Annotated in this window: 104 protein-coding genes, 1 tRNA gene and 1 other RNA gene (2 of these 106 cut by a window edge); 58 read left to right on the top strand and 48 right to left on the bottom strand. The window is 70.9% G+C overall.

Features of this window, described 5'->3' with window-relative positions:
- Positions 1-373, bottom strand: partial view of a DUF2975 domain-containing protein gene (locus CFK38_RS04335; RefSeq protein WP_096801976.1) — the 5' portion only. It extends 122 nt beyond the left edge of the window; only the first 373 of its 495 coding nucleotides appear in the window; its start codon is at positions 371-373; the stop codon falls past the left edge of the window.
- Positions 374-440: 67 nt separating this feature from the next.
- On the bottom strand, positions 441-3,749 hold the full coding sequence (locus CFK38_RS04330; protein WP_096801975.1) for a DNA polymerase III subunit gamma and tau: 3,309 nt from the start codon (positions 3,747-3,749) through the stop codon (positions 441-443).
- 114 nt (positions 3,750-3,863) lie between these two features.
- Between CFK38_RS04330 and CFK38_RS04325 the strand changes: the two genes are divergently transcribed.
- From CFK38_RS04325 to CFK38_RS04310, 4 genes are all read left to right on the top strand, one after another.
- Entirely contained in the window at positions 3,864-4,274 is a 411-nt protein-coding gene (locus CFK38_RS04325) for a VOC family protein (RefSeq protein ID WP_096801974.1), read from the top strand.
- A 158-nt stretch (positions 4,275-4,432) separates the two neighbouring features.
- The gene (locus tag CFK38_RS04320) at positions 4,433-5,917 is read left to right on the top strand and encodes a dicarboxylate/amino acid:cation symporter (RefSeq protein WP_096801973.1); all 1,485 of its coding nucleotides are present in this window, start codon (positions 4,433-4,435) and stop codon (positions 5,915-5,917) included.
- A 246-nt stretch (positions 5,918-6,163) separates the two neighbouring features.
- Positions 6,164-7,150, top strand: a complete 987-nt coding sequence (locus CFK38_RS04315; protein ID WP_096801972.1) for an Abi family protein — start codon at positions 6,164-6,166, stop codon at positions 7,148-7,150.
- Positions 7,151-7,367: 217 nt separating this feature from the next.
- Positions 7,368-8,690: an MFS transporter gene (locus tag CFK38_RS04310; protein ID WP_096801971.1), complete on the top strand. Its 1,323-nt coding sequence runs from the start codon at positions 7,368-7,370 to the stop codon at positions 8,688-8,690.
- A gap of 88 nt (positions 8,691-8,778) precedes the next feature.
- On the opposite strand, the gene CFK38_RS04305 is transcribed toward CFK38_RS04310, so the two are convergent.
- Both CFK38_RS04305 and ffs read right to left on the bottom strand, forming a co-directional pair.
- Entirely contained in the window at positions 8,779-10,149 is a 1,371-nt protein-coding gene (locus CFK38_RS04305) for a TIGR01777 family oxidoreductase (protein WP_096801970.1), read from the bottom strand.
- 81 nt (positions 10,150-10,230) lie between these two features.
- Positions 10,231-10,327: signal recognition particle sRNA small type (ffs, locus tag CFK38_RS04300), an RNA gene on the bottom strand.
- A 297-nt stretch (positions 10,328-10,624) separates the two neighbouring features.
- On the opposite strand from ffs, the gene CFK38_RS04295 reads away from it, so the two are divergent.
- Positions 10,625-12,193, top strand: coding sequence for an alanine/glycine:cation symporter family protein (locus tag CFK38_RS04295; protein ID WP_096801969.1), 1,569 nt, complete (start codon positions 10,625-10,627; stop codon positions 12,191-12,193).
- A 239-nt stretch (positions 12,194-12,432) separates the two neighbouring features.
- Here CFK38_RS04295 and CFK38_RS04290 read toward each other — a convergent pair whose 3' ends face one another.
- A complete protein-coding gene (locus tag CFK38_RS04290; RefSeq protein ID WP_096801968.1) occupies positions 12,433-13,437 on the bottom strand; it encodes an aldo/keto reductase family protein in 1,005 nt (334 codons plus the stop codon).
- Between the two features lie 126 nt (positions 13,438-13,563).
- Between CFK38_RS04290 and CFK38_RS04285 the strand changes: the two genes are divergently transcribed.
- Positions 13,564-14,061 (top strand): DUF779 domain-containing protein, encoded by a 498-nt coding sequence (locus CFK38_RS04285; protein WP_096801967.1) that lies wholly within the window; start codon positions 13,564-13,566, stop codon positions 14,059-14,061.
- Between the two features lie 395 nt (positions 14,062-14,456).
- Positions 14,457-15,833 carry an NAD-dependent succinate-semialdehyde dehydrogenase gene (locus tag CFK38_RS04280; RefSeq protein ID WP_096801966.1) on the top strand — a complete coding sequence of 459 codons (1,377 nt, stop codon included), beginning with the start codon at positions 14,457-14,459 and terminating at the stop codon, positions 15,831-15,833.
- Between the two features lie 48 nt (positions 15,834-15,881).
- Here the strand turns inward: CFK38_RS04280 and CFK38_RS04275 are convergent, their stop codons facing one another.
- The 3 genes from CFK38_RS04275 to CFK38_RS04265 form a co-directional block, all read right to left on the bottom strand.
- The gene (locus CFK38_RS04275; RefSeq protein WP_096801965.1) at positions 15,882-17,045 is read right to left on the bottom strand and encodes an FAD-dependent monooxygenase; all 1,164 of its coding nucleotides are present in this window, start codon (positions 17,043-17,045) and stop codon (positions 15,882-15,884) included.
- 73 nt (positions 17,046-17,118) lie between these two features.
- Positions 17,119-19,170, bottom strand: coding sequence for an ABC transporter ATP-binding protein (locus CFK38_RS04270; protein WP_096801964.1), 2,052 nt, complete (start codon positions 19,168-19,170; stop codon positions 17,119-17,121).
- On the bottom strand, positions 19,167-20,930 hold the full coding sequence (locus CFK38_RS04265) for an ABC transporter ATP-binding protein (RefSeq protein ID WP_096801963.1): 1,764 nt from the start codon (positions 20,928-20,930) through the stop codon (positions 19,167-19,169). Before CFK38_RS04265 ends, CFK38_RS04270 begins: the two co-directional genes overlap by 4 nt.
- Before the next feature lie 351 nt (positions 20,931-21,281).
- Here CFK38_RS04265 and CFK38_RS04260 point away from each other — a divergent pair, with 351 nt between their 5' ends.
- On the top strand, positions 21,282-21,515 hold the full coding sequence (locus tag CFK38_RS04260; protein ID WP_096801962.1) for a FitA-like ribbon-helix-helix domain-containing protein: 234 nt from the start codon (positions 21,282-21,284) through the stop codon (positions 21,513-21,515).
- Positions 21,512-21,973: a PIN domain-containing protein gene (locus CFK38_RS04255; RefSeq protein ID WP_096801961.1), complete on the top strand. Its 462-nt coding sequence runs from the start codon at positions 21,512-21,514 to the stop codon at positions 21,971-21,973. The genes CFK38_RS04260 and CFK38_RS04255 overlap by 4 nt, the downstream gene beginning before the upstream one ends.
- A gap of 204 nt (positions 21,974-22,177) precedes the next feature.
- Here the strand turns inward: CFK38_RS04255 and CFK38_RS04250 are convergent, their stop codons facing one another.
- The 4 genes from CFK38_RS04250 to arsB form a co-directional block, all read right to left on the bottom strand.
- Positions 22,178-22,879 carry a potassium channel family protein gene (locus tag CFK38_RS04250; RefSeq protein ID WP_218192346.1) on the bottom strand — a complete coding sequence of 234 codons (702 nt, stop codon included), beginning with the start codon at positions 22,877-22,879 and terminating at the stop codon, positions 22,178-22,180.
- Positions 22,872-24,233 carry a TrkH family potassium uptake protein gene (locus tag CFK38_RS04245; RefSeq protein ID WP_245851216.1) on the bottom strand — a complete coding sequence of 454 codons (1,362 nt, stop codon included), beginning with the start codon at positions 24,231-24,233 and terminating at the stop codon, positions 22,872-22,874. The genes CFK38_RS04250 and CFK38_RS04245 overlap by 8 nt, the downstream gene beginning before the upstream one ends.
- A 189-nt stretch (positions 24,234-24,422) precedes the next feature.
- Positions 24,423-24,860, bottom strand: a complete 438-nt coding sequence (locus tag CFK38_RS04240) for an arsenate-mycothiol transferase ArsC (RefSeq protein WP_096801960.1) — start codon at positions 24,858-24,860, stop codon at positions 24,423-24,425.
- The gene (gene arsB / locus CFK38_RS04235; RefSeq protein WP_096801959.1) at positions 24,857-25,969 is read right to left on the bottom strand and encodes an ACR3 family arsenite efflux transporter; all 1,113 of its coding nucleotides are present in this window, start codon (positions 25,967-25,969) and stop codon (positions 24,857-24,859) included. Before arsB ends, CFK38_RS04240 begins: the two co-directional genes overlap by 4 nt.
- A gap of 84 nt (positions 25,970-26,053) precedes the next feature.
- Between arsB and CFK38_RS04230 the strand changes: the two genes are divergently transcribed.
- A complete protein-coding gene (locus CFK38_RS04230; RefSeq protein ID WP_096801958.1) occupies positions 26,054-26,497 on the top strand; it encodes an ArsR/SmtB family transcription factor in 444 nt (147 codons plus the stop codon).
- Between the two features lie 45 nt (positions 26,498-26,542).
- On the opposite strand, the gene CFK38_RS04225 is transcribed toward CFK38_RS04230, so the two are convergent.
- Entirely contained in the window at positions 26,543-27,241 is a 699-nt protein-coding gene (locus CFK38_RS04225; RefSeq protein WP_096801957.1) for an LrgB family protein, read from the bottom strand.
- Positions 27,238-27,639, bottom strand: a complete 402-nt coding sequence (locus CFK38_RS04220; RefSeq protein ID WP_096801956.1) for a CidA/LrgA family protein — start codon at positions 27,637-27,639, stop codon at positions 27,238-27,240. The genes CFK38_RS04225 and CFK38_RS04220 overlap by 4 nt, the downstream gene beginning before the upstream one ends.
- Before the next feature lie 75 nt (positions 27,640-27,714).
- On the opposite strand from CFK38_RS04220, the gene CFK38_RS04215 reads away from it, so the two are divergent.
- A complete protein-coding gene (locus CFK38_RS04215; RefSeq protein ID WP_218192345.1) occupies positions 27,715-28,290 on the top strand; it encodes a GNAT family N-acetyltransferase in 576 nt (191 codons plus the stop codon).
- Between the two features lie 218 nt (positions 28,291-28,508).
- Positions 28,509-29,156: a twin-arginine translocation signal domain-containing protein gene (locus tag CFK38_RS04210; RefSeq protein WP_096801955.1), complete on the top strand. Its 648-nt coding sequence runs from the start codon at positions 28,509-28,511 to the stop codon at positions 29,154-29,156.
- 26 nt (positions 29,157-29,182) lie between these two features.
- On the opposite strand, the gene CFK38_RS04205 is transcribed toward CFK38_RS04210, so the two are convergent.
- The 3 genes from CFK38_RS04205 to CFK38_RS04195 all read right to left on the bottom strand — a co-directional run bounded on the left by CFK38_RS04205 (position 29,183) and on the right by CFK38_RS04195 (position 32,875).
- On the bottom strand, positions 29,183-29,743 hold the full coding sequence (locus CFK38_RS04205; protein WP_096801954.1) for a pyridoxine/pyridoxamine 5'-phosphate oxidase: 561 nt from the start codon (positions 29,741-29,743) through the stop codon (positions 29,183-29,185).
- Between the two features lie 113 nt (positions 29,744-29,856).
- On the bottom strand, positions 29,857-31,440 hold the full coding sequence (locus CFK38_RS04200) for an AbgT family transporter (RefSeq protein ID WP_096801953.1): 1,584 nt from the start codon (positions 31,438-31,440) through the stop codon (positions 29,857-29,859).
- 46 nt (positions 31,441-31,486) lie between these two features.
- Entirely contained in the window at positions 31,487-32,875 is a 1,389-nt protein-coding gene (locus CFK38_RS04195) for an amidohydrolase (protein ID WP_096801952.1), read from the bottom strand.
- Positions 32,876-33,212: 337 nt separating this feature from the next.
- Here CFK38_RS04195 and CFK38_RS04190 point away from each other — a divergent pair, with 337 nt between their 5' ends.
- From CFK38_RS04190 to CFK38_RS04100, 19 genes are all read left to right on the top strand, one after another.
- Positions 33,213-34,853, top strand: coding sequence for a sodium-dependent transporter (locus CFK38_RS04190; RefSeq protein WP_096801951.1), 1,641 nt, complete (start codon positions 33,213-33,215; stop codon positions 34,851-34,853).
- 112 nt (positions 34,854-34,965) lie between these two features.
- Positions 34,966-35,073: a methionine/alanine import family NSS transporter small subunit gene (locus CFK38_RS04185; protein ID WP_089064852.1), complete on the top strand. Its 108-nt coding sequence runs from the start codon at positions 34,966-34,968 to the stop codon at positions 35,071-35,073.
- A gap of 321 nt (positions 35,074-35,394) precedes the next feature.
- Positions 35,395-36,684, top strand: a complete 1,290-nt coding sequence (tyrS, locus tag CFK38_RS04180; protein WP_096801950.1) for a tyrosine--tRNA ligase — start codon at positions 35,395-35,397, stop codon at positions 36,682-36,684.
- A gap of 83 nt (positions 36,685-36,767) precedes the next feature.
- Positions 36,768-36,852: transfer RNA gene (locus tag CFK38_RS04175), tRNA-Ser, on the top strand.
- A 297-nt stretch (positions 36,853-37,149) separates the two neighbouring features.
- Entirely contained in the window at positions 37,150-38,559 is a 1,410-nt protein-coding gene (locus CFK38_RS04170; RefSeq protein WP_245851215.1) for a proline-rich domain-containing protein, read from the top strand.
- 189 nt (positions 38,560-38,748) lie between these two features.
- Positions 38,749-39,837: a hypothetical protein gene (locus tag CFK38_RS04165; RefSeq protein WP_096801949.1), complete on the top strand. Its 1,089-nt coding sequence runs from the start codon at positions 38,749-38,751 to the stop codon at positions 39,835-39,837.
- Positions 39,838-39,842: 5 nt separating this feature from the next.
- A complete protein-coding gene (locus CFK38_RS04160) occupies positions 39,843-40,406 on the top strand; it encodes a peptidylprolyl isomerase (RefSeq protein WP_096801948.1) in 564 nt (187 codons plus the stop codon).
- A 36-nt stretch (positions 40,407-40,442) separates the two neighbouring features.
- On the top strand, positions 40,443-42,230 hold the full coding sequence (locus tag CFK38_RS04155) for an OmpA family protein (RefSeq protein WP_096801947.1): 1,788 nt from the start codon (positions 40,443-40,445) through the stop codon (positions 42,228-42,230).
- Position 42,231: 1 nt separating this feature from the next.
- Positions 42,232-42,693 (top strand): hypothetical protein, encoded by a 462-nt coding sequence (locus CFK38_RS04150; protein WP_096801946.1) that lies wholly within the window; start codon positions 42,232-42,234, stop codon positions 42,691-42,693.
- Between the two features lie 16 nt (positions 42,694-42,709).
- On the top strand, positions 42,710-43,510 hold the full coding sequence (locus CFK38_RS04145) for a hypothetical protein (protein WP_218192344.1): 801 nt from the start codon (positions 42,710-42,712) through the stop codon (positions 43,508-43,510).
- Positions 43,511-43,522: 12 nt separating this feature from the next.
- Positions 43,523-44,080 carry a hypothetical protein gene (locus CFK38_RS04140; protein ID WP_096801945.1) on the top strand — a complete coding sequence of 186 codons (558 nt, stop codon included), beginning with the start codon at positions 43,523-43,525 and terminating at the stop codon, positions 44,078-44,080.
- 4 nt (positions 44,081-44,084) lie between these two features.
- Positions 44,085-44,894, top strand: a complete 810-nt coding sequence (locus tag CFK38_RS04135) for a hypothetical protein (RefSeq protein ID WP_096801944.1) — start codon at positions 44,085-44,087, stop codon at positions 44,892-44,894.
- Positions 44,891-45,535: a hypothetical protein gene (locus tag CFK38_RS04130; RefSeq protein WP_096801943.1), complete on the top strand. Its 645-nt coding sequence runs from the start codon at positions 44,891-44,893 to the stop codon at positions 45,533-45,535. The genes CFK38_RS04135 and CFK38_RS04130 overlap by 4 nt, the downstream gene beginning before the upstream one ends.
- A complete protein-coding gene (locus CFK38_RS04125; RefSeq protein WP_096801942.1) occupies positions 45,535-46,488 on the top strand; it encodes a PASTA domain-containing protein in 954 nt (317 codons plus the stop codon). The genes CFK38_RS04130 and CFK38_RS04125 overlap by 1 nt, the downstream gene beginning before the upstream one ends.
- A complete protein-coding gene (locus CFK38_RS04120) occupies positions 46,481-47,194 on the top strand; it encodes a PASTA domain-containing protein (RefSeq protein ID WP_157773345.1) in 714 nt (237 codons plus the stop codon). The genes CFK38_RS04125 and CFK38_RS04120 overlap by 8 nt, the downstream gene beginning before the upstream one ends.
- A gap of 59 nt (positions 47,195-47,253) precedes the next feature.
- Positions 47,254-47,772, top strand: coding sequence for an OsmC family protein (locus CFK38_RS04115; RefSeq protein ID WP_096801940.1), 519 nt, complete (start codon positions 47,254-47,256; stop codon positions 47,770-47,772).
- A gap of 54 nt (positions 47,773-47,826) precedes the next feature.
- Positions 47,827-48,558, top strand: a complete 732-nt coding sequence (locus CFK38_RS04110; protein ID WP_096801939.1) for a methionine ABC transporter ATP-binding protein — start codon at positions 47,827-47,829, stop codon at positions 48,556-48,558.
- Complete coding sequence (locus tag CFK38_RS04105; RefSeq protein WP_096801938.1) at positions 48,555-49,232, top strand: methionine ABC transporter permease; 678 nt, start codon at positions 48,555-48,557, stop codon at positions 49,230-49,232. Before CFK38_RS04110 ends, CFK38_RS04105 begins: the two co-directional genes overlap by 4 nt.
- A 27-nt stretch (positions 49,233-49,259) precedes the next feature.
- The gene (locus tag CFK38_RS04100) at positions 49,260-50,081 is read left to right on the top strand and encodes a MetQ/NlpA family ABC transporter substrate-binding protein (RefSeq protein ID WP_096801937.1); all 822 of its coding nucleotides are present in this window, start codon (positions 49,260-49,262) and stop codon (positions 50,079-50,081) included.
- 16 nt (positions 50,082-50,097) lie between these two features.
- Here the strand turns inward: CFK38_RS04100 and CFK38_RS04095 are convergent, their stop codons facing one another.
- The 4 genes from CFK38_RS04095 to CFK38_RS04080 form a co-directional block, all read right to left on the bottom strand.
- On the bottom strand, positions 50,098-50,889 hold the full coding sequence (locus tag CFK38_RS04095) for an ABC transporter ATP-binding protein (RefSeq protein WP_096801936.1): 792 nt from the start codon (positions 50,887-50,889) through the stop codon (positions 50,098-50,100).
- Entirely contained in the window at positions 50,889-51,869 is a 981-nt protein-coding gene (locus tag CFK38_RS04090) for an ABC transporter permease (protein WP_096801935.1), read from the bottom strand. Before CFK38_RS04090 ends, CFK38_RS04095 begins: the two co-directional genes overlap by 1 nt.
- Positions 51,870-51,878: 9 nt before the next feature.
- Entirely contained in the window at positions 51,879-52,892 is a 1,014-nt protein-coding gene (locus tag CFK38_RS04085; protein ID WP_096801934.1) for an ABC transporter substrate-binding protein, read from the bottom strand.
- 229 nt (positions 52,893-53,121) lie between these two features.
- A complete protein-coding gene (locus CFK38_RS04080) occupies positions 53,122-55,236 on the bottom strand; it encodes a S9 family peptidase (RefSeq protein WP_096801933.1) in 2,115 nt (704 codons plus the stop codon).
- 285 nt (positions 55,237-55,521) lie between these two features.
- Between CFK38_RS04080 and CFK38_RS04075 the strand changes: the two genes are divergently transcribed.
- Both CFK38_RS04075 and CFK38_RS04070 read left to right on the top strand, forming a co-directional pair.
- Positions 55,522-56,685, top strand: a complete 1,164-nt coding sequence (locus CFK38_RS04075) for an LLM class flavin-dependent oxidoreductase (RefSeq protein ID WP_096801932.1) — start codon at positions 55,522-55,524, stop codon at positions 56,683-56,685.
- Positions 56,685-57,374: a CE1759 family FMN reductase gene (locus tag CFK38_RS04070; protein WP_096801931.1), complete on the top strand. Its 690-nt coding sequence runs from the start codon at positions 56,685-56,687 to the stop codon at positions 57,372-57,374. Before CFK38_RS04075 ends, CFK38_RS04070 begins: the two co-directional genes overlap by 1 nt.
- Positions 57,375-57,449: 75 nt before the next feature.
- Here the strand turns inward: CFK38_RS04070 and CFK38_RS04065 are convergent, their stop codons facing one another.
- Positions 57,450-58,871, bottom strand: coding sequence for a sulfatase family protein (locus CFK38_RS04065; RefSeq protein WP_096801930.1), 1,422 nt, complete (start codon positions 58,869-58,871; stop codon positions 57,450-57,452).
- A gap of 222 nt (positions 58,872-59,093) precedes the next feature.
- Between CFK38_RS04065 and CFK38_RS04060 the strand changes: the two genes are divergently transcribed.
- Positions 59,094-60,083, top strand: a complete 990-nt coding sequence (locus CFK38_RS04060) for a hydroxyacid dehydrogenase (RefSeq protein WP_096801929.1) — start codon at positions 59,094-59,096, stop codon at positions 60,081-60,083.
- Between the two features lie 12 nt (positions 60,084-60,095).
- Here CFK38_RS04060 and CFK38_RS04055 read toward each other — a convergent pair whose 3' ends face one another.
- Positions 60,096-61,235 (bottom strand): GntR family transcriptional regulator, encoded by a 1,140-nt coding sequence (locus tag CFK38_RS04055; protein WP_096801928.1) that lies wholly within the window; start codon positions 61,233-61,235, stop codon positions 60,096-60,098.
- A gap of 251 nt (positions 61,236-61,486) precedes the next feature.
- Here CFK38_RS04055 and CFK38_RS04050 point away from each other — a divergent pair, with 251 nt between their 5' ends.
- The 5 genes from CFK38_RS04050 to CFK38_RS04030 are packed head-to-tail and all read left to right on the top strand — an operon-like array spanning position 61,487 to position 67,368.
- Positions 61,487-62,794, top strand: coding sequence for an ABC transporter substrate-binding protein (locus tag CFK38_RS04050; protein WP_157773344.1), 1,308 nt, complete (start codon positions 61,487-61,489; stop codon positions 62,792-62,794).
- 1 nt (position 62,795) lies between these two features.
- Positions 62,796-63,734, top strand: a complete 939-nt coding sequence (locus CFK38_RS04045) for a carbohydrate ABC transporter permease (protein ID WP_096801926.1) — start codon at positions 62,796-62,798, stop codon at positions 63,732-63,734.
- A gap of 17 nt (positions 63,735-63,751) precedes the next feature.
- Entirely contained in the window at positions 63,752-64,687 is a 936-nt protein-coding gene (locus tag CFK38_RS04040) for a carbohydrate ABC transporter permease (RefSeq protein ID WP_245851214.1), read from the top strand.
- On the top strand, positions 64,684-66,048 hold the full coding sequence (locus CFK38_RS04035; RefSeq protein WP_096801924.1) for a sulfatase family protein: 1,365 nt from the start codon (positions 64,684-64,686) through the stop codon (positions 66,046-66,048). The genes CFK38_RS04040 and CFK38_RS04035 overlap by 4 nt, the downstream gene beginning before the upstream one ends.
- A 3-nt stretch (positions 66,049-66,051) precedes the next feature.
- Complete coding sequence (locus CFK38_RS04030; RefSeq protein WP_096801923.1) at positions 66,052-67,368, top strand: sulfatase family protein; 1,317 nt, start codon at positions 66,052-66,054, stop codon at positions 67,366-67,368.
- A 6-nt stretch (positions 67,369-67,374) separates the two neighbouring features.
- Here CFK38_RS04030 and CFK38_RS04025 read toward each other — a convergent pair whose 3' ends face one another.
- Positions 67,375-68,856 carry a sulfatase family protein gene (locus CFK38_RS04025; protein WP_157773544.1) on the bottom strand — a complete coding sequence of 494 codons (1,482 nt, stop codon included), beginning with the start codon at positions 68,854-68,856 and terminating at the stop codon, positions 67,375-67,377.
- 225 nt (positions 68,857-69,081) lie between these two features.
- Here CFK38_RS04025 and CFK38_RS04020 point away from each other — a divergent pair, with 225 nt between their 5' ends.
- The 3 genes from CFK38_RS04020 (at position 69,082) to CFK38_RS04010 (ending at position 72,037) form a co-directional block, all read left to right on the top strand.
- Positions 69,082-69,864 carry a sugar phosphate isomerase/epimerase family protein gene (locus CFK38_RS04020; protein WP_096801921.1) on the top strand — a complete coding sequence of 261 codons (783 nt, stop codon included), beginning with the start codon at positions 69,082-69,084 and terminating at the stop codon, positions 69,862-69,864.
- A complete protein-coding gene (locus CFK38_RS04015) occupies positions 69,861-70,853 on the top strand; it encodes a hydroxyacid dehydrogenase (RefSeq protein ID WP_096801920.1) in 993 nt (330 codons plus the stop codon). Before CFK38_RS04020 ends, CFK38_RS04015 begins: the two co-directional genes overlap by 4 nt.
- A gap of 122 nt (positions 70,854-70,975) precedes the next feature.
- Complete coding sequence (locus CFK38_RS04010) at positions 70,976-72,037, top strand: LacI family DNA-binding transcriptional regulator (protein WP_096801919.1); 1,062 nt, start codon at positions 70,976-70,978, stop codon at positions 72,035-72,037.
- A gap of 29 nt (positions 72,038-72,066) precedes the next feature.
- Here CFK38_RS04010 and CFK38_RS04005 read toward each other — a convergent pair whose 3' ends face one another.
- Genes CFK38_RS04005 through CFK38_RS03995 form a run of 3 tightly spaced genes read right to left on the bottom strand, consistent with a single transcriptional unit; the run spans position 72,067 to position 75,406 of the window.
- Positions 72,067-72,951, bottom strand: coding sequence for a sugar phosphate isomerase/epimerase family protein (locus CFK38_RS04005; protein ID WP_096801918.1), 885 nt, complete (start codon positions 72,949-72,951; stop codon positions 72,067-72,069).
- A complete protein-coding gene (locus CFK38_RS04000) occupies positions 72,948-74,240 on the bottom strand; it encodes a DUF993 family protein (RefSeq protein WP_096801917.1) in 1,293 nt (430 codons plus the stop codon). The genes CFK38_RS04005 and CFK38_RS04000 overlap by 4 nt, the downstream gene beginning before the upstream one ends.
- Before the next feature lie 2 nt (positions 74,241-74,242).
- Positions 74,243-75,406, bottom strand: a complete 1,164-nt coding sequence (locus CFK38_RS03995) for a Gfo/Idh/MocA family protein (protein WP_096801916.1) — start codon at positions 75,404-75,406, stop codon at positions 74,243-74,245.
- A gap of 268 nt (positions 75,407-75,674) precedes the next feature.
- Between CFK38_RS03995 and CFK38_RS03990 the strand changes: the two genes are divergently transcribed.
- The 3 genes from CFK38_RS03990 (at position 75,675) to CFK38_RS03980 (ending at position 78,486) form a co-directional block, all read left to right on the top strand.
- Positions 75,675-76,676 (top strand): hydroxyacid dehydrogenase, encoded by a 1,002-nt coding sequence (locus tag CFK38_RS03990; RefSeq protein ID WP_096801915.1) that lies wholly within the window; start codon positions 75,675-75,677, stop codon positions 76,674-76,676.
- Positions 76,677-76,741: 65 nt separating this feature from the next.
- On the top strand, positions 76,742-77,926 hold the full coding sequence (locus CFK38_RS03985) for a mandelate racemase/muconate lactonizing enzyme family protein (protein WP_096801914.1): 1,185 nt from the start codon (positions 76,742-76,744) through the stop codon (positions 77,924-77,926).
- A 107-nt stretch (positions 77,927-78,033) separates the two neighbouring features.
- Complete coding sequence (locus CFK38_RS03980; RefSeq protein WP_096801913.1) at positions 78,034-78,486, top strand: glutaredoxin family protein; 453 nt, start codon at positions 78,034-78,036, stop codon at positions 78,484-78,486.
- Here CFK38_RS03980 and CFK38_RS03975 read toward each other — a convergent pair.
- Positions 78,474-78,983, bottom strand: a complete 510-nt coding sequence (locus tag CFK38_RS03975) for a hypothetical protein (RefSeq protein ID WP_096801912.1) — start codon at positions 78,981-78,983, stop codon at positions 78,474-78,476. The genes CFK38_RS03980 and CFK38_RS03975 overlap by 13 nt on opposite strands.
- Positions 78,984-79,062: 79 nt before the next feature.
- Between CFK38_RS03975 and CFK38_RS03970 the strand changes: the two genes are divergently transcribed.
- Positions 79,063-79,596, top strand: a complete 534-nt coding sequence (locus CFK38_RS03970; RefSeq protein WP_096801911.1) for a P-loop NTPase family protein — start codon at positions 79,063-79,065, stop codon at positions 79,594-79,596.
- A gap of 34 nt (positions 79,597-79,630) precedes the next feature.
- Here CFK38_RS03970 and CFK38_RS03965 read toward each other — a convergent pair whose 3' ends face one another.
- From CFK38_RS03965 to CFK38_RS03940, 6 genes are all read right to left on the bottom strand, one after another.
- Positions 79,631-80,122, bottom strand: coding sequence for a hypothetical protein (locus CFK38_RS03965; protein WP_096804207.1), 492 nt, complete (start codon positions 80,120-80,122; stop codon positions 79,631-79,633).
- Positions 80,123-80,940: 818 nt separating this feature from the next.
- Entirely contained in the window at positions 80,941-82,626 is a 1,686-nt protein-coding gene (locus CFK38_RS03960) for a ribonuclease J (protein WP_096801910.1), read from the bottom strand.
- Between the two features lie 336 nt (positions 82,627-82,962).
- A complete protein-coding gene (locus tag CFK38_RS03955; protein WP_096801909.1) occupies positions 82,963-83,544 on the bottom strand; it encodes a TIGR03086 family metal-binding protein in 582 nt (193 codons plus the stop codon).
- Positions 83,541-84,038, bottom strand: a complete 498-nt coding sequence (locus CFK38_RS03950) for an SRPBCC domain-containing protein (RefSeq protein ID WP_096801908.1) — start codon at positions 84,036-84,038, stop codon at positions 83,541-83,543. The genes CFK38_RS03955 and CFK38_RS03950 overlap by 4 nt, the downstream gene beginning before the upstream one ends.
- Positions 84,035-84,382 carry an ArsR/SmtB family transcription factor gene (locus CFK38_RS03945; RefSeq protein WP_096801907.1) on the bottom strand — a complete coding sequence of 116 codons (348 nt, stop codon included), beginning with the start codon at positions 84,380-84,382 and terminating at the stop codon, positions 84,035-84,037. The genes CFK38_RS03950 and CFK38_RS03945 overlap by 4 nt, the downstream gene beginning before the upstream one ends.
- 175 nt (positions 84,383-84,557) lie before the next feature.
- Complete coding sequence (locus CFK38_RS03940; RefSeq protein WP_218192343.1) at positions 84,558-85,052, bottom strand: MarR family transcriptional regulator; 495 nt, start codon at positions 85,050-85,052, stop codon at positions 84,558-84,560.
- A 125-nt stretch (positions 85,053-85,177) separates the two neighbouring features.
- Here CFK38_RS03940 and CFK38_RS03935 point away from each other — a divergent pair, with 125 nt between their 5' ends.
- The 3 genes from CFK38_RS03935 (at position 85,178) to CFK38_RS03925 (ending at position 88,248) form a co-directional block, all read left to right on the top strand.
- Positions 85,178-86,686: an MFS transporter gene (locus CFK38_RS03935; protein WP_218192342.1), complete on the top strand. Its 1,509-nt coding sequence runs from the start codon at positions 85,178-85,180 to the stop codon at positions 86,684-86,686.
- 138 nt (positions 86,687-86,824) lie between these two features.
- Entirely contained in the window at positions 86,825-87,628 is an 804-nt protein-coding gene (locus CFK38_RS03930) for a thymidylate synthase (RefSeq protein WP_096801906.1), read from the top strand.
- Positions 87,625-88,248, top strand: coding sequence for a dihydrofolate reductase (locus CFK38_RS03925; RefSeq protein WP_096801905.1), 624 nt, complete (start codon positions 87,625-87,627; stop codon positions 88,246-88,248). The genes CFK38_RS03930 and CFK38_RS03925 overlap by 4 nt, the downstream gene beginning before the upstream one ends.
- Here the strand turns inward: CFK38_RS03925 and CFK38_RS03920 are convergent.
- Together CFK38_RS03920 and CFK38_RS03915 are read right to left on the bottom strand one after the other, a co-directional pair.
- Positions 88,230-89,075, bottom strand: coding sequence for a DUF1206 domain-containing protein (locus CFK38_RS03920; protein WP_096801904.1), 846 nt, complete (start codon positions 89,073-89,075; stop codon positions 88,230-88,232). The two genes, CFK38_RS03925 and CFK38_RS03920, sit on opposite strands and share 19 nt — an antisense overlap.
- Before the next feature lie 239 nt (positions 89,076-89,314).
- The gene (locus CFK38_RS03915) at positions 89,315-89,971 is read right to left on the bottom strand and encodes a DUF1961 family protein (RefSeq protein ID WP_096801903.1); all 657 of its coding nucleotides are present in this window, start codon (positions 89,969-89,971) and stop codon (positions 89,315-89,317) included.
- Positions 89,972-90,134: 163 nt separating this feature from the next.
- Here CFK38_RS03915 and CFK38_RS03910 point away from each other — a divergent pair, with 163 nt between their 5' ends.
- From CFK38_RS03910 to CFK38_RS03885, 6 genes are all read left to right on the top strand, one after another.
- Entirely contained in the window at positions 90,135-91,133 is a 999-nt protein-coding gene (locus CFK38_RS03910) for a Sir2 family NAD-dependent protein deacetylase (protein ID WP_096801902.1), read from the top strand.
- Between the two features lie 87 nt (positions 91,134-91,220).
- Positions 91,221-91,988: a LamB/YcsF family protein gene (locus CFK38_RS03905; RefSeq protein ID WP_096801901.1), complete on the top strand. Its 768-nt coding sequence runs from the start codon at positions 91,221-91,223 to the stop codon at positions 91,986-91,988.
- The gene (locus CFK38_RS03900; RefSeq protein ID WP_096801900.1) at positions 91,985-93,742 is read left to right on the top strand and encodes a 5-oxoprolinase subunit B/C family protein; all 1,758 of its coding nucleotides are present in this window, start codon (positions 91,985-91,987) and stop codon (positions 93,740-93,742) included. The genes CFK38_RS03905 and CFK38_RS03900 overlap by 4 nt, the downstream gene beginning before the upstream one ends.
- Before the next feature lie 132 nt (positions 93,743-93,874).
- Entirely contained in the window at positions 93,875-94,366 is a 492-nt protein-coding gene (locus tag CFK38_RS03895; RefSeq protein WP_096801899.1) for an NUDIX domain-containing protein, read from the top strand.
- Positions 94,367-94,559: 193 nt separating this feature from the next.
- The gene (locus tag CFK38_RS03890) at positions 94,560-96,020 is read left to right on the top strand and encodes an MFS transporter (RefSeq protein WP_096801898.1); all 1,461 of its coding nucleotides are present in this window, start codon (positions 94,560-94,562) and stop codon (positions 96,018-96,020) included.
- Between the two features lie 283 nt (positions 96,021-96,303).
- On the top strand, positions 96,304-97,212 hold the full coding sequence (locus CFK38_RS03885) for an SMP-30/gluconolactonase/LRE family protein (RefSeq protein WP_096801897.1): 909 nt from the start codon (positions 96,304-96,306) through the stop codon (positions 97,210-97,212).
- A 126-nt stretch (positions 97,213-97,338) separates the two neighbouring features.
- On the opposite strand, the gene putP is transcribed toward CFK38_RS03885, so the two are convergent.
- The 4 genes from putP to CFK38_RS03865 all read right to left on the bottom strand — a co-directional run bounded on the left by putP (position 97,339) and on the right by CFK38_RS03865 (position 103,615).
- Complete coding sequence (gene putP, locus CFK38_RS03880; RefSeq protein ID WP_096801896.1) at positions 97,339-98,901, bottom strand: sodium/proline symporter PutP; 1,563 nt, start codon at positions 98,899-98,901, stop codon at positions 97,339-97,341.
- A gap of 489 nt (positions 98,902-99,390) precedes the next feature.
- Positions 99,391-100,932 carry a glycerol kinase GlpK gene (gene glpK, locus CFK38_RS03875; protein ID WP_096801895.1) on the bottom strand — a complete coding sequence of 514 codons (1,542 nt, stop codon included), beginning with the start codon at positions 100,930-100,932 and terminating at the stop codon, positions 99,391-99,393.
- A 60-nt stretch (positions 100,933-100,992) separates the two neighbouring features.
- Complete coding sequence (locus CFK38_RS03870) at positions 100,993-101,712, bottom strand: MIP/aquaporin family protein (RefSeq protein WP_096801894.1); 720 nt, start codon at positions 101,710-101,712, stop codon at positions 100,993-100,995.
- Positions 101,713-101,869: 157 nt separating this feature from the next.
- Positions 101,870-103,615 carry a glycerol-3-phosphate dehydrogenase/oxidase gene (locus CFK38_RS03865; RefSeq protein WP_096801893.1) on the bottom strand — a complete coding sequence of 582 codons (1,746 nt, stop codon included), beginning with the start codon at positions 103,613-103,615 and terminating at the stop codon, positions 101,870-101,872.
- A gap of 148 nt (positions 103,616-103,763) precedes the next feature.
- Here CFK38_RS03865 and CFK38_RS03860 point away from each other — a divergent pair, with 148 nt between their 5' ends.
- A complete protein-coding gene (locus CFK38_RS03860) occupies positions 103,764-104,723 on the top strand; it encodes a sugar-binding transcriptional regulator (RefSeq protein WP_096801892.1) in 960 nt (319 codons plus the stop codon).
- Positions 104,724-104,753: 30 nt separating this feature from the next.
- Here the strand turns inward: CFK38_RS03860 and CFK38_RS03855 are convergent, their stop codons facing one another.
- Together CFK38_RS03855 and CFK38_RS03850 are read right to left on the bottom strand one after the other, a co-directional pair.
- On the bottom strand, positions 104,754-105,518 hold the full coding sequence (locus CFK38_RS03855) for a GNAT family N-acetyltransferase (RefSeq protein WP_096801891.1): 765 nt from the start codon (positions 105,516-105,518) through the stop codon (positions 104,754-104,756).
- A 69-nt stretch (positions 105,519-105,587) separates the two neighbouring features.
- Complete coding sequence (locus CFK38_RS03850; RefSeq protein ID WP_096801890.1) at positions 105,588-106,088, bottom strand: ASCH domain-containing protein; 501 nt, start codon at positions 106,086-106,088, stop codon at positions 105,588-105,590.
- 306 nt (positions 106,089-106,394) lie between these two features.
- Here CFK38_RS03850 and CFK38_RS03845 point away from each other — a divergent pair, with 306 nt between their 5' ends.
- Both CFK38_RS03845 and CFK38_RS03840 read left to right on the top strand, forming a co-directional pair.
- Entirely contained in the window at positions 106,395-107,477 is a 1,083-nt protein-coding gene (locus tag CFK38_RS03845) for a hypothetical protein (protein WP_157773341.1), read from the top strand.
- Complete coding sequence (locus CFK38_RS03840; protein WP_245851213.1) at positions 107,470-108,282, top strand: hypothetical protein; 813 nt, start codon at positions 107,470-107,472, stop codon at positions 108,280-108,282. The genes CFK38_RS03845 and CFK38_RS03840 overlap by 8 nt, the downstream gene beginning before the upstream one ends.
- A 97-nt stretch (positions 108,283-108,379) precedes the next feature.
- Here CFK38_RS03840 and fdhD read toward each other — a convergent pair whose 3' ends face one another.
- From fdhD to CFK38_RS03810, 6 genes are all read right to left on the bottom strand, one after another.
- On the bottom strand, positions 108,380-109,252 hold the full coding sequence (gene fdhD / locus CFK38_RS03835; RefSeq protein WP_096801888.1) for a formate dehydrogenase accessory sulfurtransferase FdhD: 873 nt from the start codon (positions 109,250-109,252) through the stop codon (positions 108,380-108,382).
- 56 nt (positions 109,253-109,308) lie between these two features.
- Entirely contained in the window at positions 109,309-109,812 is a 504-nt protein-coding gene (locus tag CFK38_RS03830; RefSeq protein ID WP_096801887.1) for an SRPBCC family protein, read from the bottom strand.
- Between the two features lie 173 nt (positions 109,813-109,985).
- The gene (locus CFK38_RS03825; protein ID WP_096801886.1) at positions 109,986-110,474 is read right to left on the bottom strand and encodes an SRPBCC family protein; all 489 of its coding nucleotides are present in this window, start codon (positions 110,472-110,474) and stop codon (positions 109,986-109,988) included.
- A gap of 68 nt (positions 110,475-110,542) precedes the next feature.
- Positions 110,543-111,385 (bottom strand): SDR family oxidoreductase, encoded by an 843-nt coding sequence (locus CFK38_RS03820; RefSeq protein ID WP_218192341.1) that lies wholly within the window; start codon positions 111,383-111,385, stop codon positions 110,543-110,545.
- The gene (locus tag CFK38_RS03815) at positions 111,382-112,326 is read right to left on the bottom strand and encodes an ABC transporter substrate-binding protein (RefSeq protein WP_096801884.1); all 945 of its coding nucleotides are present in this window, start codon (positions 112,324-112,326) and stop codon (positions 111,382-111,384) included. Before CFK38_RS03815 ends, CFK38_RS03820 begins: the two co-directional genes overlap by 4 nt.
- A gap of 37 nt (positions 112,327-112,363) precedes the next feature.
- On the bottom strand, positions 112,364-112,383 hold the 3' portion of the coding sequence (locus tag CFK38_RS03810) for an ABC transporter permease (RefSeq protein WP_096801883.1). 652 nt of this gene lie beyond the right edge of the window; only the last 20 of its 672 coding nucleotides appear in the window; its start codon lies off the right edge, out of view; the stop codon is at positions 112,364-112,366.

Below are 112,383 nucleotides of genomic sequence, written 5' to 3'. Positions count from 1 at the left end.
CGAACGGGCTGCCCGCCTGCCCGTTGCTGATCACGAAGAACCCCACCACGATCAGCACGACGGCACCTGCGAGGGTGGCCACGAGCAGATCGACCCGGAGCAGGGAGGATCGCGTCAGCACGCTCCCGCCGTAGACGCGGCGCACGAGCGGCGCGACCATCGTGAGCGCGAGCAGGCCCAGAATCGTGACGGCGTTCGCCACGGCGAGCAGCGGGCCACGAAGGTCCGCGTACTCGGGAAGGCGTGCGGCGACGTCCGCGGAGACGCCGGGAAGCAGTGCGAGCGCGCCGAGCCCGACGATGAACAGAGCCCCCAGAAGCACTTCCGCGATGACGACAAGCGTGAGCGGGGGGCGGGGAAGTTCCAGATCCATGCGTCGAGTATCGATAGGTATCTATCGAAAGTCAATAAGTGCGGTGGTCGCGTCCACGTGTCCGCGGCTAGTGGCTGCGGTTCTCGTCGATGATCTCGAGGACCTTGCCGCCGAGCAGCTTCTCGACGACCTCGCGACCGTTGCGGGTGGCGACCACCGCGTCCTCGTCGTCGCGCGTCGCCCCACCGGTGGGGTCGAGGTCCGCCGCCGGTTCCGCGCGTGCGCCGCCGCGCGGCCCACCGACGCGGTGGCCGGCATCGCGGGAGGCCTGCGCCGCCTCGCGCACCAGCGCGGCACCGCTGCGGGGGGCGGGCGGCGCCATGCTGGAGGGCGCAATGGTGGACGGCGCAGCAGTCGAGGATCCAGCAGTCGAGGATCCAGCAGTCGACGATCCAGCGGTCGAGGGTGCAGCGGTCGACGGCGACGCCGCCGACCATGAGGTCGCCGCCGCGGGCGATCCCTCTGCGGGGCTGCTCGCGGGTGGTGGCTGCGAGGTGGGGCCGCTCTCGCCAGGGGCGGTGCCCTCGGGGACGGTGGCCGCGGTCCCCCAGGACGCGGCGGCGCGGGCGGCCGCAGAGGTTCCCGGCCCGGGCGCCGCTGGTGCGGCGCCGGCCGAGGCCTCACCCGCGCTGCGGCGCTCTGCGGGGCGGGAGCGGACGACGCGGCCCTCGGCGATCGCGCGACGCAGCGCGCTCTGTCCGTAGGTGCGGGATTCCTCGGGCGGGAGGCTGTCCCGGCCCTCGTCGTCCACCTCGGCGGGCTCCCCGTGCGGAGTTCGGCCGGGTGCGGCCGTCGCGGCGCCTGAGGCCGCAGCCCCGCCGGTCGCCGTCGGCTCGGAGCTGCCGGCAGGGGCAGCCGGACCGGTTCTTGCCGCAGCTGCCGCCGAGCCTCCGGAGCGCTCGTCGGCCCCGGTCAGGGCGTCGGACCAGCGCGCACCGCTCGCCGGTGCGGCCGCTGCGCCATCTGCAGCGCCGGTCGGCTGCAGGGTCCGGGGCTGATAGTCGTCCTGGGGGTCCGGCGGGAAGGGATCGTCGGGCTCCGGTGGGAAGTCCTCGATCCGCTCGGCCGATGGACCGGGACGACCGGTCCGGGCGGCCCGCTCCGCAGCCCGCATCGCCCGCTCGGAGGCCCGCTGACCCGCGGACTCTGCAGGAGGCTGCTCGGGACCGGGGGCGGGTGCGGGCTCGCGCGGGGTCATCGCGGGGACGGCATCGCCCCAGCGGACGGGTGCCGCCTGCTCGGGACGGCCGGGGGCTCCCCCGGCCTGCGGAACCACCGCATGGGCCTCGGCGGCCCGCCCGCTCTGCTCCGGGCCGGGAGCAGAGGCGTCGGCCGCACTGCTGTCGACGGGGCGACCAGCTCCGCCTGCTCCGCCGGACGGTGCCGGGCCACCGCTCGCAGGGCCGCCACCACCGGCCGCGCTGCCGGGCCCGGGCGCCACGGGGCCCGCGGCACCGGGCCCCGCGGCCCCTCCGCCGTGGCCACCGGCACCGGGGCTGGGGGCACTGCCGGAGCCGGGGCCGGGGTCGTCCCCGACCACGGCCTCGATGGTGACCTCGAGGTGCATGATGCGACGCACCGCATCGGCCAGGTTCTGTGCGGCGGTGCCGCGATGGAAGGCGCTGACCAGGCCCTCGGTGCGGAACCCGATCACCAGCGTGCTGCCGTGCACGCCGTTGACGTGGCCGTTCTGGGAGATCAGCGCCCAGCTGGGCCGACGGATCTGCTGCAGCTCGTCCAGGATCGCGGACCAGTGGCCCCGCACCTGATCGGCATCGATCCCACCGCTCGCCGAGGGCTGCGCTGCGGCCTCCTGCGATGGGGCCGGTGCAGCCGAGCCCTGCTCTGCGGCTGCCGGCGCCGCGGGACGCTGCGGAGCGCCCTGCTGTGCAGCCTCCCCCCATGGCGTCTGCTCCGGCGGTGCCGCGGCAGGCTCCGCCGGCGCCGCCGGGGCGCTCGACGTCGGCGCGGCCCCCTGCGCTGCCGGGGCGCTCGACGTCGGCGCGGTCCCCTGCGCTGCCGGCGCTGCCCTCTGCTGCTCGGGCGCAGGAGGCTGTGCGACGGTGTGAGCGGGCGCCGCCGCCGCACCGCCGCGGGCCTGCCGTGCGGCCTCGACCTTCTCCTGCGCGATGCGTCGCGCCTGGTCACGGGCTTCCGATGCCCCGGACGGAGCACCCTGAGGCGGCGCCGCACCGGGCTGCCCACCGCCGGTGGGTGCACCGCCGCGCTGAGCGACGGCCGGAGCGGGGGCACCGGCCGCAGCCAGCGCGGCCCGCTCATCGCGCAGCACCAGGCGCGCCGCGAGCAGCTCGAGATGCAGCCTGGGCGAGGTCGCGCCGCTCATCGTCGACAGGGTCTCATGGACCAGGTCGCCGCACTGCGAGAGATCCGCGGGGGCGAACAGCGCCGCCTGGCCGCGCATGCTCTCGAGCTCGTCGGCCGGGACCTGCGGCAGCAGGTCGGCGCCGCGATCCGGCACGGCGGCGAGCACGATCAGGTCACGCATCCGCTCCAGCAGGTCCTCGACGAAGCGCCGCGGCTCGTGACCGGTGGCCAGCACGTGCTCGACCGCCGCGTACAGAGCGGCCGCATCCCGCTCGGCGACCGCAGTGACGGCGGTGTCCAGCAGTGCGGTGTCGGTGAAGCCCAGCAGTGCGATCGCGGTCGGGAAGTCCAGGCCCTCGTCCCCGGCGCCGGCCATCAGCTGGTCCAGCACGGACATCGAGTCGCGAGCGGAGCCGCCGCCGGCGCGCACCACCAGCGGCATCACGCCCTCACCGACCTGCACGCCCTCGGCCGCGCAGACCTCCTCGAGGTAGGGGCCCAGCACCTGCGGCGGGATCAGCCGGAAGGGGTAGTGGTGGGTGCGCGAGCGGATGGTGCCGATGACCTTGTCCGGCTCGGTGGTCGCGAAGACGAACTTCACGTGCTCGGGCGGTTCCTCGACCAGCTTCAGCAGGGCGTTGAACCCGGCGGAGGTCACCATATGGGCCTCGTCGATGATGAACACCTTGAAGCGGTCGCGCACGGGGGCGAAGGACGCCCGCTCGCGCAGCTCGCGGGCATCGTCCACGCCGCCGTGGCTGGCGGCGTCGATCTCCACCACGTCGAGACTGCCCGCGCCGCCGTTGGCGAGGTCACGGCAGGAATCACAGTCACCGCACGGGACATCCGTCGGCCCCTGGGCGCAGTTCAGACAGCGCGCGAGGATGCGCGCCGAGGTGGTCTTGCCACAGCCGCGCGGACCCGAGAACAGGTAGGCATGGCCGATCCGTCCCGCGCGCAGCGCACGCCGCAGGGGCGTGGTGACATGGTCCTGGCCGATCACTTCGGCGAAGGACTCCGGGCGGTAACGACGATACAGAGCGGTGGCCACCCCGACAGGCTAGTCGAGGGCGCCGACGCTCCCCACCGCTGTGGATGCACCGACCCTGTGGAGGAGCCGCAGATTCCGGTTGCCCCGGCCGCACGGCCCGCGAACACTGGCTCCATGAGCATCTTCGTCTCCCACACCAGCATCGACTGCCACGACGCGTACTCCCTCAGCGAGTGGTGGCGGACGGTCCTGGACTACACGACCGACCCCGAGGATCCGAACCTGCCCGGGCACGAGGAATGTGCGATCTTCGATCCGGCCAGCGGCCACACCCTGCTGTTCCTCGAGGTGCCCGACCAGCAGCTGCCCGCCAAGCGCATCCATCTCGACGTGCGCCCGCGCGAGCGCCCCCAGGAGGAGGAGATCCGCTGGCTGCAGCAGCAGGGCGCCACCCCGGTCGCAGACCACCGCGGCCAGTACGGCCCCGGGACCGGATGGCTGACCATGGCGGACCCCGAGGGCAATCAGTTCTGCGTGCTCAAGTCGCCGTCCGAGCGCGCGGCATTCCTCGCCGCGAACGACTGACGGACGGCGGGACGGCCCGTCGGCGCAGCGCCGTCGCACCGCCGCGACGCAGATCCCAAGCACGACGATGAACCCCCGATGAACCTATAAGAAGAATTGATGTGATCCCTAAGCACTGGTGTTGAAAGCGGGATGGCGGCGGCGTAGCGTCCTCTCCCGTGAGCATCTCCACTTCCTCCCCCACGGCCACCCCGGCCCGGCGCAACCCGCTGCGCGCCATCGTCGGCATCCCCTTCGGCTGGCAGGTCCTGATCGGCCTGATCCTCGGCGTGATCCTCGGCCTCGTCGCCGCCCAGATCGGCCCGGTCCCGGGCGCCGGCGAGGACGGCGGTGACGGCGCGAACTGGCTGACCACCACCCTGCAGACCATCGGCTCGATCTTCGTGACGCTGCTGAAGGCACTGGTCCCGCCGCTGATCTTCCTCGCGATCGTCACCTCGATCGCCAACCTCCGCAACGTCACCAACGCCGCGCGCCTGGCCTGGAAGACCCTGCTCTGGTTCGCGATCACCGCCCTGATCGCGGTCTCGATCGGCATCGCCCTCGGCGCCGTGACCTCCCCCGGCGCGAACTCCGGGGTCACGGCCGACGCCGCGAAGGCCTCGGACACCCAGGGCGGCTGGATGGACTTCCTGAACGGTCTGGTCCCCTCGAACTTCCTGGGCATCAGCGGCTCCGCAGGCGATGACGGCTCCGTCTCCCTCAGCTTCAACGCCCTGCAGATCCTCGTCATCTCGATCGCCGTGGGCATCGCGGTGCTCTCCATCGGCGACAAGGCCGAGCCGTTCCTGAGGTTCACCGGCTCCGCCCTGGAGATCGTGCAGAAGCTGCTGTGGTGGGTCATCCGCCTCGCCCCCATCGGCACCGTCGGCCTGCTCGGCAACGCCGTGGCCAGCTACGGCTGGGACGCGATCGGCTCGCTCGGCGTGTTCGTGGCCGACGTCTACATCGGCATGGCGATCGTGCTGCTGGTGGTCTACCCGGTGCTGCTGAAGCTCAACGGCCTCTCCATCGGGTCCTTCTTCCGCGGCGTGTGGCCCGCGACCTCGCTCGGCTTCGTCTCCCGCTCCTCGCTGGGCACGATGCCGATGACCAAGTCCGTCACCGAGCGCATGGGCGTGCCCAGCCACTACGCCTCCTTCGCGGTCCCGCTGGGCGCGACCACCAAGATGGACGGCTGCGCCGCGATCTACCCGGCCCTGGCCGCGATCTTCGTCGCGAACTTCTACGGGGTGCCGCTGGGCATCACCGACTACCTGCTGATCGTGCTGGTCTCGGTGCTCGGCTCCGCCGCGACCGCCGGCATGACCGGCGCCACCGTGATGCTCACCCTCACCCTGTCCACGCTGGGCCTGCCCCTGGAGGGCGTGGGCCTGCTGCTGGCGATCGACCCCATCCTGGACATGGGCCGCACCGCCCTGAACGTCACCGGCCAGGCGCTGGTGCCCGTGATCGTCGCCAAGCGCGAGAAGATCCTGGACCGTCCCGCGTACGACGCGGCCCGTCGGACCTCCTTCCAGGCGATCCAGGCCGAGCAGGCGCGGGAGGCCGAGGACCTGGCCGACGTCGACGCACCTGCGGTCGCGGCCGGTACCACACACTCCGCCGACGGCGACCGGGAGGCACAGCCCGCCACCGCCTGACCCCGAAGGACACCGATGTCCTCCCGCCACGATCGAGCGAACCTCTCGACAGTGGCGGGAGGATGTCGCCCATCGATGACCTCATCACCGAAAGAGCGATAAGCGAAACCACCAGCCTGTCCGGTTCTACTCATCACTGAGCGGCGCGAGAACGGCTTGTGCTACGGTGACCTCACTACATCCCCCACGCCTCTCGCAGAAGCGCACTTGGGGGATTTTCTTCGTCTCGACCACGGAGGATCACCGATGATTCGCTCCGCGCGGCCTCGCGGGTCACTCACCTTCGACAAGCCACCCCTCACACACGGCGAGCTGGTCGATCGAATGATCGATCGCGGCCTTCGGGTCCCGGAGCCTGCGAGGGCAGCAAGATACTTGCGACACATCGGCTACTACCGGCTCTCGCCCTACGCCATCCCCTTCCAGCAAGACGGGTCCGACCATCTTTTTCGGGCAGGGGCATCCTTCGACGATCTGCTCGATCTCTATGTGTTCGACCGCACTCTGCGTCTGCTGGTCATGGATGCACTCGAACGGGTGGAAGTCGCCGTTCGCGCGGCCCTCACGGACCACATGTCGACCATTCACGACGACTCGCACTGGTATACGGATAGTTCGCACTTCCATCACTCGGGTCGTCACGTCACGCTCATGAGAATCGTTCGAGACACCTGCGATGCACGCCTACGCGGTTCTCCTGACGCCGGCGAAGACTCGCTCGTCCACGGCGCTGCTCTCGAGCACTACCTCACGACGTACGACGTGCCTGAGCTCCCTCCGTCGTGGCTCATGGTGGAGACTCTTTCGATCGGGCAGCTCAGCAGTTTGTACCGGAATCTCCGACTCCGCTCTGATCGGACCGCGGTGGCCAAGAGCATCGGCCTGACGGCACCGGTACTGGAGTCCTGGATGGGTACGTATGTCCGCGTACGTAACGTCTGCGCGCACCACGGGCGGCTCTGGAACCTCGGTCTGGGTACCTACCCAGCGATCCCGGCCTCGTCCTCGATCTCGTGGCTGGAGAGTTCGAGCGCGCTGCCGGATCGTTCGAGGAAGCGTCTGTACCCGGTCCTGATATCGCTCCAGTCGGTGCTCAACGTGGTCTCCCCGCGAAGCAGCTGGGCGCGCAGGCTCCATCAGTTGCTCAGCGGGCGCCCACACATGAACCTCGCCGGGATGGGGGTCCCCGAGAACTGGGCAGACGATGACTTCTGGAGGCGGCACATATCCTGACCGCGGATCGGCCTTCGTGGAGGTGCGGCGAGCTCAGATCCCTGATCCCCGGCTCGTGAATCCGCGCACCACCGGGCTCCCGACCCTGGCCGCCGGACCCGGCACCTCGTAGACTGGGCCCGTCAGACCGGCCCGGCTCCACGGGCCACCCGCAGTGCATCTACCTCGGGTCCACGGTGTGGATCGTCCAAGGCGGCACCCACCGTCCGGAGCAATGATGAGCACTCAGCAGACATCCCTCGCACCGCAGCAGGGCAGCACCCTGTTCCGCGCCGCCGGCCCCGCCTACTTCCCCATCGCCTTCATCGCCCGCTTCCCCTTCGCGATGATGGTGGTCGGCACTCTCACCCTCGTCGTCTCGGCCCGTGAGTCGATCGCGCTGGGCGGGCTGAACTCGGCGGTCGTCGGCCTCGGCGCCGCCCTCATCGGTCCCCTGCTCGGCGCCGCCGCCGACCGGATCGGCCAGCGCCGGGTCATCCTCGTCTCCGGGATCGTGAACTCCCTGGCCCTGCTCGCGATGGCAGCGATCGCCTTCAGCTCGCTGCCCGACCTGGCCGTGCTCGCCGTCGGCTTCCTGATCGGCGCCTCCTCCCCGCAGATCGGCCCGTTCTCCCGCACTCGGCTGGTCCAGCTGATCCTCACGAAGCTGCCCCCTGCCCGTCGGTCGCACAGCCTCGACGGCACCATGGGCTACGAATCCGCGGCCGACGAGACCGCCTTCGTGTTCGGGCCCCTGGTGGTGGGCCTGCTGGCGACCACGCTGAACCCGGCCGCCCCCATGATCGGTGCCGCGGTGCTGACGCTGGTGTTCGTCACCGCCTTCGCCCTGCACCCCACCGCGCAGGTCGCCGTCCCGACCACCGAGGAGCCCGCCATCCAGGCCCCGGCCCGGGAGCTGCGCTCCCTCCGGGTGCTGGTGGTGGTCGCCGGCGCGCTCGGGGTCGGCCTCTTCTTCGGCACCGTGCTGACCTCGCTGACGGCCTTCCTCGCCGACTCCGCTCGCGGCGACTCCGCCGGGCTGGTCTACGGCGTGATGGGCATCGGCTCCACGATCCTCGCCCTCAGCATCACCCTGTTCCCGGGGCGGTTCCGGCTGTTCGCGCGCTGGCTGGTGTTCTCCTCCCTGATGCTCGCGGCCATGATCGGCTTCGGGCTGGCCGGCGGGCTCACCGGACTGATCTGGGCGATGGCGATCGCCGGCATCGGCATCGGGCCGACGATCGTGACCCTGTTCAGCCTGGCCGCGGAGCGCTCACCGCAGGGTCGCTCGGCGACCGTGATGACGATGCTGGGCTCGGCCACGATCGTCGGCCAGTCCGCCGCCTCGGCCCTGACCGGCGCGGTCGCCGAGAGCGCCGGTTCCCAGGTCGCGATGTGGCTGCCGGTCGGTGCGGCCGCGCTCGTGATGCTCGCCGCCGTGGTGAACGCACTCGCGTGCCGTAAGCCGGCCACCGCCGCTCCGGACGGGCACGAGCTCGGCGACGCGGAGGTCCGGGCGGAGGCGCGGGCGCTCACCGAGCTGCCCACCGAGCACCTCTGATATGTAGGCCCCGCCTCGGACGGCTCTGCAGGGAGCGGCTCTGCAGCGAGCGGCACCGCGGTGGAGGTCTCAGGGTCAGGGCCCGGGCCTACCGCCGCAGCACGTGGCGCAGTGTCTCCTCGAGGGTGCGGTGGGCCGGCTCGAAGCCGCTGGCCCGCAGGCGGGAATCGGAGACCTCCTGATCGGTGCGGATCAGCTCGTCCGCAGCGGCGCCGCCCAGCACCATCCGCGGGCCGAGCGGCGGCACCGGCAGCAGGGAGGGCCGGCGCAGCACCCTCCCGAGGGTGCGGGCGAACTCGCGGGCGTCCACCGGCTGCGGGCCGACCCCGTTGACCGGCCCGTGCAGCTCGGCGCTGAGAGCGGCATGGGCGAAGGTGCGCACGATGTCATCGAGCGAGATCCATGAGGTCATGGCGCCGGCATCGTTGAGCCGGCCGCCCACCCCGGCCAGGAACAGCGGCAGCTGGGGCAGCAGCGGCCCGCCGCCGTCCGTCAGCGCCATCCCGGTGCGCACCTGGGCGACCCGCACCCCGGCCTCGGCGGCGGCGTGGGTCGAGCCCTCCCAGTCACGGACCAGGTCGGCGAGGAAACCCTCCCCGCCGCCGTCCGCCTCGGTGAGCAGCTCACCCGGGCGGCGCGGGCCGTAGACGCCGATGGCGGAGGCCTGGACGAGAGCGGAGGGGCCCTCGCGCACGCCGGCGAGGGTGCGGGAGATCAGCGCGGTGCCGTTGACACGCGAGTCGCGGATCTCGCGTCGGGTCGTGGGGGTCCACCGGGTCGCGATCGAGCGACCGGCGAGGTTCACGACCACGTCCACGCCCTCGAGGTCGGCCGGATCCAGCTGACCGGCCTTCGGGTCCCAGGAGATCTCGCCCGGCCCCACCTGGTCCTCGCGGACCATCCGCCGCACCGTGTGCCCCCCGGTCTCGAGCAGCGCCGCGAGCTGGGTGCCGATCAGTCCCGAGGAGCCCGTGATCGCGATGGTGCGGCGCGGCAGGTGCGCCGAGCGGGCATGGAAGGCGAGGTCGTCGCGCAGCTGCCGCTCCCGGAAACCGAGCAGGCGGCGCACCTGCGACTCGACCAGCGGCGCCAGGCGCGCCAGTCCGCGCGGCAGCTCCAGCTCGATGCTGTCGTGGATCGCGGTGCCCGTGCCGTCGGCCTCGATGCTGTGCTCGTGGCGCCAGGTGCGGAAGGGGCCGCGCACCTGCTGGTCCACGAATCGGCCCGGCGAGTCGTGCTCGAGATGGCGCAGGGTCCAGTGCGGCCGCAGGGCGGTGGGCAGCATCGGCGGACCGAGGTGCGCGGTGACCAGACGGCCGGCCTGCATGCCGCCCTCGGCGGGGGCGTCCGCGGAGGCGAGACCCGGCGGGGTGAGCCGCACCAGGGCGCCGGGCCGGTCGTGCCAGCCCCGGACCGCCTCCGGCGCATGGGGAAGATGGGTCGTCGAGCGGATCCTCATGGGTCCCCCTGGAGGCCGGAGCTGAGTGGTCCCCCTACGCTACGCATCCCCCGTGTCGCTGACCAGGGCTCGCATCGGGCATGAAGCGACCCCTCGTGCACCTGCCAGAGCTCACCTGCCCTTGCTGCCGTCAGGCCCTGGGGGAGTTCAGCAAGATGACACCGCACGAGGGGTCGCGAACAAGTGTACCGGCTTCTCGGCCTCCTCCTCGAACTCGAGAAAGCGACTCTGCTCACGACACGCCAGCATCCACTGGAGACGGCCCGCCCCCATCGGTCCGACCTGGGACGTCGCGGCCCCCATGCTCCGATGTAGGTCACGAGACGGCAACGGGGGCCCGAAAGACCCCGCAGAGCCCGGCGTGTCCGGTATGTTCCATCCAGCACCCGAAGGTGACGCCGCTCACCCTTGCGCGCGATATCCCCTGCGCGCGACTCCCTGGGTGTCGTCGCTTCCCCTACCCCCAGGAGCACACATGTTCGCCGAAATGATCGATGGCGCCAACAATCTGATCTGGTCCATCCCGCTCATCGGTGGCCTGCTCATCGTCGGCCTGTACTTCACCATCCGCACCGGGCTGCTCCAGCTCCGCAACCTCCCCGACATGCTCGATCAGCTGAAGAAGGGCGAGGTCTCCCCGGACGGCACCTCCTCCTTCCAGTCGCTGATGATGTCGCTGGCCGGACGCGTCGGGATGGGCAACATCGGCGGCGTCGCCACCGCGATCGCGTTCGGCGGCCCCGGCGCCGTGTTCTGGATGTGGGTCTCCGGCTTCCTCGGCGCCTCCACCTCGTTCATCGAGTGCACCCTGGGACAGATCTACAAGGAGAAGGACCCGGACACCGGCGAGTACCGCGGCGGCCCGGCCTTCTACTTCGAGAGGGCCTACAAGCACAAGGCCCCCCGCCTGTCGCTGTTCTACGCGATCCTCTTCTCGATCGTCACCATCGTCGCGATGAGCTTCTTCCTGCCCGGTGTGCAGGCCAACGGCATGGCCTCCGCGATCGACAACGCCTGGGGCATCCCCACCTGGGTCACCGCCATCGGCCTGGTGATCCTGCTGGGCTTCATCGTCATCGGCGGCGTCAAGCGCATCGCCCACTTCGCCATGATCGCGGTCCCGGTGATGGCGATCGCCTACATCATCGTCGCGATCATCGTCTTCTTCATGAACTTCGAGGCGATCCCGCGCGTGTTCGGGCTGATCTTCGCCAGCGCCTTCGGCGTCCAGCCGATCTTCGGCGCGATCATCGGTCTGGCCGTCAAGTGGGGCGTCCAGCGCGGCATCTACTCCAATGAGGCCGGTCAGGGCACCGGACCGCACGCGGCCGCGGCCGCCGAGGTCTCCCACCCGGCCAAGCAGGGCTTCGCCCAGTCGTTCTCCGTCTATGTCGACACCCTGCTGGTGTGCAGCGCCACCGCGTTCATCATCATCTCCACCGGCATGTTCAACACGTACTCCGGGGACTACCCGGGTGCGGACGCCGCCACCGAGGCCGATACCGTCGGCCGCGGCATCGGTGACCTCAGCCTGCAGGTCGAGCCCGGACCGGGATACGTCCAGCAGGGCCTGGACGCGGCATTCCCCGGATGGGGCCCGACGTTCATCGCCATCACGCTCGCGTTCTTCGTGTTCACCACGATCGTGGCGTACTACTACATGGCCGAGGTCAACCTGACCTACCTCACCCGCAAGATGAAGAATCGTCTGCTGGCGCGGGCGATGCAGCGCTTCCTGCAGGCACTGGTGCTGGTCTCCGTGGCCTACGGTGCGGTGACCTCCGCGGGCGCCGCCTGGGGCCTCGGTGACATCGGCGTGGGCTCGATGGCCTGGCTGAACGTGATCGGCATCCTGGTCCTGCAGGTACCTGCCCTGAAGGCGCTGAAGGACTACCGCCAGCAGAAGAAGGCCGGCCTGGACCCGCAGTTCGATCCGCGCAAGCTCGGGATCGAGAACGCGGAGTTCTGGGAGCTGCGCGCCGACGGTCGCACGCTCCAGGGCCGCAGCGGCGGTGCGCTGGAGGACGAGGGCGTCTCCAGGTGACCTGATCCTCAGATCCGCGGTGGCCGGCTGCCCACACCCGTCGGCTGCCCACCGTGGTCGACTACTGGCACCCGTCGGCTGCCCACCGTGGTCGACTACCCGCACCCGTCGGCTGCCCTCCGTGGTCGACTACTGGCGTCAGAGCGATGCGTATGCCCATATGGCCGTACAGAACGCTCTGACGCCAGTAGGCGACCGCCGTCCGGGGCTGCCGGCCGCCGTCCGGGGCTGTGCCGGGCTCAGGCCAGGCGCTGCGCCGGGGAGAGGGTCTTGGCGGGGTCCGTCTCGGGGATCTCGCCGAGGACCTCGTCGAGGCGGGCCTTGACCTCGGCCTCGAGCGTCACGCCGGCGGCCTTGACGTTCTCGGTGACCTGCTCGGGGCGGGAGGCGCCGATGATCGCGCCGGCCACGTTGTCGTTGCTGAGCACCCAGGCCACGGCGAGCTGCGCCGGGGTGAGGTCCAGCTCCTCGGCGATCGGGGCCAGGCCCTGCACGGCGGTGAGCACCTCGTCGTTCAGGAAGCGCTTGATCATGTCCGCGCCGCCCTTCTCGTCGCGGGCGCGGGAGCCCTCGGGCGCCTCAGCGCCGGGCTTGTACTTGCCGGTGAGGATTCCCTGGGCCACCGGCGACCACACGATCTGGGAGATGCCCAGCTCGCGGGAGGTGGGGACCACGCGCTCCTCGATCACGCGCCACAGCATCGAGTACTGGGGCTGGTTGGAGATCAGCTGGATGCCGTGCTCGCGGGCCAGCTGGTGGCCGGCGCGCAGCTGGTCGGCGTTCCATTCGGAGACCCCGATGTACAGCGCCTTGCCGGAGTGGACGACGTCGGCGAACGCCTGCATCGTCTCCTCGAGCGGGGTCGCGTAGTCGTAGCGGTGGGCCTGGTAGAGGTCGACGTAGTCGGTCTGCAGGCGCGTCAGCGAGGCGTCGATCGACTCGCGGATGTGCTTGCGGGACAGGCCGGTGTCGTTGTGCCCCTTGGGACCGGTGGGGAAGTAGACCTTGGTGAAGATCTCGAGCGACTCACGACGCTCGCCCTTCAGCGCCTCGCCGAGGACGACCTCGGCGGCGGTGTTGGCATAGGTGTCGGCGGTGTCGAAGGTCGAGATGCCGGCATCGAGGGCGGCGCGCACGCAGGCGCGGGCGCGGTCGTCCTCGACCTGGGAGGCATGGGTGAGCCAGTTGCCGTAGATGATCTCGCTGATCTTGAGGCCGGAGCGGCCGAGGTGACGATGTTCCATCCGTTCACCCTAGGACCGGCCCGCCGTGCGCGTCAGCGGGTGAGGCGTATGCTGGTGACGTGCGTCACTGCCACATCGTCGTCGGCCGTCGCCCACGGTCGGCGGTCCTCCTGGAAGGAGTCGGAGATGAGCACGTCCTCCACCGCCCGGGCCCCGGGCCGCACCGGTCCCGGCCCTCAGCCCGGCCGGCCCCCGGCCCCTGGCCTGCCGGAGCCCACCGCGGGTGATGACATCCTCGAGATGGAGCCGACGGTCGAGGGTGAGGACTTCTCCCGCGTCGCCTTCACCGGTGCCGCACTCACGCAGATCCAGCGCCTCATCGACCGCAACGGACCGCTGATGTTCCACCAGTCCGGCGGCTGCTGCGACGGCTCCTCCCCCATGTGCTTCCCCGAGGGGGACTTCCTCACCGGCGATGCGGACGTGAAGATGGGCCATGTCCAGGTGCCGCTGCCGGACGGCGGCACCTCACCGCTGGACTTCTGGATGAGCCGCGAGCAGTTCGCCTACTGGCGCCACACGCACCTCACGATCGACCTGGTCGACGGGCGCGGCGGCGGGTTCAGCCTCGAATCGACCGACGGGAAGCGATTCCTGACCCGCTCGCGGATGCTCACGGACTGAGCGTCCCGCCGCCCGACGAAGGGACCGCCATGACCGCCCGCCCCGCACTGCCCCCGGAACCACCCGGCCTGCCGCCGGAGGCGACGCTGCCACCCCCGAGCGAGCCGCCGATGACCCCACCGGGGCGGCCCCCCACGGATCCGCCCACCGACCCACCGGGCCACCCTCCCGACGCACCACCCACCGGCCCGCCGATGCCGATCCCGGGACGGCCGCCCGAGCCGTCGCCCGAGCCCGCGCCGGACCCGCCGACACAGCCCGAGCAGCCCACGCCGCCGGAGCCCCCGCCGGACGCCCCGCCCTCGACACCCTTCTGAGCGGCCTCCCGCCCCGCCCCGACGACCGATCGGACGGTCCGCCTTTACAGATCCGGAGGGTCGGACCAGGGTGGGCGGATGGCTGGATACACGACGACCAACCCGACCACGGGACGGACCGACAAGGAATTCACCACCCTCGGCAGCACGGAGATGGAGCGCGTGCTCGCTCAGTCCCATGCCGAGTTCGACCGGTGGCGCGCCACCGCGGCGCAGGAGCGCGCCGCGATCCTGGAACGGGTCGCCGACGCCTACAAGAACCGCTCCCGGGAGCTGGCAGAGCTGATCGCCGTCGAGATGGGCAAGCCGCTGGCGCAGGCCCTCGGCGAGGTGAAGCTGGCCGGGTCGATCTACCGCTGGTACGCCACCCACGGACCGGAGCTGCTGCAGCCCGAACAGCTGGATCCGCAGGGTGCGCAGGAGTCGCTGGTGCAGACCGAGCCGATCGGCCCGCTGGTCGGAGTGATGCCCTGGAACTACCCGTACTACCAGGTGGCGCGCTTCGTCGCCCCGAACCTGATGGCAGGCAACACGATCATCCTCAAGCACGCGGAGATCTGCGCCGGCTCCTCGGAGGTCATGGCGGAGATCCTGCACGAGGCGGGGGTCCCACAGGGTGCCTACGCCAACGTCTTCGCCTCCCACGAGCAGATCGCCGACATGATCGCCGATCCCCGGGTGCGCGGGGTGTCCCTCACCGGCAGCGAGAGGGCCGGGGCAGCGGTCGCGGAGAATGCCGGCAAGCACCTGAAGAAGTCGGTGCTGGAGCTCGGCGGGTCCGATCCGCTGATCGTGCTCGACGATGCGGACCTCGAGCAGGTCGCTCGGACCGTCGCCACCGCGCGGCTGTCGAACGCGGGGCAGGCCTGCAACTCACCGAAGCGGATCTTCGTGCCTGCGGCGAGCCTCGAGGCGTTCGTCGCGACCGTCGTCGCGGCCTTCGAGGACGCGACTATCGGAGATCCGCTGGACGAGAGCGTCGACGTCGGCCCCCTCTCGTCGGTCGGTGCCCGGGACACGGTCGTCGAGCAGGTCTCGACCGCTGTGCGCCAGGGCGCGACGCTCCATACGGGCGGACAGCCCCTCGAGCGCGACGGCGCCTTCATGCAGCCCGCGGTGCTCACCGGCGTCACGCCGGAGATGGACGCCTACACGGAGGAGATCTTCGGGCCGGTCGCCGTGATCCACGGGGTCGCCTCGGAGGAGGAGGCCGTCGAGCTCGCCAACGACGTCCCGTTCGGTCTGAGCGGCTCCGTCTGGGGCACCGATCTCGAGCGCGCGAAGGACGTCGCCGACCGTCTCGACGTCGGGATGGCCTACGTCAACGAGCACGGGACGACGCGGGCCGGCCTGCCCTTCGGCGGCGTGAAGCGCTCCGGTTTCGGGCGGGAGCTGGGCCGCTGGGGCATGGGCGAATTCGTCAACACCCGGCTGCGCCGCACGTCGGCCAGCTGATGCCCGGCAGCGTTGCCCGGGGCCGGGCGGCAGCCGGCCCGTCACCTCTCAGGGGGCGATGAAGCTCCGCGTCACCAGGCGGCTCACGCCGGGCAGGCCCACCACACGCCGGGCGATCTGCTGCCCGCGCAGCTGCGCGGGACTGGACGGGGTGAAGAAGGCGGCGCTGCGCCGACCGGAGCGCTGCACCTTCTCCGCCGTCGGCCGCCAGCGGCGCTCGTACTCGGCGAGTCCCGCCTGGACATACGGTCCGGTCGCGCGCAGGCTCCTGGCCAGCGCTTCGGCGCCGGCGATCGCGACCGAGGTGCCCTGCCCGGCCAGCAGCGAGGGAGCGTGGGCGGCGTCGCCGGCCAGCACGATGCGGCCACGGCTCCATCGCGGCGCGATCGCCTGGGCGACCAGGTCGTCGTAGAAGCTCTCCGGGGCGTGGACGAGGGCCCGATCCACCTGCGGATGCAGCCCGGCGAACTCCCGCTGCAGCCGCTCCCGGTCGGGGGTGGGCCGCTTGGTGCCCGCGGCCCGCACCCGCTCGGCGAGCATCACGCCGACCCGGGAGTCGTCGGCCGCGTACGCCCAGCCCACACGGCCGACGGTGTCGGTCATCAGCATCCGCTCCCCCAGCTCGGCGGCGAGCTCCGGATCGTCGTACAGGTAGCTCGCCACCCGGTAGCCCATCGGCACGATCGGGCCGTGCCCCGGGGCGACCAGCTCCCGCGCCACGGAGCGCACCCCGTCGCAGGCGACGATCAGGTCGGTCTCGAGCGTGTTGCCGTCGGCGAGGTCGACCGCGGCGCGGCCGGACGCGCCGGCGTCCTCGAGCGCAGGGTCACGGACCGCCGTCACCCGTGCCGAGCAGCGCAGCTCCACCGACTGAGGCAGCACCGCCAGCAGCCCCAGCTCCACCTCGGGACGCAGGATCGAGAAGTAGCGGCCGCCCGCGGCCGCGACCAGCGGGCCCACGTCGATGCGTCCGGATTCCTTCCCGTCGGGGGTCCCGTAGCGCACCCCGTCGAAGGCATGCCCCCGCGAGCGGAGCTCCTCGATGATGCCCATCCGCTCGGCGGCGAGGAAGCCGGGGCCGAAGAAGTCGATCATGAAGCCACCGCCGCGGGGGCCCGGTGAGGACTCCAGCACGGTGACGGCGTGGTCGGGGGCGAGCTCGTGGGCGAGGGCGAGGCCGGCGATGCCGCCGCCGATGATCGTGACGTCCATGCCCCCGACGCTACCGGGCAGGCGCGGCGCTGCCCATGGGGGATCCCCGAGAACCTCGCCCGCAGCGCGCTTGCTACGCCTCGGTCGCCGTGCTCTCCTCGGCCACGGCCGCGATCTCGCCGGTGACGGTCAGCGATCTCTCGAGCACCGCCTCGTCCTCATCGGGGTCGGTGCCCGCGGCGAACTGCGACCAGTACAGGCGGTGGTAGGCGCCCTCGGCCTCGAGCAGCTGGTCGTGGGAGCCCTGCTCGACGATGTCGCCGTGCTCCATCACCAGGATCACGTCCGCATCGCGGATGGTGGAGAGGCGGTGGGCGATGACGAAGCTGGTGCGGTCGGTGCGCAGCGCGGCCATCGCCTCCTGCACCAGCACCTCGGTGCGGGTGTCCACGGAGGAGGTGGCCTCGTCGAGGATCAGCAGCGCCGGGTCGGCGAGGAAGGCGCGGGCGATGGTGATCAGCTGCCGCTCGCCGGCGGAGACGTTCGCGCCCTCGTCCTCGATGACGGTGTCGTAGCCCTCGGGCAGGGTGTGCACGAAGCGGTCCACGAAGGTGGCGGTCGCGGCGGCGACCACCTCGTCGTCGCTCGCATCGAGCCGGCCGTAGCGGATGTTCTCCCGGATGGTGCCGCCGAACAGCACCGCGTCCTGCAGCACCATGCCCACGCACGAACGCACCGCCCCGCGGTCCAGCGCACGGATGTCCACGCCGTCCAGGCGGATCTGCCCGGCGTCGATCTCGTAGAACCGCATGATGAGGTTGACCAGAGTGGTCTTGCCGGCGCCGGTGGGGCCCACGATGGCGATGGTCTGCCCCGGCTCTGCGGTCAGCGACAGGTCGGTGATCAGCGGCTTCTCCGGGGTGTAGGAGAAGGCGACATGGTCGAACTCGATCCGGCCGCGGGTGGGGCCGGTGAGCTCGGCGCGCTCGATCCGGCGTGCGCCCTCGGCGCCCGCGGTGATCTCGCCATCGGCCTGTTGCTCCTCGGCATCCAGCAGCTCGAAGATCCGCTCCGCCGAGGCCACGCCGGAGATGAGCATGTTCGCCATCCCGGCCACCTCTCCCAGCGGTGCGTTGAACTCGCGGGAGTACTGGATGAAGGCGGTGACCTGGCCCAGCGACATCTGTCCGCTCGCGATCCGCAGACCGCCGACCACGGCGATGCCGACGTAGCCCAGATAGGTCACCCACTGCATGATCGGCATGATCATGCCGGAGTAGAACTGGGCCTTGAACGAGGCCTCCCACAGCTCCTCGTTGCGCTCATCGAACTGCTCGCGCATCGCGTCCTGACGGTCGAAGACGGTGACCAGGTCGTGGCCGGTGAAGGACTCCTCGACGTGCCCGTTCAGCCGCCCGGTGTGCCGCCACTGCGCGGTGAACAGCTTCTGGGACCTCGAGCCGATCAGGCCGATGGCGACGGCGGAGATCGGCAGCGCGATCAGGGCGATCAGGGCCAGCTGCCAGGACAGCCAGAACATCATCACGGTGATGCCCACGAGGGTCAGCACCGCGTAGACCAGCGAGGCGAAGGCCTGCTGGAGGGCGGTCTGGACGTTGTCGACGTCGTTGGTGGTGCGGGAGAGCAGGTCACCGCGCTGGCGGGTGTCGAAATAGCTCAGCGGCAGCCGGTTGACCTTCGCCTCGATCTTCTCGCGCAGCACGTAGACGATGCGCATGACCACGTCGTTCAGCAGCCGGCCCTGCAGCCAGTCGAACAGCGCCGCGATCACGTACATGCCCAGCACCATCAGCAGCAGGCGGCCGAGCGCGTCGAAGGCGATCCCCTCCCCGCTGAGGAAGCCGTCGAAGATGACGTCCATCGCGTCGCCGAGGATCAGCGGCGCCCACACCGAGAGCACGGTGGAGACCAGCCCGAAGGCGAGCACGATGGCCAGGCCCAGCTTGTGGTCGCCGAAGGTGCTCGCCAGGCGCAGCGCCGAGGGCCAGAAGGCCTTGGCCTTCCGCGGCGCGGACTCGCCCCATTCGTTGCTCATCGAGTCCTGCATCTCCAGGATCTCGGCCTCGGTCAGCTCGGCCGCGGGACCGCCGGCCTTGCCGGTGGTCGGGCCGGCGGCCTTCGCGGTCGCCTCCTGCGAGCGGCCGCTCTTCTTCCGCGCGCTCATACGGCCTCCTCCACGGTGATCTGGGAGTCGACGATCTCCCGGTAGGTCTGCGAGCGCTCCAGCAGCTGCTCGTGGGTGCCGCGGCCCACGATCCTCCCCTCCTCGAGCACCAGGATCTGATCGGCGCCGGTGATGGTGGAGATGCGCTGGGCGACGATGATCGTGGTCGCGCCGTGGGTGTGGCGGTCCAGGCCCTCGCGGACCAGCGCATCGGTGGTGACGTCCAGCGCGGAGAAGGAGTCGTCGAAGACGTACACCCGCGGCGCGGCGACCAGGGTGCGGGCGATGCACAGGCGCTGGCGCTGCCCGCCGGAGACGTTGGTGCCGCCCTGGGAGACGGTCGACTCGAGCCCGATCGCCGCCGCCTCCCCCTCACCGGTGGTGCGGTCGGCGACGAACTCGGTGCCCTGGGCGACGTCCAGCGCGTGCCACAGCCGCTCGTCGTCGGCCGCCGGGTCGCCGAAGCGGAGGTTGTGGGCGATGGTGCCGGAGAACAGGTAGGGCTTCTGCGGCACCAGGCCGACGGTCTCCGAGATGGTGGCGCGGGCGAGGTCGGTGACCGGGACGCCGTCGAGCAGCACCTGGCCGCTGCTCGCGTCGTGCAGGCGCGGGATGAGGCTGACCAGGGTGGTCTTGCCGGCGCCGGTGGAGCCGATGATGGCGGTGGTCCTGCCGGCCTCGGCGGTGAAGGTGACGCCGTCGAGCACCGGGGCCTCGGCGCCGGGGTAGGCGAAGGTGACATCGCGGAACTCGATCTCCGCACCGCCGCCGGCCGCTCCGAGGACGACCGGCTGCGCGGGTTCGGCGAGGGTGGGGACGGTCTCGAGGACCTCCTGGATGCGGCGGGCGCTGATGATCGCGCGCGGGAACATCATCATCATGAAGGTGCCCATCATGACCGCCATCAGGATCAGCAGCAGGTACTGCATGAACGCGGTCAGCGCGCCCACCTGCATCAGTCCGGCGTCGACCCGGTGGCCGCCGAACCAGAGCACGGCGGCGGTGGCCAGGTGCAGCACCACGGTGATGGCCGGGCCCATGATCACGAACAGCCGGCCGATCCGCACCGAGGTGTCGGTCAAGGTGGCGTTGGCGGTCTCGAAGCGGGCGGTCTCGTGCCGCTCGCGCACGAAGGCGCGCACCACGCGGATGCCCATGATCTGCTCGCGCATCACGGAGTTGATGGAGTCGATATTGTCCTGCATCCGCTGGAACAGCGGCATCAGCTTGGTGACCAGCAGACCCACGATGAGCATCAGCAGCGGCACCGCCACCCACACCAGCCAGGACAGCCCCGGGTCCTCCCGGATCGCCATGACGATCCCGCCGATGGACATGATCGGCACCATGACCATGAAGTTCAGCGTCATGAGCGCCAGCATCTGCACCTGCTGAACGTCATTGGTGGCGCGCGTGATCAGGGTGGGAGCGCCGTAGCGGCCCATCTCCTCGGTGGAGAAGCGGTCCACCCGGGTGAAGATCGCGCGGCGGATGTCCCGGCCCATCCCCATCGAGACCCGGGCACCGCACCAGACCGAGGCGATCGCGGTGACCACCTGCGCCATCGCGACGACCAGCATGACGCCGCCGACGCGCCAGATGTAGTCGGTGTCGCCCGTGGCCACGCCGTTGTCGATGATGTCGGCGTTGAGGCTGGGCAGGTAGAGGGTCGCGAGGATGGTCGCGAGCTGGAGCACGATCACGGCGGCCACGAGCGGCAGGTACGGCCGGACGTGGCGTCGGAGGAGGGTCCAGAGCATGAAGAGGGATCCTTGACGAGAAGAGCGGAGGCGCGAAGCCGTGCTGCGCGGCGAGGACTATGGAACGGCCGACTCCGACGCATTCTGCGACGGGTCCGACAGCCCATGGACAGGACCGACGATAGGTGCGGGGGCGGACAGCCCCTGTCCGCACAGAGAGCCGCGGTCAGACGTGACCGCGGCGGTCCATTGTTCCGGATCGCACGTCCCGCCGCACCCGACTTTCGGAGGTGGCCCCGGCGCTCCGAAGCACATTCGGCCACCGGGTCCTCCCACCGCGCGAGCAGTGACCATGGCGGGTCGGACACCCGTTTGATATCATTGATATCACCCAGAGGGAGGAGGTGCCCCATGGCTCAGCTGCTGGTCAGAGATCTCGATGACAACGTCCGCCAATGGCTCCGCGAACGCGGCGCGCGGAACGGCCGCTCGATGGAAGCCGAGGCCAGGGACGTGCTCACCCGGGCGCGTCGCACCGATGTCGAGGACCCGATCGGCAGGATTCTCACGTCGATGCAGGGGCGAGGGGTCAAGCCGGTTGACGTCCCCGACCAGAAGGACCACGACGCCGCCTCGTTCTCGTGACCGCGCGGGTCCCCTCGGCAGTCATCCTGGACACGAACGTGCTCTTCGAACTTGCCCGCCCGCGCCCGGAGCCGACGGTCGTCACCGCGCTGCAGCGGATCAGCGACCGCTCCTATATCTCAGTCATCTCCCTCGCCGAGCTGCGGCTCGGGGTGGAGTTCCTGGAGGAGGGTCGACGGCGCAGCGAGCTGCTCCATCACGTCCGTTCCGTACAGGACGCCTACCAGAGCCGAACACTCCCCCTCGCCGCGACCGTGGTGGAGAACTACGCCGTCAACGTGGCGCTCCTCCGACGCCGCGGCATCAGCATCTCCGTGAACGATGCGTACATCGCCGCGACCGCAGTCACCCACGACGCAGTGCTCTTCACCCGGAACCTCAGGGATTTCCAGGGGTACCCCGGCCTCGAGGCGATCAGCCCGTGGCCGTCTCCCCACCCTGACACCCCCGGGGCCTGAAGCGCTCGGGAGATGCCCGCACCCACCGTTCGACGAGGTCGTCCGGGATCGGTCCGGCCGGGGTGGAGGCGATGCCGGTCCTGGTCGCCTGCTGCCAGGGCGAGAAGGCCGGGTGCGGGGCCGTAGCGGTCGTGAGCACGGGATCCTCGCGCGACCGACGTACGGCGGTCTTCGGGCGGCCCCTCGTCCGGTGCCCCGCGTCCCTCAGGACATCGCGCGGCTGAACCGGTCCGCTTGCCGGATGGGGCCGGTGACCAGGATGGTGTCCCCCTCCTGCAGCACCGTGTCCTGGGTGGCGCTCTGCCAGGTGCCACCGACCGGTTTCACGGAGGTGACGGTGACGCCGTAGCGTCGGCGGATGCCGCTGTCACCGAGCCGGGTCCCGGCGTGCTCGGCGCCCAGCGCGGTCTTCACCATCGCGAAGTCGGTGTCGATCTCGATGAAGTCCTGCATGCTGCCCAGCACGAGGTGGGCGACCCGTCGGCCCATGTCCTTCTCCGGGTAGATCACGTGCGGGATGCCCAGCTGCTCGAGGATCAGTCCGTGGGGGTCGCTGACGGCCTTCGCCCAGATCTTCTGCACACCGAAGCGCAGCAGCAGCGAGGTGACCAGGATGCTGGACTGGATGTCGCTGCCGATCGCGATGACCACGCGCTCGAACTCGGGGATCGAGAGCTGGCGCATCACGTCCTCGTAGGTGGCGTCGGCGACGACCGCGTGGGTGATCCGGCCGTTGAGCGCCTGGACGGTGTCCTCGCGCACGTCGATGCCGAGCACCTCCGCGCCCTCGTCCATGAGCTCGAGGGCGAGGGACTGCCCGAAGCGGCCCAGGCCGATGACCGCGACCGATCTGTCGGAGGTCGGGCCGGCGGAGAGACCTGTGCGGAAGAGTCTGTGCTTAGCCAATGATCGGCCTTTCCTTGGGGAGGTCGTAGAGGAGCGTGCGGCGGCGCAGAGCCAGGCCGGTGGCGACCGTGATCGGGCCCAGCCGTCCGGTGAACATGAGCGCCACGATGATCAGCTGCGCGCCGACGGGGAGGCCCGCGGTCATCCCGGTGGACAGGCCCACGGTCGCGAAGGCCGAGACCACCTCGAACAGGACCTGGTCGAGGGAGAAGTCGGTCATGAGCATGATCGCGATCGTGGAGACGGCGACGAGGCCGACGGCCATCACGATCACGGTGATCGCCTGACGGTGCACCGCCCGGGAGAGCCGCTTGCCGAAGACGGTGATGGCCCCGGCGCCGCGCAGCTCGCCGAGCATGAGGAAGAACAGCACGGCGAAAGTGGTGACCTTGATGCCGCCCGCAGTGCCGGCGGGGCCGCCGCCGATGAACATCAGCAGGTCCATGCCCAGCCAGGTGGCGGGATCCATCGCGCCGGTGTCGATGGTGTTGAAGCCCGCGGTGCGGGTCTGGGCGGACATCGCGAAGCCGTTGAGGATCCGCAGGTGAGGAGGCATCCCGCCGAGGGTCGCCGGATTGGTCCACTCGAGCGCGGTGATGTAGACGGTGCCGAGGACGAGCAGCAGCGGCGTCGCCGCGAGCACTATCCGGGTGTTCATGGTCCACAGACGCACGGTGCCCAGGTGCTTCCTCAGCTGCATGAGCACGGGGAACCCGAGCCCGCCGAGCACCGTCGCGCCGCTCGTGGTCAGAAGCACCACGGGGTCGTCCCGGAAGGACATGAGACTGTCGCTGTAGAGCGCGAAACCGGCGTTGTTGAACGAGGACACGGCGTGGAAGACACCGAGCCACAGCGCCCGCCCCCAGGTCTCGTCGTGGGTCAGGGCGAAGCGCAGCGTGAGGATCACCGCCGCGACCGCCTCGATGAGCAGCGAGATCCGCACCACGCTGATCACGAGGGTGCGTACGTCCTCGATGCCGAAGCTCTTGACCTCCGCGGCGGCGGTGAGCTTCGAGCGCAGGGACAGCTTGCGGACCACGGCGATCCCCACCACGGAGGCGAAGGTCATCACGCCGAGGCCGCCGAGCTGGATCAGCGCGAGGATCACGACCTGCCCGAAGGTGGTCCAGAAGACGGGGGTGTCGACCACGATCAGCCCGGTCACGCAGAGTGAGGACACCGCGGTGAACAGCGCCTCCATCACCTCGGCGCCGCCGGCGCCGGTGGAGGCGGCCGGGTGCATCAGCAGGAGCGTTCCCAGGACGGCGCTGAGGGCGAAGGCGAGGAAGACGGTCCGCGTGGGACGCGGTCGCCGATCGACGGTGCGAGGCTGGAGAAGCCCGAATGTGAGCACGCGCGGAATGCTACGCCCGCCACGGGCCGGCGAACGCCTCTGCTGATCAGACAGCGGCGGCAAGCCCCCTCCGGCACTGCGGTGCTCCGCTGGCCGGTGCCCCGCTCCGGCCGTTGTGCTGCCCCTCCGTGCGAGCGTCGTCGTGGCGGTGGATGTACGCCTCGACCTCGCCTGCGGGGGCGCTCAGCGTCATTCGGCCGTGAGCTCCGCAAGCAGCTCCTGCACCCGTCTGTCGATGTCGTCACGCACCAGGCGCATCCGCTCGGGCCCCTCGATGCCGCGCTCGGAAGGCTCGTCGGTGACCCAGGTGGTGATGGTGCCGGTCATGCCGGGGACGGGCTCGACCGCGGCCTCCTCCCCCAGCACTACGACCCGGTCCACGCGGGCCAGCAGCGCGGGATCGATCGGCTTCGTGACGCCGGCGGACATGTCCGCGCCGACCTCGGCGACCACTTCGGCCGAGAGGGTGTTGATCGCGGTGCCGGGCCTGGTCCCGGCGGAGTGCACCTCGACGGCGCCCGCGGCCCGAGCCTCCATGAGGGCGGCGGCCATCTGGGACTTGCCGCCGTTCTTCACGCACACGAACAGGACGGATGGGACGGAGGAGACGGAGTTCCGGATGCTCATGCGGTGACCTTCTGCTCGCGGCGAGCCGGGACGGTGGGGTCACCGGGGAACAGGCGCTTGGCCAGCCACAGCGAGACGTAGACCAGCCCCACCAGCACCGGCACTTCGATGAGGGGGCCGACGACGCCGGCGAGCGCCTGCCCGGAGGTGACGCCGAAGGTGCCGATCGCGACCGCGATGGCGAGCTCGAAATTGTTCCCGGAGGCGGTGAAGGCGACCGTGGTGGACTTCGCGTAGTTCAGGCCCACGGCGCGCGCCACGAACAGCGAGAGCAGGAACATCCCCACGAAGTAGGCCAGCAGCGGCAGGGCGATGCGGGCCACGTCCCAGGGGCTGGAGGTGATCGCCTCGCCCTGCAGGGCGAACAGCAGCACGATGGTGAACAGCAGTCCGTACATGGCGAACGGGCCGATGCGGGGCAGGAAGCGGTTCTCGTACCAGTCCCGCCCCTTGGCCCGCTCCCCGAACGTCCGGGTGAGGAAGCCGGCCAGCAGCGGTATCCCGAGGAACACCAGCACCGACAGCACGATCGCGCCGACGGAGAACTCTGCCGAGGTCACGGGCAGACCCAGCCAGGAGGGCAGCACCTGCAGGTAGAACCAGCCGAGCGCCCCGAAGGCGAGCACCTGGAAGACGGAGTTGAGAGCGACCAGCACGGCCGCGGCCTCCCGGTCGCCGCAGGCGAGATCGTTCCAGATGAACACCATCGCGATGCAGCGGGCGAGGCCCACGATGATCAGCCCGGTGCGATATTCGGGGAGGTCGGCGAGCAGCAGCCAGGCCAGGGTGAACATGAGCGCCGGTCCCAGGATCCAGTTCAGCACCAGGGACAGGACCATCAGCTTCCGATCGGCGGTGATGCGCCGGGTCTCGTCGTAGCGGACCTTCGCCAGGACCGGGTACATCATCACCAGCAGGCCGATCGCGATGGGGAGGGAGATGCCCGCGACGGACATGCTCTCGAGCGCCTGGTTCAACCCGGGCACGAGACGGCCCAATGCCAGGCCCAGGATCATGGCGGCGATGATCCAGACCGGCAGGAAGCGGTCCAGGAACGACATCTCCCCGGCGACACCGGTCGGTGCGCTGGGTGCGGTGGTCGTCGTCATGACGGGGTCTGCCTCTTCCTATAGACGGATATCGATGCGCACGCTAGCCTGCCGCATAGACGAACGTCAATGTAAGGTGTGCCGATGCCCTCCACCCCGTCCGTCCGCCCGGCGAGCCTCACGATCCGTGACGCGGCCGCCGGGTCCGACACCTCCGAGTGCAGCCCGCGGCCGGCCGCGGGCGCCTCGTCCTGCGCGCCGGAGGCGTCGACCGCACTCGACTGCTGCGCGCTCGGCGCCGGCCCGATCGACGCCGCGGAGGCGGAGCATCTGGCCCTGCGGCTGAAGGCGCTCTCGGACCCGACCCGGCTCCAGCTGCTCTCCCATGTGGCCGCGCAGGGCTGCGGGGACGTGTGCGCCTGCGATCTCACCGCGCCGCTCGGCATCTCGCAGCCCACGGTCAGCCACCACATGAAGAAGCTGGTCGAGGCCGGTCTGCTGACCCGCGAGCAGAAGGGGCGCTGGGCGCACTATTCAGTGGTCCCCTCGGCCTTCGCGGAGCTGCGAGCCTTCCTCGACCTGGGCTGAGACGGATCCCGCCGCGCGGCCGCGCCCGGTCAGCTCGTCCGCCGGTCAGCTCGTGGCGAGCGCCGCCACGATCGGCAGCACCATCGTCATCACCAGGGCGTTCAGCACCATGGCGGCGCTGGACCAGCCACCGGCCACGGTGGAGTCGGAGAGCACCCGGGAGGTGCCGATGCCGTGCGAGGTGAGGCCGACGGCGAAGCCGCGCGCCCGCTCGTCCCGCACCCGCGCCAGGGACAGCAGCGCGGGGCCGAACGCCGCGCCCAGCACCCCGGAGACCATGGTGAGCACGATCGCGAGCGGCACGGAGGCATGCAGCGCCTCGGCGATCGACAGCCCGACGGGCGAGGTCACCGAACGGGGCAGCGCGGCACGGAGCACGTCGTCCCCGACACCGAAGAGCTGCAGGACTCCCACGGTGATCGCGATGCTGAACACTCCCCCGGCGATCAGGGCGGCGGCCACCGCAGGCGCCGAGCCGGCCAGCGCCCGCCCGTTGCGCAGCAGCGGCAGGGCGAGGGCGACGGTGGCGGGGCCGAGGAGCATCGTCAGCAGGCCCACCTGCTCGAGGTAGACGCTGTACGGCAGACCCGTCAGCAGCAGGACCGCCGCGACGATCGCGGTGGTGACCAGCACCGGGGAGAGCACCCCGGGCCGGCCGAGACGGTGGTAGAGCCAGTACGCCACGAGGTAGGCGCTGAGCGTCAGGGCGAGGCCGAAGACGGGCAGGTGGATGAGGGTGCTCATGCAGGTGCCTCCCGGCCTCGTCGGCGGTCCTGGCGGCGCAGCAGAGCCTGCAGCACCATCCCGGAGACGATCAGCGGCATCAGGAAGGAGCCGCCGACGGCGAGCGCGAGCGGCAGCGCGTTCTCGGCGAGGGTCCGCAGCTCCAGGATGATCCCGACGCAGGGCGGGACGAACAGCAGCTGCAGGTGGGCCAGCAGGGGCGCGGCGGCCGGTTCCGCGGCGCGGACCACGACTCGCGTGGGTCGCAGGATCCCGAGCAGCACCAGCAGCACGACCCCGAGGACCACTCCGGGCACGGGCAGGCCCAGCAGGGCCGACGCGGCCAGGCCCACCAGCTGCGCGAGCAGCAGGACCACGAGGCCGAGCAGCACGGGGGGCAGGAGGGCGGCGCGTGACATCCCGGCCAGGGTAGCCCGAGGGGCCTCGTCGCCACCGCGTTGACCACGGCCGCCGACCCGGCCCACACTGCTTTCGTGACCTCGTCCCCCGCGCCCCGATCGTCCGCGCCGCTGAGCTTCCCGCTGTGCGGCGGTCGGGTGCTGCTGCGCCCCTTCGAGACGACAGACGTCCCAGCCGCCCATGCCGTTTACGGGGACGAGGAGGTCATGCGGTACGTGGGCGAGGGCGGAGCTGTCCCACCCGAGGAGACGGCGCGGATGATCGCGGGCTACCGCCGTCACCAGCGTGAGCATGGCTTCGCGTGCTGGGCCGTGGTGGACCGCAGCAGCGGAGAGCTGGTCGGTGATGCGGGGCTCGAGGTCACCGAGCGCGGCATCGAGCTCGGATACACCCTGGCACGCGTCGCCTGGGGACGGGGTCTGGCCACGGAGGCTGCACGGCGGTGCGTCGGAGCCGCCTTCGGTCCACTGGAGCTGCCGCGCCTGGTCGCACTGGTCGATGTCGAGAACCCCGCCTCGGCGCGGGTGCTGGAGAAGATCGGCTTCATCCGCCTGGGTCGCGACGTGGCTTTCGGTCGGCCACATCACGCCTTCGAGCTCACTCCCGATCACTTCGCCACGTCGCGCACTGATCCGTCCGCAACCTCCTGACCAGCACAGGAGCCGGGGTCGCCGGCATCGATGGGCCGATTGTGCGCTGAGCCGCACGAGCGGAGGATCACGCCGGACTTGCCGGGACGGGGTCGCCTCGCAGAGCGTGGAGGACCCCTCGACGGCCGCAGGACACGACCTGCGGACCGAGGAGTCGTCGTCCCCGGCGGCGGTCCGAGGCGTCCCTGCACCGCCCCATGCACCCCGGAGGTATCGGGTTGACCAGCCCCCTGCACACCACCCTCAGCCGGCGCACCGCACTGCGCGGCCTCGGCGTCATCGGCCTCGCTGCCGCCGTCGGCCAGTTCGCCACCTCGCAGGCCCACGCCGCCAGCGACCTGGTGGTCATCGACCAGAAGGGGACCGGGCGCTGGGGGCCGGAGAACTGCGGCCCCACGTCGGCCGTCATCGCCCTGGTCGCCGCGGGCCGGCGGGTCGAGCATTACGTCTCGGGAGCAGAAGGCTCTGCGAGGGGCGGGAACGCCCGCGCCGTCCAGGAGATGCGCGCCCGCTGCGGCCTGTCACCGTGGGGCGACCCGACGATCAAGACCGTCGACTACACGGGCGCCTATCTCGGTGACCTCGAGACGGGGATCCGCGATACGGACGGCACGGCCACGCGCGCGCTGTACGAGGAAGGGCTCGAGGCCGCCGCCCACGGGTCCGTCGTGATCCTGCACGTCCACCACGGGAGGCTGCTCGGGGAGGACGCGGACTACGGCCACTTCGTCGTCGCCCAGGGCGAGGACGCCGGCGGGAACATCCTGGTCTCGGACCCGGGGCGGGCCCAGCGGATCGGCATCACCGGGTACTCGCACGATCACCTGCTGCAGGCCCGGCAGGGTGACTCCACGATCGTCAGCTGACCGCCGCGGCCTCATCCGTCGCCAGCTCAGCCGGCCGGGGTCGTGATGGCGCCGTGGGACCAGCGCCCGCCCGTGCGAACGTATCCGGCGCGGACGTGATTGCGGTCCGCGCGGGCCTGCATGAACTCGATCCGCTCCGGCTGCAGGGCGTAGACCTGCCACTCGGGGTTCGGCTGTCCGTCCGCGGTGGGGCGGGCGAGCCAGTCGCGCTGGGAGATGTCCTCGCCGAGTGCGGTGACCGTGCCGTTGAGCTGCACCTGGCGTCCGCTCTCGCGCCAGAAGAAGGTCATGGCCGCCCGCGGGTCCTCCCGCAGCTGCTGAGCCTTGCGGGAGGTGTTCCGGGTGGAGACGTGGTACCCGGCCTCGTCGAGATCCTTGAGGATCAGGGTGCGGCCGACAGGGCTGCCATCGGCCAGGAGGGTCTGGAAGGTCATCGCATGCGGCTGTCGGGCCCCGCTCGCGATCGCCTCCTCGAGCCAGGCCAGGAACAGTTGGTTCGGATCGTCGGGGAGGGAGTCGAGGTCGAACTCCGCCATCTCCTCGGGGAAGGCGGGCAGGGTGCGCAGACGTGCGGCGAGGTCGCTCATGCGTCCATCCTGTGGCGTGGCGGCGACCACGTCCAGGGCGATGGGCTGTCGACCCGTCGCTCGCGACGGTCCGCCCGGTCGCAGCAGCCGAGGACGTCGAACACGGCCGCGGCTCAGCCCATGAAGATGCCGTTGCCCGGGCCCAGCGGCAGGTCGAAGACGAAGAAGACCGCGAGGATGACCGTCCACACGATCCAGAACGGCACCACGAAGGGCAGCATGCGCGCCATCAGGGTGCCGAAGCCGGCGCCCGGCTCGTACTTCCGCACCATGCCCAGCAGCACGATCATGTACGGGTTCATCGGGGTGATGATCTGGGTGGCGGAGTCGCCCACGCGGAACGCGGCCTGGGTGAAGGCGGGCTCGTAGCCGATCAGCGCGAACATCGGCACGAACACGGCACCCATGATCGCCCACATGCCGGAGCCGGAGATGATGAACAGGTTCAGGCAGCTGGCCAGCAGGATGAAGCCCAGAATGGCGGCGAAGCCGTCGAGCCCGGAGGCCTCGAGCGCCGCTGCACCGGTCACAGCGATCCACGTGCCGATCCCGGACCAGTTGAACAGGGCGATGAAGTTGCCCAGGATGAACGCGAGCACTACGAAGGGCAGCATCTCCTTGATCGCGTCGGACATCATCGCCACCGCGTCCCGGCTGTTGCGCAGGGTGCCCACCACTGCCCCGTAGGCGACGCCGACCACCGCGAAGTACGCCACCACGATGAACACGATCGAGCTCAGCAGCGGGGACTTGGGCAGGAAGCCGCCCTCGTCGTTGCGCCACGGCGAGTCGGGGATCAGGAACGCGCAGAGGAAGGCCGCGGTGAGCACGACGGCACTGATCACGGCGATCAGCAGGCCCTTGTTCTCTGCCGGGGAGAGCCTCGCGCGCATGTGCTCGGCGTCGGTGGAGTCGGCCTCCTCGCCGTCCACCGCGACCTCGTCACGGCTGATGCCCATGCGCACCAGGCGCGGTTCGACCAGCTTGTCGATGACGAAGCCCGCCACGAAGCCGAGGATGAGCGAGGAGACGATGTTGAAGAACCAGTTGGAGACCGGGTTGACCGGCGTGAACTCGAAGCCCGGCAGGGCACCCATCACCGAGGTGGTGATGCCCGCGAACAGGGCGTCCAGCGAGGTGGGGAAGATATTGGTGGAGTAGCCGGCGCCGGCGGCCGCGAAGCCGCCCAGCAGACCCGCCACGGGGTGGCGACCGGCCGCCTTGAACACCAGCGCGGCCAGCGGTGGGACCACCACGAACGCGGAGTCGGCCATGATCGAGGAGATCACGCCCACGAAGCCGACCACGTACGGCAGCGCCCACGCCGGGGAGGTGCCGAACAGCTTGCGGATCGCGGCGCCGAGCAGCCCGGAGTGCTGGGCGATGCCGATCGCGAGCAGGATCGGCAGCACGGTGACCAGCGGCGGGAAACCGACGTAGTTCTCGCCGAGATTGGTGGTCAGCCAGGTCATGCCCTCACCGGTGAACAGGCCCCTGATGACTGTGGGCTCGTCCGTGCCGGGCACTGTGACGGAGACGTCCGCCCAGGCCATCGCGGTGGAGACCACGCCGGTGATCGCGAAGAGGATCAGGAACAGCATGAACGGCTCGGGCAGCTTGTTGCCCGCCCATTCGACCTTGTTCAGGAGCCTGTCGGCCAGGCCGGTCTTCGTCTGCGGTGTGCTGGGGGCGCTCATGGGGGCTTCCCTCGGATCGGGGGATCAGGACAGGACGGCGGAGGGTTCAGTCGAAGAAGCGCGGGACGTCGATCGCGCCGCCCGCCGCCTCGAACTCCTCGGAGACCTCAGCGGCGAGCGCCGGGTCGTGCAGATGGTCCAGCACGGTGGCGGCGAGGCCGTAGGCCCCGTCGGCCGCGGCGGCGGAGGCATCCTCGGAGACCGCGCAGGCCGCGAACTCCCGGGTGTGGAGTGCGACCTCGGACGGGGCGATCCGGATCACCGGATGGATGCCCGGCACGCGATAGCTGACGTTGCCGAAGTCGGTGGACGCCGCGAGCGAGGGAGAGACCACCCCGTGCGGCAGCGGGTCCCGGCCGCGTCGGCGCTGCGCCTGGACCCAGCGCCCGGTGAGCGCCTCGTTGGTGCGCACCGGCAGCGACGGCGGATGCTCGTCCCAGCGCACGCTCACGCCGACCCCGGCCATCAGCGCGGCGCCGCGGGCCACGTCCTCCACCCGCTGCGAGAGGTCCCGGAGGGTCTCGGGGCGCTGGGAGCGCACGTACAGGTCGAGCCTCGCGTGGTCGGGGATGACGCTGGCCCGTTCGCCGCCCTCGCGGATCACGGCGTGGATGCGATCGGTGGGCGGGGTCTGCTGACGCATCAGGCCGACGCCCTGGTACATCAGGCTCGCGGCGTCCAGCGCGTTGCGGCCCATGTACGGCTGGGCGGAGGCGTGGGCGGTGTGCCCGTGGTACTCGACGGTGAGGGTCCGGCGCCCCAGCCAGGTCTGGTCGGCCAGGTCGAAACCGTAGGGATGGGCCATCACCACGGCGTCCAGCCCCTCGAAGGCCCCCTCGCGAGCCATGTACTCCTTGCCGGTGTGGCCCTCCTCGGCGGGGGTCCCGAGGAACACCACGCGCCCGGGCACGGCCGACGGGTCGGCCTCGGCGAGCGCCGCCAGGGCCAGGAAGGCGCCCAGCCCCATCACGGCGATGACGTTGTGGCCGCAGCCGTGGCCCACGCCGGGCAGCGCGTCGTACTCGGAGAGGATCGCGAGGGTGGGCACGTCCTCCTCCGCGCCCGCGCCGTCGGACTCTGCACCGGCGCCGCGGATCTCCGCGCGGACCGCGGTGTCCAGACCGTGCACTCCCACCTGCGCCTCGATGCCGTGGGCGGCGAGGCGGTCGGCGATGGCGCGGGCGGAGCGGTGCTCCTCGAAGGCGACCTCCGGGTGCGCGGCGAGATCGAGCATCAGGGCGTTCATCTCCTCGGCATCGGCCGCGACCTGCTGCTCGAGCCGGTCATGGAGCGCCTCGGCGGCGCCCGCGAAGGAAGAACCGGGGTGGGACGAGGCCCGCATCGCCAGTTCGCGCTCCTCATCGAGCTGCGCGAGATAGGCGGTGGACACCTCGGAATGCTGAGCGTCGAGAGACGCCGTCGACTCTGTGGACATGCGGGCCACGGTAGGGCACCGGCCGGCTCCCCGAGGACGATGACCACGAGATGTCTCGACGCTCGAGGCCCTGGCCTGCCACCGCACCTCTCCTCCCCCGGAGATCGCACCGTGAGCACAGCCTGCGTCGGCGCGGCCGGACCGGTACCATCCCTTCCACAGTGCTCTGCGGAGATCCCGCACCGGCACACCCTGTGCGGACCGCCCACCCCGCGGTTCCCGGTCGCCCCGGCGACTGTCATGGACGCCGTCCTCGCGGCGTCTCTTCCCCGGGCCGTCACCGTCGTCGGCCCCTCCTCGCGCCGTCCCCCGCGGTGCAGTTCCCCGGAGGCTCTCCATGAGTGCAACGTCCCCATCCGCCGGCACCACCGACCGTCGCGCAGATCGTGGCGCGTTCGCCGGCCGGACCACCTTCATCTTCGCGGCCATCGGTTCCGCCGTCGGACTCGGCAACATCTGGCGCTTCCCCGCGGTCGCCTACGAGAACGGTGGCGGCGCGTTCATCCTGCCGTACCTGATCGCCCTGCTGACCGCCGGCATCCCACTGCTGTTCCTCGACTACGCGATCGGCCATCGCTGGCGCGGCTCCGCCCCCGCCGCCTGGCGCCGCTTCCGCCGCTGGACCGAGTTCATCGGCTGGTGGCAGGTGCTCATCGCCCTGGTCATCGCCCTCTACTACGCGCTGATCCTGGCCTGGGCCACGAACTACACGATCTTCTCCGTCGACCAGCGCTGGGGTGATGACGCCGGAGCCTTCTTCGGCGAGTACACCCAGGCGCTCGGCGGGGCGGACGCCACCGTCGTCTTCGACTTCGTGCCGGCCGTGCTGATCTCGATGATCGTGGTGTGGCTCGCGGTGATCGTGGTGATGGCCCTCGGCGTGCAGCGAGGCATCGCCGCCGCCTCGGTCATCTTCATCCCGCTGCTGATCATCATGTTCATCATCCTGGTGGTGCGCTCGCTGTTCCTGCCCGGCGCGATCGATGGCCTGGACGCCTTCTTCACCCCGAACTGGGGCGCGCTGACGGACGCCAAGGTGTGGATCGCCGCCTACGGGCAGATCTTCTTCTCGCTGTCCGTGGCGTTCGGCATCATGCTCACCTACTCCTCGTACCTGAAGAAGAAGACCGACCTCACCGGCTCCGGCCTGGTGGTCGGCTTCGCGAACTCGGGCTTCGAGCTGCTCGCCGGCATCGGTGTGTTCTCGGCACTGGGCTTCATGGCCCAGGCCCAGGGCGTCGCCATCGACGAGGTGGTCACCGACGGGGTGGGCCTCGCGTTCATCGCCTTCCCGACCATCATCAGCGAGGCCCCGGCGGGCGCCATCATCGGGGTGCTGTTCTTCGGCTCGCTGGTGCTGGCCGGCTTCACCTCGATGATCTCGATCGTCGAGGTGGTCATCTCCGCCGTCCAGGACAAGTTCGGCATGGCGCGCATCCCCGCGACCCTGGCGGTCAGCATCCCGATGGCCGTGGTCTCCATCATCCTGTTCTCCACCACGATGGGGCTCCCGCTGCTGGATGTCATGGACAAGTGGGCCAACGAGTACGGGATCGTCGCCGCCGCGGCGGTGTCCACGATCGTCGTCTCCTACGTGGTGCGGGGCCTGCCCACCCTGCGCGACCACCTCAATCACCGGGGAACCTTCCCCATCGGGAAGATCTGGATGCTGTGCGTCGCGGTGATCGCACCGCTGGTGCTCGGCGTCTCCCTGGTCCTGAGCACCATCGACCTGGTCACCTCGGAAACCACCTACAGCGAGTACCCCGGTTGGTTCAACCTGGTGTTCGGCTGGCTGATGGCGATCGGCCTGGTGGTCGTCGCGATCGGGCTGTCACTGATCCCGTGGTCGCGCAGCTCGAACCTGTTCAAGGCGGACTCCGACGGCGACCCGATCGCCCCGGAGGCCGTGGCCGGCAAGGGCCTGGTCTCCACGCCCGAGGCGAAGTCCCCGCACGAGCTGCGTTCGGCGCCGTGACCGCGTGACGGGGTCGGCCGCGTCCTGCACGTCGGCCGGCCCCGTCCGACCCCCGGTTCCCGAAGCCCCGCTTCCGCACCGTTCCCGTTCCCCTCAGCCACCAGGAGCAGCAATGTCCATCTCCGCCATCATCATGATGATCGTTGCGATCGTGACCGTCTGGGGCGGCCTCACCGCCGCCATCATCAACCTCTCCCGCCACCCCGAGGCCGACGACTGAGCCACCGGCTCCGTCGACTACTGGCGCGTGGGAGCCTGCTCTGGCCATATACGCAGAGCGTGCGGCCACGCGCCAGTTCTCGTCGGAGCCCGCGCCGGTTCCGGACATGCGATACCCTTCCCGCATGCACCTGCACATCGACTATCCGCACGGCTCTGGGACGAGCCGCGCGATCGTGCGCGCGCCGATGCCATGAGGCAAGCGAGGTGACGTAGCACCGCTCGATCCAGAGCCCTAGGCGAGGACCACATGGTCCTCGCCTTTTCCGTATCCACGGCAGGGGCTGGTCCCGAGGTCCCTCGCCCTCCCGAGAGGATCCCCATGAGCACGCCGACCTCGATCCAGCCCACCGTTTCCCAACCCGCCACCCCCGTCCCACCAGGCTTCGCCGGAGCACCCGACGCCCCCGCCTCTCCCGAGCAGCTGCTAGCCACCCTCGAGCGCACCACCGACCAGATCCTCGGTCGCGAGGACCTGCTGATGAAACTGCGCGGACCCCGGCCGCTGCGCATCAAGTTCGGCGTGGACCTCACCGCCCCCGACCTCCACCTCGGCCACGCGGTGAACCTCTGGATGATGCGCGCCCTCCAGGACCACGGTCACACAGTGGTCTTCCTCCTCGGAGACACCACCAGCCGCATCGGGGACCCGACCGGCCGCAGCATCGCACGCCCCGTCCTCACCGAGCAGCAGCTCCGCGACAACGCCGACTCGTTCCTGCGGCAGGTCACCCGAGTGCTACGCTCCGATCCCAACCTGCTGGAGATCCGTCGGAACTCCGAGTGGTTCGACGAGATGGGGGTCGCGGGTCTGCTCGCGGAGCTGAGCCTGGTCACGCACGCCCACCTGGTCTCGCGGGACATGTTCCGCTCCCGGATCACCGCCAGCACCGAGATCGCGATACATGAGCTGATCTACCCGGTGCTGCAGGGCTTTGACAGCGTGGCCCTGGAATCTGACCTGACCATCGTGGGCAGCGACCAGCTGTTCAACGAGGCGATGGGTCGCGAGCTGCAGGTCAAGCACGGCCAGGTGCCGCAGACGATCATCACCAGCACCGTCACCCCGGGCCTGGATGGCGGGCCCAAGCAGTCCAAGTCGCTGGACAACTACGTCGGGCTGTGCGCGGCGCCGGAGGAGAAGCTCGGGAGGCTGATGACGCTCCGGGATGAGCTCGTGGGGCAGTGGGCGCTTGTCTACTCGGACCTGCCGCTCGAGCAGGTCGGGGAGCTGGACCGCCGTGCCCGGGCCGGCGGCGCCACGGCCCGGGACGCGAAGCTCGACCTCGCCGAAGCGATCGTCTGCCGGCACGATGGGGCGGAGGCTGCACGGCGCAGCCGCGAGGAGTTCCTGCGCGTCTTCTCGGCGCGGGAGCAACCACGGGAGATGATCTCGCTGGAGCTAGCAGGGATCGCCTCGGCCCTCGAGCTGGTCACCGCCGCCCGCCCCGAGCTCTCCCGCAACGACGCCCGGAGGCTCCTCGTCGGAGGTGGCGTCGAACTGGAGGGTCGGAGGCTCTCGGACCCTGAGGAGCTCGTCGACCTCGTGGAGGGGCAGGCACTGCGGGCAGGGAGGCGGAGGTGGTTCCGGATCACCCAGCGGACTTCCTGAGCCGCACCGAGTGTGACCTGTGCCGTCCCGGTTCGCACCACCCCGGAGCGTCCGGTACGCTGATGCCTGCTCTTACGAGCGCTGGAGGATTCGCCTAGCGGCCTATGGCGCACGCCTGGAACGCGTGTTGGGTTAACGCCCTCGGGGGTTCAAATCCCCCATCCTCCGCCCTGAGAATGGCCCCTGACCTGCGATGATGATCGCCTGTCAGGGGTCTTTCGCATTCGTTCCGGAGTGCTACCGCCGCGCTCCCCAGCACCTCGCCCTCTTGCCCCAGGACTCGTGACCGCATCGGGACCTCCCGCGCACTGAGGGCATCCACGCACGTCAGCGCGGTGCGGGGCCTCGGGCGTCGGCAGCCCGGGCGGCGATGCCCGCGGCGACCGGCGCGAACCGCCTCCATCGATGCGGCCTGCACGGATATCCTGCCCGCAGCAGCAGACTGACGAACGCGAGGGGGAGCTGATGTCGAGCTCAGGATGGGGCGGTCCTGGCACGGGACCGCAGGGCGAGTCGTGGCAGAACGGGGCCCCGCACGACGGCCAACCCGGCCACCCTCAGCAGAACGGCCACCCGCAGCAGAGCGGAGACCGGCGGCAGGACGGTCAGCCGCAGCACGGCGGAGGCCCCTCCCAGGGCGGGCCCGAGTGGGGCGGCTCGGCCGGACCGGGCTACGGTGCTCCACCGGCGCCCGGCTACGGCGCACCCGTCGCCCCCAGCCCCGGCAACCCACAGGGATCCTGGGGTCCCGGCAGCCCACAGGGCCCCGGCGGCCCGCAGGGTCCTGGCAGCCCACAGGGCCCTGGCGGCCCCGGATATCCGCAGGGCCCCAGCGGCCCGCAGGGGCCCGGCGGATTCGGTCAGCAGCCGCAGCCCAAACGTCCGTGGATCCTGATCGGTGTCGCACTGACCTGTGTGCTGGCACTGCTGCTGGTGGTCGGAGGCGGGATCACGTATCTCGTCCTCCGCCAGGGCGATGACACGCCGATCGCCACGGACGCCCCCACCGACAGCACCACGACCCCCACGGATCCGGAGTCCCCGAGCGAGGCGGAGACGTCCCCGCAGGAGGAGATCACGCCCACGGAGGAGGCCGACGGCTTCCAGGTGACCTCCCCGATCGATCCGCCGACCGGCACCGTCGACGAGCTGCGGGCGGTGCTGGAGGACAACCCCCTCACCCAGGGCTCGCTGCCCGCGCTGGCGGAGTGCGAGCTGCCTGCGACTCCGGTCGAGCCCAGCGTCGAGGAGCTCCAGACGGTGCTCGATGCCGCCTCGACCTGCTTGAACCGGATGTGGGCCACGGCGAGCTCGGACCGCGGCCTGCCGTGGGTGAGCCCGACGGTCGTGGTCTACACCCATCCCGACGTGCCGGCGGGCGCCGCCTGCGACACGTACTTCGAGGCGGACTTCCCCCGGATGTGCAACCTCGACTCGACGATCTACTGGCCCGTGGGCTACGGGACCGGCCTGGAACTCAGCGATCCGGCGAACGTCCCGGGCGCCTATCTGTGGGACCTCGCGTACGTCTTCACGAACCCGGTGGGCTGGAACAGCTCGGTGGCCTTCTACTACATGGCCATGCGCGAGCAGCTCGAGACCACCGACGAGGAGCGCTACATCGAGGCCTGGCGACGCGACAGCCTGCAGGACCAGTGCCTGGCCGCAGCGATGTCGATGCAGGTGCCCGCCGCATCGGAGCCGTCCGCGGAGCTGCGCGAGGCGCTGACCGACCCGGCCCGCTGGTCGGAGGGCGACCCTCCGAACACCATCCGATCCGAGATCAGAGTGGACTGGATCGAGCGAGGTTTCGAGTCCGGGGGCGACCTCTCCGCCTGCAACACCTGGACGGCGGACGTCGACCAGGTGACCTGAGCGCACCACCACGGGGACTTCCGGAGGACGGGTGGTGCCACCGCCCCGTTCACCCCATTTTTCTCCGGAATGACCGGAATGGTGGCTTTCGCGGAGATCTGGGCCTAGTGTGTTCCACATCACAGCAGTGAGGGGTCGGTGCAGCGACACCACCTCATCACGTCGCGTGCTCCAGCCCTGGAGGGCGTCATGGCCACCGACTCCACAAAACGCATCGACATCGTCTCCGTCGGGGACGCCTCGCCGCACGATGCGGCGCGGGTAGCACTCGGCCTGGGCGTCAGCGTGCCGGACATGGTCCGAGCGTTCTACCAGTCGCCGGCGACTCTGGTGGACGGGATCGACGAGCCCCTCGCCTGCGCCCTCTCCGACGTGCTGGCCTCCCTGGGCTGCGAGGTGCAGGTCGCGGAGCAGGACGCACCGGCCCCGCGCACCGGGCCTCTGCTCGACGTGGCGGTGCGGGTCACGGACGAGTCCCGCTTCGAGAGGATCGCCGCCGCCGCATCCACCTTCCTCGGCTGCGCCGACGACGAGGCCCGGCGCCTCCTGCTCGCCTCCCCTCCCGTCCTCGTGGGCCAGGTCAGCGCCGCCACCGTCGAGGCGCTGCAGCGCCGGCTCGGCGACGGAGCCGAGGTCATCACCTCGGATCCGAGCATCGCGCGCTACGACCTGCTGCTCGGCGACTGCCCCGCCCCCTCCCGCAGCCGCCTCCTCTCCGACCTCCGCGCCCAGGGGCACGACCCCGCCGCGTCCGGGCCATGGCTCCTGCGCGATCTGACCGGCACGGAGGCGCACGACATCTGGTCCACCCACCAGCGCATCCCCTCCCTCCGGATCACCAACCAGGACTTCTATCGCTTCGAGCTGGTCCTGGACGGCGGCCGCCCCGATGAGGACGGCCTCGCAGCGCTCCTCGCGACCGGGGTCCCGGCCGACGTCGTGCCCCAGCTCTTCGACTCGCTGCCGATCATCGTCGCCGACGAGCTGCCGGACACAGAGGTGAAGCGCCTGCTCTCATTGCTGACGGCCGCCGGGCTCGAGGCCCACGCGACGCTGGCGACGTTCCTGCACCTCGGGGTGCGCGTCACCGACTGGAGGTCCCCGACGCCGGCACGCGCCGCCCTCGTCGCGGCCGGCGTCGCCGACCCGCCGACGACGCCGCCGTTCACCGTCGGGCCCTGGCCCGATCTCACCGCCCGCCTGGTGCGCGGCATGCTCCAGCGCTCCGGCGCCGAGGCCGACCTCACCGACGCCGACCTCATCGATGCGGGCCGGTGAGGACGATGGCTGTCGCGTCACCCGACACCACCGCCCGGCACCTGGCGATCGCCGAGGCCGGCAAGGTCGCCGCGCTGGCCGGTGACCACGACACGGCGCTCCGCCACTACCGCGAAGCGCTCCGCATGGTGATGGCCGATCGCACTCCCGAGGTGTTCTTCCGCCACTACACCCAGTGCGTCCTGGAGTCGCTGGAGCGCAGCGGCTCCTTCCCCGAGGTGATCGAGTACTGCGAACGCGCCGACGCGCACTACTGCCGCTTCGAGCGCCTCACCGCCTTCCAGCAGCGCGACCACGCCGCGATGCTCGAGCGTCTCGGCTGCGTGCTGGTGAAGGCCGGACGGACCGACGACGCCCTGACCGCTCTGCACCGTGCTCTCGACATCGCCGGAGCCGACGCCCTGCCGCTGGGCCGGACGCTCACCGGCTGGCTGCGCCGGGGACTCCACGTCCAGACCCGACGGCTCACCGAGCTGCAGGACCGCCACCACTACTTCACGGTGCGACCCGACCTGGTGGATGCCGAGATCGCGACCGCGCTCCCGGCGTCCCTCCCCCACACCCGCTAGTCCCGACCCCCGGGCCGGCTCCCGAGAGGATGACCAATGCCCGACCTCCAGTCCATGACACCCGGACAGATCCTGGCCGATGCCAGCGTCGCCGACTTCATCACCGCCCTCGGCCTGGGGATCGCCGAGGCCCAGACCGCGCTCGATACGAATTCGGTGAACCAGCTCCCCGAGTTCGTCAGGCCCCTCGAGGCTCTCGGCGGCAAGTCGCTGCTGGACCTCGGCCTCTCGCCGGCGTTCTACCACTACCAGCACGCCGACCTCAGCTGCTCGCTCCAGCTGACCCTGAAGGTCGGAGAGAACCTCTCCGTCGGCGTCGGGCTCACCGGCTCCTTCGGATCCGACGGCACCAGCACCTCCTCCGAGGAGTCCGCGGAGTCCGAGACGGAATCCGGCACCTCCTCGTCGTCCAGCACGCGCCGCGCCGAGCTCGAGGTGAGGTCCTCCTCGACGGGCTCCCTCAGCGTCGGCGGGCGCAGCTTCCCGCTCACCGGGGACGACCCCCTCGCCCGCATCCGGGAACTGCAGGACGCCGTCACCTCCGACCCGGCGGCCGGCGTGCCCCGCCTCCTCTATGCCCCACCGCGCGACAGCTTCGAGATCAGCACCGACGCTCCGGAGGACGCGGTGGTGACCACGGATCGCACCGTCGCAGTCCTCGGCGGAGGCTTCGCCCGCGGCATGATCCGGATCGACACCGACGAGGACACCGCCTACCGTCTCCACGACACCCTCACCATCAGCACCACAGCTCAGGGGGATCTCGAGGCCTACGCCGCCCATGTCGCCGCCGAGATCGACGCCGACCCCGACTTCGAGGCCACCGCCTACGCCCCCGGCACCCCGATCGAGCGCGTGTTCTTCCCGACCAGCCGGCATCACCTCGCACAGTTCACCGCGGAGGGCGAGCCACGCAACGAAGGCCTCCGATCGACCCTCGAGGGGATCGCCCGGATGTGCCGGGACTCGGGTATCACCCTGCGGGTGACCGGGCACACCGACCGTCAGCGCTTCGCCGGACGGGACCAGGACACCTCCGACGACCTGAACGAGGCACTCGGCCTGCGCCGCGCGCAGGAGGTGGAGGACGCGCTGGTCGCCTACGGCGCCCCGGCCGACCGCATCGAGGTCGAGTCCGTCGGAGTGAGGGAGACCCCTCGAGGGGAGCCCCGTGATCGCGTGCGCTGGCGCTGCGTCGACATCGAGTTCGACCCGCCCTTCCACTGCGTCATCGTCAAGGCCACCTCGGCGACGGCGAGCCTCTCCGGCGTCACCCCGGACGACCTCACCGCTCCGATCAGCACCGGGAACGCATGGTTCCACCTGCTCGCGCCACGGGAGCTGTCACTGTCCGAAAGCTCCGTCACCATCGACGGCACCGAGTTCGCCTTCTCCGGCGCGCCAGGGGGCGGCGCCGCGTCCGGCACCGCGGGGGCCTTCGCCCACAACCTGGCCACGTCGATCACCGCGAACACAGCCGTGGACTTCACGGCCTCCGCGGACGCGAACGTGGTGACCGTCTACCGCAAGAGCTCACCGTTCACGCTCACGCTGTACACGGTCGAGGAGCGCGAGATGAGCATCTCCGGCACCGAGGGCGTCACCGTGACGCGCGAATTCACCCGGACCAGCTCCTCCTCGAGCGAGAGCACGGACTCCAGCAATTCGACGGTCGCCTTCGGCGCCACCGTCGACGTGCGCTACTCCCGCCAGTACGAGACCACCATCACGGGCAACTCCTCGATCACAGCACGCCTGGTGTCGATCCCGGCCCCGCCCCAGTTCCTGGAGGCCATCCAGGACTTCCTGAGCCAGGAGGGATGACATGCCCGAGACGGTCACCGTCACCACGCAGCTGCTGCAGGCGCCGCTGCCCACCATCGTGGAGCAGCTGGGCGTCTCCATCGCCAAGGCGCAGTTCGCGCTCGACAAGAACTCCATCGAGCTGGCCAAGGAGCTGGCCGCGACCGAGATCGAGGTGGGCGATGAGCAGTACAGCCTGCTCACCCTCGGCTTCGTGCCCAGCTTCTACGCCTTCACCGAGGCCACCGTCGAGGCGCGGCTGAGCTTCTCGATGACGGAGACCACCGAGTTCAGCATCGATGTGGGTGTGGATGCGGGGGTCAACGTCGGCGTCGCCATGGTGGCGGTGTCCGTGGACGTCGCCTACGCCCGCAAGTTCTCGGTCTCCTCCGAGGGACAGTCCTCGCTCGCCGCACGGCTGGTCTCCCTCCCCCCTCCCGACGGGCTGCTCGAACTCATGCGCAGCCACCGACCATCCACCTGAGTGAAGGGAACCTGCCATGTCCATCGGGCAAGAACTGCTCAACGTCCCCATGGGGGACATGATCCGGCAGATGGCGTTCGCCATCGCCGACGGGCAGGCGTCGCTGGACGCCTCCTCGATCGACACCGCCGAGATGATGGGCGGTCTGACCACCGTCTACGACGAGAACGGCGCCGTCACCTTCGACGACTCCCGGGTCTTCTTCGGCTACGAGTACATGACCCTCCCCGACGCGCTCTCCTATGCGGCGGTCGACGGCGCCCTCTCCGGCACGCTCGATCTCGAGGAGTCCGTCGATCTCACCGCATTCGTCGAGGACGCCATCTCTGCGCTCTACCCCGGCAGAGCGTTCGCCGACCTCACGGAGGAGGAACGACGGAGCAAGATCCGCGTCCCGGTGCGGCTGTCGATGATGGAGCTGGGCTTCGCGCCGACGTTCTACCAGTTCGTGGACACCATCATCGAAGTGAAGATCGCCATCAAGATCACCCGCACCCATGAGTACGGCTACGGCCGCAGCACGACCTCCGGTACCCGGGCCTCGCGCCGCGGACGCGACGGCTTCCTCGGACTGTTCGGCGACAGCACCAGCAAGTCATCGGTGACCACCTCCCAGGTCGACGCGTCCTACTCCTCGAAGTACTCGTACTCCGCCGAGGGCGCCTCGATCCTGCGCACGAAGATCGCGCCGGTGCCGACGCCGCCGATCCTCGAGGACCGGATCCGGTCCTTCATGGAGACCGAGGAGGAAGCCCGCCGCCTCGAGATCGAGGCGGAGCGCCGCCTGCTGCTCCCCGACACCGACCCCGACGCCTGAGCGAGGTGCACCATGTCCGTCTCCACAGAGATGACCAACACCCCCTTCCCCGAGATGGTGAGACTGCTCGGGACCGGTGTCGCCGAGGCCCAGTACGAGCTCGATCTGGTCTCGATGAAGATCGCGCGCATGATGGCCGGTTTCCAGCCCGATCCCGAGCCGGAGCCCGGGGAGCCCGCGCCGACCCTCCCCGCCACACCCGAGCGCACGCTGCTGGTGAAGCTGGGCGACGGCAAGGAGTACTCGCTGCTCGAGCTGGGCTTCGTGCCCACCTTCTACCAGTTCGTCGACACCCTGATCGAGCTGAAGCTCTCGATCTCGATGACCCGGGAGTCGAACGTCGAACGGAGCAGCAGCCAGGTCAACGCCAATGTCTCCGGCAGCCTCGGCTTCTTCAGCGCCTCGGCCTCGATGAGCGTCAGCTCCGTCTCGGCGAGCTACTCCTCGAAGTACCAGTACTCCGCGGAGGGCTCGTCGCTGATGCGCACCAAGCTGGTGCCGCTCCCGCCGCCGGAGCTCCTGCAGGAGCGGATCAGGGCGATGATCACCGACTCCGTCTCCGAGGCGTGACGCCATGCCTCGACGCAGCTGGCGGGACCTCGCCCCGGGCCCGAGGAGCCCGGGCGGGGCCGACGGCGCGGGATCGCCTCCGTCCGCCGCTCCGGCGGGCCCCGAGCTGCTCCGCCGCGCCGCCGCCGGGGACTCCCACCTGGCGTCCCTGCTGGCCGAGCGCGACCAGCTCGAGGCCCGGTTGTCCGGGCTGATCGGACCGGCCGGGCAGCCCGGCGCCGCACCGGACCCACGCTTCCCCGTCACCGGCCTGCGGGAGCGGCGGGCGGAGATCGCGTCCTGGGCTGCCGCCCGGGACGCCGTCCGCACGGGACGCTCACGAGCCGGGCGCGAGCGCACAGGGCTCGACGGCGCCCGCCCCGGAGCGGCAGCGCGTCCGCTGACCGAGGCGGGCGCGGGCCTGCGCTCGCAGCTGTTCGGACCGTTGCGCTCCGGCCTGGACCGCTACGACCAGGTGCGCAGCGCTCTGGAGCGTTCCGAGGAGTTCCTGGAGCGCCCACGGCAGCTCGCCGACGGTCTCGAGCAGCGCTGGCAGCGGACGGAGGAGCAGATCACCGCCCCGCTGGACCGCGACGGCCACTACGCCGCGGAGCGCGAACGGATCCTCGACGTGATCACCGGCGGCTCCGGTGACCTCACCGCGCGGGCCGAGGAGGCGCGTCGACGTGCCCTGGAGCGTCGCTCCGGGCAGGACCGCGAGGAGCGCCGCGCCGCACGACGCCACGAGAGACACCATGAGCAGCGGAGGGCCGAGCAGCGGGAGACCGACCGCCTCGATCGGCGCACGTCCGCAGGGAAGGGAGCCCGACCATGAGCGACGGCCGATTCATCGCCGACACCCTGGAGACCGTGATCGTGGGGATGGCCGACAGCCTCACGGAGGCGCACGAGCAGCTCAGCACCGTGCCCCCGCTGGACAGCTCCGGCCGGCCCAACCCTCAGTACCGGCTCCCCCATCTGGACTTCGAGATCGGCTTCCGGCTGGTCACCGAGACCACCCAGGACGGTCGGCGCGCGTTCCTGTACTTCCGGCCGGTATCCAGCTCGAGCAGCAGCAGCGAGGTGACCTCGAAGATCTCCGGTCGTTTCGTCGCGATCCCGCCGGGCGAGGGCATGCCGCTGCCGGTGCTGACCCTCACCGCCTCGGGCACCGGCAGCACCCGTCAGCTCCAGGTGCAGGCCTCCACCACGGCCGGCGAGCTGCTCGCCGGCGCCACCGTGCAGCTCAACATCGATGTCGCCGCCTCGCAGGCGCTCTCCGCCACTGCCGGGGTGACCGATGCGCGGCTCACGGACAGCACCTCCCTCACCGCGGCCGTGCTGACCACCGACCCGCAGGGACGGGCCTCGACCGAGGTCTCCTTCGGCGCTCAGCTGCGCACCGAGGCCGTGGTGCTGATCACCGCCGAGCTGGGCACCACCATCTCCCGCATCATCACAGGGAAGGCGATCTGATGCCGATCACCGCGGTAGGTCACATCGTCGACAGCGACGGCGAGCCGATCGTCGGTCGGAAGATCGTCCTGCAGGCCCTCGGCGAGCAGGGCTGGACCACTCTCCAGGAAATCCGCGACGGCACGGTCGACGTCGACCTTCCCGGCGTCGGTCCGGGACGCGGACGAGGCGCACCGGTGCCGCTGCGCCTGGTCGACACCTCGACGGACACCGAACTGGTCGTCTCCTCGGACCCCATGTGGACGGCCGGGGACGAGCAGCTCACCGCCGACTTCGGCACCCTCCGCCTCCGGGAGGAAGCCGTCCTGCGGCCCGGCGTCGTGAGCACGGGAGAGAGGGTCATCGGCACGCCGCGGGAGCGGATCGGGACCGACGACGTCCGCCCGATCCCGCACGGGATCCCCGAGCTCCGCGAGGAGCTCGAGATCAAGACCTCGGAGCTCAAGAACGTGCGCCTCGATCTCTCGACGGCGCTCACCCGGGTGGAGGAGCTGACCGCCACGCTGGGCACCTCCACCGAGATCGTGGACGTCATCGCCGGGCTCGGCACCCAGCTGAGCGCGACCAACGCCCAGCTGGCCACGCAGACCACTCCGTTCCGGCTCGCCGAGGTGAAGATCGACCTGCGCGGTCGGCTCGGCACCGACGGCTCGACGATCGTGATGGACGGGGCGAACGGCGGCTCCGGGATCAGCGCGGACCTCGTCGTCGACGCCCCGGCCTCGACGATCCCGACCCAGGGGGTGCCCAGCGTCCAGGGGCTCACCGCCTCGGCCGCCGTGCGTGTGCTGAGATCCGTCGGCTTCCATCTGGACAGCGCCACCCAACAGCTGCCCGAGGACCAGGGAGTTCCCGGGCAGGCGATCACCCAGCAGCCTGCCGCCGGCGCCGTCGCAGAGTTCGGCACCACTGTGCTGGTGGTCTTCGGAGTGAGGAATGAGAGCGATGAGTGAATTCGATCCGATCCATGACGTGGTCGCCGCCCCGCTGGGCGATGTGATCGCCTCCGTCGGCGCCGGGGTCGCTGCGGCGCAGCACTCCCTCGACGAGGGCTCCCTGGCCGCGGTGCTCGACCTCTACACGGAATCCGACGACGAGCGCCTCCAGCTGCTGCAGGCCATCGGCTACCGCCCCACCTTCTACGCACTGCCCGAGACCACCGGTGAGGTGAAGGTGTCGATGCGGCTGGGCAGCGGCGCCGCCGGCAGCGACGGCACCGCGGTGAAGCCCGCGCCCGTGACCCGCTCGAACACCTCCGTCGTGCCGGCCCGTCTCGGACTGAACCTGCTGCCGGCGACCCTGTACGCCACCCCGGTCGATGCGGGCTACGCGAACCGGTACGGCTACTCGGCGAACATCTCGGCGACCCTCACCTTCACGATCCGGCCGGTCCCGGCACCGCAGGGGGCCGACGAGCTCCGGGTGGTGCCGGAGGTCGTCGGCCGGACCGTCGCCGAGGCCCGCACCGCTCTTCAGGCGCTGGGTCTGGCCGCGAGGATCGTCGACGCCGACGGCGCGAGCGTCGCCGCCGCCGCCGACGATGCCGCGGTGCTGTCGCAGGAGCCGGGAGCGGCGAACGTGGCCAGCCTCGGCGACGAGGTGGCGCTCACCGTCCTGGCTCCCGTCGAGCCGACCCCGGACGCACCGACCCCGGAGTGAGCCGCGGACCCTCACCCGCTGCCCCCGTCTGCCGGAGCACTGCGGCGTAGCCTGGACAGATGACGACCGACCCCGCTCCGCAGACCCCGTCCCGCCCCCTGTACACCGCGCGGGTCCAGAACCTCGCCGGCACCGCGGGCCAGGTGCGAGTGCGCGACTCCTCCGCCGTGGAGCTCGGGCTCACGACTCGCAGGGCGGACGAAGCGGACGGTGCGGACGGTGCGGATGGTGCGGACGGTGCGATCGTCCTGCCGACCGGGGGACCCCGGCCCAGCGCGAGCGGCTTCAACCCCGAGCAGTTCCTGGCGATGGCCTGGAGCACCTGCCTGGGCGAGACGCTACGGGTGGTGCTCGCCGAACAGCACCTGGAGCACGAGAGCTCGGTGAGTGTCGAGGTGGAGCTGCACCGCGACCCGGCGGGCGGCATCCGCTTCGTCCCCCGCGCCCTGGTGCACATCGACTCCCTGGCCCCGGAGCGGGCCCGGGAGCTCGCCGCGGCGGCGCATGCACGCTGCCCCGTCTCCAAGCTGCTGGACGGGCAGGGCGCGGCCGACGTGGAGCTGGTGGTTGAACGCTGAACGTGATGCAGGACATATCCTCCTGACCAGCACGCTCGGTACGCTTGCCCGACGATGATCGAGCTGAGCCACGTCACCAGGAGTTTCCCTCAGGGGCGCTCCGCAGTGACGGCGCTGGAGGACATCACCCTGACCATCGGGGACCGCGAGATCTTCGGGATCGTGGGCGAATCCGGCGCCGGGAAGTCGACGCTGCTGCGACTGATCAACCACCTCGAGGCCCCCACCTCCGGGACCGTGCGAGTCGATGGCGAGGACCTCGGCGCCCTGTCCCCGCGCGCACTGCGCGTGCGCCGGCGCGACATCGGAATGGTGTTCCAGCAGTTCAACCTGCTGGGCAATGCGACCGTCCTCGACAACGTGGCCCGGCCCCTGCGCCTGCAGCACCGCCGCGAACCGGACACCGTGACCCGGATGCTCGAGTTCGTGAAGATGGCCGACCACCGCCACAAGCACCCCAGCCGCCTCTCCGGCGGGGAGAAGCAGCGGGTGGCGATCGCGCGGGCGCTGGTGACCCGGCCGAAGATCCTGCTGTGCGACGAGCCGACCTCATCCCTGGACTCCGGCACCACCGAGGAGGTGATGGGGATCCTGCGCGATGTGCGCGACCGCTTCGGCACCACGATCGTGCTGGTCAGCCACGAGCTGGAGGTCATCAAGTCCTCCTGTGACCGGGCCGCTGTGCTCTCCCGGGGCCGGTTGGCCGCCCTCACGGAGGTCTCGCCCCCACCGCCCCGCGAGCGCTTCGACTCCTATGCCGCGCGGGCCCGGGAGTTCCTGGCATGAACGCTCTGCTGGCCCGCCTGGCCGAGTATCGCGGCGAGATCCTGATCTCGATCCTCGAGACCGGGATCATGATGGTCAACTCCCTGCTGGCCGCGCTCCTCGTCGGCCTGCCGATCGGCACCCTGCTCTATCTCGCACGGCCCGGCGGGCCCTACCCGCGGCCGATGCTGCACCGGGCGCTGAACGTGTACGTGAACGTGGTGCGCTCGGTGCCCTTCCTGCTGTTCGTGGTGGCACTGATCCCCGTCACCCGATGGCTGGTGGGCACCTCCTTCGGCACCACCGCCGCCTCCGTGCCGCTGGCCTTCGTGGCCGCCGCGCTGTACGCCCGCTTCTCGGAGCAGACCCTGCTGGACGTGCCCGAGCAGACCATCGAGCTGGCCCGCTCCCTGGGGGCGGGGCCGCTGCAGCTGATCGGCCTGTTCCTCTACCCCGAGGCGCGCTCCGGCCTGGTGCTGAGCCTGACCACGGTGACGATCTCGATGGTCAGCTACTCCACCATCATGGGCGTGGTCGGCGGCGGCGGCGTGGGCGACTTCGCCATCCGGTACGGCTACCAGACCTACGAGTACGACCTCATGTACACGATGATCCTCCTCATGATCGTGGCCGTGATGCTGATCCAGGGAGCGGGCACCCTGACTGCCCGCCTCATCGACAAGCGGGCGCGCTGAGCGTCCCCTGACCAGGAACGAGACCCCATGAAGCGACGCACCTTCGCCCTGACCGCCCTCGCCGGGACCACCACGCTCGCCCTCGCCGCCTGCGGCGCCGGCGGCACCGGCGACGGCGGCGAGGACACCGTCATCAAGGTCGCCTCCCACCTGCCGCCGATGACCGACGTGGTCACCCTCGCCGGCGAGATCGCCGCCGCGGAGGGGTACACCGTCGAGCTGGTGCAGGTCACGGACAACGTGCAGTACAACCGGCTGCTGGCCGATGGCGAGGTCGACGCGAACTTCGCGCAGCACGAGCCGTACATGCAGGCTTTCAACGAGGCCCACGGCGCGCACCTGGTGCTGCTGGAGGGGATCTACGACGCAAAGGTCGGCTTCTACTCCAAGGCGTACGACGACCTCGAGCAGATCCCCGAGGGCGGGAGGGCCGCGATCCCCAACGACCTCACCAACCAGGGCCGTGCGCTCGCGATCCTCCACCACGCGGGTCTGATCACGCTGCCCGCGGACGTCGGCTTCGAGGGCCGGGTGAGCGAGATCGTGGACAACCCCCTGTCCCTCGAATTCGTCGAGGTGGACCTGCTGAACCTGCCCTCCGCGTACGACGAGGAGGGGATCGCGCTGGTCTACAGCTACCCCTCATACATCAAGAAGGTGGGTCTGACCCCGGCCGATGCGATCCTCCTGGAGGAGCTCGTGGACGAGCGCTTCACGATCTCGCTGGTCGCCCGCGAGGACAATCAGGACTCCGAGAAGATCCAGGTGCTGCGCCGGGCGATGACCAGCGACCGGGTGCGCAGCTTCCTCGAGGAGGAGCACAGCGCCACCCTGCTGCCCGCCTTCTGAGCGGCGGCGCCGCCCCTCAGCTCAGGAGCGTCTCGTCACCCAGGGTGGCGCCCTTGGTCTTCTCGAACTCGTCGAGGAGGTCCTTGACGGTGCGCCCGTGCTTCTCGTCCTCGGTGAGGTCGAGGATGATCCGGCCCTCGTGCATCATGATCAGCCGGTTGCCCACGCGGAGGGCCTGCTCCATGTTGTGGGTGACCATCAGGGCGGTCAGCTGCTTCTCGGTCACCACCTGCTCGGTCAGCCGCGTCACCAGCTCCGCCCGCTGGGGGTCCAGGGCGGCGGTGTGCTCGTCCAGCAGCAGGATCGCGGGTTCGGAGAAGGTGGCCATGAGCAGGCTGAGGGCCTGTCGCTGCCCCCCGGACAGCAGGCCCACCTTCGCCGTGAGCCGGTCCTCGAGCCCGAGCTCCAGGGCGGCGAGCTCGTCGGCGAACCGTCGCTTCTTGGCGCGGGTGACGCCGAGCGCGAGCCATCGGCCCGCCCCCCGCTTGTCCGCGATGGCCATGTTCTCCTGGATGGACAGGTGCGGGGCCGTGCCCGCCATCGGGTCCTGGAACACGCGCCCCACGAACGAGGCCCGCTGGTGGTCCGGGAGCCGGGTGACGTCGCGCCCGGCGATGGTCACGGTGCCGTCATCGGGCTGCAGGTCCCCGGAGACGATGTTCAGCAGGGTCGACTTCCCGGCACCGTTGGACCCGATCACCGTGACGAAGTCGCCCTGCTCCAGATGCAGGTCCACGTCGGTGAGGGCGCGCCGCTCGTTGGCGGTGCCCGGGAAGAAGGTCTTGTCCACGGAGGATACGGTCAGCATCAGCGCACCCCGTTCTCGGTCGTCGTGGTCGGGGTCGGCTCGGTGGCCGGAGCGTCGGCGGCGAGGGCGGCGGCACCGGGGGTCTCCTCGGCGGCGTCGGGGTCCCCGGCCATCGCCTTCTTCCGGCGCCGGCGCTTGAAGACCGGGAGCTGCGGGAGGATCAGTGCGACCACCACCAGGACGGCGGAGATCAGCTTCATGTCGTTCGGGTTGAGGCCGCCCTCCAGGGCGAGCTGGATCGCCACCCGATAGATCACGGACCCGAGGATCACGGCCAGCGCGGCGATCAGGATGGTGCGCTGGCCGAGGATCGCCTGGCCGATGATGACCGAGGCGAGGCCGGCGAGGATGAGGCCGATGCCCATGCCGATGTCGGCGAAGCCCTGGTACTGCGCGATCACCGCACCGCCCACGCCGACCAGTCCGTTGGACAGGGCCAGACCCAGGATCTTCTGGTTGTCCGTGTTCACGCCGAAGGAGCGGATCATCTTCTCGTTGTCGCCGGTGGCCTGCATCGCCAGCCCGGTGTCGGTGTGCAGGAACCAGACCAGGACCAGGGCCAGGACGACGGCCAGCAGGGCGAACGCCCCGATCCCGAGCGGACCGCCCAGGACGCCGGCCGCCCGCAGCGGGGTGATGGCGGTGTCCTCCCCCAGCAGCGGGACGTTGGCCCGGCCCATGATCCGCAGGTTGATCGAGTACAGCCCGATCTGGGTCAGGATGCCGGCCAGCAGGCCGTTGATGTTGCCCTTCGTGGTCAGCAGACCCGTGATCACCCCGGCCGCGAAGCCGGCCACGAAGGCCATCAGGATCGCGAGCAGCGGGTTGATCCCGTTGACGATCGAGATCGCGGCCACCGCCGCACCGGTGGTGAACGAACCGTCCACGGTGAGGTCGGGGAAGTCGAGGATGCGGAAGGTGAGGTAGACCCCCAGCGCCATGATGGCGTAGATGAGGCCGAGTTCGACGGCGATCGTCATGGCAGCTCCCTACTCGGCGCCCTCGCCCACGACGTGGTCGGCCTCGTCCAGCATCGCCTGCGGGATCTCCACGCCCATCTTCTCGGCCGCGGTCGGATTCACGTAGAGCTCCGGCTGGGTCTGGGTCTCGACCGCCATGGTGGCCGGGTCGGCGCCCTCGGTGAGGATCCGCACGGCCATCTCGGCCGTCTGGGCACCCAGCTCCTCGTAGTTGATCCCATAGGTGGCCACGGCGCCGCGCTCCACCGATGCGCCGTCGGCGGCGACCACCGGGATCTGCTCGTTCTGGCCGACGCGGATGACCGACTCCAGCGCCGAGACCACGGCGTTGTCCGTGGGGACGTAGATCGCGTCGACGTCGAGCGAGTTGGCCGCCTGCTGCACCTCGGAGGAGTTCGAGACCGTCGCCTCCTGGATCTCGATCCCCAGCTCCGCGGCCGCCTCCTTGGCCCAGTCGACCTGGACCTGGGAGTTGACCTCGCCCGAGGAGTAGACGATGCCGACCGTCTCGGCGTCCGGCGCCAGCTCCGTGAGCAGCTGCAGCTGCTCCCGGACCGGGTTGGCGTCGGAGGTGCCGGTGACGTTGCCCCCGGGCTCCTCGTTCGAGTCGACCAGCTTGGCCGATTCCGGGTCCGTGACGGCGGTGAACAGCACCGGCGTCTCGCGGATGGACTGCGCCAGGGTCTGGGCGGACGGCGTGGCGATGGCCAGCAGCAGGTCGTGGTCGGAGTTCGCGAAGGTGCCGGCGATGGTGTTCGCCGTGGCCTGGTCGCCCTGGGCGTTCTGCACGTCGAAGCTCACGTCCAGGCCGGCATCCTCGAGGCCGGACATGAAGCCCTCCCGGGCGGCGTCCAGCGAGGGGTGGGTGACGTACTGCGAGATGCCGATGGAGTACGACTCGTCGCCCCCGCCGCCCTCGGCGGTCTCGTCCGCGGCACCGCCGCAGCCGGCCAGGGCGAGCGCGGAGACGGCCAGTGCCGCCCCGGCGCGCACGACGGTGCGCGCCTTGTTGCTGCGAATCATGGTGATGGTCCTTTCCATGCCATGGGTCCCGGCGAGGGGACACGGGGTGCGCCGTGACGGCCTGACCGGGGAGGGTGCACGCACACTCTAGCCGTGACGGGCGACACACTGCACCACGGACCCGCCCCTTCCTGGACGATCGGTGCCGCATCCGCCGAATCCGGGTACATCCGACACCGGGGTCGCGCGAGCGGACGTCACGGGGCCGGCCGGGAGGCACCCCGACCCCTCACCCCAGGACCACCGGCCGCTCCCACACCTGGCCGCGCACGTGCGTATCGAGGAAGCCCAGGAAGGTCTCGTACCAGACCTGGGCGTTGCCCCGGCCCTGGATCCAGTGGCCCTCGTCGGGGAAGTAGAGGTAGCGATGCTGCGTGCGGCCCGCGGCGTCGCGCGGGGTGGCCGAGAACTCGTGCAGGTCGTACCAGAGGGCGTGGCCCTGGGCGATCGGCACCCGGTAGTCCTTGTCGCCGTGGATCACGAGCATCGGCGCGACGATCTCACCGGCGAAGTCCTTGGGGTTGTAGTGCGCGTTCTGGCCGCGCATCGAACGCTCCCAGCCGGCGTTGTCGGTGGTGTGGCCCATCGATTCGGTGTCCCACAGGGAGGCGTGGGTGACGATGCAGCGGAAGCGGTCGCCGGTGCGGCCGGCCACCCAGTTGGCCATGTAGCCGCCGTAGGAGCCGCCGGCGAAGGCGGTGCGCTCGGCGTCGATGTCCGCACGGCCGACGGTCACGTCGGTCAGCGCCATGATGTCGGTGAACGGCGTGCCGCCCAGCTGATGCTGGCCGCGGTCGATCATCGCCTGCCCGTACCCGGTGGAGATCGCCGGGTCCGGCAGCAGCACCGCGAAGCCGGCCGCCACGAAGGGGCCCGGGTTCCAGCGGTAGGTCCAGGCGTTCCAGGACCCCCAGGGGCCGCCGTGGGCGAAGACCACCAGCGGGTGGGGGCCCACGCCCTCGGGCAGACGCAGCCAGGCCCGCAGCGCGGTGCCGTCCTCGGCGGTGGCGGTGACCTCGGTGAGGGTGCCGGGCAGGGTGACGGCGTCGGCCGGGTTCGCCAGCGCCGCCACCGTGCCGGTGGCCGGATCGATCCGCACCGGGTACGGGGCGACCGCGATACCGGAGGCGGACGCGATGATCGCGCCGCCCGCGACGGAGGCGGAGGAGAACGTGAGCTCCTGACCGGGACCACCGGCCAGGCGGCGCGGCGCGGGATCGTCGACCCCGCCGATCCACACCGCACCGCGGCCCTGGTCGTCGCTGGTCGCGACCAGGGTGGACTCGTCCAGCCAGATCGGCTCGAACCAGTGGTCCAGCTCGGGCCAGACGGGCCGGGACTCGCCGGTGGCGAGGTCGAGCACCTCGGCACCGGCGGCGAGGGACTGGCTCTCGGTCCAGGAGTGGTGGCGGCCGATCAGGGCACGGTCGCCGGACGGGCTGAACTCCCCGGGTCCGTACTCGAGCTCGGCGGTGGCCTCTCGCAGCAGCCGCGGCGGCTGCTCGCCGACGAGGTCCAACAGGTAGAGGTCGGGCACGCCGACCAGGTCATCGCGGGAGTCGACCATCCCCACCAGCGCGCGGGTGCCCTCGCGGTCCACGCTCCAGCTCTCCAGGCGGCCATCCGGCATCGCCAGGTGGCGGAAGTGCAGCACCTGGGTGGGGGCGTCCTCGTCGGCATCGGTGTGCGGCGCTCCGGCCGACGCACCCGTGGCGCCGCCGTCGGAGTCCGCTCCGGTGGCACCGGTGCGCGCACCATCGCGCTGCGCGCCCGGGGCTGCGGTGCGCTCGGCGGAGGCCAGGTCGTCGGGGAGGGCGGCGATCGCGAGCACGGGCCGGGTGGGCCCGAGGTCGTGGTCCCAGTAGCGGGTGGGGAATCCGGCATGGAGCGCGGCGGTGACCTTCGCGTCCTTGCGCTTCGTGCTCAGCTCGCGATGCTCGGCCTCGTCGGAGGCCTGGGAGTGCACCTCGAGCTCGGTGACCAGGTGCCGGCCGGCCACCGTGAGGCCGCCGAAGCCGCCGGGGCGGGAGGCGAGCTCGCGGGCCTCACCGCGCACGGGCAGTGCCCACAGCTGGGCGTCCTCGGCCTCCTCGCCGTCCTCCCCCACGCGCTGGGCGGTGAAGAAGGTGGTGCCGTCCTCGGCGGCGGCGACCGCGCCGACGGACGCGCTGCCACGGGTGAGCGGGAGCAGGTGCTCGCCGTCGATCTCGACGAGCGCGCTGCGATAGGCGGTGCCCTTCGCGTCCGGGCTCGAGATCTTCGCGAGGATCCGGCCGCCCTCGGTGGTCTCCAGCGCCGCCAGGCGGGTCGCGTCCAACAGGGTCTCGATGCTCTCTGAGGTCATGACATGCCATCCTGCCATCGCTCGTCCCCGCAGACGACCGATACCGGGAGGTCGCGGGCATGCGCTCTCCGCGCCGTCCCGCTCGCAGCACCGCACCGCACCGGCCAGCACCCCGCACGACGGCCCGCAGAGCGCTCCGGCGGGCGACGCCGCTCACGGCGGGGTTGCCGCCGCCTCTTAGATAGTTTAAAGTTGTAGTAACTTCGGGGAGCGGCTCGTGCGGCGGTCGCCACCACCGTTCCGGTGCCCCTCCGGAGGACCGACCACGATCCGAGGAGCCCCGCCATGCAGTTCGGAATCTTCACCATCGCCGACATCACCCCGGACCCCACCACCGGCAGGGTGCCCACCGAGAACGAGCGCCTGCGCGCCGTGGTGGAGCAGGGCAGGCTCGCCGAACAGGTGGGCCTGGACGTGTTCGCGATCGGCGAGCACCACAACCCGCCGTTCGTCACCTCCTCCCCCACCACCACGCTGGCCTTCCTCGGCGCGCAGACGGAGCGGATCATCCTCTCCACCGCGACCACGCTGATCACCACCAACGACCCGGTGAAGATCGCCGAGGACTACGCGATGCTGCAGCACCTCACCGGGGGTCGTGTGGATCTGGTGATGGGACGCGGCAACACCGGTCCGGTCTACCCCTGGTTCGGTCAGGACATCCGCAAGGGCGTCGAGATCGCGATCGAGAACTACGACCTGCTGCGCCGGCTGTGGAGCGAGGACGTCGTGGACTGGGAGGGCGAGTTCCGCACCCCGTTGCAGCAGTTCACCTCCACGCCGCGCCCGCTGGACGGTGTGGCACCCTTCGTGTGGCACGGCTCGATCCGTTCCCCGCAGATCGCCGAGCAGGCCGCGTACTACGGCGACGGGTTCCTGCACAACAACATCTTCTGGCCGATGAGCCATACCAGGCAGATGGTCCAGCTGTATCGCGAGCGCTACGAGCACTACGGGCACGGCACGGCCCAGCAGGCCTACGTGGGGCTCGGCGGCCAGGCGTTCATGCGCAGGAGCTCCCAGGACGCGATCACCGAGTTCCGCCCCTACTTCGATGCCGCCCCGGTCTACGGCGGCGGCCCCTCGATGGAGGACTTCACCGCGCAGACGCCGCTGACCGTCGGCTCGCCGGAGCAGGTCGTGGAGCGCTACCTGACCATGGCCGACCACGTCGGGGACTACCAGCGCCAGCTGTTCCTCATGGACCACGCGGGCCTGCCGCAGAAGACGGTCCTGGAGCAGATCGAGCTGCTGGGCACCGAGGTCGTCCCGGTGCTGCGCCGCGAGCTCGAGGCCCGCCGGCCGGTCGGCGTCCCCGAGGGGCCCACCCACGCCGCCCGTGTGGCGTCCGCCGCGGCCGAGCGCGGCAGCTTCGACGACGCCTACCGGTTCGAGACCGGTGACAACTGGACCGGCCTGCGCACCGAGGACGCGAAGGGACAGCGCTGATGACCACCACCTACCGGATCCTCGCCCTGTCCGCGGGGCTCTCCACCCCCAGCTCCACCCGCATGCTCGCCGACCAGCTGACCCGCGGGACCGCGGCGGCGCTGGGCGGGGCCGGCATCGAGATCGAGGTGACCACGGTGGAGCTGCGCGAGCACGCCCACGAGATCACCGACGCCCTGCTGACCGGCTTCCCCGGCGAGCGGCTCGCGATGGTGGTCGAGCAGCTCCGCGCGGCCGACGCGGTCATCGCCGTCACCCCGATCTTCCACCTCGGTCCCTCGGGGCTGTTCACGATGTTCTTCGACGCCGTGGACAGGGAGCTGTGGAGGGGCCGGCCCGTGCTGCTCGGCGCGACCGCCGGGAGCGCCCGCCACTCGCTCGCGATCGACTACGCGATCCGGCCGATGTTCGGCTACCTCCGGGCCGCGGTGGTGCCGACGGTGGTGTTCGCGGCCTCGGCCGATCTCGGCGCCGACACCGAGGGCCACGCCGACGAGCAGCCGCTGGCCGTACGGGTGCGCCGAGCCGCCGCGGAGCTCGCGGTGATGCTGCGTTCCGGTCCGGGCAGCGCCGCAGAACCGTCCGACGGCACCGCACGGGCGGCGACCGAGGCGCCCGCTGCGGGCGCCGCGCTCGACCCGGAGTTCGCCGACTTCGTGCCGATGGGGAGGCTGCTGGGCCGCGACTGAGGGAGGAGCGAGCGGTCGCTGCTCGCCTCCTGCGCACCCACGACGGCCCGAGGTCTCCCTGCCCCGGGCCGCTGCTCATGCTCCGACGACCTGGAGGCCCGCCCGCCACTGCTCGTGCAGCGCCGTCAGCTCGGCGACGACCTCCGGATGCTCCGCGGAGACATCAGCCGCCGGGGATTCGCTGCCCGGCTGCGGATCCGGGCCCATCGGCACCAGGGTGATGCCCTGGCCGATGTCGGTGTGCTCGACGGCGAGCAGGTGGTCGCGGTGCCCGGTGGTGGGGTCCACGCCGCGCAGCTTCCATTCCGGGGTGCGCACGGCCCACTGGAACACGGTGTCGAAGTGCAGCGCCTGGTGGCCGGCGCTGCGCTCCTCCCAGACCGGTCGCAGATCCGAGCCGTCGATCGGGTGGGACGGCGGCACCTCGGTGCCGGCGGCCGCGGCGAAGGTGGGCAGCAGGTCCATCGCCGAGACCAGCGCCGCGGACCGTGCGCCGCTCGGGACGGTGCCGGGCTGCGAGAGGATCATCGGCACCCGCACCCCGCCCTCGAAGAGGCTGTACTTGGTGCCGTCCAGCGGTGCGTTGTTCCCATAGTTGCAGGTGGAGCCGCCGTTGTCGGTGAGGTAGACGACCAGGGTGTTCTCCCTGCGCCCGGTGGCCTCGAGGTGGTCGAGCATCCGCCCGATCTCCCGGTCCATGATCTCCAGCTGCGCGAGGTAGTACGCCCGGCCGTTCTCGAGCCGCGGCGAGATCGCCCCGTCGTACCAGTCGACGTAGTCCATGGCCGCGGCGTCGAAGTCGTCATGCCGGGGCAGGGCGCGGGCCTCGAGCTCGTCCTCCGGCAGCTGCCAGGCGAAGTTGTGCACGGCGTTGTAGGCGACCATGCAGAAGAACGGTTCCTGCGCCTCCTCGGCGCCCTCGCCCATGAAGTCGAGCGCGCGGTCGGTGAACTCGACGGTCAGGTGCTCCTCGCAGTCCACCTCGCGGCCGTCCTCGTACAGCGGGCTGACCCCGTGCGCGCCGGCGGCCTCACCGTAGTCCCGGGCCGCCTCGCGCGAGTGGTGGAGGTAGTGCAGACGGCCCATGCTGAGCCCGGCCAGGCCGTAGAGGCTCTGGTCGAAGCCGTGGTTCTCGGGGCACGCCCGGTCCCCCGGACGCTCGGGCCCGTAGTGGACCTTCCCGAAATAGCCGGTGCGGTACCCGGCCTCCCCCAGCACCTCGGGCATGACCTGCCGCGACGACGGAGGGAAGGCGGAGGTGTCGAACCAGTGCGCACCCCAGCGCTGCTGGTGGGCGCCGGCGATGAGGCCCGCGCGGGAGGGGGAGCAGATCGGCGCGGTGACGTAGCCCTGGTCGAAGACCGTCCCGGCGGCCTCGAGGCGGTCCAGCTGCGGGGTGCGGGCGTCGGCGCTGCCGCGCGAGGAGCGGTCTGCGTATCCGTGATCATCGGAGATGATCAGCAGGATGTTCGGTCGCTCCTGGGTCGAGGTGGGCATGGCGGGGTCTCCTCCTGGGGTGGCGGTCGCGCCCAGCGTAGCGAGAGATGTCAGCGACCCGAGGTACTTATTAAGGATCTTTTCGTGCAGAGTTGCCCGGTAACTCATTGATTGCTATTCCCATCGCCTGTTTGGCTCCGAAATACCTGCCTCGCCTCACGACCGAGCACCCGTGGGGCAGCTCCCGATGACGGGCATCGCCCCAGTGAAGGACAACATCCGATGAAGACGATCCTCGCCATGCCGCAGGACCAGCAGCACCTGATGTTCGGCCCCGGCCAGCTGCAGGAGCTGAGCGGCCTCGTCGAGATCGAGGTGGACCGCACCGTCCCGGACCTGCAGGCGGCGGCCGACGAGCAGCTGGCGGACGTCGAGGTGCTGATCACGGGCTGGGGATCACCGCGCCTCGATGCTGCGACCCTGCAGCGCCTGCCCGCCCTGCGCGCGGTGGTGCACACGGCGGGCACCCTGCGCCGCATCGCGTCCCCCGCCCTGTGGGAGCGGGAGGACATCCTGGTCACCACCGCCGCCGAGGCCAACGCGCTGCCGGTGGCCGAGTACAGCGTGGCCCAGATCCTCCTGGCCGGGAAGCAGAGTCTGAGCAGGGAGGCAGCGCATCGACGGTGCCGGGGGCAGGAGCACACCTCGACCCTCGCCCACGGCGGCAACTTCGGTGCAGTGGTGGGCCTCATCGGGGCCTCGAGGGTGGGGCGGGCGGTCGCGCGGCTGCTGCGGAACTTCGACCTGACGGTCCTGCTCAGCGACCCGTACGTGAGCGAGGAGGAGGCCCGCGGGCTGGGGGCCGAGCTCGTGGCGCTGGAGGAGCTGTTCCGGCGCAGCGACGTCGTGAGCCTGCACGCCCCGGATGTCCCGTCCACGCAGGGGATGGTGACCGGGGCGCTGCTCGCCTCGATGCGCGAGGGCACCACCTTCATCAACACCGCCCGCCCGGCCCTCGTCGAGCTCGACGCCCTCCGGGAGCAGGTGGTCTCCGGCCGCCTGAGCGCCGTGCTCGACGTCCACGACGACCTCGCCCCGGAGGACCCGCTGTGGGACGCGCCGGCGGTCTCGATCACCCCGCACATCGCCGGTTCCCTCGGGAACGAGCTGCACCGGCTCGGTGAGAGCGCGCTCGAGGAGATCCGACGGCTGTGCACGGGCCGCCCGCCCTACGCCCCCGTCGACCCCAGCATGCTGGCGATCGTCGCCTGAGGGCACCGACTCTCAGACCGCCGGGGCCTTCTCGATGGCCGCGGCACCGCAGGACTCACGCACGACGAGGCGCGGTCGCAGCTTGACCTGCAGCACCGGTGAGCTGCGACCATTCTCGATCCGGCGCAGCATCACCTCCGCCGCCGTCGAGCCGAGAGGATACTTCGCCGGCGACATCGCGGTCAGCGGCACCTCGGCCACCTCGGCGAGCTCGTCGTCATACGAGACCAGGGCGAGGTCGCGGGGGACGGCGAGGCCTCGGCGCGAGGCCGCGCTCTCCAGGAGCGCCGCCTCCCGGTCCCCGAACACCAGAGCGGCGGTGCAGCCGTGCTCGAGCAGCTCCTCCAGAGCACGGTCGGCGCGTTCGACGTTCCACGCCTCCATCTCCTCCACGACCACGATCTCCTCGAGGCCGTCGGCCCGGCATGCCGTCCGGTATCCCGCCCTGATCCCCGGCGCCGTGTGCGGGGCTCGGCGCAGCACCAGGCCGATGCGCTGGTGCCCGAGACCGAGGAGGTGCTGCATCGCGTCGAACGCTCCCCCGGCGTGGTCGGAGACCACGTGCTCCGAGGGGTCCGCGGCGCCGAGCTCGGGCAGGGAGCGCTCCAGGAGCACGACGGGCACCTTGAGTCGCTGCAGAGCCTCCACCCGGCGGAGGTTCTCGCCCGCCTGTCCGGTGCGGAAGGTGGGGACGACGATGATCCCGCGCACGCCGTCCGCCAGCATCGACTGCAGTGCTTCCTGTTCTCGATCCAGCTCGTAATTGCTGGTCGCGAGGGTGAGGGAGACCCGCCGGGACGCCAGCGTGGATTCCAGCCCCTGGAGGACCTTCGCGTAGTAGAGCGCGGCCTCGGGGATCAGGATCCCGACCCGCCCCTGCCGGGTCTCACGCGGCGGCCTGCGGTCGTTGACGAAGGTGCCCGCCCCCCGCCGCCGGCTCACCAGCCCTTCGTCCACGAGGGACTCGTAGGCGCGTCGCACGGTGGTGAGCGAGAACCCCGATTCCTGGATCAGCTCGTTCTCCGTCGGCAGCTTCGTCCCCGGGGTCCAGGCGCCGGAGAGGATCTGGCTGCGCAGCTGCGAGGCGAGCTCCTCGAACTTCAGACGTCGGCGCCCGCTGCGACTCCACACCGATTCCGTCGAGGACTCCATCGCCGCACCGCCTCCACATCATCCGCTATTACTACCTTTGCACTGACTTCCAGGAACCCTAGCACTCGGAGCACCCGATCCCTCGCCGATGCCCGCTGCTGCAGGTCACGAGCGCATCGAGACCCGGATCACTCCAGTGCGACCACCCCTACCGGCTCTCGACCACATTTCACAGCCCGGAAACTCATTGATTACTATCTTCCCGCGCTGGTCCGATAGTCGCACTTACTCTGAAAGGCCAGGTGAGTCGCGTGCTGCACTCTGCAACTCCGACACGACGTCAACTCTTCGCACTGGGAGCCGGCGGCGCCGCCGCGGCTTCCCTCGCCGCCTGCGGCGGTCCCTCGTCCGGCTCGAGCTCCGGTGATTCGATCACGTACTGGTCGAACTGGAAGGAGGGCGAATCCCAGCAGGCCGTCATGAAGGCGGCCGTCGCCGCCTTCGAGGAGGAGAGCGGCATCACGGTCAACGTGGAATGGCAGGGACGCCAGGTCACGCAGAAGATCGTCCCGGCGCTGAACACACCGCAGGTCCCGGACATCATCGACGGCGCCTTCGCCAAGCTCGCCCCGGTGCTCGCCGCGACCGGGCAGGTCCTTCCGCTCGATGACCTGTTCGCCTCCGAGGTGGAGGGTGAGGCGATCACGGACATCATCCCCGAGAAGTTCCGCAGCGAGTCGACGATGCAGGACGGCAGCCCGTGGCTGCTGCCGACCTTCCTCACCTCCGAGGCGATCTGGTACGACGCGGGAGAGAACCCTGAGATCAGCGAGGCTCCGCCGGCGAACTGGGAGGAGTTCATCGCCCTGCTCGAGGACCTGAAGAGCCAGGGCAGGACCCCCCTCGCCGCGGACGGCGACATCGGCGGCTACAACGTCCTCTGGTTCCAGTCGCTCTACCTGCGCCTGACCGGTGTCGGCGGTCTGAACGAGCTGGTCTCCGACAAGAGCGGGGCCCTCTGGGACGGCGACGCAGCGCTCGAGGCGGCCCGCTGCGTGGAGCAGATCGTCCAGGGCGGCTACCTCATCCCCGGCTACGACGCCTCCAAGTGGCCCGCCCAGCAGCAGGCCTGGGCCACGAACGACGCCGCCCTGCTGCTGAACGGCTCGTGGATCCCGACGGAGACCGCCCCGTACGCCACCAAGGACTTCGAGTACGCCTCCTTCCCGATGCCCTCGCCGGACCCGTCGGGGGAGACGATCATGCGGGCGGAGCCCACCGGCTTCGTCATCCCGTTGCAGGCGAAGAACCCCGAGGCCGCGGCCGAGTTCGCGAAGTTCCTGCTGCGTATGGAGTTCCAGGAGAAGATCGCCGCCGAGGCCGGTCAGATCCCGATCCGGGAGGGCATCGAGACCATCCCCGAGCTGGCAGACATCTCTGCCGCGATCGACGCCGCGGACAACACCTACCTGGCCGCGGACGGCGTCACCTACTCGGGATACATGGAGACGGTGATGCAGCCGCTCAACGATGAGCTGTTCCTCGGCAAGATCGGCGCCGAGGAGTTCATCTCCGCGATGAAGGAAGCACAGATCGCCTACTGGGAAGCGCAGCTCTGAGATGACGGCCCTTCTCAGCCAGCGCCCCGTGCGCCGCCCCCGCGGCGTCAGCCTCATCGAGGCGCAGAAGCGGAAGCTCTTCCTCCCCCTGGTCGGCCCCGCCTTCCTGTTCTACACGCTGCTGGTGGTGGTCCCCTCGGCCGCCGCCCTCTGGATCAGCTTCCATCGCTGGCCCGGAGCCGGGCCGATGGAGTTCGTCGGGCTGCGCAACTACCCCCGGGTGGCCAAGGACCCGCTGTTCCAGCAGGCGTTCCTCAACACCATGCTGATCCTGGTGGTGGTGGGCGTGACGATCTTCGTCCTCGCCTTCGCGATGAGCCTGGTGCTGCGCAACATGTGGGGCAAGGGCACCGTCCGCGCGGTGATCTTCTTCCCCCACCTGGTCAATGCGCTCGTCTTCGGCGCGCTGGCAGGGTTCATCTTCAACCCGGGCGGCCTGGTGAACACACTGCTGCGCCCGTTCGGGGTCACCGAGCCCCCGGCCTGGTTGGCCCAGGACAACATCTTCGTGCTCATCATGGTCACGCTGGTGCTGACGCACACCGGGTACTTCACCACGATCCTGATGGCCGGCGTGGACCGCATCCCGCCGGACTACTTCGAGGTGGCATCGCTGGCCGGATGCAATGCGATCCAGCGCCTGCGCTACGTGATCATCCCGCTGACCTGGGAGGTGTTCGCGACCTGTGCGGTGCTGTGGACGATCAGCTCGGTGAAGATCTTCGAGCTCATCTGGGTCTTCGGCGGGTCCAGCGGTGTCGGCATCCCGCCCACCTCCAGCTGGACCGCCGCCGTGTACACCTACGTCACGGCGTTCTCCGGACAGTCGGTCCCGGCCTACGGGGCGGCCACCGCCTCCGCGATCATCTCGCTGGTCACGGTCTCGATCATCGTCCTGCTCATGCGGCGGATCATGCGTCGCGACGCCATCCAGTACTGAACGACAAGGACAACGACGTGACTTCTCCGACCCCCGCCCTGGCCGCTGCCGAACCGGGCACCGTCCGGCAGAGCCCGCCCCCGCCCCGTCGACGCCGCAGTCGCGGCAGCCCGGCCTCCCGCGCGGAGCGCAACCCGCTGCGCATGGTCCTGGTGGGCGTGCTGTGGCTGGCCGTCGCGCTCGGGATCGCGCTGCTGTTCTGGATCATCGTGCAGTCACTCCGGGACACCCGCTCGATCCTCGCCGAACCCTTCGGGATGCCGACCTCGCTGGAGTTCGAGAACTGGTCGCGCGCCTGGACCGTCGGCGACTTCGGCCGAGCCGCCTGGAACAGCGCCTGGGTGACCCTGGTCAGCTCCGGGCTCACGGTCGTCGTCGCCGCCCCGGCGGCGTATTATCTCGGCCGGGTCGACACCCCCGTGACCCGATTCCTCAGCAACTACTTCGTGCTCGGGCTCGGCATCCCTGCGCAGGTCATCATGATCCCGCTGTTCGTGATGCTCTCCCGCCTGTACCTGACCAACAGCCTGATCGGGCTGAACCTGGTGTACATCGGGATCTCGATGCCGTTCACGGTGTTCCTGCTGATCTCGTTCTTCCGCACCCTGCCCGTGGAGCTCGAGGAGGCGGCCGCGATCGACGGCACCTCGCCGCTGGGCACGATGATGCGCATCATCATGCCGCTGGCCAAGGGCGGCATCATGACCGCGTTCATCCTGCAGGTGATCTCGCACTGGAACGAGACGCTGATGGCGATGACGCTGCTCAGCTCGACGGACAAGTACACGCTGCCGGTCGCCCTGATCGGCTTCGTGCAGCAGCAGACCTATTCCGGTGCGGACTGGGGCGGCCTCTTCGCCGGCATCTGCATCGTGGTGCTGCCGATGCTGATCATGTTCCTGTTCGTCAGCCGCCGGCTCACCGAGGGGCTCACGGTCGGGATGGGCAAATGACGAACCTGGTGCTGCTGATCGCGGACCAGTTCCGGGCCCAGTGCGTGGCACCGGACGGTGACCCCGTGCCCACCCCGCACCTCGATGCGCTCGCCGTGCGAGGGGTGCGGTGCGAGACGGCGCTGAGCTCGTATCCGGTGTGCAGCCCGCACCGCGCGATGCTCATCTCCGGGCAGACCCCGCAGGAGAACGGCGTGCACCTCAACGTCAACTCCGCCACCGCCGCCTCCGGTGTCGGCCTGCGCTCGGACGCCGAGAGCTGGGCGGCGGTGATGGCCGCGCACGGCATGGCCACCGGGTGGATCGGCAAGTGGCATCTCGAGCCGCCCACGGCGGAGGACGAGATCTGGGGCGAGGGCCGACGGGACGACGGCAAGGTGTGGGACGCCTTCTCCCCGCCGGAGCGTCGCTTCGGCTTCTCCCACTGGTACTCCTACGGCTGCTGCGACGACCATCTGCGCCCGCACTACTGGGCGACCGACGGCGGACGCGAGGACCGGATCGACGTGGAGCAGTGGTCCGCCGCGCACGAGACGGACCGGGCGCTCCGGTTCCTCGATGAGCACGGAGCGGGACCCTTCGCGCTGGCGGTCTCCTGGAACCCACCCCATCCCCCGTTCGACCAGCTCCCCCACGGCGTCCACGAGCAGTTCGCGGGGCGGGGCGAGGAGCTCCTGGTGCGCCCGAACGTCACCGAGGGGATCCGTGCCGAGGCCGCGCGGGTCGCGCCGCAGTACTTCACCGCGGTCCACGAGATCGATCAGCAGGTGGGGCGGATCGTCGAGGCGCTCGCGCAGCGCGGCCTCACCGAGGACACCCTGGTCGTGTTCACCTCCGACCACGGCACCCAGCTGGGCAGCCACGGCCGGCTCGACAAGAACGTGCCGCTGGAGGAGTCCATGCGCATCCCGCTGATCGTCGGCGGGCCGTCGCACCTCGCCCCGGGCCGGTCCTCGGCGCTGATCGGCTCGCTCGACATGGCCCCGACCCTGCTGGGCCTGGTGGGTCTGGCGGACTCGATCCCTGCCCGGATGGTGGGCGAGGACCTCAGCCCAGCCATCCTGTCCCATGCCGGGGCGGACCCGGAGTCCGTGGTCCCGTTCTTCCATGACGAGGCCGCACCGGACGGGCTGCAGCAGCGCGGTCTGCGCACGCCCACCCACATGTGGGTGCTCTCGGCCCGCAGCGGCGAGGTGTGGTCCACCTGCCATGACCTGGTCGCCGACCCGTTCCAGCTGCATCCTCTCGAGGATCCCGCGCTGGACCGCGCGCTGGCCGCCCGGGCCCGCGAGCTCTTCGCGCGGCTCGAGATGCCGTGGCCGGAGCTGGACCGCTATTCCCTGTCCGCCGTGGAGGTCTGAGACGTGGCGAAGAATCTGCTGTTCCTGATGGCCGACCAGCTCGGGGCGCATGCGCTGGACGGCGAGTCCCGGGAGTTCCTCGCCGCCCCGCACCTGGCACGGCTGCGCGAGGAGGGTGCCGCCTTCACCCGCGCCTACACCCCGTTCCCGCTGTGCGTCCCGGGCCGCAGCTCCCTGCTTTCGGGCAGGGCCCCGCACGAGATCGGCATCGACCGCAACCGCCCGCCGGAGGCGGTGATCGAGCAGTTCCGCGCCGGCCCGACGCTGCCGCGGACGCTGCAGGAGAACGGCTTCCGCACCGAGTGGGGCGGGAAGTGGCATGCCCCGCGGGTCGAGGTCTGCGAGGCCGACGGCTTCGCGCTGACCCGTCCCTTCGGTGACGCGGGGCTCGCGGACTGGGCCGCGGGACGGCTGGACGAGCTGACCGCCGCCGAGCAGCCCTTCGCCCTCTTCGTCTCCTTCGACGACCCGCACACGATCTGCGAGTACGCCCGCGGCCAGCCGATGCCCTACGGCGACGTCGAACCGGCACCGGTGGCCGAGACGCCCCCGCTGCCGCTGAACCATGGGCCGCTGCCCTACGAGCCCGAGGCGCTCGCGCATGAGCGGGCGGTGGGACAGAACATCCATGGCACCGGCACCTGGGGCCCGGACGAGTGGCGGCAGTACCGCTGGACCTATGCGCGCCTGGTGGAACGGGTGGATCACCAGATCGGGACCGTGCTCGCAGCGCTGGAGCGCTCCGGAGCGGCGGCGGACACCCTGGTGGTCTTCACCTCCGACCACGGGGACGGGGACGGCGCGCACCAGTGGTCGCAGAAGAGCGCGCTGTACGAGGAGTGCATCCGGGTGCCGCTGCTGCTGCGGGCCCCGGGCGGGCCGTCCGGTCGCACCGTCTCCGCACCGGTCAGCACGGCCGCGCTGGTCCCGACCCTGTGCGCCGAGCTCGGCGTCGTACCCCCGCCGGGGGTGGGGCCCGGGAACCTGCTCGAGGACGCCCCGGCCGAGGACGTGGTCGTCGAGACCCGGATCGACCATCCCGCCTCGACGACCGTGGGCCGCTCCCTGCTCCACGGGGACTGGAAGTACACCGTCTACTCATGGGGCCGGCACCGGGAGCAGCTGCATCACCTGGGCGAGGACCCGCTGGAGATGCGGAACCTGGCGGTGGAGAGCCGTCACGGCGAGATGCTCGCCTCCCTGCGCGACCGCCTGCTGCAGCGGTGCCTGCGCGACGGGGACCCCTTCGCCCGGCGCATCCCGCTGCCGCCGGAGCTGCCGGCGGAGGTCCGCGAGCAGATCTTCACCCCGCCCTACTGAGCCGCCTCAACCGACGGGAACGCTCTGGCCGGAGCCGTCGACCGGGGAGTCCCAGCCGCTCAGCGCCGGGGTGCTGTGCCGTGCGAACCAGTCCTCCAGGGCTCCGCTGAGCTCGTCGAGGACGGCGGCATGCGCCGGAGCCGTCGAGAGGTCGCGCTCCTCGCCGGGGTCCTCCTGCAGGTCGTAGAGCTCCGTCGGTCCCTCGCGCCGCAGGACGAGCTTCCAGCGTTCGGTGCGCAGCATCCGGTTCGCGCCGTACTCGTCGTGGATCACGACGGCGTCCTCCGGCGCGTCGACCGCTCCCGCCGTCTCCGGCGACGCCTCCGAGGTCTCCGGCGCGCTGCGGAGCAGCCGGGGCGCCAGCGAGCGGCCGGCCCGCAACGGATCCTCGAGCGGCGTCGCCCCGGTGAGCTCGGCGATCGTGGCGAAGAGGTCGACGGCGGAGGCCGGACGCTCGTCCACCGCCGCGGCGGCGATCCGATCCGGCCAGCGCACGATGAACGGGACGGTGATCGACGGCTCCCAGAAGTTCAGCGGGAAGGTCCCGTTGCCCTTGCCCCAGATGCCGTGGTGGCCGCAGGAGAACCCGTTGTCCGCGGTGAAGACCACGATCGTGTCCTGCAGCAGACCGCGCCGCTCGAGATCCTCCAGCAGGGCGGAGATGCTGCGATCCACCCCGCTGATCGCCGCGCAGTAGCCGGCAAGAGCCCCGCGCCGATCGGCCACGGCCCGCGAGAAGGCCTCGGCCGTGAACCACGGATGGGGCTCGGGAGCGGGCACCGAGGGGAAGTCGGTGTCGTCGTAGAGGGCCAGGAGGTCCTCCGGGTGGTTCCCGTCGAACCAGGGGTCGTGCGGCGCGGTCCAGTTGACCTGGAGGAAGAACGGACGACCCGGGTCCTCGGCGTCCAGTCGATCCAGGAAGTCGAGGCTCTGGCGCGTGATCGCGTCGGTCAGGTACTCAGGCTCCGTCGTCGGCTCGGCGGGGACCGTCGGCCGGCCGCTGACCTCGTCGTGCTTCCAGGTCGGTGCCCCGAAGTAGGGGCCTCCGCCGAGCTGGTGCGCCCACCAGTAGTCGAAGCCCGGGGCGGGGACGTCCGAGGAGCCGATGTGCCATTTGCCGACCATCCCGCAGCGGTACCCGTCCCGCGAGAGCATCTGGGCGATCGAGTCCGCGCCGACGGCCCGCTCGAGGAAGTCGGGGTCGACGGGCCGCTCCGGTGTGCCCGCGCGGGCCAGCGCCTCGGGACGGATCCAGTCGTGCACCCCGTGGGCGGAGGGCATCCGCCCCGTGGTGAGGCTGGCCCGCGCCGGGGAGCAGACCGGGGAGGCGCAGAAGAAGCGCTCCAGGGTGGTCCCCTCCCGCTGCAGGCGGTCGAGGGTCGGGGTGCGCAGCTCCGGCATCTTCGAGCCGAGCGCCCAGGCGCCCTGATCGTCCGTGACCAGCAGCAGCACATTGGGCTGCCGCCGCTCGGGGGTCGGGCTCGGCATGGACACGATGGCCTCCTGGCTGGTGGGCGGGCGCTCGTTCGGTGCGTGGTGAGCATTGCTCCCGCCCGATCTCGCGATACCCTATGGTAAACGCTTGCCCTCAGTGGTTCGCACCCGGATGCGTTCGGCGGCGGGCGCGGGGATGCCGTCGTTCGTCGCAGGATGGTGCGCACGGCATCGCCGCACCGTGGCCCCGCGCGTCAATCCACGTTCCCAGGAGTGCCCATGATCCGACCCGGTCTGTGTTCCGTGACCTTCCGAGAGCTCGACGTCGCGCGCATCGTCGAGCTCGCCGCCGATGCCGGCCTCGCCTGCGTGGAGTGGGCGGGGGACGCCCATGTCCCACCCGGCGACGTCGCCGCCGCCGAGCGCGCCCGCACCCTCACCGAGCGCGCCGGCCTCGCCGTCGCCTCCTTCGGCTCCTACCTCCGGTTCGACGGCTCCGACGAGGAGTTCGCTGCTCAGGCGGCAGGCGTGCTGACCGCCGCCCGGGCGCTCGGCGCCCCGCGGATCCGGGTCTGGGCGGGCCGCACCGGCTCGGCCGGGACCCCCGCCGCCGAGCGGGCGCGGACGGTCGCGCGGCTCCGGGAGTTCGCCGACGCCGCCGCCGCGCACGGCATCGACCTCGGCCTCGAGTTCCACGGCCGCACGCTCACCGACGAGATCACCTCCACCCTGCGCCTGCTCGAGGAGGTCGATCACGACCACGTGCTCAGCTACTGGCAGCCGCACCAGGGCATGTCGGACGGCGAGGCCGTGGACACCCTGCGGCAGGTGCTGCCCCGCACCTCGACGATCCACGTCTTCTCGTGGTGGCCGGTGCACGAGCGTCTTCCCCTCGCCGAGCGGGCGCCGCTGTGGCGGGAGGTCTTCGGTGTGCTCGCCGCGGAGGGCTCGGACCGCGATGCGCTGCTCGAGTTCGTCCCGCAGGACGATCCCGCCCTGCTCGCCCGCGAGGCGGCATCCCTGCGCGAGCTGATCGCCGCCGGCGCGGAGAGCGCACGATGAGGGCCCTGCTCGCGATGCCGTCGGAACTGCCCGGCCGCATGTTCGATGATCTCCAGCTCACGCGCCTGGCCGCGCTCGGCGAGATCGACACCCGCCGCACCGTCCCCGACCTCGCCGCTGCGGAGGACGAGTCCCTCGCCGAGGTGGAGGTGCTCCTGACGGGCTGGGGCTCACCCTGTGTCGATGCCGCGGCGCTCGCGCGGATGCCGCGCCTGCGGGCCATCGTCCACACCGCCGGAACCGTGCGCTTCGTGGTCTCCGAGGCGGTGTGGGAACGCGGCGACATCGTGGTGACCTCCTCGACCGCGGCGAACGCCGTGCCGGTCGCGGAGTTCACGCTCGCCCACATCCTGTTGGCCGGCAAGCGGTCCCTCGCCCAGGAGACCGACTATCGCCGCAGCCACGAGGTGGGCCGGCCGGCCGGTGCCGGCCGGGCGGTCGGGAACTACGGGAGCGTGGTGGGTCTCGTCGGCGCCTCGCGGATCGGCTCCCTGGTGGCGGAGCACCTGCAGCGCTTCGACGTGGAGGTGCTGGTCACCGACCCCTATGTCGGCGCGGAGGAGATCGCGGCCCTCGGCGCGACGAAGGTGGAGCCCGAGGAGCTGTACTCCCGCAGCGATGTGGTGAGCCTGCACGCGCCGGACGTCCCCTCCACCCGGGGGCTGGTCAGCCGGGAGCTGCTCGCGCTGATGCGCGAGGGGACCACCTTCGTCAACACCGCCCGTCCCGCCCTCGTCGATGTCGAGGCACTGCGCGAGGAGCTGGTCTCCGGGCGCCTCTGCGCGGTGCTCGACGTGCACGACGATCTCGCCGACGACGACCCCCTGTGGGACGTGCCGACGGTGTCGATCACCCCGCACATCGCCGGTTCCCAGGGCAATGAGCTGCGTCGTCTGGGCGAGCACGCTCTCGAGGAGGTGCGGCGCCTGGCGGCCGGGGAGCCGCCGCGTCACCCCGTCGATCCCTCCCGCCGCGAGAGGGAGGCCTGAGGGCATGCGGCGCGGAGCGACCGGGCGCGGCCCCTCATGCGACCCCCTCGTTATGCTGACCGGACCGCGGGCACCGCTCCCCCGGCCCGGCAGACACGCCACCACCCGCAGGAGGAACACCGATGCCCGCCGTCCGACTCAGTGATGTGGCCAAGGACGCGGGCGTCTCCCTGGCCACCGCGTCCCGCGTGCTCAACGGCTCCTCCCGGGTGCCCGGGAAGGCGGTCGCCGAGAAGGTGAAGATCTCCGCGGCGAAGCTCGGCTACGTCCCCAACGCCCAGGCCCAGGCCCTGGCCCGCTCCCGTTCGGGCCTGATCGGTCTGGTGGTCCACGACATCGCCGACCCCTATTTCGCGACCATCGCCCGCGAGATCCAGCAGCAGGTGTTCGCCTCGCAGTCCCAGGTGCTGCTCACGCAGACCGATCGCGAGATCGACACCGAGGTCGGGGCGCTCCGCTCCCTGATCGCCCAGCAGGTCGATGCCCTGGTGCTGGTGGGCTCGCATCGCTACGGCAACGACTCGGACGCCGCCCTGCGCACCCTGCTCGAGGGCTTCGCCCGCCACGGCGGTCGGGTGGTGGGCATGGGCCAGTCCCTCGGCGTGGGGCGCACGATCGTGCCGGACAACGCTGCCGCCGCCCATGAGCTCGCGACAGCGCTGATCGTGGAGGGCCACCGCCGCTTCGCCGTGGTCCAGGGGATCGCCGGGATCCCCTCGGCCGCGGATCGCACCGGCGGCTTCATCGCCGCGCTCACCGAGGCCGGCATCGAGCCCGAGCTCAGCGTGGAGGCGGACCTGACCCGCGCCGGCGGATACCAGCTGGCCGCCAGGATCCAGGAGCACCTCGCCGACCTGCCGGCCGCCGAGGACCTCCCGCTGTGCGTGTTCGCCCCCGCGGATGTCATGGCGCTCGGCGCGCTCGGCGAGCTGCGCCGCCACGGGATCGAGGTGCCCACTCAGGTGGCGGTCGCCGGCTTCGGCGGGGTGCCCGATGCGGCCGATGCGAATCCGCCGCTCACGACGATCGCGCTGCCCCTGCACGACATGGCCCGGCAGGCCGTCGAATGGGTGCTCGAGCCGCCCGCGACCGATGAGGATGCCGCCGAGGACGCGCCGTCGGAGGTCCATGTGCGGGGCGAGGTGCTGCTGCGGGGCACCACGGCCCTGACCGGCGCCGGCTGACACGCGACGCCGGTCATTCCTGGGCGCCCTCAGGCGTGCGGCAGCACCAGCTGCGCATACCGCTCGGCGATGATCCGCGCGGACTCAGCGGCCGGGGTGGCCCATACGTCCTCGTTGAAGATCTCGACCTCGATGTCGCCGGTGTAGCCGGCGTCCTTGATCATGCGGGTGATCGAGGGGAAGTCGATAAAGCCGTCGCCCATGTAGCCGCGGGAGTGCAGGGGCTCGGCCGCGAGCGGCAGGTTCCAGTCGCACACCTGGTAGCTGAACAGGCGGTCCGTCGCCGCGGCGCGCTGGATGGCGCGCTCGAGGTACGGGTCCCACCACACGTGGTAGGTGTCCACCACGACGCCGACGGCGGGGCTGCCGGAGGCCTCGGCGATGTCCAGGGCCTGGTCGATGGTGGAGACCACGGCGCGATCTGCGGCGAACATCGGGTGCAGCGGCTCGATGGACAGCGTCACCCCGCGCTCCGCGGCGTAGGGGGCCAGGGTCGCGACGGCCTCGGTGACCCGGGAGCGGGCCCCGACGATGTCCTTGTCCGCTTGGTCCACGCCGCCGACGACGAGCACCAGCGAGGGGGCGCCGAGCGCCGCGGTCTCGTCGATCGCGCGGCGGTTGTCCTCCAGCGCCGCGGCGCGGTCGGCCTCGGCGGAGGCGGTGAGGAAGCCCCCGCGGCACAGCGTGCTCACCCGCAGTCCGGCGTCGTCGACCCGGCGGCGCAGCGCGTCCAGGCCCACCTCGGCGACATCCTGGCGCCACAGGCCCACGGCGCCGATGCCCTGCGCCGTGGTGGCGTCGAGGAACTCCTGGAGCGGCGTGGTGCGGAACGTCCAACGGTTCAGCGACAGGCGCTGCGTGCCGGTCCCGAGACGCTCCGAGGGCGCGGTGGCGAGGGAGTGGGAGGTGGTCATGCGGCATCTCCTGCCCCGGCGGTCCGTGCCGCCGCATCGAGGTCGTATCCGGCGAGGCGCAGCATCGAGTGCCAGCGCTCGGCGGCCAGCGCCGGTTGTTCGAGGTTGCCGGTGGTGGCGGCGAGCTCGATGGTGCGCGAGAGGTGGGGGAGGCTGCGGGCGCTGTGCATGCCGCCCACCATGGTGAACGCCTGCTGGTGGCCGTTCAGCCAGGCCAGGAACGCCACCCCGGTCTTGTAGTGGAAGGTGGGGGCGGAGAAGATGTGCCGTCCCAGCTCCTCGGAGGCGTCCAGGATCCGGGAGGCCTCGGCCGGGTCCCCGGCGTCGAGCGCCTGCACCGCGGCCGAGGCCGCTGGCGCGGTGGCGGCGAAGGCCCCGAGCAGGGCGTCGGAGTACTCCCCGGCCACCTGCTCTCCCCCGGCCTCGGTGGTGCAGGTGCCGTCACCCACGATGAGGTGGGAGAAGTGGAAGTCGTCGCCGGTGAGCATGCGGACCCCTTCGGGGAGCCGCTCGCGCACGGCGATCTCCGCGGCGTCGTCCAGCAGGCTCATCTTCACGCCGCGGATCTTCGAGGGGTCCGCCTCGATGATCCGGAGCAGGGTGTCCGCCCCGACGGCGGGATCCTCCGATCCGAAATAGCCTCCCAGCTGCGGGTCGAAGACGGTGCCCAGCCAGTGCAGGACCACCGGCCCGCTCGCGGCGTCGAGCACCCGGCGGTAGACCTCCTCGTACTCGGCGGCCGTGGTCGCCGTGCGGGCGAGGTGGCGGCTGGCCATCAGCACCGCCCCCGCACCGGTGGCCTCGGTGGCCTCCAGCTGCTCGATGTAGGCCTCGGCGATCTCGTCCAGGCTCAGCGAATGCTCGCTGCGCTGATCGGTGTTCACCCCGGCGACCATCAGGTCGCTCACCGTCGCGTCGGCCGGGAACACGGCGGCGATCTCCGGATCGGCGAGCGCCTCGCGGGCGGCGTCGGCCGAGCGCGTGATCAGCTCCCGGGTGGCCGCGGGGTCCAGGCCCATGTTGCGCTGGGCGGTGTCCATCGCGTCGGCCACCCCGAGCCCGCGGGACCACATGGTGCGGCGGAAGGCGAGGGTGGCGTCCCAGTCGATATCGGCCGGGGCGCCGGGGGTGTTGTCCCCGTGCACCTGCGGCACCACGTGCACCGCCGCGTAGACGACGCGGGAGCGCAGGGGCGCGATGGGGCGGGCGAAGGCAGGGGCCTGGGCGAGCGGGAGGGTGCGCAGGGAGCCGTCCTCGTCCAGCAGGGTCAGCTGCAGGGCGTCCGCCATGCTCACACCTCCGTCAGCGGGTCGAGGGCGATGCGGCGACCTTCGGCGGAGCTGGTCAGGCCGGCCTCGGCCAGGCGCACGCCGCGCGCGCCGGAGAGGAAGTCGAAGGGGTACTCCCTGCCTTCGATGTAGTGGCGCAGGAAGTCCTCCCACTGCACCTTGAAGCCGTTGTCGAAGCCGTCGGGCCCGGCGTTGTCGGGCACCTCGATCCAGTCCTCGTAGTAGTTGTGCGAGTCCTTGACGTCGGGGTTCCACACCGGCTTCGGGGTGGCCTCTCGCGGCTGGACGCGGGCGCCGTGCAGGCCCACCACGGCGCTGCCCTTGGTGCCGTCGACCTGGAACTCGACCAGCTCGTCGCGGTGGACGCGAACGTCCCAGCTGGAGTTCATCTGCACCACGGTGCCGCCCTCGAGGCGGAAGACGCCGTAGGCCGCGTCATCCGCGGTCGCGGTGTACTCCTGGCCCTTCTCGTCCCAGCGCTGCCCGATGTGGGTGGCGGTCTGGGCGTAGACGTCCTCGATCCGGCCGAACAGCTCCTCGATGACGTAGTTCCAGTGCGGGAACATGTCGGCGACGATGCCGCCGCCGTCCTCGGAGCGGTAGTTCCAGGAGGGGCGCTGGGCGGTCTGCCAATCGCCCTCGTAGACCCAGTAGCCGAACTCGCCGCGCACCGAGAGGATCTCGCCGAAGAAGCCGGAGTCGATCAGGCGGCGCAGCTTGAGCAGCCCGGGCAGGTAGAGCTTGTCGTGCACGACGCCGTTGACGGTGCCGTGCTGCTTCGCCAGCTGCGCGAGCTCGAGCGCGTCCTCGAAGGTCTCGGCGGTGGGCTTCTCGGTGTAGATGGCCTTGCCGGCGGCGATGGCCTTCTTGAGGTTCGCGACGCGCAGGTTGGTCACCAGGGCGTCGAAGTAGACCTCGTAGTCCTCGTCGGCGAGGGCCTCGTCGACGTCGGTGGTCCAGTTCGTCAGCCCGTGACGCGCGGCGACCGCGGCGAGCTTCTCCTCGTTGCGGCCGACCAGCAGCAGGTCGGGGACCAAGCGGTCGCCGTCGGCGAGCTCGACGCCCCCCTGCTCCTGGATCGCGAGCAGCGAGCGCACCAGGTGCTGGCGGTAGCCCATGCGGCCGGTGGCCCCGTTGACGATGATCCCGATCCTGCGTTCTGCCATGTCTGTCTCCTGCGCTTCCTGTGATGCCCGGTTCCCGGGCGGCCGACGGGCGGTCCGGGCGCCGGTGGCGACCGTTTCCGCCCCCACCGAGCGGCAACCGCTTTCCATCCGTATAGTCAAGCATGTTCCCCCGCGACGGGCAAGCGCTTGTCGATATGATCGCGGCCTCGACGGCGCCCCTGCGCACACAGAGGAGGATCTCTGACAGAACGGGCCGAACCCGTCCGTGACCACCCGAGACCCCACTCGATCTCCCGGAGGACATCGCATGTCACCGAGCACCACGAGGCATCTGCTGATGGCGATGACCCCCGAGCGGGCACTGGACGTCTGCCATCCCGCGACCCGGGCGAGGCTCGAGGACGAGTTCGCGACGACATGGGCCTCGTCCGGCCTCGACGAGGACGAGCTCCGAGACCTGCTCCCGGGCCAGGACATCGTCGTGACCAGCTGGGGCACGCCGCGACTGCCCGCGGATCTGCTCGGGACGGACCGGGGCGGGCCGGGCATCGTCGCCCATGCCGCAGGGACCATCAAGAATCTGGTCCCACCGGAGAGTCTCGAGGACGTCACCGTGTTCTCGGCCGCCCCCAGGATCGCGACCTCCGTGGGCGAGTACTGCCTCTCCGCCGTGCTCACCCTGACGCGGCACCTGGTCGAGTCCCATGCGGACGTGGTCCAGGGGCGGTGGAAGTCCGATCGGCCCAGCGGCGGCGAGCTCACCGGCCGACGCATCGGCATCGTCGGCGCGTCCTCGACGGCGAGGGAGTTCATCCGGCTGCTGGCACCCTTCCGCACCGAGATCACCGTCCACGACCCGTTCCTCTCCCCCGCGCGGGCGGAGCAGCTCGGGGTGCGCCGGGCGTCGCTCGAGGAGGTGATGGACAACGAGATCGTCTCCGTGCACGTCCCGGCGACGCCCGCGACGGAGGGGATGCTCACCGCCGAGCTGATCGCGGCGATCCCGGACGGTGCCATCGTCCTGAACTCCTCCCGCGGGGCCGCGGTGGACACGGCGGCGCTCCTGGAGGCCGCGGTCTCCGGACGGCTCCGGGTCGGGCTGGACGTGTACGACGTCGAGCCGCCGCAGCTGGCGGAGTCCCTGGCGCAGGTCCCCGGGCTGCTGCTGACCCCGCACATCGCCGGCGACACCTCGGACGGGCACCGCGCGCTGACCGGATACGTCCTGGAGGACGTCACGGACCACCTCGCCCGCGGGCACCGCGGACCGTCATGGGTGGACCCGGCCGCACTCTCGATCCTGGCGTGAGAGATGATGGGAAGGCCCGACCGCGCAGCACAGGAACGAGCACTGCAGAAACGAGCACCGCAGACATGAGCCCGGCAGATCCGAGCACCGCAGCGATCACGGGGCGCGGAGCCGTCATCGCCTCCGTCGAGACGTTCCACGTCCCCGTGCCCTTCCGTCGGGACTTCGTCCTGGGGTCCGGGCCGGTGGGCGCCGCCGGGGCCCTCGGCGACGTCGTCTTCGTACGGATCGAGACGTCCGACGGGACGGTCGGCTGGGGCGAGCAGCGCGCGCTGCCCAGCTGGAGCTACGAGACCGCTCGCACGATCATGGACGTGATCCACCACGATCTGGCCCCCCTGCTGCAGGGGCTGACCCCCTTCGACGTCGAGCTGTTCCATCGCCGTGCGTCGACGGCGCTGAGCCCGTCGGTCTCGAACGGCTTCCCCTTCGCCCGCGCCGCGATCGACGTCGCCCTCCATGACGCGGCCGGGCATCTGGCGGGGCTGCCCGTCCATCAGCTGCTGGGCGGCAGGATCGCCGACCGCATCCCCCTGTGCAGCGCCATCGGCGTGGGGCCGACGGAGGTGGTCGCCGAGCACGCCCGGGACAGCCGCGAGTACCACGCCTTCAAGGTGAAGGTCCGTGGCGATCTCGAGGCCGATCGCGCCTCGATCCTGGCCGTGGTGGAGGAGGCCGGCGGCAAGCCGATCTGGCTGGACGCCAATCAGTCCTACCGGCCCTCGCAGCTGCTGCGCCTGGCCCGCGCCCTCGAGGACATCCCCTCCGTCCAGTGCATCGAGCAGCCGGTCCCGTCCACGGACTGGGCCGGGATGCGCCGGCTGCGGCGGGATCTCACGCTGCCCCTCGCCATCGACGAGGGCAGCTTCACCGCCACCGACCTCGCCCGCTCGGCGCATCTCGAGGCCGCCGACATGGTCGTGATCAAGGTCTGCAAGTCCGGCGGACTGCGCGCGGCGCAGCGCACCGCGGCGGTCGCCCAGGCGCACGGGATCGAGATCCTGGCCAGCGGGTTGACGGACTGCGGGATCGGCTTCGCCGCCGCGCTGCACCTGTTCAGCGCGATGGACCTGGCGCTGCCCGCCGAGCTCAACGGCCCGGAGCTGCTCGCCGAGCTCTACGTGGAGGGCCTGGACATCACCGGTGCCGTCGCGACCGTGCCCCGGGGCCCCGGCCTCGGGGTGAGGGTCGACGAGGAGCGGATCCGGGGGACCGCGCTGGCCACCGCCTCGGCGCGGGTCTCGGGCTGAGCACCGGGAATGGGATCTCGACGAGGCGGCCGATGACGCAGACCTACGAGGTCGAGCCGCGTCCCTGGTTCGTGTCCTACCAGTGAGGCGGGACGTAGGCTGAGTTCATGCCTCGTCAGCAGCGCTGGTCCCTCGCCCTCGTGGCCGTCGCGATCCTCGCGATGGCTGCGGTGATGGCGATGGACGACCTGCGCCAGGGGATCATCGCCGGCGTGCTCGGGGCCCTCGTGCTGGCCGGCGCCGCCGTGTGGTCCGGTCGGCGCGGCCGGCACACCCCCTGGGCGCGCGCCGAGGCCCGGATCTCGCCCGACCACGCCGTGGTGCTGTGGAAGCCGGGCTGCCTCTACTGCGAGCGCCTGCTGCTGCAACTCGGGAAGGACCCCCGCGTGACCTGGGTGAACGTGTGGCGGGACGAGGACGCGAACGCGCGGGTCCGCGCCGTCAACGGCGGTGACGAGCTCACACCGACGGTGCTCCTGGGCACGCAGGTGCTGCGCAACCCGAGCGCGACGGAGCTGCGCGAGCACCTGGCCGCCCCGCGCGCTGGTCATCCCTCCTGAGGCACCCGGAGCACCACCGTGGCCTCCGGGGGCCAGCGGTACTCGTCGTCGCAGCGGAAGCCGCGCAGCCATGACACCCCCTCGACCACCCGCAGGTAGAACCCCTTCGGGTACTCGTCGTCCTCGCTCAGCGGTGCGGACAGGACGTGCAGCGCGCCGCGGGGGATCCGCCCGGCGGAGAGCACCGAGTCCGGCGCCGAGGGCTGTGAGCTCACCGCCAGGCGCAGGTACGGTCCCGTCTGGGGCGGGCAGAGCTCGAACCCCTGCTGCTGCGCGGCAGCGATGACCTGCGGCAGCGTGCCGCCCGCGGACAGATCGAGCTCGTCGACGGTGCGCTGGGTGAGCGTCAGCGTCCGCGCGGGGCCCGGCGCGAAGCACGGGTGCTCGAGCAGCGTCTCGGCGAAGGCGTTGAGCTCGACGCCCGCGGCGGCCAGCTCCGCCCGCAGCTCCTGGCGGGAGGAGCCGTGGATCCTCAGGGAGATCGCGTCCTCCGTCATGCCGCCAGTATCCCGCCCCGACCCCGGCCTCGGTCGGGCCCCAGATGCGCACCGCGTCCCGGTTGCGCACAATGGCTCCATGCAGCGCTCCCGCCTCCACGTCATGGGGGCCAGCGGCTCCGGCACGACGACGCTCGCCCGCGCCCTGGCCGACCGGTGGTCCGTGCCCCATGCCGATTCCGACGACTACTACTGGTTCCCCACGGATCCGCCTTTCACCCGATCCCGCCCGCCCCAGGAGCGGGCCGCCCTGATGCACACGATGTTCGTCCCGCGCGAGGCCTGGGTGCTGTCGGGGTCGATGATCGGCTGGGGCGACGGGATCCTCGCCCGCTGCGAGGCGGTTGTGTTCCTGAGCCTGGATCCGACGGAGCGGCTGCGTCGGCTCGAGGCCCGCGAGCAGGTCCGCGACCCGCGGCAGACGGTCGACGTCGAGGCCCGAGCCGAGTTCCTGACCTGGGCCCGCGGCTACGACGACCCCGGGTTCACCGGTCGCAGCCGCGCCTCTCACGAGGCCTGGCTGACGATGCTCGAGGTGCCGGTGCTGCGCCTGGACAGCGCGCAGAGTCTCGACGAGCTGGTGTCCGCGGTGCTGCGCTGGGAGCCCCGCTGACGAGAGCACGGCCGCGCTCGGCGGTGCTGCGGCGTCAGGCCGCGCGGAGGTGCGCGAGGACCAGGCCGATCGGGATGCTCACCATGGTCAGGAGCAGCACTGCGCGGTAGGTCCACAGCGCCCAGGACGGGCCCTGCGCACCCCGGCCGACCGCGCGGATCATCAGCACCATGGTGGCCACCAGGAGCAGGCCGCCGAAGTCGACGAGCACAGGCGCCGCGAGCACCGTCCCGCCGATCACCGCCAGGCAGCCCAGGTTCCAGGTGAGGATCTCGGCCAGCAGCGTCCCGCGGGACGCGCGCGGACCGGCGAGCGCGTGCTGCGCGGCGCCCAGGCCTGCCTGCAGCACGCCGCCGACCAGCACCTGGAACGCGGCGGACCAGGACCCGTGCTCGAGACCCAGCGGGCCGGTCACTGCCGCGACCAGACCACCGGTGATGATCCAGACGCCTGCCAGTGCCCGGAAGGCCAGGTCATCAGGGGCTGATGCTCCGGTCGTCGCGCGCGGGTCGAGGTGAGGGGCCATGACCACCATTCTCTCGCTCCGCAGGCACGGCTGAGGCGGCCGGATCCGATCTCGACGGGTGGGGTCGGACACGATCGGGGCGGGGATGCGGCGGCGGGACAGCCTGCTGCGTACCCGTCCCGTCGGGGCGGAGCACGGGCGTGCCGGGGCGCGCGGGAGGAGGCCGGTCAGGACCGGATGCTGCGCTCGCGGCCACCGAGGCGGGCCAGGCTGTCACGAAGAGTCGCCGCGGCGAGCGGCCCGACGGTCACCTCCGCGTCCCGGCCGTACAGCTGATCCAGACGCCATCGGTGTCCGTCGTGATGGTGAGGGCATCACCGTCGGGATCACTCAGTTCGATGGTGTGCATGGAGGCTCCTGGGAGGTGGGCGAGTACGGCAGCGGTGCGAGCAGGCGAGCTTTCCGGCAAGAGGACGGGGACCTTCCATGGTTCGACACCGATGCCGGTTCGGGTGGGCCATCCGGTCCATCCGCCCGGTCGCCCCACCGCTCTCGTGACCACCGGCGGCGCCGGAGACCGTGCGCGCTTCCCAGGTCGCCAGCCCTTTTGCCGGTGGGGCGGCGCATCGCACCGCGGCGGCCGGTGACGAACTACCGCTCGGTCGAGCCGAGCCGGGCTGCTTCGAGGTCTCGTGTCCGCTCGGCCGAGGCGACGTCGGCGCTCCTCCGGGGCGCCGGTCCGGGCCCGCTCCATGCCCCGCGTCTGCCCGCACCGACGGCGAAGGCCCCTCCGTCCCGGAGCACGGGAGGGAGGGGCCTTCGAGGTCAGGCGCCGATCAGGCTGGGCTCACGCCGATCGGGCTGGGCTCACAGAGCGCTCACGCGTCGACGACCACGGCCATGACCGCCGGCTCGCGACGGTAGGTGCGGCGCAGGTAGCTGCCGACGGCCTCGACGATGATCTCCTCGAGCTCGCCGATGTCGTCGATCTTGTCCTGACGGGCGCGGGCGAGGGCCTTGCTCACCTGGGTCTCGGCGCCCTTGAAGGTCTTGTCGTCGTGCACGAAGCCCTTGGTGATGAACTCCAGCGGCTCGACCGGCTGATTGGTCTTGGGATCGATCAGGGCGACCACGGTGACCACACCGCCGCCGGAGAGCATGCGGCGCTCGGCGAGGGTGTCCTCGGTGGCGGTGCCGATGGTCTGGCCGTCCACGTACACCAGACCGGCCTCGACCTTGCCGGAGATCTTCGCCTGGCCGGCCACGAGGTCCACGGTCACGCCGTCCTGCGCGAGGACGATGTTCTTCTCCGGCACCCCGGTGCGGCGGGCCAGCTCGGCGTTGGCGTGCATGTGCTTGGACTCGCCGTGCACGGGCATCACGTTCTTCGGCCGCACGATGTTGTAGCAGTACACGAGCTCGCCGGCGCTGGCGTGACCGGAGACGTGCACCTTCGCGTTGCCCTTGTGGACGATGTTCGCGCCGAGGTCGGTGAGCTTGTTGATGATCCCGTAGATGGCGTTCTCGTTGCCGGGGATCAGCGAGGAGGCCATCAGCACGGTGTCGCCCTCGCCGACCTGGATCTGGTGGTCGCCGTTGGACATGCGGGCCAGCGCCGCCATCGGCTCGCCCTGCGAACCGGTGCAGATCAGGGTGATCTTGTGATCGGGCATCGACTGGATCTTGCGGAAGTCGACGACGAGGCCCTTGGGGATGTTCAGGTAGCCGAGGTCGCGGGCGATCGCCATGTTGCGCACCATCGAGCGGCCCACGAAGGCGACCTTGCGGCCGTTGGCGTGAGCGGCATTGAGCACCTGCTGGATGCGGTGCACGTGGCTGGCGAAGCTGGAGACGATGATCCGTCGCGGCGAGGAGGTGAACACCTGGTCGATCGCCGGGTTCAGATCCCGCTCGGACATCGTGAAGCCGGGGACCTCGGCGTTCGTGGAGTCGGTGAGGAACAGGTCCACGCCCTCCTCGCCGAGCCGGGCGAAGGAGCGCAGGTCGGTGATGCGGCCGTCCAGCGGGAACTGGTCCATCTTGAAGTCACCGGTGTGCAGTACGGAGCCGGCCTTGGTGCGGATCATGATGGCGAGCGCATCGGGGATGGAGTGGTTGACCGCGACGAACTCGAGGTCGAACGAGCCCGCCTTGTGCTTCTGCCCCGCCTCGACCTGGATGGTCTTGGGGGTGATGCGGTGCTCCTTGAGCTTCGCGGTGATGAACGCCAGCGTCAGCTCGGAGCCGATCACGGGGATGTCCGCCCGCTCCTTGAGCAGGTACGGGACGCCTCCGATGTGGTCCTCGTGACCGTGCGTGAGGACGATCGCCTCGATGTCGTCCAGGCGGTCCCGGATCGAGGTGAAGTCCGGCAGGATCACGTCGATGCCGGGCTGGTGCTCCTCGGGGAAGAGCACGCCGCAGTCGACGATCAGCAGCTTGCCGGCGTGCTCGAACACGGTCATGTTGCGGCCCACCTCGCCGAGGCCGCCGAGCGCGGTGATGCGCAGGCCGTTCTTGGCAAGGCGCGGGGGTGCGGTGAGCTTGGTGCGGGGAGAGGGCATGAGGAGTTTCTCTATCGTCGAAGGGTCAGATGCTCAGGTATCAGGTGTCACGCGCGCGTCGCCGGGGCTCGCAGCAGCGGTCACACCATTCACGGTACGGCAGGACGGCCCCATTTCCTCATCCATGCCGGATTGACCACGTTCGAGACGCCCACTCAGCGGCGGATCGACCCCGTCACTCGCCGGTACCCCACGCCAGGTGCCGCTCACAGGCGCTCGAAGCGGCACCTGGCATGGGTTCGATCCGGGGCCCCTCTAAAAATACTGCGGCGAACAGGGCTCGAGCTCTCCCCCGTGAGCGACCCTCGATGCCACCGCGCCGCCTCGCGCGGACTCTCACGGAGTCCAGCGCGGGTCCCGCCCGAGGAAGGCGAAGAGGCGCTCCTGCTCGGTGGCGTCAGCGGGCACCGGCTGCTGCTGCCCGAACTGGCCGCTGGGACGCAGCTGCTCCTCCATGGCGCTCATGCTGGTCAGGGCATCGTGCACCAGATCCGCGTCCAGCGCGTCGTCCTGACCGGAGGCACGGGCGAGGTCCCAGGTGTGGAAGAAGACGTCACCGGTGAAGACCTGGTCGACCACCTGAGGCAGCGGACGGTCCTGTCCGGTATGCAGGTTGGAGTGCAGGATCTCGGCCGCGGCAGGGTCCGTGAGCAGGCGCTGCACCTGCGGATCGAAGACCTCCAACGCACCCCTGGGGTCCGCCTCGACCGGAGGACCATCGTCGAAGCGGAAGCTCGATCCGGCGTGGACCAGCGCGGAGAGCCAGCCGACGAGGTGCCCGACCACGTCACGGGCGTGCCATTCCGCCACTGGGGTGGGCGCGTCCCACTCGGTGACGCCGCGGACGACCTCGCTGAACCGTGCGGCGATCACGCGGTACTTCTCGTCCGGCGGAAGCTGGGGCAGCGACGCGCTCATCGCGGGCCCGCCTCGGCCAGCAGGGCATCGAGGGCGGCGTACCCCTCGTGGATACCGACGTCCATGCCGCTCTCGAGCATCTGATTGCGGCCCTCGAAGGAGTCGAAGAGCGACTGCCCGTGCAGACGGGTCCAGCCGTCGCCGAGGTCCTCGACCCGCAGCGTCTCCAGGGAGACGGCCTCGGGCCAGCCGTCGAAGGTGAAGGTCTGGACGAGGCGGTCCTCGGTGACCTCGTGGAAGCTCCCGTAGAAGGAGTACTCCTCCTCGTCCGGTCCGATGTTGGTGAAGGCGTAGGCACCGCCGGTGCGCGCATCCCAGCGCTCGATGCGGGTCGAGAGCTCCTCGGGTCCCACCCAGCGCGCGTAGAGCTCGGGATCGGTGTGCGCGCGCAGGAGCTGCGCGGGCGTTGCCCGGAAGTCCCGGGTGATGCGGATCAAGGGGACTTCGGAATCGGCCTCGATGGTCGCGGTGGTGAGCCGTTCGGTGGTGGTCATGGCGTGTGCTCCTCGGGATCCGTGCTGCGGAGATGGTGCAGGACGCCGTCGAGGCGGGACATGCGTGCCTCGGCGGCTCGGCGGTGCCGGTCGATCCAGTGGGTCAGCTCCCCCAGCACCTCGGATTCGAGGTGCACGGGGCGCCGTTGGGCGTCGCGTCGGCGGGAGACGAGCCCGGCCGATTCGAGGACCGCGAGGTGCTTGCTCACGGCCTGCAGGGACATGTCGTAGGGGGCGGCGAGCTCTCCGACCGTGGCGTCACCGAGGGTGAGCCGGGAGACGAGGTCTCGTCGGGTGGGATCGGCGAGGGCCGCGAAGGCCCTCGAGAGACTGTCGTCGTCCATCCCTCCCTTTCTCAACGTATTGGTTGATGACGGAGACGTTACGCCGCGTCGCGATCATGGTCAACCCTTCGGTTGAATATCGATGTCCGGCGTGTCGCCGGAACTCGCAGGGTCGTCGGGCCCGGCACGTGGGCGGGGCCATGGGCGAACGTCGGCCCGACGATCCGGGCCCTGCCTACTCGCGCCGCAGCACCTTGCCCGACCGCTCCGCCACCACCCGGTAGGCCTCGGTGAAGTGGCCCAGGAGATCGACGAAGGTCGCGGCATCCGCCGCCCCGAGGGCGGCCAGCGCCTCGTCATAGCCGGCCAGGCTCGCGGCGACATCCGCCTCGAAGAGTCGATACCCCGTCGCCGTGCGCTGGAAGCGGTACGCCTGACCGCCGTGACCTCGGGTTCGCTCGAGCAGCCCTTCCGTGACGGCGGCATTGACCTGCCGGTTCACCGTGGACTGCTCGAGGTGGAGGGCGTCCGCGATCTCCCGCAGCGTCCGGGTGCTTCCGTCGGCGAAGAGCCAGAGGATGCGCAGGTCGGCGTCCCCGAGATTGCGCTCCTGGCGATGGAGCCTGCGGTGGCGGTCCAGGAGGCTGAGGAGGCGTGCCACCTCGCGGCGCGGCTCCCGCGCCGCGGCGTCCTCGCCCGGGGCGCAGTCACCCCCGGTGTGCTCCATCATCTCGCCACCGTTCCTTCGACGTCGTCACAGTGCTCGGATCGACTCCGGTATGTACTTTACACACCCGCGCCCACTATGTAGATTACATATTCTTCCCCAGTCCCACGTCCGAACCGAAGGTGCCCGTGAACCATTCCCCGCAGACAGCGAGCCCGGCCGAGGGCAGCGTCCGCCACCCCGCCGTGATCCTGATCGTCATCGGCTTCTCCAGCCTGTGCGCCTCGCTCATGCAGTCGCTCGTGATCCCGATCCAGCCCGAGCTGCCCTCCATGCTCGGCACCTCGGCCTCGAACGCGGCCTGGGTGGTCACCGCCACTCTGCTGGCCGGCGGTGTCGCGATGCCGGTCTCCGGCAGGCTCGCCGATCTCAAGGGGTGCAAGCCCGTCCTGATCGGCTCGGCCGCGCTCATGCTGGCGGGCTCGCTGATCAGCGCCCTCGGGGACTCGCTGGCGCCCGTCCTGGTCGGCCGTGTGCTGCAGGGCCTGGCGATGGGGTACATCCCGGTCGCGATCAGCTTCGTGCGGGAGGTGATGCCCCCGCACCTGCGCAACACGGCGGTGGCCGGCATCAGCGCCACCCTCGGTGTGGGCGGCGCGCTCGGCCTGCCGATCGCCGCCTGGATCGCGCAGTCCTACGACTGGCACGCGCTGTTCTGGCTGGCCTCGGCGCTCGCCGTGCTCATGGTGGTCTCCACCGCGGTCGCGCTGCCCCATTGCGCACCGGTCGGCTCCGGGAAGCTCGATGTGATCGGGGCGATCGGCATGGCGATCGGCGTGGTCGCCGTGCTCGTCGGCGTCTCCAAGGGCAACGACTGGGGCTGGGCCTCCGCCGCCACGCTCGGCGTGATCATCGGCGGTGCCGCGGCACTGCTGCTGTGGGCCTGGTTCGAGCTGCGCCAGGGAAGCCCGCTGGTGGACCTGCGCACCATGGCCCGTCGTCCGATCCTGCTGACGAACCTCGCCGCCCTGATGGCGGGGTTCGGCATGATGGCGCAGGCGATCGTGATCCCGCAGCTGCTGCAGGCGCCCGACGCCACCGGATACGGGCTCGGCCAGACCATGCTGCAGACGGGCCTGTGGATGGCCCCGGGCGGCCTGATGATGCTGGCCTTCACGCCGATCTCCAGTGGGATGCTCACCCGTTTCGGCGGGCGGGCCACGCTGGCCACCGGCATGGTCGTCCTCTCCAGCGGGTACCTGGTCGCGTTCTTCCTGACCGACGCGCCGTGGCAGCTCATGCTCGCCTCCTGCCTCTCCTCGGCCGGGGTGGGGATCGCCTACGCCGCGATGCCCACACTGATCATGGAGAACTCCCCGGCCTCGGAGGCCGGGTCGGGAGTGGGGGTCAACGCCCTGATGCGCTCGATGGGCACGACGAGCGCCGGCGCGGTGATGGCGATCGTGCTGACCTCCGTCACCACCACCGTGGGCGGCCAGTCGCTGCCCACCATGACCGCCTTCAAGATCTGCTTCCTGCTCGCCGCGGTCGCCGGGCTCGGGGCGGCGGCGACCACGCTGTTCATCAAGCGCGGACGGCCGGGAGCAGGCGGGACGGACGCCGACGGCCCGACCGCCACGGGCACAGCCGCGACGACCGCGCCACGGGAGAGCGCCGAGGAGCCGGCGCTCGTCTGACAGGACGGGCTGCGGCACGGCGTCGCGAAGCGCACGCGCGGCGCGACGGTGCGAGAATCGGACCATGCCCAGAAGCTTCGCCTCCGGCCACCGGTGCCACCGATCCTGCCTCCGCCACCACTGCGGGGGTATGACGCGATGAGCATCCCCACCCCGTACGAGGACCTGCTGCGCGAGGTCATGGAGACCGGGCACGCCAAGGGCGACCGCACCGGCACCGGCACTCGCAGCCTGTTCGGGAAGCAGCTGCGCTACGACCTGTCCCAGGGCTTCCCGCTGATCACCACCAAACGGGTGCACACCCGCTCGATCATCCTCGAGCTGCTGTGGTTCCTGCGCGGGGACACCAATGTGCGCTGGCTGCAGGAGCGGGGCGTGAGCATCTGGGACGAGTGGGCGGACGAGGACGGCGAGCTCGGCCCGGTCTACGGCGCGCAGTGGCGCTCCTGGCCCACCCCCGACGGCGGGGTCATCGACCAGATCAGCGAGGTGATCGAGCAGATCCGCACGAACCCCGACTCTCGCCGGCTGATCGTCTCGGCCTGGAACCCGGCGGACATCCCCGCCATGGCGCTCGCCCCCTGCCATGCCCTGTTCCAGTTCGAGGTGCACGACGGGAAGCTCTCCTGCCAGCTGTACCAGCGCAGCGCGGATCTCTTCCTCGGGGTGCCCTTCAACATCGCCAGCTACGCGCTGCTGACCCACCTGGTCGCCCAGCAGACCGACCTCGAGGTGGGGGACTTCGTCTGGACCGGCGGGGACTGCCACATCTACGACAACCACCACGAGCAGGTCACCCGGCAGCTGTCGCGCGAGCCCTTCCCCTATCCCACCCTGTCGCTGACCCGGCAGCCGGACTCGATCCTCGACTACGAGCTCGAGGACATCGAGATCGTGGGCTACCAGCACCACAAGGGGATCAAGGCCCCCGTTGCGGTATGAGCACGGACGACGACACCGCACCCGCCCCGCCACGGATCGGACTGATCTGGGCCCAGGCCCGCGGCGGCGTGATCGGCGCCGGCGGCACCATGCCCTGGCACCTGCCGGAGGACCTCAGACACTTCTCCCGCACCACGAAGGGCTCGCCCGTGGTGATGGGCCGGCGCACCTGGGAGTCCTTCCCGCCCCGGTTCCGGCCGCTGCCCGAGCGCACGAACATCGTCATCACCTCGGACGACGCCTTCGCGGCCGAGGGGGCGGTGCGGGCCCGTGACCTGGGGGACGCGCTGCGCCTGGCCGGCGAGGCGCTGGCGGCGCGAGACTCCCCCACCGGGCCCGGGGACCGCGACGCGCTCGACACCCCCGCCCCGGGCCCGGTGAAGGGCGCGATGACCTGGGTGATCGGCGGCGGCCGCGTGTACCGGGAGGCGATGGGTCGGGCAGACCTGCTGGTGGTCACCGAGATCGACCTCGAGGTCGACGGGGACACCACCGCCCCCGTCGTTCCCGACGACTTCTCCCCGGAGGCATCTGATCCCGCCTGGTGCAGTTCACGCACCGGCCTGCGCTTTCGGATCCTCCGCTACCGGCGCCGCGCCCCTCACATGACCGGCGCGTAGCGCGAACGCAGCACCGCGAAGAGCCCGAAGAGGATGAGCCCGGCACCGACCACGGCGAGCGCGACCCCGCCGGCGGGGAGCGCCGCCATGGCCTGCAGGGCGCCGTCGAGCCCGGTCGCCTTCTCCGGATCCGCCCCGAGGGCGGCCCAGCCGAACATCAGACCCACGGCCAGCAGCGCGATGCCCTTGCCGATATAGCCGAGCACCCCGGTGACGACGATCGCGCGGGCGATCTGCTGCCCTTCCGGCACCCGCAGGTGGTCCTCGAAGCCGCGACTGGCGCCCGTGTACACGTGGTGGCAGCCGATGACGAAGACCACCAGTGCCACCACGACCACCGCGGTACGGCCGGCAGCATTGCCCATCAGGCCCGCGGTGAGCTGGGAGGTCTGCTGGCCGGAGTCGGTGCCGGCCCCGGCGGCGAAGCGCAGCGCCGTCGCCGCGAGCGCCGCGTAGACGACCGCCTTGCCGAGGGTGGTGACCACGTGGCCGATCCGCTTCGCGGCGCCTCGCTTCCACCGTGCACCGAACCAGGCCTCGGCCAGGTGCCAGAGCACCAGCGCCGCCATCGCGATCCCACCGATCCACAGCACGATGTTCCCGCCCGGCGCGGAGGCGACGGCCTGCAGCGCGCCGGACTGATCGGCCTCCTGCGAGGAGCCGCCGAGCGCCATGCGCAGCGTGATCACCCCGATCAGCACGTGCACCAGACCGCTCATCACGAAGCCGCCGCGAGCGATGGTCTGGAAGACCGGGTGCTCGGCGACGTCCTCGGCGGCGTCCTCGACGTTCTCGGCGCCGTCACGAGCGCTCTGCAGGGATCCCATGGCTGCACTGTAGAACGCCGTCGGGGCGACCGGGCCCGATCGACGCAGCAGCGGAGAGCTCTCCCTGGTCCATGCACATGGACCTGGTGGTCGGGAGCATCCCGCTCACAGGGCACCCGACCGCTCCATCGCAGACCCACCAGGGCACCAGCTGCGCCGGGGCACGGCGGCCGACGCGGGCCGTCGAACCCTCCGGACGCACTCGAGCCCGCCGGGCAGCCCCGGCGCGGGCCGTTGTCTCAGAGTGCCTCCACCCTGAGGTCCGAGTACTCGGCGATCAGCGGCGCCATCTGTCGTAGCCCGATCGCCCCGCCGTGACGCGCAGGACCACCCACGGAGCCGTCATCGCGCCAGGTCACGCAGGGAATGTCGTCGATCGTGAAGTCGACGGTGGCGCCTCGCCAGGTGAGGGACATGCGGTACTCGCGGTCCGCGTCGAGCACGGCGGGCAGCGGGTCCGCCCCCTGGGCGACGAGATGGGCGCCGTGGCTCTTGCGCACATTGCAGGTGTGCAGGCTGCGCTCGTCCGGCCACCTGCGGCGGAAGTAGGAGAGATGGTAGGCATCGATCGCCCCGGAGTGATACTGCGCGTACTGCCCGGTGCGGGCCGGCAGCTCGGGGGCGTGGAGCGAGCCACCGCCGTGGGCCCGGGCGGCCCAGAAGATCATGGCCAGGCCCGGTTCGCGCAGAGGGCGGAAGCTCCAGGTGACGCGTACATCCCCCTCGTGCTCCACGGGCAACCAGGCCACGAAGTGCGCGGACTGTCCCGCGGCCGGGTCCGCCGCGCTCTCCAGCCGCAGGCGACCGGAGGGGAACGTCGCGACCAGCGGGCCCTCGACGATCCAGTCGGCAAGATCCTCGGGCGTGGACAGGGCGGAGCTGTACAGCGTCGTCATCCCAGGGCGCTCTCTTCCTCCTCGCACCGCGGCCATCGCGGAGCGGAGCGACCGCGGGGACGGATCGCGAGGTCCGCCGCAGGTCACCCTCATCCCCGCCGAGCATACCCACCGCTGGCCCCCTCGTCGGCCTCGACGGCGCCGCACCGCCTACCCTCGAAGGGTGAGCTCCCACCCCTCCTCCCGCGCCGGGACCGGTCGGGCCGGTCCCGCAGCGGACGTCGGCCGCTGGTTCTCCACCGCCACCTCCCGCGCGCCGGACGCTCCCGGCCCCACCCGCGGCGGTCCGCGCCTGCCGGCCTGGGGGCCGATGGAGGGCGCGCACTACGGTCACCGCAGCTCCCCGGAGGAGAACGATGCCGCTCTCGCACTGCTGCGGGACCGGCCGGTCGCGGTGCTCACCGGCGCCGGGATGTCCACCGGTTCCGGGCTGCCGGACTACCGCGGCCGTGATGCGGTGCCCCGCTCCCCCATGACCTTTCAGGAGTTCATCGGCCATGATCTCGCCCGGCGGCGCTACTGGGCGCGCTCGACCGTGGGCTGGGAGCAGTTCCGCAGCGCCCGGCCCGGGCCCGCGCACCACCTGCTCGCGGCCCTGACCCCCGAGCCCTTCCCGATCACGGCGGTGATCACGCAGAACGTCGACGGCCTGCACGCCGCCGCAGGCTCGGAGCCGGTGATCGACCTGCACGGCCGGCTGGATCGGGTGCGCTGTCAGCAGTGCGGGGCGCTGTCCTCCCGCGCCGCCCTGCACCAGCGGATGCTGATGATGAACCCCGAGCTCGCGCAGCACCTGCCCGCCCTCTCCGCCGACGCCGCCCAGGCGCCCGACGGGGACGCCGAGGTGGATCGCACCAGCAGCTTCCGCTATCCGCCGTGCGCGCTGTGCGGAGGGATCCTCAAGCCCGACGTCGTGTTCTTCGGGGAGTCCGCGCGACGGGAGGTCGTGGCCGCGGCCTTCGCGGCGCTCGAGGCGGCCGAAGCGCTGCTGGTGCTCGGCTCGAGCCTCACCGTGCAGTCCGGACTGCGGTTCGTGCGCGCGGCCGGGCGCCAGGGCAAGCCCGTGGTGATCCTCAACGACGGCCCCACCCGCGCCGATCCGGATGCCACCGTGCGCCTGCACGGCCGGCTCGAGGAGGTGCTGGAGCACTGGGTGCAGTGAGCGCGGGGATCCGCGGTCCGTGCGGCCAGGCCCGGCAGGGGCGACAATGGGGAGCACCGCCCGCCGCGCGAAGGAGCCGATCCCCCGATGACCGCCCCGCTGCCGCTGCTCGATCTCAACGCCGACCTCGGGGAGGGATACGGCGACTGGTCGATGGGTGATGACACCGCGATGCTCGAGGTGGTGACCACCGCGAACATCGCCTGCGGCGGGCACGCCGGGGATGGCCGGACGATGCGCGCCGCCTCCCGCGCCGCGGCTGCTCACGGCGTGACGATCACCGCGCACGTCGCCTATCCGGACCTGGGCGGTTTCGGCCGACGCTTCCTCGACATCGCCCCCGCCGACCTCACCGACCAGGTGGTCGTGCAGGTCGGAGCGCTGCAGGCGATGGCCCGGGCCGAGGGCGCGCAGGTGCGGGGCGTGAAGCCCCACGGCGCGCTGTACAACGCCCTGGCCCATCACGGCGCACAGGCCGCAGCGGTGGTGCGCGCAGTGCAGGAGCTCGGGGACCTGCCGCTGGTCGTCGCGCCCGGCGCCGTGGCCGTGGAGACCGCGCAGGAGGCCGGGATCGCCGTGGTGCTCGAGGGCTTCGCCGACCGCGCCTATCTCCCCGACGGCACCCTCACCCCGCGCGGCACCCCCGGCGCAGTGCTCACGGACCCCGCGGAAGTGGCCGCACAGGCGCTCTCGATCGCGACCGCTCACGGGGTCCGCACCGCCGACGGGAGCTGGGTGGACCTCCCGGTCCGCTCCCTCTGCCTGCACGGGGACACCCCCGGCGCGGTGGAGCTCGCCCGCACCGTGCGCTCCCACCTGGAAGAGGCGGGCGTGCACCTCGGGGCAGCGCTGTGACTCGGGGCCCGGACCGCACTCCGCGTCGGGTCCGTCGCGACCGCTCCGACCGTCTCGAGCCGCCGCTGGCGGTGCACCGCGCCGGAGAGGTCGCACTGCTGGCCGAGTACCCCGACACCCGTGCCGTGCTCGCCGCAGCGGCCGCGGTGGGCGAGCTCGCCCCGGCGACTCTGCTCGACCTGGTCCCTGCCGAGCGCACGCTCCTGCTGGTGGGCAGCGCCGCCCAGGATCTGCCGGTCCTCGACGCCCTGCTGCGCGACCTCCCCGGAGCCGCGACGCAGGAGGAGGCGAACGCTGAGGTCAGCGTGGACATCGTCTACGACGGCGAGGATCTCGCCGAGGTCGCCGAGCTGCTGGAGATCAGCACGCAGGCGCTGATCACCGCGCACAGCGCGGCCACGTGGACCGCGGCCTTCGGTGGATTCGCGCCCGGTTTCGCCTACCTGCTGCCGGACGCGCCCACCGACCCCGCGCGACCCGTCGGCCCGCCATGGGAGGTGCCCCGCCGGGCCGAGCCGCGCACCGAGGTGCCTGCCGGCGCCGTCGGCCTCGCCGCCCGCTACTGCGGGATCTACCCGCGCTCCTCCCCCGGCGGGTGGCAGCTGATCGGGCGCACCGACGTCTCCTTGTTCGACGTGGACCGGGAACCGCCCGCGCTGCTCACCCCCGGCACACGGGTGCGTTTCACCCCCCGGCGTCCGACGGCCCGGGCCTCCGCCCGCACAGCCGCGTTCACCCAGGTCGCGCGCGACGCGGCCGCCGTCCCCGGACGGCGGGGCAGGCGTCGAGGGGCAGCGGGGGCGCCGACGAGCGGACAGCCCGCGCTGGAGGTCCTCGCCCCCGGCCCCCTCACCCTGCTCGAGGACACCGGTCGACCCGGCCGGGCGGCGAGCGGGGTGAGCTGCTCCGGTGCCTTCGACCGCGGGGCGATGCTGCGGGCGAACCTCGCCGTGGGCAATCCGACCGCGGCAGCGGTGCTCGAGATCGTGGCCGGCCCGCTGCGGCTGCAGGCGCGGGCCGCGACGGTCATCGCCGTCTCCGGAGCCCGGGCACCGCTGGTGCTGCACCGGGCCGACCCGGAGAGCACCGACCTCGAGCTCAGCCCGGAGGAGAGCCACGAGCTGCCGATCGCCCTCGACCCCGGGGACCGGCTCGAGCTGGGCCCGGTGACGGAGGGCCTGCGACTGGTGCTGGCCGTCCGCGGCGGTCTGCGCGGGGTGGGGGCGGCAGGTGCCGTGCTCGGCTCCCTGTCCCGGGACACGCTCTCCGCGCTCGGACCGGCACCGCTCGTGGCCGGGGACCTGCTGCTCGTCGGCCCCGAGGAGAGGCTGGACGCCGTTCCCACGCCGGTCCGGGGCGAGGATGCCACGCTGCTCGATCACACCTCCCCGGCCGTGCTCGACGTCCCGGTGCACGCCGGCCCGCGGGACGCGCTGCTCGGCGCGGCGACCCTCAGGCAGCTGCTGGCCACCACCTGGACCGTGCGCCCGGACTCGGACCGGGTGGGGGTACGCCTGGACGGGGACCCGCTCACCGCGCCCTCGGACTCCGGGTCGTCGCCGAGCGAACCGATGAGGCCCGGCGCGATCCAGGTGCCGCCGTCGGGATCGCCCGTCGTCTTCGGTCCCGACCATCCCACCACCGGCGGCTACCCGGTGATCGCGGTGGTCACCCGCGAGGGGCTGGATGCACTGGCGCAGGCGGCGACGGGGACCGGGCTGCGCTTCGTGGCGGTGCCGAGCAGCCCCCGCTGAGGGCGCGACCGCAGCGCGCGGCGCCGCAGCGGTCCCCGCCCCGCGGTCGCGACCCGAGCGGCCCCATCCCTGCGGTCGACGCCTCAGCGCATGCAGCCGCTGTTCCCGACACGACGATGACACCATGTCCCCATGCCGCGATTGCTGCCCGACCCCGCCTACTTCGCCACCCTGCCCAAGGTCATCACCTCCGGCGCCGTGATCCTGCGCGACGAGCACGACCACCTGGTGATCGAGAAGCCGAACTACCGCGACCACTGGCTGCTGCCGGGCGGCGGCGTCGACGCGGGTGAGGATGCCCGCCAGTGCGCCCGGCGGGAGGTGCTCGAGGAGCTCGGACTCGATCTCGAGGTGGGGCGGCTGCTGACGGTCGACTGGCTGCCCTCGAGTGCGGTGCGCAGCGCGCCGATGGGGGTGCACTTCCTCTTCGACGCCGGCGTGATCCCCCGCGCCCAGCTGGAGGCCACCGTGGTGCCGGAGGCCGCAGAGCTCGACGACTGGGCGCTGATCCCCGAGTCCGAGGCGCATCTGCTCTCGCCCTGGGGCGCCTCCCGTGTCCAGCGCGCCCTGGCGGTGCTGCGCGGCGAGTCCGAGGTGGACATGGTGACGCACCCGCGGCGCTGAACCCGACGGCGGAGGATCTGCCGGTGGGGTCCGCGCGATCCGCAACCCATCTGTGACCTCAGGCTTTTTCTCATGCTGACCAGGAGTGGAGGGGCGTCGGTCGCCCCGCACGGCGATCCGCTGTGAGCCGGACCTCAGGTCCGCAGCGCGGAATGCGCCATGATGTGCCCCACCCGATCACCCGTCGACGGAGATGACGATGAGCTCTTCGACCACCACGCCGCAGACACCGCTCCCGGCCCACGGTCCGCTGACCAGGTCGCAGCGCCTGGACCGCCTGCCCTTCACCCGCAGGCACGGCAGGCTGCTGGGCGCCTCCGGCATCGGCTGGGCGCTGGACGCGATGGATGTCGGCCTGATCTCCTTCGTGATCGCGGCCCTCAGCGTCCACTGGGAGCTGAGCAAGGCCGACGGCTCGCTGATCGCGTCGGCCGGATTCGCCGGGATGGCGATCGGCGCCAGCGTGGGCGGCCTGCTGGCCGACCGCATCGGTCGCCGCTCCGTCTTCGCCCTGACGCTGCTGATCTACGGCCTGGCCACCGGCGCCTCGGCGCTGGCGATGGGTGTGGGCGCCCTGATCGTGCTGCGCTTCATCGTGGGCCTGGGCCTCGGCGCCGAACTGCCGGTCGCCTCGACCCTGATGAGCGAGTTCGCCCCGGCCCGGATCCGTGGCCGCGTGATCGTCTGGCTCGAGGCCTTCTGGGCGCTGGGCTGGATCCTCGCCGCTGTGATCGGCACCTTCGTCGCCGCCTCCGGGCCGACCGGCTGGCGATGGGCGCTCGCCGTCGGCCTGGTGCCCGCGGTCTACTCGCTGGTGATCCGGCTGGGGATGCCCGAATCGGTGCGCTTCCTGGAGAAGCAGGGACGGACCGAGGAGGCGGAGCGCGTGGTGCGCAGCTTCGAGGCCTCCGCCGGGCTCGACGCCCCGTCGCCTGCCGCCCCCGCAGCCGGCGCGGAGCGTGCAGAGCATGCGGAGCGCGCAGACAGCGCAGAACGCACCCCCGCCGCGGCCCGAGTCGAGGCAGACGCCACCACCGCGATCCCGGCCGCGGACCCGATCGAGGGAACCGGCGGGATCTGGTCCCGGCCCCTCCGCGCCCGCACCGCCGGCCTGTGGGCGGTGTGGTTCTGCATCAACCTGTCCTACTACGGCGCGTTCATCTGGATCCCGACGCTGCTGGTGGACCGCGGCTTCGATCTCACCCGCTCCTTCACCTTCACCCTCGTCATCACCCTCGCCCAGATCCCCGGATACGCGGTGGCGGCCTGGCTGATCGAGGAGTTCGGGCGGCGCTGGACGCTGACCGTCTTCCTCTCGGGCTCGGCCGTGGCCGCCTCCTTCTACGGCCTCGCAGAGACGGAATGGATGATCCTCGCGGCCGGCTGCGCGCTGAGCTTCTTCAACCTCGGCGCCTGGGGTGCGCTGTACGCGATCGGGCCGGAGCTCTATCCCACCCGAGTGCGCGGCACGGGCACCGGCGCGGCCGCCGCCTTCGGGCGCATCGCCTCGATGGCGGCGCCATTCTTGGTACCGGTGTTCCTGGTCGCCGGCGGGCAGGTGTTCGTCTTCGCCGCCTTCTCGACCTTCTTCCTCCTGGCCGCGGCCGCCGCCTTCACCCTGCCCGAGCAGCGAGGCAAGGCGCTGGCGGAGTAGGCGGGCGGTCCGGCACCTTCTGAACCCCGCGCGGCTCGCCCCGGCGCCCGGACCTGTCCCGCTCGCCCGGGCCCGGCCCGAGTCATAGTGCGGATGCGCGCTGCCAGCTGCTGCACCCTCCGGGCTCGACGCGCTCCGACCCCCGCGGCCCCACCTCAGCGCACTGGACGGGCCCGGACCCCGCCCGCACCCGCACCCGCACCCGCACCCGCACCGCGTACGGTGGCCCCACCGACGCTTCCCCGTCGGCCGTCCGCATCTCGCGCCGGAACCGGAGGCTCCCATGCTCGCCGATCGCATCACTGACTCGCTCTGCCACCACGCCGAGGGTCCGTACTGGTCCGACACCTGGGGCGGTCTGCGCTGGGTGGACATGCTCGCCGGCGACCTCCTGCACCTGGATCCCTCCGGCATCGTCGGCTCCGGCACCACCGCCGGTCGGCCCCTGGCCACCGAGGCACCGGAGGGCGCCGTGGCCCGGATCCCCACGCCCAGCTCCGTGGTGGCCTGCGTACGGCCTGCCGCCGGTGGCGGGGCGGTGCTCGCGGTCGAGAAGGGGTTCGCGCTCGAGGACGCCGACGGCTCGATCACCGAGCTCCCCCCGCTGTGGGAGGAGGACGTGCGCATGAACGAGGGCGCGATCGCACCGGACGGCTCGTTCCTGTGCGGCTCGATGGCGTATGACCAGCGCCCCGGCGGGGCCGCGATGTGGCGCCTGCTGCCCGACGGCACCACCACCCGGCTGTTCGGCGACCTCACGATCTCCAACGGTCTCGCCTTCTCGGCCGACGGTGCGCGGGCGTTCTACGTGGACACCCCCACCGGGCGGGTGGACGTCTTCGACTGGTCCGACCAGGACGGCCTCGTCGGTCGCCGCCCCTTCGCGGATCTCTCCGCCGAGGACGGCGATCCCGACGGGCTCTGCCTCGATGCCGCAGGGAACGTGTGGGTGGCGATGCACTCCGGGGGCCAGGTCTTCGGGCTGGACGAGCACGGAAGGGTCGCCGAGCGGATCGCCGTGGGCGCCCGGCAGGTCACCGCCTGCACCTTCGGCGGCGAGGATCGCGGGACCCTGTTCATCACCACCAGCCGGGAGAACCTCGCGGAGGGCGAGGACCCGGCGGCCGGCTCCCTGTTCGCGGCTCGCCCCGGGGTGCGCGGCCCGGCCGAGGAGCTGGTCTTCGGCGACTGACCCCGGCCCGCGGGCGCGGCTCTGCCGTCACCAGTCCGCGGCGCGGGGCCGGCGCCTGCGAGATGCCGAACCCCCTGCGAGCACCGAGTTCACGGGCTCGCAGGGGGTTCATGCAGTGGGGACGGGTCAGGCCGTGGGGCCGGCACCCGTCGCCGCGACGTTCTCGGCCGAGCGGTCTCGGGCCTCGCCGGAGCGGAACGACTCGAGCATGTCGTCGAACTCCTCCATCGCCTTCGCAGACGGCCGGGGGGTGACGAGGCTGACCACGATCGCGAGCACCAGGCAGACCAGGAAGCCCGGGATGATCTCGTAGAGGTGCTGGCCGCCGAACAGGTTCCAGGCGACGTCCGGGGCGAACTGGCCCCAGATGAAGGCGACCGCGGCACCGGCGACCATGCCCGTTGCGGCACCGGCGGTGGTGAGCCGGCGCCAGAACAGCGACAGGATGACGATCGGGCCGAAGGCGGCGCCGAACCCGGCCCAGGCGAAAGCGACCAGGCCAAGCACCGAGCTGTCCGGGTTCAGGGCCAGGATCAGCGCGATCACCGAGACGGCGAGCACGCCGATGCGTCCGCCCCACAGGGCGCCCTTGGCGCTGAGCTTGATGCCGATGCCGCCCAAGAGGTCCTCGACCAGCGCGGAGCTGGAGACGATCAGCTGCGAGGAGATCGTGGACATGATCGCCGCCAGCACCGCGGCCAGCAGGAAGCCTGCGATCGCCGGGTGGAAGAGGAGCTGTGCGAGGTCCAGGAACACCGACTCGCCGTTCTCGGCGTCGGTGAGGACCGCGTCCTGGTTCTGCTGGAAGTACGCCAGTCCCGCGAGGGCGGTGAACACGGCGCCGAGGACGCAGATGATCATCCACGACATGCCGACGACGAAACCGTACTTGGCATCGCGGGAGGAGCGCAGCGCCATGAAGCGGACGATGATGTGCGGCTGGCCGAAGTAGCCCAGGCCCCAGGCGGCCGAGGAGACGATGCCGATGAAGGTACCGCCGGCGGTCAGGGAACCGAAGGTGGAGTTGACCTCGCGCACGGACTCGAACATGGCCATGGGGCCACCGACCACGAACATCGCGACCACGGGGACCGCGATCAGAGAGATCATCATGATGATGCCCTGGACGACGTCGGTGTAGCTGGCACCGAGGAACCCGCCGAACAGCGTGTACAGGATGGTGACACAGGCGACCAGCAGCATCCCCGTCACGTAGGAGCCGCCGAAGGTCGACTCGAAGAACACGCCTCCGGCGACCATGCCCGAAGAGACGTAGAAGGTGAAGAACACCAGGATGATCACACCCGCCGCGACGCGCAGGATGTTCGTGCGGTCGTGCAGACGGTTGCCGAAGAAGCTCGGCACGGTGATCGAGTTACCGGCGATCTGCGTGTACTGGCGCAGTCGCGGCGCGACGAAGTACCAGTTCAGGCCGGCGCCGACGGTGAGACCGATGGCGATCCACGCCTCGACGAGTCCGCCCATGTACAGGGCACCGGGCAGGCCCATCAGCAGCCAGCCGGACATGTCGGAGGCACCGGCGGAGAGCGCGGCGGTGAACGGATGCAGCTGGCGCCCGCCGAGCATGTAGTCCTCGCCGTCCGAGGTCTTGCTGAAGGCGTACAGGCCGATACCGATCATGGCGCCGAAATAGACGGCCAGGGCGATGATCTTGAAGACGAGATCCATGAGGAGGCTCCGATCTCAGGGGAAGTGGATGGGGAGTCACGGGGTAGGAGGGACGGTGTCACCAGGTCGCGCGAGTGACACCGAGCCTCGAGAGGGCCCCGCGGAAACAGCGCGCGATGACCCTGGTCGGACGACAGCGGCCGAACCGGTCACCGACGGGGCGCCCGAGGGCACCCGGGGACCAGGGTGGCATCGACCATACGCCTCGGCGACGCCGATCACAGCGCTCCGAGCAGGGTTGTTGCCGGAAGGTGACATCTGTCGTGATCATCTCCACCCGCTCACGGGCACCCCGAAAGCCCGTCCCATCTGCCCGAATTGCCCGGTGACCGCACAGTGATGTGCGCGTGAGGACCATTTCTGGTTCTCACGCGCACATCTCGAGGAGCGAGCGTCGATCAGGCCCGGCCCGACTCGCTGGTCTCCTCCCGCGAACGCCGCGCCGCCGGCTCGTCCCTCACCGACCGCGCCGCGCCCGCAGTTCGTCGATCAGCCGTACAGCGCCTCGGTGTCGTCGTCGACCCAGTCCAGGGTGCGCTCGACGGCCTTGCGCCACAGGCGCATGTAGCGGTCGCGGGTCTCGACGTCCATCGCGGGCTCCCAGCGCTTGTCCTCGGCCCAGTTGTCGATGACGTCCTGCTCGCCGTCCCAGAAGCCCACCGCGATGCCGGCCGCGTAGGCGGCGCCGAGCGCGGTGGTCTCGATGACCTTCGGACGCACCACCGGCACGCCGAGGATGTCGGCCTGGAACTGCATGAGCGTCTCGTTCATGACCATGCCGCCGTCAACCTTGAGCTCGGTGAGCTTGACGCCCTCGGACTCCGCATCGGCGATCGCCGCGTCCAGCACCTCACGGGACTGGAAGGCCGTGGCCTCCAGCACCGCACGGGCGATGTGCGACTTGTTGTGGAAGCGGGTCATGCCCACCATCGCGCCGCGGGCGTCGGAGCGCCAGTGCGGGGCGAACAGGCCCGAGAAGGCCGGGACGATGAACAGGCCGCCGTTGTCGTCGACCTCCTTGGCGAGGGTCTCGATCTCGGGGGCGTCCTTGATGAGCCCGAGGTTGTCGCGCACCCACTGCACCAGCGAGCCGGTCACCGCGACCGAGCCCTCGAGGGCGTAGACCGCCTTCTGGTCGCCGATCTTGTAGGCGACCGTGGTGAGCAGCCCGTTCTCGCTGTGGACCAGGTCCTCGCCGGTGTTGACCAGCATGAAGTTGCCGGTGCCGTAGGTGTTCTTGCCCATGCCGATCTCGAAGCAGGCCTGGCCGAAGGTCGCGGCCTGCTGATCGCCGAGGATGCCGGCGATCGGAGTGTCGATGAGCAGGTCGTTCTTGCGGCCCTTGGCGTACACCTCGGAGGAGGAGCGGATCTCCGGGAGCATCGACAGCGGGACGGTCATGTCCTTCGCGATGTCCTCGTTCCAGTCGAGGGTGTCGATGTTCATGAGCATCGTGCGCGAGGCGTTGGTGACGTCCGTGACGTGGACGCCGCCGTTGCTGCCGCCGGTCAGGTTCCACACCAGCCAGGAGTCGGTGTTGCCGAACAGCAGGTCACCGGCTTCTGCCCGCTCGCGCACCCCGTCGACGTTGTCGAGGATCCACTTGATCTTCGGGCCGGAGAAGTAGGTCGCCAGCGGCAGCCCCACCCGCTCCTTGTACTTGTCCGCACCCTCGTCGCCTGCGAGCGCGTCGCAGATCTTCTGGGTGCGGGTGTCCTGCCAGACGATCGCATTGTGGACCGGCTCGCCGGTGTTCTTGTCCCACACCACCGTGGTCTCGCGCTGATTGGTGATGCCGACGCCGGCGAGCTGGTGGCGGTTGATGTCCGCGCCGGTGAGGGCCTCCCCGACCACGGAGCGGGTGTTGCGCCAGATCTCCAGGGCGTCGTGCTCGACCCATCCCGACTTCGGGAAGATCTGCTCGTGCTCCTTCTGGCCGGTGGAGACGATCTGTCCGTCATGGTCGAAGACGATCGCGCGGGTGGACGTCGTGCCCTGATCGATCGAGAGGATGTACTGCTGGTCGGTCATCGGAACTCCTTCGTGGTGATGAGCGGTGTGCGGTGGTGCATGCCAGTGGTGACGATGGTCTCAGAGCGCCGCGCCGACGAGGCCGCCGAGGGCGCCGCCGATGAGCGGGCCGACGATCGGGACCCAGGAGTAGCCCCAGTCGCTGCCCCCCTTGTGCGGGATCGGCAGGATGGCGTGCGCGAGGCGCGGTCCGAGGTCACGGGCCGGGTTGATGGCGTAGCCCGTGGGCCCGCCGAGGGAGGCACCGATCGAGACCACCAGCAGGGCGACCGCCAGCGGGCCGAGCCCGCTGGGGGTGTTGCCGAACATGACGATGATGAAGACCAGCACGAAGGTCGCGATGATCTCGGTGACCAGGTTCCAGCCGCGGTGGCGGATCTCGGGCCCGGTGGAGAAGGTGCCGAGGATGGTGCCGGCGTCCGTCTCGTGGTCGTAGTGGTTCTTGTAGGAGAGCCAGGCCAGCACGGCACCGATGAAGGCACCGATCAGCTCGGCGAGGAAGTAGGCGATCGTGTTGCCGAAGTTCACCGCGATGCCGGGGGCGTACTCGGGAGCCCCACTGGCCAGCAGACCCACGGTGACCGCCGGGTTGATGTGCGCGCCGGTCTTGTAGGCGGTGTAGACGCCGGCGAAGACCGCGAGGCCCCAGCCGAAGTTGATCAGCAGCCAACCGCCGGCATTGCCTTTGGTCTTGCCGAGGATCACGTTGGCGACGACACCGCCGCCGAGCAGGGTCAGCATCGCCGTGCCGGCGATTTCGTACAGGAAGATGGTTGCCATGCGGCCTCCTCATCGAGCGGCCCCGCTTCCATGCGGGACCGGTGGCATCCAGGGATAGGTGCGGACGTCGTCCGCGGTCGTCCTGCAGGCGGATGCCTGCAGGGTGAGGCAGCGCCGGCTCCGGCCGCGTCACGGCCAGGGGCGGGCGGGCGTCCGATCAGTGCTGGTCGGGCACCTCCGGCACTCTCGCGATCCGGGCGGCGGCCTCCGCATCCGATGCGGTGGTCTCGCCGGCCAGTCGCGCCTCGATGAACGCGCGGTACGTCTCGACCTCGCGCTGCACGGTGGCGGTGTCCCAGCCGAGCTCTCCGGCCAGCAGCGCGGCGATCTCGTCCGCCGCGGCCACCCCGCGATCACGGGTCTCGTAGTCCAGGCGGGTGCGGCGCTCGAGCACGTCGGCCAGGTGCCGGGCACCTTCGGCGCGCACCGCGTACAGCGCCTCGGCGCGCAGGTAGCGCGGTGCGTGCTCGAGCGGGGTGGCGAGGCTCTGGTCCTCGTCGATCAGGGCGAGCACGTCGCTCAGCAGTGCGCCGTAGCGGAAGAGCAGGCGATCCACGCGGATCTCGTCGAAGCCGTACCGTCGGCCGATCTCCTGCTTGTCGCGCACCAGGGCCTGGTATCCCTGGGCGCCGATCACGGGGATCGAGCGGGTCAGGCTGGGACGGCCGGGCTGGGAGTCCTTGATCGCGAAGTCGACGACGTCCTCGGCCATCACCCGGTAGGTGGTGTACTTGCCGCCGGCGATCGCGGTCAGGCCGGGCTCGACCTCCATGACGGTGTGCTCGCGGGAGACCTTCGTCGAACCGCCGTCCTTGCTGCCCTTCTTCACCGGCTGCAGCAGGGGCCTGAGACCGGAGTAGACGCCGATCACGTCCTCGCGGTGGAGGTCCTCCTTCAGCACCGCGTTGGCGTGCTCGATGACGTAGTCGATGTCCTCGGCGGTCGCGCCGACGTCCCGCGGGTCCTGGGTCCAGGGGGTGTCGGTGGTGCCGATGACCCAGTACTCGTCCCAGGGGATGATGAACAGGACCGACTTCTCGGTCTGGGTGATGATGCCGGTGTCCGGCACGGCAGGGATCCGCTCGCGGGCGATGGTGATGTGGATGCCCTTGGAGGCGAGCACCTCGAGGCCGGCATCGGCCCCGGCCAGCTCCTGCTGATCCTGCGTCCAGACACCGCCGGCGAGGATCGTCTCGCGGGCATGGACGTCGAACTCCTCGCCGGTCTCCTCGTCGCGCACCCGCGCCCCGACGACGCGAGCGCCCTCGTGGAGGTACTCGATCACGGTGGTGTAGTTGGCGACCGCGGCGTCGTGCTCCGCGGCGGAGCGCACCAGCATCATCACGAAGCGGGCATCATCCACCTGCGCGTCGTAGTACTCCAGCGCGCCGACGGCCTTCTCGCCGTCCAGCGCCGGGAAGACCTCGAGCATCTTGTCGTGCAGGAGGTGGCGGTGCATGGGCACGGCGCGCTTGCGCCCGATGGACTGCATCGCGTCGTAGAGCATCACGCCGGAGCCGATGAAGGCGCGGTCCACGACCTTCTTGAAGAAGGGGAAGACGAACTTGATGGGCTTGACCAGATGCGGGGCGGTGTGGGTGAGCAGCAGGTCGCGCTCACGCAGCGCCTCGGCGACCAGCGAGAAGTCGAGCATCTGCAGGTAGCGCAGGCCGCCGTGCATCAGCTTGGAGGAGCGCGAGGAGGTGCCGGAGGCCCAGTCATGGGTCTCGACGAGCCCGACGGAGAGGCCGCGGGTGGCCGCGTCGAAGGCGGCACCGGCGCCGTTCACGCCGCCTCCGACGACGAGCACGTCCAGGGGTTCCTCCGCTGTGGCGGCGCGGAGGCGGGAGAGATGCTCCGCCCGGCCCGCGGGGGTGAGGGCGGACCGCTGCTGATCGGACACCTGGCTGCTCCTTCGCATCGACACCTGCTGGACCCGGGTCTTCCGCACCGGGACGCGTCGCGTCGGCCGGGGCCGGGGTGACCGCCATCCTGGGACCGGCGTGCAGAGCAGCGCAAGCTGGATGCACGAACGTGCAAGACTGGTGCCCATGAACCGCGATTCCCGCCTCGACGCCCTCTTCACGGCTGCACGGATGTACTACGAGGAGGGTCAGACGATGGAGGCGATCGCGGGGCGCTTCGAGGTGTCGCGCTCGACCGTCTCCCGGATGCTGCGCGATGCCCGCGAGGCCGGGCTGGTGGCGATCTCCCTGCGCCCGCCCGAGGCGCACCGGGTCGAGGACCTGGCCCGGCGGATATCCCGGCTGTACGGGGTGCAGGTGCACGTGGTGCCCGCCGCCCCGGGCGATGACGAGCGCGAACGGCTGCGCACGGTCGCCGCGGCGGGCGGCGCGCTGCTCGACGGGATGCTCGAGCCCGGTACCACCCTGGGCATCGCCTGGGGCACGACGATGGCGGCCCTGCTCGCCGCGGTCCGCTCGCGCCCGGTCCCGGGGCTGCGGATCGTGCAGCTCAACGGTGCCATCAACGTCGAGGGCTCGGGGCTCACCTATATCGCCACGGTGCTCGCCCGGGCGGCGACGCGGTGGGATGCGACCGTGCACCAGTTCCCGGTGCCGGCCTTCTTCGATTTCGCCACGACGCGGGAGGCGATGTGGCATGAGCGCTCGGTGCAGCGGGTGCTGGCGACGCAGCGCGAGGCCACGGTCGCCGTGTTCAGCGTGGGCGCCTTCGATGCGGAGGTCCCCAGCCACGTCTACACCCACAACTATCTGACCCGCGAGGATTTGAGCTCGCTGCGGGTCGATGGGGCGGTCGGGGACGTGTGCACCGTGTTCCTGCGGGCCGACGGCACTTACCGCGACATCGCGATGAACCAGCGCGGCTCGGGCACCGCCCCGGACCGGCTGGCGCGGATCCCACGGCGCCTGCTGGTGGCCTCGGGATCCCGAAAGGCGCTCCCCCTGCGGGCCGCCCTGCGCGCGGGTGTCGCGACCGACGTGGTCGTCGACGAGCTCACCGCCGCGAGCCTCCTCGCCTTGCGCTGACCTGCGCGGGGCGCCCGGACATGGGCATGGTCACTCCGAGTCCGCGGAGCCGGGCAGCAGGTAGGGTTCGGTCCACGTCACGACGGCGAAACCGAGCGTGCGGAAGATCGGCGCCGAAGACGGCAGCGCATCAACCCAGAGCGTCTGCGCCCCGGCAGTGATCGCGGCCGAGATCCGGCTCAGCACGGTCGCCGTGAAGTATCCCCGACGCCGGTACGCTGGTACCGTCCTGCCACCGGCCAGCTCAGCCATCCCGTGATCTGCAAGGTAGAGCCTGCCGCCGGACACCGGGACGCCATCCCGGTACGCCACATGCACCTGCAATCCCTCAGGCTCGGCGGTCAGCGACGCGGCGAGCCTCGCCCGCTCCAGCTGGGCGTTCTTGCGGCCGCTCTCGATCGAGATCCGTTCGTAGTCGGCAAGCCCTGCGACGTTCACCGAGCTCACCTCGTGGACCTGTTCAAGCCGTTCCGTGATGGTCGCCGGCAGGGCACGGAGATCAAGCGCCAGCACCGCCTCCCGCGGTTCCGGTTCCAAGCCAGCTGCCCGCAGCGCCGCGGCCAGTCCCGGGGGTTCGTCATGACCGTAGAGCTTCCATTCGAACTCCGCTTCGAGTTCCCTGGCGAGTTCGAGCTCACGGTGGATCACCGCCGGGAGGTCCACCGCCGGACACGCGCTGTGGACGATCCTCAGCTCAGAGCCATCAGCAGGACGTTCCCTGACCACCGGGCCGGGTGCTTCTTCGCCGGAGGATCTCCGGGCTTCATCGAGTACCGCGAGCAGGGGATCACCCACGAGACACCTCCTCGGCCTCAGCGCGCGCTCAGCGGCACGGCGCGGGCGGACCGCGGGTGCCGGGTCGGTTCAGCGCCGAGCATCGGTCACGGGGAAGATCACCCGGAAGCGTTCGCAGGCCACGAGCATATCCGGCGCGAAACCCTGAGCCGAGTGCTCGCGCCAGAAGGACTCGTGGATGCTGCGCCAGGAGGCGAGCGTCCGATCATGCTCGCCCTCGGCGTGGGCGTGCTCCTCGGTGACATCTTCGAACGACAACACGTCGATGGCCGTGACCTCGAGGACTGCGCGGGGCGCTTCGGCGCCGTCGAGGATGATCGAGAGGTCACCGATCGCCGGGATCGACTCGCCCTCTGCGTCACAGTCCGCGAGCGACGATGCCGTCCCCGTCTTGGTGCCCTCGAGCACGAGAGCGAGCAGACCGTCGGCGTGCTCCGGGGTCGCACCGAAAGCCCAGGCCTCGGGCGGCTCTTCCGGCAGCTCCAGAGTGATGGCGCCCCCGCCGACAGGCCGGCTGAGGAGGGTGGAGCGTACGTCGGCCCAGAACCGGGCGATGTTCTCTGCAGTCACGAGGCGACAGTACCGTCACCTCGGATCATCCCTGCACGGCGAGCCCGCCTCGTCGCTCTTCAGCCCTGCCGCTGGCCTCGGCCGAACGTCGGCCAGACCGCCGTGCATGACCTGGATGGACTGCCACGGCAGGTCGACCCGATGCGTCTTTCCGCCCGGCCCAACGTCGGGCATGTTCGGGAAACGGCGATGTTCCGCTGCCACCGGGTTGCCGTCTTTTCCCGAACAGCTCTGCTAAGATATTCAGGTACTACCTAGAACCCGTCGGCAGCGGGGTCGTGCACATACGCGAACGGAGTGCCCACGATGGCAACACGTGATGCACCCACCAGAGACGAAGTCGCACGTATCGTCGTCACCTCGGTGCGCGAGCGGTTACCGCAGGGATGGACGGCTGCCGGGGCCGTCGTGCCGAGTCGAGGGCCACACCACCCTGACGCGATCATCACGATCGGCGCCCCGGACGGACGCTCCGCACGCCTGGTCGCCGAGGTCAGGCAGGTTCTGGAACGCCGGGACGTAGAGCGGGTTGCTTCGCAGCTGCGAAGCATGATGACGCAACGAACCGACACTCCTGTCGTTGCGGCACGCTATCTGTCCCCCTCGGTGCGCGACGCCCTCACCGACGAGGGCCTGTCCTACGTCGACGCCACCGGCAACCTGCGCCTCGTGGTCGGCTCCCCCGCCGTGTTCATCTCCTCGCAGGGTCAGGGTCGGGATCCCTGGCGCAAGGGGCGGCCGCAAGGAACGCTCAAAGGCGAGCCTGCGGCTCGGGTTGCTCGTGCACTGCTGGACTACCGCCGTGACTGGACCGTGCGCGAGCTCATGTCGGCCTCGGGGGCCTCCAGCGGTGCCTCATATCGGGTGCTGGAGTACCTGGAGCGGGAAGATCTGGTCGTCAAAGTTGACAAGCGCTATCAGGTCACCGATTGGGAGCGGCTGCTGCGTGCGTGGAGCGCCGACGCAGCCTTCCAGACCACGAATCGCGTGATGGCGTTCATCGAGCCGCGTGGCGTCGACTACTTCCTCGCAAAGATCGCCGAGGAGTCCACGTCCCACATCACCGTCACCGGTTCCATCGCCGCGAAGGAATGGGCGACCTATGCACCTGCCAAGGCCGCGTACGTCTACGTCTCGTCGATCCAAGAGGCCAGCGAGCAATGGGGCCTCCGGCCGAACGCAACTGCCCCCAATGTCCTCCTGCTGGAGCCCAGGTCTGCCGGGGAGGTGCCGTTTCAGAACTCCGTGACGACTGAAAGCGGCTACCCCGTGGCTGCCCCCGCACAAGTGGCGGCAGACCTGCTGAACGGACCGGGTCGCGAACCTGCTGAAGGCGAGTTCCTGATCGAGTGGATGAAGGCCAACGAGGAGTGCTGGCGCCGTGCCTGATGAAGTGACGATGGCGCGGCTCGGGCTGCTCGACGCGCTGGAAGCGCTGGAGACCCACCTCGATGCCCTCGTCATCATCGGCGCCCAAGCCGTCTACCTGCACACAGGAGGGACGGAGATCGCCCTGGCCGAGTTCACCACCGACGGCGACGTCGCGGTGAATCCAGACTTCTTGAGCTCTGATCCATTGGTAGAGGAAGCGATGAGCGCAGGCGGGTTTGCACCGGATCCTCGGCCGAGCGCGATCGGCTCATGGATCTCCCCGCACGGAGTGCCGGTCGACCTGATGGTGCCGGACGCGGTAGCCGGAGCCGGGCGACGCGGAGTTCGAGTGCCGCCACACGGCTCGCATTCCATGCGGCGGGCGCGAGGCATCGAGGCAACGTTGATCGACAACTCCACGATGACCATCCGGGCGCTCGATCCTGTGGCAGACCCCCGGCAGTTCGACGCGTCCGTGGCCGGACCGGCCGCGCTGTTGGTGGCCAAGCTCCACAAGATCCATGACCGACTCGGTGCTCCGTCGAGGCAGGACAACAAGGACGCCCACGATGTCTACCGCTTGCTGAGGGCAGTCGAGACGCCGGTCTTCCTGGATGCGATCGCCCGACTGCTCGGCAGCGGTGCCGGTGCAGAGGTGACACGTGAGGCGCTCGACCACCTCGGCGTGCTCTTCGCGAGAGGAGCAGGTGCGCGCGGATCAGTCATGGCCGGCGCCGCCGAAGAGCTGGTCGGTGACCCGGCGTCCGTCTCCGAGAGCGTGGCGATACTCGCGCAAGACCTCCTCGAGGCGCGGAGACCCTAGAGCGCGAGCGCGCGCGGAGGTCCGGCGAGGTCGAACTCGCCGATCTGCGCGGCATTATCTGGTCGCTCGGAGACCGTCCGCATCCAGGGCACCTCACTCAGCCCTCCGCCGCGGCGAGGTCCAGCCGTTCGGGATGGGTGTAGACGTTCATCCGCCCGTCGCCGTCCTCGGCCGCGCGGGTGAAACCCAGGAGGGTCTGCCCGAACTCCTCGGCGGTCTCGATCGCCAGGGAGCTCGCCGCGGAGACGCAGGCCAGCAGGGGGATCCCGGCCATGCAGGCCTTCTGGGCGATCTCGAAGCTGGCACGGGAGGAGACCAGCAGGAAGCAGTCGCGCAGCGGGAGCCGCTCCTCGAGCAGTGCCCAGCCGATCACCTTGTCCACCGCATTGTGGCGGCCCACGTCCTCGCGCACCACCAGCAGGTTCCCGGAGAGGTCGACGAGCGCCGCGGCGTGCACTCCCCCGGTGCGGGCGAACACCGCCTGCTTCCCGCCGAGGCCGCGGGCGGCGGCGAGGATGAGGCGGGGATCGATCTGCCAGTCGCTCTCCAGGACGTGGCGGGACTTCCGCCGCACCGCGTCGATGCTCTCGGCGCCGCACACCCCGCAGGCCGAGCCGGCGGAGAAGTTCCTGCTCACCAGCGGCAGCAGCTGCGGGCGGGAGGTGGTGAAGTCCATGACGTTAAAGGTGTTCTGCGCGAAGCCGGTCCCGTCATCGATCACGGCCCCGTCGCAGTAGCGGGCCTCGCGGATGTCCTCGCGGTGGGAGATCAGGCCCTCGCCGTGCAGGAAGCCGTGGATGAGCTCGACGTCGTGGCCGGGGGTGCGCATGGTCAGCGAGAGCTGCTGCCCGTTCAGCCGGATGTCCAGCGGTTCCTCGACCGCCACGCGGTCGCCCTTGCGGCCCGCGTACAGCCTGCCCTCACGCACCCGGACGGTGCGGATCCGTGTCGCCTCGGTGACCCTGCCCATCCCTCGAGGATAGACCGCTCACCTGCAGTGCGGCAGGGACGGACCGCGAGCGGCCCTCACTGCTCGTCGGACGTGCGGGGTCCCCCCTCGGCGAGCTCCCGGGCCACTCGCAGCTGCTGCTCCCAGCCGCGGTAGTTCTCCTCGAAGTTGCGACGGCGCACGGCCTCGTCCAGCCCCAGCTTCGCGAAGCCGCGCTCGCGCACGGTGAGCCTCACCAGATTGCGCTTCGCGGTCCCGGCGGGGTCGATGATGAACTCGACGGTGTTGTTCGGGGCGTCGGAGATCGCGCCGAGGCCACCGCCCAGCCAGCGGAACCTGATCCGGTTCGGCGGCTCGCGGGCCTCGATCGCGAGCTGGAAGCTGCCGTGCACCGGGTCGACCACCTGGGTGATCGCCCCCTGACGGGTGATCTTGTGCTCGCGATATTCGCCGTCGTTGATGAACCATCCCGGTTCGTGGATGATCGCGAACACCCTCTCGGCAGTGGCGTGGATCAGCGCGCTGCGCACGATCTCGTCGGGGACCGGGCTGTCGGCGGGGAGAACGGATCCGTCTGCCATGACTGACCTCCTCGTGGTCGGGCTGCGGCCTCATCGCCGCCTGTAGGGAATCCTGACAGACTTCGTGCCTGCGGGCGACCGCACGCCGAGCGCGCGCGGCAACCCGGTCGACGCCGCAGCGCGCCCGCTCCGGGCCCGGAGGGCGCCCCCGCCAGGGCTCGCAGCGCGCCCGCTCAGGGCTTGGTGACCGCCGCGGCGAGCAGGTTCAGCGACTGCTCGAGATCCTCCTGCGGGATCAACGGGAATCCGATGCGCTCCAGCACCTTCTGGTCGGTGACCTTCGACCAGTCATAGGTCAGGGACACCTCGGTGGAGCCCGCACCCTGGGCCTTGAGCTCGTACAGCCACTCCCAGCCCACCGGCTCGGTGGGCGCGGTGCCGTCCTCCGCCTCGTCGGCGGGCTGCCAGCCGATCATCTTGTTCTCGTCGTAAGCGGTGACGAAGTTGTGGGTGCGGTAGTCGCCGCCCAGAGCCTCTTGGTGCATGTTCATCACGAACTTCTCGCCGACCTTGTCGATCCGCTCGGTGTCGTCGGCATTGCGCACCATGCCGGAGCCGTCGAACTCGTGGTGCCGGGCCGGCAGCGTGAGCAGATCGAACACATCCTTCGCGGGGACGTCGACGGTGCGGGTGACGGTCAGGTGGGTCTGGTTGCTGTTCATGGCTCCCACCCTGCCGCGAGAGCCGCGAGATGTCATTCGCGGGTCGACCGTCCGGTCACCGTCCCTGGTCACAGCGGATCGGTGACGGACTCCTCGACACTCAGGGGCGCCCTGCCCAGCACCTGCTCGACGTCGTCGCTGACCACATCCAGCTCCCCGGAGGCGATCGCGGTATAGGTGCTGATCCAGGCCTCCACCTGCCAGTCCGGCGCGTCGTACGAGGCGCGCGAGGCGCGTGCCTCGGTGAGGGTCTCGTCGACGAACTCGTACTCCTCGCCGCGGGCTCGGGTCATCAGCAGCACGGCCTCGGCGAGGGAGACGGAGACCGGGCCGGTCAGGTCCAGGCTCCGCCCGGCCCAGGGGCCGGCCTCGCGCAGGATCCGCGCGGCCACCTCGGCCACGTCGCGTCGGCTCACGAAGGCGCAGCGGCCGGTGCCGCCCGGGCCGCGGATCACCCGCTCCTCGCCCGCGAAGTCGAGCAGCACGTCGGCGTAGAAGCTGTCCCGCAGGAACGTCCAGGCCAGGCCCGAGTCACGCAGCATCTGCTCGGTGGCGCCGTGGTCGCGGGCGAGAGTGAACCCGGCCTCGGGCCCGGCGCCGAGGAACGAGGTGTAGACGACGTGCCCCACGCCGGCGTCGACCGCCGCATCGATCGCGGTGCGATGCTGGGCGAGGCGGTCGGCGGCCTCACCGGCGGAGACCAGCAGCAGGGCATCCGCCCCGGCGAAGGCCTCACGGCACGCGGCGGCATCGGAGAAGTCGGCCCGCACCGCCTCGACCCCCTCGAGCTGCGGGGCCCGGTGCAGGCTGCGCCCCACCAGCCGCAGCTCCACCTCGGGCGCCGCCGCCAGCAGTCGTGCGACCTGTCCGCCGATCCTGCCGGTCGCCCCGGTGACGACGACTCTGGTCACAGCAGTCCCTTCTCCGTGAGCCAGCCGGTGGCGATGTCCGCGCTGCTGGCCTGGTCCACGACGCTCTGGCGGTTCAGCTCCACCAGATCATCGGCGCTGAGCTGGGCCATGACGCCGTTGATCGCGGCCGCGGCGGTCTCGTCGATCTTCTCGGTGACCACGGGCACCACGTTCTGCGGGAGGATCATCGATTCCGGATCCTCGAGCACCACCAGATCATGCTCGGCGATGGCGGGATTGGCGGTGTAGATGTCGGCGAGCTGCACGTCGCCGTCCAGCAGGGCCTGCACGGTGAGCGGGCCGCCGGAGTCCTCGACCGGCACCACGGAGATGTCCACGCCGTAGATCTCCTTCGCCCCCTCGGGGCCGTAGGGGCGCACCTCGAACTCGCTGTTGGCGGCGATCTTCAGATCCTCGTCGACACCGGCCAGGTCCCCGATCGTGGTGAGCGAGTGGGTGGAGGCGAAGTCGGAGGTGGTGGTGTAGGAGTCCTGGTCGGAGGCCTCGGCGAAGTCGAGCACCCGCAGTCCTTCGGGCAGGGCCTCGGCGAGCGCGCCGTGGATCTCCTCGGGGCTGGCGGCAGGTGCCTCGGAGTCGTAGTACTGGAGCAGGTTGCCGAGGTACTCGGGCAGCAGGTCCAGGGACCCGTTCTCGAGCTCGGGCATGTACACCTCGCGCTGGCCGATCTGGTACTGCCGGTCCACGGTGAATCCCTCGGCCTCGAGGACCTGGGCGCACAGCTCGGCGATGATCTCGTTGGAGTAGTAGGCCTGGGAGCCGATGGCGAGGGTGCCGGCACCGGAGCCGCCGTCGGAGGCGCCGCCTCCCTCCTCGCCCCCCTCGTCGAAGGGGTCGGAGCTGCCGCAGGCCGCGGCGCCGAGAGCGAGAGAGCCGGCGCCGAGAGCGCCGAGCAGGTGACGACGAGTGCTGTGGATGGTCATGGGAGATCTCCTGGGGTGGAAGCGGACAGGCGGCAGGTCACGAGGCTCTCGCCCCGG

Origin of the sequence: Brachybacterium vulturis, assembly GCF_002407185.1 — a bacterium.
Lineage (GTDB): Bacteria > Actinomycetota > Actinomycetes > Actinomycetales > Dermabacteraceae > Brachybacterium > Brachybacterium vulturis.
The sequence above is the reverse complement of the archived record's forward strand: the minus strand, read 5'-3'. Positions and strand labels throughout refer to the sequence as shown.

What these genes read in the sequence shown, in the direction of transcription:
- CFK38_RS04325 (WP_096801974.1), top strand. Translation starts at nt 3,864, where the DNA reads ATGAGCATCTTCGTCTCCCACACCAGCATCGACTGCCACGACGCGTAC.
- CFK38_RS04315 (WP_096801972.1), top strand. Translation starts at nt 6,164, where the DNA reads ATGATTCGCTCCGCGCGGCCTCGCGGGTCACTCACCTTCGACAAGCCA.
- CFK38_RS04310 (WP_096801971.1), top strand. Translation starts at nt 7,368, where the DNA reads ATGAGCACTCAGCAGACATCCCTCGCACCGCAGCAGGGCAGCACCCTG.
- CFK38_RS04305 (WP_096801970.1), bottom strand. Translation starts at nt 10,149, where the DNA reads ATGAGGATCCGCTCGACGACCCATCTTCCCCATGCGCCGGAGGCGGTC.
- CFK38_RS04295 (WP_096801969.1), top strand. Translation starts at nt 10,625, where the DNA reads ATGTTCGCCGAAATGATCGATGGCGCCAACAATCTGATCTGGTCCATC.
- CFK38_RS04290 (WP_096801968.1), bottom strand. Translation starts at nt 13,437, where the DNA reads ATGGAACATCGTCACCTCGGCCGCTCCGGCCTCAAGATCAGCGAGATC.
- CFK38_RS04285 (WP_096801967.1), top strand. Translation starts at nt 13,564, where the DNA reads ATGAGCACGTCCTCCACCGCCCGGGCCCCGGGCCGCACCGGTCCCGGC.
- CFK38_RS04280 (WP_096801966.1), top strand. Translation starts at nt 14,457, where the DNA reads ATGGCTGGATACACGACGACCAACCCGACCACGGGACGGACCGACAAG.
- CFK38_RS04275 (WP_096801965.1), bottom strand. Translation starts at nt 17,045, where the DNA reads ATGGACGTCACGATCATCGGCGGCGGCATCGCCGGCCTCGCCCTCGCC.
- CFK38_RS04270 (WP_096801964.1), bottom strand. Translation starts at nt 19,170, where the DNA reads ATGAGCGCGCGGAAGAAGAGCGGCCGCTCGCAGGAGGCGACCGCGAAG.
- CFK38_RS04265 (WP_096801963.1), bottom strand. Translation starts at nt 20,930, where the DNA reads ATGCTCTGGACCCTCCTCCGACGCCACGTCCGGCCGTACCTGCCGCTC.
- CFK38_RS04260 (WP_096801962.1), top strand. Translation starts at nt 21,282, where the DNA reads ATGGCTCAGCTGCTGGTCAGAGATCTCGATGACAACGTCCGCCAATGG.
- CFK38_RS04240 (WP_096801960.1), bottom strand. Translation starts at nt 24,860, where the DNA reads ATGAGCATCCGGAACTCCGTCTCCTCCGTCCCATCCGTCCTGTTCGTG.
- arsB (WP_096801959.1), bottom strand. Translation starts at nt 25,969, where the DNA reads ATGACGACGACCACCGCACCCAGCGCACCGACCGGTGTCGCCGGGGAG.
- CFK38_RS04230 (WP_096801958.1), top strand. Translation starts at nt 26,054, where the DNA reads ATGCCCTCCACCCCGTCCGTCCGCCCGGCGAGCCTCACGATCCGTGAC.
- CFK38_RS04225 (WP_096801957.1), bottom strand. Translation starts at nt 27,241, where the DNA reads ATGAGCACCCTCATCCACCTGCCCGTCTTCGGCCTCGCCCTGACGCTC.
- CFK38_RS04220 (WP_096801956.1), bottom strand. Translation starts at nt 27,639, where the DNA reads ATGTCACGCGCCGCCCTCCTGCCCCCCGTGCTGCTCGGCCTCGTGGTC.
- CFK38_RS04205 (WP_096801954.1), bottom strand. Translation starts at nt 29,743, where the DNA reads ATGAGCGACCTCGCCGCACGTCTGCGCACCCTGCCCGCCTTCCCCGAG.
- CFK38_RS04200 (WP_096801953.1), bottom strand. Translation starts at nt 31,440, where the DNA reads ATGAGCGCCCCCAGCACACCGCAGACGAAGACCGGCCTGGCCGACAGG.
- CFK38_RS04195 (WP_096801952.1), bottom strand. Translation starts at nt 32,875, where the DNA reads ATGTCCACAGAGTCGACGGCGTCTCTCGACGCTCAGCATTCCGAGGTG.
- CFK38_RS04190 (WP_096801951.1), top strand. Translation starts at nt 33,213, where the DNA reads ATGAGTGCAACGTCCCCATCCGCCGGCACCACCGACCGTCGCGCAGAT.
- CFK38_RS04185 (WP_089064852.1), top strand. Translation starts at nt 34,966, where the DNA reads ATGTCCATCTCCGCCATCATCATGATGATCGTTGCGATCGTGACCGTC.
- tyrS (WP_096801950.1), top strand. Translation starts at nt 35,395, where the DNA reads ATGAGCACGCCGACCTCGATCCAGCCCACCGTTTCCCAACCCGCCACC.
- CFK38_RS04170 (WP_245851215.1), top strand. Translation starts at nt 37,150, where the DNA reads ATGTCGAGCTCAGGATGGGGCGGTCCTGGCACGGGACCGCAGGGCGAG.
- CFK38_RS04165 (WP_096801949.1), top strand. Translation starts at nt 38,749, where the DNA reads ATGGCCACCGACTCCACAAAACGCATCGACATCGTCTCCGTCGGGGAC.
- CFK38_RS04160 (WP_096801948.1), top strand. Translation starts at nt 39,843, where the DNA reads ATGGCTGTCGCGTCACCCGACACCACCGCCCGGCACCTGGCGATCGCC.
- CFK38_RS04155 (WP_096801947.1), top strand. Translation starts at nt 40,443, where the DNA reads ATGCCCGACCTCCAGTCCATGACACCCGGACAGATCCTGGCCGATGCC.
- CFK38_RS04150 (WP_096801946.1), top strand. Translation starts at nt 42,232, where the DNA reads ATGCCCGAGACGGTCACCGTCACCACGCAGCTGCTGCAGGCGCCGCTG.
- CFK38_RS04145 (WP_218192344.1), top strand. Translation starts at nt 42,710, where the DNA reads ATGTCCATCGGGCAAGAACTGCTCAACGTCCCCATGGGGGACATGATC.
- CFK38_RS04140 (WP_096801945.1), top strand. Translation starts at nt 43,523, where the DNA reads ATGTCCGTCTCCACAGAGATGACCAACACCCCCTTCCCCGAGATGGTG.
- CFK38_RS04135 (WP_096801944.1), top strand. Translation starts at nt 44,085, where the DNA reads ATGCCTCGACGCAGCTGGCGGGACCTCGCCCCGGGCCCGAGGAGCCCG.
- CFK38_RS04130 (WP_096801943.1), top strand. Translation starts at nt 44,891, where the DNA reads ATGAGCGACGGCCGATTCATCGCCGACACCCTGGAGACCGTGATCGTG.
- CFK38_RS04125 (WP_096801942.1), top strand. Translation starts at nt 45,535, where the DNA reads ATGCCGATCACCGCGGTAGGTCACATCGTCGACAGCGACGGCGAGCCG.
- CFK38_RS04120 (WP_157773345.1), top strand. Translation starts at nt 46,481, where the DNA reads ATGAGTGAATTCGATCCGATCCATGACGTGGTCGCCGCCCCGCTGGGC.
- CFK38_RS04115 (WP_096801940.1), top strand. Translation starts at nt 47,254, where the DNA reads ATGACGACCGACCCCGCTCCGCAGACCCCGTCCCGCCCCCTGTACACC.
- CFK38_RS04110 (WP_096801939.1), top strand. Translation starts at nt 47,827, where the DNA reads ATGATCGAGCTGAGCCACGTCACCAGGAGTTTCCCTCAGGGGCGCTCC.
- CFK38_RS04105 (WP_096801938.1), top strand. Translation starts at nt 48,555, where the DNA reads ATGAACGCTCTGCTGGCCCGCCTGGCCGAGTATCGCGGCGAGATCCTG.
- CFK38_RS04100 (WP_096801937.1), top strand. Translation starts at nt 49,260, where the DNA reads ATGAAGCGACGCACCTTCGCCCTGACCGCCCTCGCCGGGACCACCACG.
- CFK38_RS04095 (WP_096801936.1), bottom strand. Translation starts at nt 50,889, where the DNA reads ATGCTGACCGTATCCTCCGTGGACAAGACCTTCTTCCCGGGCACCGCC.
- CFK38_RS04090 (WP_096801935.1), bottom strand. Translation starts at nt 51,869, where the DNA reads ATGACGATCGCCGTCGAACTCGGCCTCATCTACGCCATCATGGCGCTG.
- CFK38_RS04085 (WP_096801934.1), bottom strand. Translation starts at nt 52,892, where the DNA reads ATGATTCGCAGCAACAAGGCGCGCACCGTCGTGCGCGCCGGGGCGGCA.
- CFK38_RS04080 (WP_096801933.1), bottom strand. Translation starts at nt 55,236, where the DNA reads ATGACCTCAGAGAGCATCGAGACCCTGTTGGACGCGACCCGCCTGGCG.
- CFK38_RS04075 (WP_096801932.1), top strand. Translation starts at nt 55,522, where the DNA reads ATGCAGTTCGGAATCTTCACCATCGCCGACATCACCCCGGACCCCACC.
- CFK38_RS04070 (WP_096801931.1), top strand. Translation starts at nt 56,685, where the DNA reads ATGACCACCACCTACCGGATCCTCGCCCTGTCCGCGGGGCTCTCCACC.
- CFK38_RS04065 (WP_096801930.1), bottom strand. Translation starts at nt 58,871, where the DNA reads ATGCCCACCTCGACCCAGGAGCGACCGAACATCCTGCTGATCATCTCC.
- CFK38_RS04060 (WP_096801929.1), top strand. Translation starts at nt 59,094, where the DNA reads ATGAAGACGATCCTCGCCATGCCGCAGGACCAGCAGCACCTGATGTTC.
- CFK38_RS04055 (WP_096801928.1), bottom strand. Translation starts at nt 61,235, where the DNA reads ATGGAGTCCTCGACGGAATCGGTGTGGAGTCGCAGCGGGCGCCGACGT.
- CFK38_RS04045 (WP_096801926.1), top strand. Translation starts at nt 62,796, where the DNA reads ATGACGGCCCTTCTCAGCCAGCGCCCCGTGCGCCGCCCCCGCGGCGTC.
- CFK38_RS04035 (WP_096801924.1), top strand. Translation starts at nt 64,684, where the DNA reads ATGACGAACCTGGTGCTGCTGATCGCGGACCAGTTCCGGGCCCAGTGC.
- CFK38_RS04025 (WP_157773544.1), bottom strand. Translation starts at nt 68,856, where the DNA reads ATGCCGAGCCCGACCCCCGAGCGGCGGCAGCCCAATGTGCTGCTGCTG.
- CFK38_RS04020 (WP_096801921.1), top strand. Translation starts at nt 69,082, where the DNA reads ATGATCCGACCCGGTCTGTGTTCCGTGACCTTCCGAGAGCTCGACGTC.
- CFK38_RS04015 (WP_096801920.1), top strand. Translation starts at nt 69,861, where the DNA reads ATGAGGGCCCTGCTCGCGATGCCGTCGGAACTGCCCGGCCGCATGTTC.
- CFK38_RS04010 (WP_096801919.1), top strand. Translation starts at nt 70,976, where the DNA reads ATGCCCGCCGTCCGACTCAGTGATGTGGCCAAGGACGCGGGCGTCTCC.
- CFK38_RS04005 (WP_096801918.1), bottom strand. Translation starts at nt 72,951, where the DNA reads ATGACCACCTCCCACTCCCTCGCCACCGCGCCCTCGGAGCGTCTCGGG.
- CFK38_RS04000 (WP_096801917.1), bottom strand. Translation starts at nt 74,240, where the DNA reads ATGGCGGACGCCCTGCAGCTGACCCTGCTGGACGAGGACGGCTCCCTG.
- CFK38_RS03995 (WP_096801916.1), bottom strand. Translation starts at nt 75,406, where the DNA reads ATGGCAGAACGCAGGATCGGGATCATCGTCAACGGGGCCACCGGCCGC.
- CFK38_RS03990 (WP_096801915.1), top strand. Translation starts at nt 75,675, where the DNA reads ATGTCACCGAGCACCACGAGGCATCTGCTGATGGCGATGACCCCCGAG.
- CFK38_RS03985 (WP_096801914.1), top strand. Translation starts at nt 76,742, where the DNA reads ATGAGCCCGGCAGATCCGAGCACCGCAGCGATCACGGGGCGCGGAGCC.
- CFK38_RS03980 (WP_096801913.1), top strand. Translation starts at nt 78,034, where the DNA reads ATGCCTCGTCAGCAGCGCTGGTCCCTCGCCCTCGTGGCCGTCGCGATC.
- CFK38_RS03975 (WP_096801912.1), bottom strand. Translation starts at nt 78,983, where the DNA reads ATGACGGAGGACGCGATCTCCCTGAGGATCCACGGCTCCTCCCGCCAG.
- CFK38_RS03970 (WP_096801911.1), top strand. Translation starts at nt 79,063, where the DNA reads ATGCAGCGCTCCCGCCTCCACGTCATGGGGGCCAGCGGCTCCGGCACG.
- CFK38_RS03965 (WP_096804207.1), bottom strand. Translation starts at nt 80,122, where the DNA reads ATGGCCCCTCACCTCGACCCGCGCGCGACGACCGGAGCATCAGCCCCT.
- CFK38_RS03960 (WP_096801910.1), bottom strand. Translation starts at nt 82,626, where the DNA reads ATGCCCTCTCCCCGCACCAAGCTCACCGCACCCCCGCGCCTTGCCAAG.
- CFK38_RS03955 (WP_096801909.1), bottom strand. Translation starts at nt 83,544, where the DNA reads ATGAGCGCGTCGCTGCCCCAGCTTCCGCCGGACGAGAAGTACCGCGTG.
- CFK38_RS03950 (WP_096801908.1), bottom strand. Translation starts at nt 84,038, where the DNA reads ATGACCACCACCGAACGGCTCACCACCGCGACCATCGAGGCCGATTCC.
- CFK38_RS03945 (WP_096801907.1), bottom strand. Translation starts at nt 84,382, where the DNA reads ATGGACGACGACAGTCTCTCGAGGGCCTTCGCGGCCCTCGCCGATCCC.
- CFK38_RS03940 (WP_218192343.1), bottom strand. Translation starts at nt 85,052, where the DNA reads ATGATGGAGCACACCGGGGGTGACTGCGCCCCGGGCGAGGACGCCGCG.
- CFK38_RS03930 (WP_096801906.1), top strand. Translation starts at nt 86,825, where the DNA reads ATGAGCATCCCCACCCCGTACGAGGACCTGCTGCGCGAGGTCATGGAG.
- CFK38_RS03925 (WP_096801905.1), top strand. Translation starts at nt 87,625, where the DNA reads ATGAGCACGGACGACGACACCGCACCCGCCCCGCCACGGATCGGACTG.
- CFK38_RS03920 (WP_096801904.1), bottom strand. Translation starts at nt 89,075, where the DNA reads ATGGGATCCCTGCAGAGCGCTCGTGACGGCGCCGAGAACGTCGAGGAC.
- CFK38_RS03915 (WP_096801903.1), bottom strand. Translation starts at nt 89,971, where the DNA reads ATGACGACGCTGTACAGCTCCGCCCTGTCCACGCCCGAGGATCTTGCC.
- CFK38_RS03905 (WP_096801901.1), top strand. Translation starts at nt 91,221, where the DNA reads ATGACCGCCCCGCTGCCGCTGCTCGATCTCAACGCCGACCTCGGGGAG.
- CFK38_RS03895 (WP_096801899.1), top strand. Translation starts at nt 93,875, where the DNA reads ATGCCGCGATTGCTGCCCGACCCCGCCTACTTCGCCACCCTGCCCAAG.
- CFK38_RS03890 (WP_096801898.1), top strand. Translation starts at nt 94,560, where the DNA reads ATGACGATGAGCTCTTCGACCACCACGCCGCAGACACCGCTCCCGGCC.
- CFK38_RS03885 (WP_096801897.1), top strand. Translation starts at nt 96,304, where the DNA reads ATGCTCGCCGATCGCATCACTGACTCGCTCTGCCACCACGCCGAGGGT.
- putP (WP_096801896.1), bottom strand. Translation starts at nt 98,901, where the DNA reads ATGGATCTCGTCTTCAAGATCATCGCCCTGGCCGTCTATTTCGGCGCC.
- glpK (WP_096801895.1), bottom strand. Translation starts at nt 100,932, where the DNA reads ATGACCGACCAGCAGTACATCCTCTCGATCGATCAGGGCACGACGTCC.
- CFK38_RS03870 (WP_096801894.1), bottom strand. Translation starts at nt 101,712, where the DNA reads ATGGCAACCATCTTCCTGTACGAAATCGCCGGCACGGCGATGCTGACC.
- CFK38_RS03860 (WP_096801892.1), top strand. Translation starts at nt 103,764, where the DNA reads ATGAACCGCGATTCCCGCCTCGACGCCCTCTTCACGGCTGCACGGATG.
- CFK38_RS03845 (WP_157773341.1), top strand. Translation starts at nt 106,395, where the DNA reads ATGGCAACACGTGATGCACCCACCAGAGACGAAGTCGCACGTATCGTC.
- fdhD (WP_096801888.1), bottom strand. Translation starts at nt 109,252, where the DNA reads ATGGGCAGGGTCACCGAGGCGACACGGATCCGCACCGTCCGGGTGCGT.
- CFK38_RS03830 (WP_096801887.1), bottom strand. Translation starts at nt 109,812, where the DNA reads ATGGCAGACGGATCCGTTCTCCCCGCCGACAGCCCGGTCCCCGACGAG.
- CFK38_RS03825 (WP_096801886.1), bottom strand. Translation starts at nt 110,474, where the DNA reads ATGAACAGCAACCAGACCCACCTGACCGTCACCCGCACCGTCGACGTC.
- CFK38_RS03815 (WP_096801884.1), bottom strand. Translation starts at nt 112,326, where the DNA reads ATGACCATCCACAGCACTCGTCGTCACCTGCTCGGCGCTCTCGGCGCC.